The organism is Actinoplanes sp. TBRC 11911, assembly GCF_012933445.1.
GTDB lineage: Bacteria > Actinomycetota > Actinomycetes > Mycobacteriales > Micromonosporaceae > Actinoplanes.
The window spans coordinates 1-113,771 of the sequence record NZ_JABBNC010000020.1; the positions used below are offsets into that span (position 1 = coordinate 1).

111 protein-coding genes (1 of these 111 running past the window's edge) are annotated in these 113,771 nt (G+C 69.5%); 40 read left to right on the top strand and 71 right to left on the bottom strand.

Translation table 11 applies throughout. The features are described 5' to 3' along the window. Positions 1-2,740: 2,740 nt before the first annotated feature. Positions 2,741-3,445 (top strand): hypothetical protein, encoded by a 705-nt coding sequence (locus tag HH310_RS24850; protein ID WP_248294393.1) that lies wholly within the window; start codon positions 2,741-2,743, stop codon positions 3,443-3,445. A gap of 515 nt (positions 3,446-3,960) precedes the next feature. Here the strand turns inward: HH310_RS24850 and HH310_RS24855 are convergent. Both HH310_RS24855 and HH310_RS24860 read right to left on the bottom strand, forming a co-directional pair. Next, entirely contained in the window at positions 3,961-4,923 is a 963-nt protein-coding gene (locus HH310_RS24855; RefSeq protein ID WP_248294387.1) for a D-alanine--D-alanine ligase, read from the bottom strand. Positions 4,924-4,931: 8 nt separating this feature from the next. Beyond that, positions 4,932-6,239, bottom strand: a complete 1,308-nt coding sequence (locus tag HH310_RS24860; protein WP_169178055.1) for a PLP-dependent aminotransferase family protein — start codon at positions 6,237-6,239, stop codon at positions 4,932-4,934. A gap of 187 nt (positions 6,240-6,426) precedes the next feature. Between HH310_RS24860 and HH310_RS24865 the strand changes: the two genes are divergently transcribed. Further along, entirely contained in the window at positions 6,427-7,098 is a 672-nt protein-coding gene (locus tag HH310_RS24865) for a GNAT family N-acetyltransferase (RefSeq protein WP_169178056.1), read from the top strand. A gap of 8 nt (positions 7,099-7,106) precedes the next feature. Here the strand turns inward: HH310_RS24865 and HH310_RS24870 are convergent, their stop codons facing one another. The 8 genes from HH310_RS24870 to HH310_RS24905 form a co-directional block, all read right to left on the bottom strand. Beyond that, positions 7,107-8,252 carry an N-acetylmuramoyl-L-alanine amidase gene (locus HH310_RS24870; protein WP_169178057.1) on the bottom strand — a complete coding sequence of 382 codons (1,146 nt, stop codon included), beginning with the start codon at positions 8,250-8,252 and terminating at the stop codon, positions 7,107-7,109. A gap of 134 nt (positions 8,253-8,386) precedes the next feature. After that, positions 8,387-8,716 (bottom strand): thioredoxin, encoded by a 330-nt coding sequence (trxA, locus tag HH310_RS24875; protein ID WP_169178058.1) that lies wholly within the window; start codon positions 8,714-8,716, stop codon positions 8,387-8,389. Positions 8,717-8,740: 24 nt separating this feature from the next. Beyond that, positions 8,741-9,700, bottom strand: coding sequence for a thioredoxin-disulfide reductase (gene trxB, locus HH310_RS24880; RefSeq protein ID WP_169178059.1), 960 nt, complete (start codon positions 9,698-9,700; stop codon positions 8,741-8,743). Between the two features lie 135 nt (positions 9,701-9,835). Beyond that, positions 9,836-10,666: a hypothetical protein gene (locus HH310_RS24885; protein WP_169178060.1), complete on the bottom strand. Its 831-nt coding sequence runs from the start codon at positions 10,664-10,666 to the stop codon at positions 9,836-9,838. After that, positions 10,663-11,328 (bottom strand): RNA polymerase sigma factor SigM, encoded by a 666-nt coding sequence (sigM, locus tag HH310_RS24890; protein WP_169178061.1) that lies wholly within the window; start codon positions 11,326-11,328, stop codon positions 10,663-10,665. The genes HH310_RS24885 and sigM overlap by 4 nt, the downstream gene beginning before the upstream one ends. Positions 11,329-11,349: 21 nt before the next feature. After that, positions 11,350-12,891 (bottom strand): protein kinase family protein, encoded by a 1,542-nt coding sequence (locus HH310_RS24895; protein WP_169178062.1) that lies wholly within the window; start codon positions 12,889-12,891, stop codon positions 11,350-11,352. A 237-nt stretch (positions 12,892-13,128) separates the two neighbouring features. After that, positions 13,129-14,895 carry a murein biosynthesis integral membrane protein MurJ gene (gene murJ / locus HH310_RS24900; protein ID WP_169178063.1) on the bottom strand — a complete coding sequence of 589 codons (1,767 nt, stop codon included), beginning with the start codon at positions 14,893-14,895 and terminating at the stop codon, positions 13,129-13,131. Between the two features lie 48 nt (positions 14,896-14,943). Further along, positions 14,944-15,876, bottom strand: coding sequence for a hypothetical protein (locus tag HH310_RS24905; RefSeq protein ID WP_169178064.1), 933 nt, complete (start codon positions 15,874-15,876; stop codon positions 14,944-14,946). Positions 15,877-15,879: 3 nt separating this feature from the next. Here HH310_RS24905 and HH310_RS24910 point away from each other — a divergent pair, with 3 nt between their 5' ends. From HH310_RS24910 to HH310_RS24930, 5 genes are read left to right on the top strand one after another with little or no spacing between them, the layout of a single operon-like run. After that, a complete protein-coding gene (locus HH310_RS24910) occupies positions 15,880-17,310 on the top strand; it encodes a CCA tRNA nucleotidyltransferase (protein ID WP_169178065.1) in 1,431 nt (476 codons plus the stop codon). Then, complete coding sequence (locus tag HH310_RS24915; RefSeq protein WP_312034299.1) at positions 17,310-18,011, top strand: (2Fe-2S)-binding protein; 702 nt, start codon at positions 17,310-17,312, stop codon at positions 18,009-18,011. Before HH310_RS24910 ends, HH310_RS24915 begins: the two co-directional genes overlap by 1 nt. Positions 18,012-18,044: 33 nt before the next feature. Continuing rightward, the gene (locus HH310_RS24920; RefSeq protein ID WP_169178067.1) at positions 18,045-18,500 is read left to right on the top strand and encodes a methylated-DNA--[protein]-cysteine S-methyltransferase; all 456 of its coding nucleotides are present in this window, start codon (positions 18,045-18,047) and stop codon (positions 18,498-18,500) included. 32 nt (positions 18,501-18,532) lie between these two features. Beyond that, complete coding sequence (locus HH310_RS24925; RefSeq protein ID WP_169178068.1) at positions 18,533-18,736, top strand: hypothetical protein; 204 nt, start codon at positions 18,533-18,535, stop codon at positions 18,734-18,736. Beyond that, on the top strand, positions 18,733-19,113 hold the full coding sequence (locus HH310_RS24930; protein ID WP_169178069.1) for a hypothetical protein: 381 nt from the start codon (positions 18,733-18,735) through the stop codon (positions 19,111-19,113). The genes HH310_RS24925 and HH310_RS24930 overlap by 4 nt, the downstream gene beginning before the upstream one ends. 53 nt (positions 19,114-19,166) lie before the next feature. On the opposite strand, the gene HH310_RS24935 is transcribed toward HH310_RS24930, so the two are convergent. Next, positions 19,167-20,246 (bottom strand): inositol-3-phosphate synthase, encoded by a 1,080-nt coding sequence (locus HH310_RS24935; protein WP_169178070.1) that lies wholly within the window; start codon positions 20,244-20,246, stop codon positions 19,167-19,169. A gap of 20 nt (positions 20,247-20,266) precedes the next feature. Next, positions 20,267-20,899 carry a PadR family transcriptional regulator gene (locus HH310_RS24940; RefSeq protein WP_169178071.1) on the bottom strand — a complete coding sequence of 211 codons (633 nt, stop codon included), beginning with the start codon at positions 20,897-20,899 and terminating at the stop codon, positions 20,267-20,269. A gap of 160 nt (positions 20,900-21,059) precedes the next feature. Here HH310_RS24940 and HH310_RS24945 point away from each other — a divergent pair, with 160 nt between their 5' ends. From HH310_RS24945 to HH310_RS24955, 3 genes are all read left to right on the top strand, one after another. Further along, complete coding sequence (locus HH310_RS24945) at positions 21,060-21,524, top strand: DUF5318 domain-containing protein (RefSeq protein ID WP_169178072.1); 465 nt, start codon at positions 21,060-21,062, stop codon at positions 21,522-21,524. 430 nt (positions 21,525-21,954) lie between these two features. Next, positions 21,955-24,438, top strand: a complete 2,484-nt coding sequence (locus HH310_RS24950; RefSeq protein ID WP_312034300.1) for a transglycosylase domain-containing protein — start codon at positions 21,955-21,957, stop codon at positions 24,436-24,438. A gap of 110 nt (positions 24,439-24,548) precedes the next feature. Then, positions 24,549-26,069 (top strand): glycosyltransferase family 87 protein, encoded by a 1,521-nt coding sequence (locus HH310_RS24955; protein ID WP_169178074.1) that lies wholly within the window; start codon positions 24,549-24,551, stop codon positions 26,067-26,069. Between the two features lie 138 nt (positions 26,070-26,207). Here HH310_RS24955 and HH310_RS24960 read toward each other — a convergent pair whose 3' ends face one another. Then, on the bottom strand, positions 26,208-28,505 hold the full coding sequence (locus tag HH310_RS24960; protein ID WP_248294388.1) for a hypothetical protein: 2,298 nt from the start codon (positions 28,503-28,505) through the stop codon (positions 26,208-26,210). Between the two features lie 22 nt (positions 28,506-28,527). Next, positions 28,528-29,304, bottom strand: a complete 777-nt coding sequence (locus HH310_RS24965; protein ID WP_169178075.1) for a deoxyribonuclease IV — start codon at positions 29,302-29,304, stop codon at positions 28,528-28,530. Positions 29,305-29,416: 112 nt separating this feature from the next. Here HH310_RS24965 and HH310_RS24970 point away from each other — a divergent pair, with 112 nt between their 5' ends. The 5 genes from HH310_RS24970 to rplI all read left to right on the top strand — a co-directional run bounded on the left by HH310_RS24970 (position 29,417) and on the right by rplI (position 32,300). Continuing rightward, the gene (locus HH310_RS24970; RefSeq protein ID WP_169178076.1) at positions 29,417-30,355 is read left to right on the top strand and encodes a hypothetical protein; all 939 of its coding nucleotides are present in this window, start codon (positions 29,417-29,419) and stop codon (positions 30,353-30,355) included. A gap of 281 nt (positions 30,356-30,636) precedes the next feature. After that, positions 30,637-30,927, top strand: a complete 291-nt coding sequence (gene rpsF, locus HH310_RS24975; protein ID WP_014448192.1) for a 30S ribosomal protein S6 — start codon at positions 30,637-30,639, stop codon at positions 30,925-30,927. Between the two features lie 67 nt (positions 30,928-30,994). Then, complete coding sequence (locus HH310_RS24980) at positions 30,995-31,555, top strand: single-stranded DNA-binding protein (RefSeq protein ID WP_169178077.1); 561 nt, start codon at positions 30,995-30,997, stop codon at positions 31,553-31,555. Between the two features lie 38 nt (positions 31,556-31,593). Then, positions 31,594-31,833: a 30S ribosomal protein S18 gene (gene rpsR, locus HH310_RS24985; RefSeq protein ID WP_007073789.1), complete on the top strand. Its 240-nt coding sequence runs from the start codon at positions 31,594-31,596 to the stop codon at positions 31,831-31,833. Between the two features lie 17 nt (positions 31,834-31,850). Continuing rightward, a complete protein-coding gene (gene rplI / locus HH310_RS24990; RefSeq protein WP_169178181.1) occupies positions 31,851-32,300 on the top strand; it encodes a 50S ribosomal protein L9 in 450 nt (149 codons plus the stop codon). Between the two features lie 64 nt (positions 32,301-32,364). Here the strand turns inward: rplI and HH310_RS24995 are convergent, their stop codons facing one another. Next, positions 32,365-36,069, bottom strand: a complete 3,705-nt coding sequence (locus tag HH310_RS24995) for a hypothetical protein (RefSeq protein ID WP_169178078.1) — start codon at positions 36,067-36,069, stop codon at positions 32,365-32,367. 645 nt (positions 36,070-36,714) lie between these two features. Here HH310_RS24995 and dnaB point away from each other — a divergent pair. Further along, positions 36,715-38,001 carry a replicative DNA helicase gene (dnaB, locus tag HH310_RS25000; protein ID WP_312034310.1) on the top strand — a complete coding sequence of 429 codons (1,287 nt, stop codon included), beginning with the start codon at positions 36,715-36,717 and terminating at the stop codon, positions 37,999-38,001. Here dnaB and HH310_RS25005 read toward each other — a convergent pair. The 4 genes from HH310_RS25005 to HH310_RS25020 are packed head-to-tail and all read right to left on the bottom strand — an operon-like array spanning position 37,998 to position 42,958. Beyond that, on the bottom strand, positions 37,998-38,333 hold the full coding sequence (locus HH310_RS25005; protein WP_169178080.1) for a hypothetical protein: 336 nt from the start codon (positions 38,331-38,333) through the stop codon (positions 37,998-38,000). The genes dnaB and HH310_RS25005 overlap by 4 nt on opposite strands. Next, a complete protein-coding gene (locus tag HH310_RS25010) occupies positions 38,330-42,214 on the bottom strand; it encodes a toxin glutamine deamidase domain-containing protein (protein ID WP_169178081.1) in 3,885 nt (1,294 codons plus the stop codon). Before HH310_RS25010 ends, HH310_RS25005 begins: the two co-directional genes overlap by 4 nt. After that, complete coding sequence (locus HH310_RS25015) at positions 42,211-42,537, bottom strand: hypothetical protein (protein WP_169178082.1); 327 nt, start codon at positions 42,535-42,537, stop codon at positions 42,211-42,213. Before HH310_RS25015 ends, HH310_RS25010 begins: the two co-directional genes overlap by 4 nt. Further along, on the bottom strand, positions 42,530-42,958 hold the full coding sequence (locus HH310_RS25020) for a YbaB/EbfC family nucleoid-associated protein (RefSeq protein ID WP_169178083.1): 429 nt from the start codon (positions 42,956-42,958) through the stop codon (positions 42,530-42,532). Before HH310_RS25020 ends, HH310_RS25015 begins: the two co-directional genes overlap by 8 nt. 73 nt (positions 42,959-43,031) lie before the next feature. Between HH310_RS25020 and HH310_RS25025 the strand changes: the two genes are divergently transcribed. Continuing rightward, entirely contained in the window at positions 43,032-44,216 is a 1,185-nt protein-coding gene (locus HH310_RS25025) for an SUKH-3 domain-containing protein (protein ID WP_169178084.1), read from the top strand. A 228-nt stretch (positions 44,217-44,444) separates the two neighbouring features. On the opposite strand, the gene HH310_RS25030 is transcribed toward HH310_RS25025, so the two are convergent. The 3 genes from HH310_RS25030 to HH310_RS25040 are packed head-to-tail and all read right to left on the bottom strand — an operon-like array spanning position 44,445 to position 48,626. Further along, positions 44,445-44,825, bottom strand: a complete 381-nt coding sequence (locus HH310_RS25030; protein ID WP_396027540.1) for a zf-TFIIB domain-containing protein — start codon at positions 44,823-44,825, stop codon at positions 44,445-44,447. A 1-nt stretch (position 44,826) separates the two neighbouring features. After that, entirely contained in the window at positions 44,827-46,104 is a 1,278-nt protein-coding gene (locus HH310_RS25035; protein WP_169178085.1) for a glycosyltransferase 87 family protein, read from the bottom strand. Continuing rightward, positions 46,101-48,626 (bottom strand): bifunctional diguanylate cyclase/phosphodiesterase, encoded by a 2,526-nt coding sequence (locus tag HH310_RS25040; RefSeq protein ID WP_248294389.1) that lies wholly within the window; start codon positions 48,624-48,626, stop codon positions 46,101-46,103. Before HH310_RS25040 ends, HH310_RS25035 begins: the two co-directional genes overlap by 4 nt. A gap of 530 nt (positions 48,627-49,156) precedes the next feature. Here HH310_RS25040 and moaC point away from each other — a divergent pair. The 4 genes from moaC to HH310_RS25060 are packed head-to-tail and all read left to right on the top strand — an operon-like array spanning position 49,157 to position 51,803. Then, the gene (gene moaC, locus HH310_RS25045; RefSeq protein ID WP_169178087.1) at positions 49,157-49,648 is read left to right on the top strand and encodes a cyclic pyranopterin monophosphate synthase MoaC; all 492 of its coding nucleotides are present in this window, start codon (positions 49,157-49,159) and stop codon (positions 49,646-49,648) included. A 14-nt stretch (positions 49,649-49,662) separates the two neighbouring features. Beyond that, entirely contained in the window at positions 49,663-50,157 is a 495-nt protein-coding gene (locus HH310_RS25050; protein WP_169178183.1) for a molybdenum cofactor biosynthesis protein B, read from the top strand. A gap of 9 nt (positions 50,158-50,166) precedes the next feature. After that, positions 50,167-51,381: a molybdopterin molybdotransferase MoeA gene (locus tag HH310_RS25055; RefSeq protein WP_169178088.1), complete on the top strand. Its 1,215-nt coding sequence runs from the start codon at positions 50,167-50,169 to the stop codon at positions 51,379-51,381. Next, the gene (locus tag HH310_RS25060; RefSeq protein ID WP_169178089.1) at positions 51,378-51,803 is read left to right on the top strand and encodes a molybdenum cofactor biosynthesis protein MoaE; all 426 of its coding nucleotides are present in this window, start codon (positions 51,378-51,380) and stop codon (positions 51,801-51,803) included. Before HH310_RS25055 ends, HH310_RS25060 begins: the two co-directional genes overlap by 4 nt. Here HH310_RS25060 and HH310_RS25065 read toward each other — a convergent pair. From HH310_RS25065 to HH310_RS25075, 3 genes are all read right to left on the bottom strand, one after another. Then, positions 51,790-52,284, bottom strand: coding sequence for a DoxX family membrane protein (locus HH310_RS25065; protein WP_169178090.1), 495 nt, complete (start codon positions 52,282-52,284; stop codon positions 51,790-51,792). The genes HH310_RS25060 and HH310_RS25065 overlap by 14 nt on opposite strands. 28 nt (positions 52,285-52,312) lie before the next feature. Next, a complete protein-coding gene (locus HH310_RS25070) occupies positions 52,313-53,518 on the bottom strand; it encodes an ATP-binding protein (RefSeq protein ID WP_169178091.1) in 1,206 nt (401 codons plus the stop codon). Positions 53,519-53,614: 96 nt separating this feature from the next. After that, positions 53,615-54,214 (bottom strand): hypothetical protein, encoded by a 600-nt coding sequence (locus HH310_RS25075; protein WP_169178092.1) that lies wholly within the window; start codon positions 54,212-54,214, stop codon positions 53,615-53,617. A 134-nt stretch (positions 54,215-54,348) separates the two neighbouring features. Between HH310_RS25075 and HH310_RS25080 the strand changes: the two genes are divergently transcribed. Then, positions 54,349-55,026, top strand: coding sequence for an A24 family peptidase (locus tag HH310_RS25080; protein WP_312034301.1), 678 nt, complete (start codon positions 54,349-54,351; stop codon positions 55,024-55,026). On the opposite strand, the gene HH310_RS25085 is transcribed toward HH310_RS25080, so the two are convergent. The 5 genes from HH310_RS25085 to HH310_RS25105 form a co-directional block, all read right to left on the bottom strand. Then, positions 55,013-58,162, bottom strand: coding sequence for a UvrD-helicase domain-containing protein (locus HH310_RS25085; protein ID WP_169178093.1), 3,150 nt, complete (start codon positions 58,160-58,162; stop codon positions 55,013-55,015). The two genes, HH310_RS25080 and HH310_RS25085, sit on opposite strands and share 14 nt — an antisense overlap. A 79-nt stretch (positions 58,163-58,241) precedes the next feature. Continuing rightward, positions 58,242-59,447: a metallophosphoesterase gene (locus tag HH310_RS25090; protein WP_169178094.1), complete on the bottom strand. Its 1,206-nt coding sequence runs from the start codon at positions 59,445-59,447 to the stop codon at positions 58,242-58,244. Positions 59,448-59,609: 162 nt separating this feature from the next. Continuing rightward, complete coding sequence (locus tag HH310_RS25095) at positions 59,610-59,852, bottom strand: MoaD/ThiS family protein (RefSeq protein ID WP_169178095.1); 243 nt, start codon at positions 59,850-59,852, stop codon at positions 59,610-59,612. Between the two features lie 4 nt (positions 59,853-59,856). Next, the gene (gene moaA / locus HH310_RS25100) at positions 59,857-60,876 is read right to left on the bottom strand and encodes a GTP 3',8-cyclase MoaA (protein ID WP_169178096.1); all 1,020 of its coding nucleotides are present in this window, start codon (positions 60,874-60,876) and stop codon (positions 59,857-59,859) included. A 77-nt stretch (positions 60,877-60,953) separates the two neighbouring features. Continuing rightward, positions 60,954-61,841: a fructosamine kinase family protein gene (locus HH310_RS25105; RefSeq protein WP_169178097.1), complete on the bottom strand. Its 888-nt coding sequence runs from the start codon at positions 61,839-61,841 to the stop codon at positions 60,954-60,956. 56 nt (positions 61,842-61,897) lie between these two features. Here HH310_RS25105 and HH310_RS25110 point away from each other — a divergent pair, with 56 nt between their 5' ends. Together HH310_RS25110 and HH310_RS25115 are read left to right on the top strand one after the other, a co-directional pair. Then, positions 61,898-62,401, top strand: a complete 504-nt coding sequence (locus tag HH310_RS25110) for a GNAT family N-acetyltransferase (RefSeq protein ID WP_169178098.1) — start codon at positions 61,898-61,900, stop codon at positions 62,399-62,401. Between the two features lie 82 nt (positions 62,402-62,483). After that, positions 62,484-63,554 (top strand): DUF4192 domain-containing protein, encoded by a 1,071-nt coding sequence (locus HH310_RS25115; RefSeq protein ID WP_169178099.1) that lies wholly within the window; start codon positions 62,484-62,486, stop codon positions 63,552-63,554. Between the two features lie 50 nt (positions 63,555-63,604). Here HH310_RS25115 and fdhD read toward each other — a convergent pair whose 3' ends face one another. After that, positions 63,605-64,432 carry a formate dehydrogenase accessory sulfurtransferase FdhD gene (fdhD, locus tag HH310_RS25120; RefSeq protein ID WP_169178100.1) on the bottom strand — a complete coding sequence of 276 codons (828 nt, stop codon included), beginning with the start codon at positions 64,430-64,432 and terminating at the stop codon, positions 63,605-63,607. Positions 64,433-64,579: 147 nt separating this feature from the next. On the opposite strand from fdhD, the gene HH310_RS25125 reads away from it, so the two are divergent. The 3 genes from HH310_RS25125 to HH310_RS25135 are packed head-to-tail and all read left to right on the top strand — an operon-like array spanning position 64,580 to position 66,562. Continuing rightward, positions 64,580-65,179: an NTP transferase domain-containing protein gene (locus HH310_RS25125; RefSeq protein ID WP_312034302.1), complete on the top strand. Its 600-nt coding sequence runs from the start codon at positions 64,580-64,582 to the stop codon at positions 65,177-65,179. Then, positions 65,176-65,415: a DUF6457 domain-containing protein gene (locus tag HH310_RS25130; RefSeq protein WP_169178101.1), complete on the top strand. Its 240-nt coding sequence runs from the start codon at positions 65,176-65,178 to the stop codon at positions 65,413-65,415. Before HH310_RS25125 ends, HH310_RS25130 begins: the two co-directional genes overlap by 4 nt. 58 nt (positions 65,416-65,473) lie before the next feature. After that, entirely contained in the window at positions 65,474-66,562 is a 1,089-nt protein-coding gene (locus tag HH310_RS25135; protein ID WP_169178102.1) for a T3SS (YopN, CesT) and YbjN peptide-binding chaperone 1, read from the top strand. On the opposite strand, the gene HH310_RS25140 is transcribed toward HH310_RS25135, so the two are convergent. Both HH310_RS25140 and HH310_RS25145 read right to left on the bottom strand, forming a co-directional pair. After that, positions 66,563-68,269 (bottom strand): beta-propeller domain-containing protein, encoded by a 1,707-nt coding sequence (locus HH310_RS25140; protein ID WP_169178103.1) that lies wholly within the window; start codon positions 68,267-68,269, stop codon positions 66,563-66,565. It lies immediately after the preceding gene. Between the two features lie 41 nt (positions 68,270-68,310). Continuing rightward, positions 68,311-68,766, bottom strand: a complete 456-nt coding sequence (locus tag HH310_RS25145; RefSeq protein WP_169178104.1) for an Lrp/AsnC family transcriptional regulator — start codon at positions 68,764-68,766, stop codon at positions 68,311-68,313. Positions 68,767-68,833: 67 nt separating this feature from the next. Between HH310_RS25145 and ddaH the strand changes: the two genes are divergently transcribed. Together ddaH and HH310_RS25155 are read left to right on the top strand one after the other, a co-directional pair. Beyond that, positions 68,834-69,694 (top strand): dimethylargininase, encoded by an 861-nt coding sequence (gene ddaH, locus HH310_RS25150; RefSeq protein WP_169178105.1) that lies wholly within the window; start codon positions 68,834-68,836, stop codon positions 69,692-69,694. A gap of 28 nt (positions 69,695-69,722) precedes the next feature. Beyond that, complete coding sequence (locus HH310_RS25155; protein ID WP_169178106.1) at positions 69,723-70,295, top strand: bacterial proteasome activator family protein; 573 nt, start codon at positions 69,723-69,725, stop codon at positions 70,293-70,295. On the opposite strand, the gene HH310_RS25160 is transcribed toward HH310_RS25155, so the two are convergent. The 4 genes from HH310_RS25160 to HH310_RS25175 all read right to left on the bottom strand — a co-directional run bounded on the left by HH310_RS25160 (position 70,290) and on the right by HH310_RS25175 (position 74,091). After that, positions 70,290-71,087 carry a Cof-type HAD-IIB family hydrolase gene (locus tag HH310_RS25160; RefSeq protein WP_211192601.1) on the bottom strand — a complete coding sequence of 266 codons (798 nt, stop codon included), beginning with the start codon at positions 71,085-71,087 and terminating at the stop codon, positions 70,290-70,292. The genes HH310_RS25155 and HH310_RS25160 overlap by 6 nt on opposite strands. After that, positions 71,087-71,899 carry a Cof-type HAD-IIB family hydrolase gene (locus HH310_RS25165; protein ID WP_169178108.1) on the bottom strand — a complete coding sequence of 271 codons (813 nt, stop codon included), beginning with the start codon at positions 71,897-71,899 and terminating at the stop codon, positions 71,087-71,089. The genes HH310_RS25160 and HH310_RS25165 overlap by 1 nt, the downstream gene beginning before the upstream one ends. Before the next feature lie 108 nt (positions 71,900-72,007). After that, a complete protein-coding gene (serS, locus tag HH310_RS25170) occupies positions 72,008-73,270 on the bottom strand; it encodes a serine--tRNA ligase (protein WP_169178109.1) in 1,263 nt (420 codons plus the stop codon). Between the two features lie 32 nt (positions 73,271-73,302). Further along, complete coding sequence (locus HH310_RS25175; protein ID WP_169178110.1) at positions 73,303-74,091, bottom strand: hypothetical protein; 789 nt, start codon at positions 74,089-74,091, stop codon at positions 73,303-73,305. A 67-nt stretch (positions 74,092-74,158) separates the two neighbouring features. Here HH310_RS25175 and HH310_RS25180 point away from each other — a divergent pair, with 67 nt between their 5' ends. The 3 genes from HH310_RS25180 (at position 74,159) to HH310_RS25190 (ending at position 75,817) form a co-directional block, all read left to right on the top strand. Next, the gene (locus tag HH310_RS25180; protein WP_169178111.1) at positions 74,159-74,587 is read left to right on the top strand and encodes an OsmC family protein; all 429 of its coding nucleotides are present in this window, start codon (positions 74,159-74,161) and stop codon (positions 74,585-74,587) included. Between the two features lie 69 nt (positions 74,588-74,656). Then, complete coding sequence (locus HH310_RS25185) at positions 74,657-75,019, top strand: metallopeptidase family protein (RefSeq protein WP_211192602.1); 363 nt, start codon at positions 74,657-74,659, stop codon at positions 75,017-75,019. A gap of 63 nt (positions 75,020-75,082) precedes the next feature. Then, positions 75,083-75,817, top strand: a complete 735-nt coding sequence (locus HH310_RS25190; protein ID WP_169178112.1) for an AIM24 family protein — start codon at positions 75,083-75,085, stop codon at positions 75,815-75,817. Here the strand turns inward: HH310_RS25190 and HH310_RS25195 are convergent. The 4 genes from HH310_RS25195 to HH310_RS25210 all read right to left on the bottom strand — a co-directional run bounded on the left by HH310_RS25195 (position 75,814) and on the right by HH310_RS25210 (position 78,163). Then, entirely contained in the window at positions 75,814-76,392 is a 579-nt protein-coding gene (locus HH310_RS25195) for a hypothetical protein (protein WP_169178113.1), read from the bottom strand. The two genes, HH310_RS25190 and HH310_RS25195, sit on opposite strands and share 4 nt — an antisense overlap. A 25-nt stretch (positions 76,393-76,417) precedes the next feature. After that, on the bottom strand, positions 76,418-76,807 hold the full coding sequence (locus HH310_RS25200) for an ACT domain-containing protein (protein ID WP_169178114.1): 390 nt from the start codon (positions 76,805-76,807) through the stop codon (positions 76,418-76,420). 63 nt (positions 76,808-76,870) lie between these two features. Beyond that, entirely contained in the window at positions 76,871-77,332 is a 462-nt protein-coding gene (locus HH310_RS25205; RefSeq protein WP_169178115.1) for a hypothetical protein, read from the bottom strand. Positions 77,333-77,434: 102 nt separating this feature from the next. After that, on the bottom strand, positions 77,435-78,163 hold the full coding sequence (locus HH310_RS25210; protein WP_169178116.1) for a hypothetical protein: 729 nt from the start codon (positions 78,161-78,163) through the stop codon (positions 77,435-77,437). Between the two features lie 285 nt (positions 78,164-78,448). On the opposite strand from HH310_RS25210, the gene HH310_RS25215 reads away from it, so the two are divergent. Then, a complete protein-coding gene (locus HH310_RS25215; RefSeq protein ID WP_169178117.1) occupies positions 78,449-79,648 on the top strand; it encodes an arginine deiminase in 1,200 nt (399 codons plus the stop codon). Here the strand turns inward: HH310_RS25215 and HH310_RS25220 are convergent. From HH310_RS25220 to HH310_RS25255, 8 genes are all read right to left on the bottom strand, one after another. Further along, a complete protein-coding gene (locus tag HH310_RS25220; protein WP_169178118.1) occupies positions 79,645-80,523 on the bottom strand; it encodes a DUF5926 family protein in 879 nt (292 codons plus the stop codon). The genes HH310_RS25215 and HH310_RS25220 overlap by 4 nt on opposite strands. 71 nt (positions 80,524-80,594) lie before the next feature. Beyond that, positions 80,595-81,779: a sensor histidine kinase KdpD gene (locus HH310_RS25225; RefSeq protein WP_169178119.1), complete on the bottom strand. Its 1,185-nt coding sequence runs from the start codon at positions 81,777-81,779 to the stop codon at positions 80,595-80,597. Positions 81,780-81,863: 84 nt separating this feature from the next. After that, positions 81,864-82,655, bottom strand: coding sequence for a glycerophosphodiester phosphodiesterase family protein (locus tag HH310_RS25230; protein ID WP_169178120.1), 792 nt, complete (start codon positions 82,653-82,655; stop codon positions 81,864-81,866). Further along, positions 82,652-82,987, bottom strand: a complete 336-nt coding sequence (locus tag HH310_RS25235; protein WP_169178121.1) for a rhodanese-like domain-containing protein — start codon at positions 82,985-82,987, stop codon at positions 82,652-82,654. The genes HH310_RS25230 and HH310_RS25235 overlap by 4 nt, the downstream gene beginning before the upstream one ends. Positions 82,988-83,007: 20 nt before the next feature. After that, on the bottom strand, positions 83,008-84,171 hold the full coding sequence (locus tag HH310_RS25240; protein ID WP_169178122.1) for an LCP family protein: 1,164 nt from the start codon (positions 84,169-84,171) through the stop codon (positions 83,008-83,010). 116 nt (positions 84,172-84,287) lie between these two features. Further along, positions 84,288-85,961 (bottom strand): cation acetate symporter, encoded by a 1,674-nt coding sequence (locus HH310_RS25245; protein WP_169178123.1) that lies wholly within the window; start codon positions 85,959-85,961, stop codon positions 84,288-84,290. Further along, the gene (locus tag HH310_RS25250; RefSeq protein ID WP_169178124.1) at positions 85,961-86,305 is read right to left on the bottom strand and encodes a DUF485 domain-containing protein; all 345 of its coding nucleotides are present in this window, start codon (positions 86,303-86,305) and stop codon (positions 85,961-85,963) included. Before HH310_RS25250 ends, HH310_RS25245 begins: the two co-directional genes overlap by 1 nt. A 123-nt stretch (positions 86,306-86,428) precedes the next feature. After that, positions 86,429-86,950, bottom strand: coding sequence for a flavin reductase family protein (locus tag HH310_RS25255; RefSeq protein ID WP_169178125.1), 522 nt, complete (start codon positions 86,948-86,950; stop codon positions 86,429-86,431). A gap of 76 nt (positions 86,951-87,026) precedes the next feature. Here HH310_RS25255 and HH310_RS25260 point away from each other — a divergent pair, with 76 nt between their 5' ends. After that, a complete protein-coding gene (locus HH310_RS25260; protein WP_312034303.1) occupies positions 87,027-87,257 on the top strand; it encodes a hypothetical protein in 231 nt (76 codons plus the stop codon). Positions 87,258-87,268: 11 nt separating this feature from the next. Here HH310_RS25260 and HH310_RS25265 read toward each other — a convergent pair whose 3' ends face one another. From HH310_RS25265 to HH310_RS25320, 12 genes are all read right to left on the bottom strand, one after another. After that, a complete protein-coding gene (locus HH310_RS25265; protein WP_312034304.1) occupies positions 87,269-88,873 on the bottom strand; it encodes an ABC transporter permease in 1,605 nt (534 codons plus the stop codon). Continuing rightward, the gene (locus tag HH310_RS25270) at positions 88,870-89,649 is read right to left on the bottom strand and encodes an ABC transporter ATP-binding protein (RefSeq protein ID WP_169178127.1); all 780 of its coding nucleotides are present in this window, start codon (positions 89,647-89,649) and stop codon (positions 88,870-88,872) included. The genes HH310_RS25265 and HH310_RS25270 overlap by 4 nt, the downstream gene beginning before the upstream one ends. Positions 89,650-89,729: 80 nt before the next feature. Beyond that, complete coding sequence (locus HH310_RS25275) at positions 89,730-90,308, bottom strand: hypothetical protein (protein ID WP_312034305.1); 579 nt, start codon at positions 90,306-90,308, stop codon at positions 89,730-89,732. Positions 90,309-90,453: 145 nt separating this feature from the next. After that, positions 90,454-92,076, bottom strand: coding sequence for a cation acetate symporter (locus tag HH310_RS25280; protein WP_169178129.1), 1,623 nt, complete (start codon positions 92,074-92,076; stop codon positions 90,454-90,456). Further along, positions 92,073-92,471: a hypothetical protein gene (locus HH310_RS25285; RefSeq protein ID WP_169178130.1), complete on the bottom strand. Its 399-nt coding sequence runs from the start codon at positions 92,469-92,471 to the stop codon at positions 92,073-92,075. Before HH310_RS25285 ends, HH310_RS25280 begins: the two co-directional genes overlap by 4 nt. A gap of 30 nt (positions 92,472-92,501) precedes the next feature. Continuing rightward, complete coding sequence (locus HH310_RS25290; protein WP_169178131.1) at positions 92,502-94,061, bottom strand: DUF4153 domain-containing protein; 1,560 nt, start codon at positions 94,059-94,061, stop codon at positions 92,502-92,504. A gap of 80 nt (positions 94,062-94,141) precedes the next feature. Beyond that, entirely contained in the window at positions 94,142-95,164 is a 1,023-nt protein-coding gene (locus HH310_RS25295; protein WP_169178132.1) for a HAMP domain-containing sensor histidine kinase, read from the bottom strand. After that, a complete protein-coding gene (locus tag HH310_RS25300) occupies positions 95,161-95,853 on the bottom strand; it encodes a response regulator transcription factor (RefSeq protein WP_169178133.1) in 693 nt (230 codons plus the stop codon). Before HH310_RS25300 ends, HH310_RS25295 begins: the two co-directional genes overlap by 4 nt. A 212-nt stretch (positions 95,854-96,065) precedes the next feature. After that, the gene (locus tag HH310_RS25305) at positions 96,066-96,809 is read right to left on the bottom strand and encodes a LytTR family DNA-binding domain-containing protein (protein ID WP_169178134.1); all 744 of its coding nucleotides are present in this window, start codon (positions 96,807-96,809) and stop codon (positions 96,066-96,068) included. Then, positions 96,806-98,005: a sensor histidine kinase gene (locus HH310_RS25310; protein WP_396027541.1), complete on the bottom strand. Its 1,200-nt coding sequence runs from the start codon at positions 98,003-98,005 to the stop codon at positions 96,806-96,808. The genes HH310_RS25305 and HH310_RS25310 overlap by 4 nt, the downstream gene beginning before the upstream one ends. A 40-nt stretch (positions 98,006-98,045) precedes the next feature. Beyond that, complete coding sequence (locus tag HH310_RS25315; protein ID WP_169178136.1) at positions 98,046-99,635, bottom strand: sugar transferase; 1,590 nt, start codon at positions 99,633-99,635, stop codon at positions 98,046-98,048. A 170-nt stretch (positions 99,636-99,805) separates the two neighbouring features. Continuing rightward, complete coding sequence (locus HH310_RS25320) at positions 99,806-100,666, bottom strand: Fpg/Nei family DNA glycosylase (protein ID WP_169178137.1); 861 nt, start codon at positions 100,664-100,666, stop codon at positions 99,806-99,808. Positions 100,667-100,691: 25 nt separating this feature from the next. Between HH310_RS25320 and HH310_RS25325 the strand changes: the two genes are divergently transcribed. Together HH310_RS25325 and HH310_RS25330 are read left to right on the top strand one after the other, a co-directional pair. Further along, complete coding sequence (locus HH310_RS25325) at positions 100,692-101,882, top strand: glycosyltransferase family 4 protein (RefSeq protein WP_169178138.1); 1,191 nt, start codon at positions 100,692-100,694, stop codon at positions 101,880-101,882. Positions 101,883-101,913: 31 nt separating this feature from the next. Beyond that, positions 101,914-103,437: an arylsulfotransferase family protein gene (locus tag HH310_RS25330; protein ID WP_312034306.1), complete on the top strand. Its 1,524-nt coding sequence runs from the start codon at positions 101,914-101,916 to the stop codon at positions 103,435-103,437. 76 nt (positions 103,438-103,513) lie between these two features. On the opposite strand, the gene HH310_RS25335 is transcribed toward HH310_RS25330, so the two are convergent. The 4 genes from HH310_RS25335 to soxR form a co-directional block, all read right to left on the bottom strand. Next, entirely contained in the window at positions 103,514-104,770 is a 1,257-nt protein-coding gene (locus tag HH310_RS25335) for a hypothetical protein (protein ID WP_169178139.1), read from the bottom strand. Further along, the gene (locus HH310_RS25340) at positions 104,770-105,384 is read right to left on the bottom strand and encodes a DUF4365 domain-containing protein (RefSeq protein WP_169178140.1); all 615 of its coding nucleotides are present in this window, start codon (positions 105,382-105,384) and stop codon (positions 104,770-104,772) included. The genes HH310_RS25335 and HH310_RS25340 overlap by 1 nt, the downstream gene beginning before the upstream one ends. A gap of 136 nt (positions 105,385-105,520) precedes the next feature. Continuing rightward, entirely contained in the window at positions 105,521-105,955 is a 435-nt protein-coding gene (locus tag HH310_RS25345; RefSeq protein WP_169178141.1) for a hypothetical protein, read from the bottom strand. Between the two features lie 61 nt (positions 105,956-106,016). Continuing rightward, positions 106,017-106,460 (bottom strand): redox-sensitive transcriptional activator SoxR, encoded by a 444-nt coding sequence (gene soxR / locus HH310_RS25350; protein ID WP_169178142.1) that lies wholly within the window; start codon positions 106,458-106,460, stop codon positions 106,017-106,019. A gap of 48 nt (positions 106,461-106,508) precedes the next feature. Between soxR and HH310_RS25355 the strand changes: the two genes are divergently transcribed. Next, on the top strand, positions 106,509-107,189 hold the full coding sequence (locus HH310_RS25355; RefSeq protein ID WP_169178143.1) for a transketolase: 681 nt from the start codon (positions 106,509-106,511) through the stop codon (positions 107,187-107,189). Continuing rightward, positions 107,189-108,058, top strand: a complete 870-nt coding sequence (locus HH310_RS25360) for a transketolase family protein (protein WP_169178189.1) — start codon at positions 107,189-107,191, stop codon at positions 108,056-108,058. Before HH310_RS25355 ends, HH310_RS25360 begins: the two co-directional genes overlap by 1 nt. Here HH310_RS25360 and HH310_RS25365 read toward each other — a convergent pair. Continuing rightward, the gene (locus tag HH310_RS25365; protein ID WP_169178144.1) at positions 108,055-108,489 is read right to left on the bottom strand and encodes a hypothetical protein; all 435 of its coding nucleotides are present in this window, start codon (positions 108,487-108,489) and stop codon (positions 108,055-108,057) included. The two genes, HH310_RS25360 and HH310_RS25365, sit on opposite strands and share 4 nt — an antisense overlap. Before the next feature lie 30 nt (positions 108,490-108,519). Beyond that, positions 108,520-109,650, bottom strand: coding sequence for an acetyl-CoA C-acyltransferase (locus HH310_RS25370; protein ID WP_169178145.1), 1,131 nt, complete (start codon positions 109,648-109,650; stop codon positions 108,520-108,522). 35 nt (positions 109,651-109,685) lie between these two features. On the opposite strand from HH310_RS25370, the gene HH310_RS25375 reads away from it, so the two are divergent. Then, the gene (locus tag HH310_RS25375; protein WP_169178146.1) at positions 109,686-110,096 is read left to right on the top strand and encodes a PH domain-containing protein; all 411 of its coding nucleotides are present in this window, start codon (positions 109,686-109,688) and stop codon (positions 110,094-110,096) included. On the opposite strand, the gene HH310_RS25380 is transcribed toward HH310_RS25375, so the two are convergent. Together HH310_RS25380 and HH310_RS25385 are read right to left on the bottom strand one after the other, a co-directional pair. Beyond that, positions 110,093-111,004, bottom strand: coding sequence for a rhomboid family intramembrane serine protease (locus HH310_RS25380; RefSeq protein ID WP_169178147.1), 912 nt, complete (start codon positions 111,002-111,004; stop codon positions 110,093-110,095). The genes HH310_RS25375 and HH310_RS25380 overlap by 4 nt on opposite strands. Positions 111,005-111,019: 15 nt before the next feature. Further along, entirely contained in the window at positions 111,020-111,550 is a 531-nt protein-coding gene (locus tag HH310_RS25385) for a peptidylprolyl isomerase (RefSeq protein WP_169178148.1), read from the bottom strand. A 161-nt stretch (positions 111,551-111,711) separates the two neighbouring features. Between HH310_RS25385 and HH310_RS25390 the strand changes: the two genes are divergently transcribed. Further along, complete coding sequence (locus HH310_RS25390) at positions 111,712-112,302, top strand: hypothetical protein (RefSeq protein ID WP_312034307.1); 591 nt, start codon at positions 111,712-111,714, stop codon at positions 112,300-112,302. Between the two features lie 47 nt (positions 112,303-112,349). Here HH310_RS25390 and eccB read toward each other — a convergent pair whose 3' ends face one another. Then, on the bottom strand, positions 112,350-113,735 hold the full coding sequence (eccB, locus tag HH310_RS25395) for a type VII secretion protein EccB (RefSeq protein WP_169178149.1): 1,386 nt from the start codon (positions 113,733-113,735) through the stop codon (positions 112,350-112,352). A gap of 31 nt (positions 113,736-113,766) precedes the next feature. Continuing rightward, positions 113,767-113,771: the 3' end of a magnesium and cobalt transport protein CorA gene (locus tag HH310_RS25400; protein WP_396027542.1), read on the bottom strand. It continues 1,213 nt past the right edge of the window; only the last 5 of its 1,218 coding nucleotides appear in the window; its start codon lies beyond the right edge, outside the window — the gene reads right to left on this strand; it ends in the stop codon at positions 113,767-113,769.

Consider the following 113,771-nt stretch of genomic DNA (forward strand, 5'->3'; position numbering starts at 1 on the left):
GAGCCGGGAGCCGGGAGCCGGGAGCCGGGAGCCGGGAGCCGGGAGCCGGGAGCCGGGAGTGTGCAGTGTTTCACGTGAAACAAAGGGTTGCTAACGGCCACGTCCGGCGGCAATTGCAGGACGCCGCCCGGTGGCGCCCAAGCGGCCGTCCCCGACGTCTTCTTCACTTCGAACCCAACGACGCCGTGCTCGGTCGAGGCCCGCCGAAAGACTTCTTACGGCGGTCTCTGACCTCAGGCTCTCGCGGCGTCGACGCGACGGTGCTGTTTCGTCCTGAGGGATTGGGCCTCTTGGGAGTGAATCCGCGGCAGCATCGCGGAAGCGTCGATGGGCGCCTGCCTTGAGTGCGACTAGGAACCCCGCGCCATCGCCTCATCCACGGCGACGTGGCCGACCACGGCGGCTCGGGAGTTCTGAAGGCGCGGCGCGACGTTTCGCGTGAAACGATCGCCGTTGGCGCATCGTGCGATTGATTCCACCGAGTACTGGCCGCGCCCGCCACATCCGCCATCGGCCCGCTGAGGGAACGCGAGCGTTGCGTCCCGCGCCATTCGGCGGTTCGGTTCCCTGGAGCTGATGAAGCGCGTCAAAGCGCGAGACGGGTGAGTCTCGGTCCGTGCGACTTTGGATCGCGCCCGTCTACCTTGTAGGTCGAGGCGGGTCGGGTTCGGGCGGGCGTCGAAGGACGAGGCGCTGTTTGCTGCTGCACGTCATCGTCTCCGCCGGCACCGCTCGAAGCGGTTGGTCTGCTTGCTGAGGCGGCGACGATTCGACGACCACCAAAGGATCCGACCGCCTGGTGGGCAGTGGCTACGAGGGCTGTGGAGGTCGAGAGCCAGGCTCCAAGTCGACCAAGAAGAGGCCGCACGTTATCGAGGTGGGCTCTGGGCAACGGTCGCCCGTCCTCGAATCGGCCCAGGCTTCCGTCACCCCGCTCTGTACTGCTCGGACGCGAGGGCGGGCGACCACTCCGCCCGGAAGCCGCTCGTCTCGCGGAACGCCCCTTGCTGCGGTGGCTCGGCCTCGCGATCTGGTCCTCCGCTTGCGCCAGGCAAGGCCGCTGCCTTTGTCCCGCCGGCTGCCTCGGGATCATCCTTGGTTGCCCTTTCCGGCCGTGGGTGTGCTACGTGGCTCAGTTCTCCGACGCCGTCGGTCGCGTCGACGAGTCGGGGCCTTCTCCACGTCGGTCATCCGGAGTTTCTGTCATAGTCCGTTACGCGTCGGGGCCCCACGCGTTCGCCTGCCATCCCAGAGGGCGATGCGGCCCGGGCCGGCCGACAAGGACGTGGCGGTCAGTATCAGCGGTTGCGATCCAACTCCAACGTGCAGACGCATCGGCGCCGTCAATGACGGGACGCCGGCGGAGTCGTTTGGACAACTCGAGCGGGCAAACCCGGATCTCCGTGGGGCGCCTGAGGCGCGGCCCCGAGAGATTGCAAGGCAGGACGATCCCCAAGATGTGCGGGAGAACTGCCCGCCTGCCGCCTCGCTTGTCAGATCCGCGGTGCCCCTCGCGTCTGCCGCGCTTCCGCACCCAGCCGAGCCCGCGCGCCTCTTGCTCGCTTCCGTGAGGCGCGGCCACCGCCGGTGCCGCTCGCCCGCCGCACCTGCCGCGCCTACTCGGCAGTGCCTGCACGGCGGCGTCCGCCCAGCCGAGCGGCGCTTGCCCGGCGGCGTCAGCTCGGCGGGACTTGCCCGGCGATGCTCGCTCCGCGACCGCCTGCCCAGCGACCGCCTGCCCAGCGGCGTTCGCCCAGCGGTGCTCGCTCGGCAGCGTCCGCCGGGCGATGCTCGCTCCGCGACCGCCTGCCCAGCGGTGCTCGCCCAGCGGTGCTCGCCCAGCGGTGCTCGCCCAGCGGTGCTCGCCCAGCGGTGCTCGCCCAGCGGTGCTCGCCCAGCAGCGTCCGCCGGGCGATGCGCGCCCCGCGACCGCCTGCCCAGCGGCGCTTGCCTGGCAGCGTCCGCCCGGCGATGCCCGCCCGGCGATGCCCGCCCGCGCCCGAGTGCACAGCAGCGCCCGGCGACGTCAGGCCAGCGGCGCCCATCCCCGCCGCCGGCCCAAGAGCAACACACCGCGACCGGCCCGACGGCGCTTACGCCGCCGACGGCCTGTCCCGCGCCTGCCATACCCATTCGGTAGCCACCCGACCGCGATGCAGCCCCATCACCCGCGCCTCAATCGACGTATTCGGATATCCACAGGCTTGGGCGCCCCTACCCGATAGCCACGACCCACGACCCGCTCAACCCGTATCGAGGAATTCTCATGAATAGCCCTGGCCGCTGGGCAACTTCGGTCACTGCATGGCCCAGGAAGGGCGTCGGCCGGCCTACAACCAAACCCTGCCCAGAGGCCCAGCGCCATCAGGCCACGCCACTATCCACACCCTGTGCGTAACCGCTGTGTGAAACGGGGCGTGCGCCGTTTCACGTGAAACGGTGCCGATGTTGGGGTGTGTCTCCAGGGTTGTATCCACAGGGGGCACAGGCCTCCGACGTCGTGTTTCACGTGAAACGGGGGAGCCTGTGGATAACTTCTGTGGATAACTTTTGGTGTGCTGAACTGCCCACGGACGGTGACCCGGGTCGGACGATCACGGGCCGTAAAACGGATGAACGATCGGCGCGAAAATGAGTGCGGACAGCACCTCCTGGGCTGGGCTAAGGTCACCCCGTGCCCGAGAACCCCACCCCGCTTCCCGACTTCACACGTTGGCCGTCGTTCCCCTTCGAGGGCGACATGCGGGTCAAGCAGCTGGCCGCTCCCGTCGAGGTTGAGCCGGCCCGCGCCGGCGAGGACGCCACCGACTGTGTCGCATGCAGCACGCCGGACGACGCGTACATCTGGGTGAGCGAACGTTGGCGCGTCCGCGCGATGGACCGTCCCACCGGGCTTCCGATGGTCCTCATCCTGGAGTGTCGATCACACCTCGACCTCGGTGATCTCCCCAACCTCCTGGCCGCCGAGCTCGGCGTGATGACGGTGCGGCTCGAGCGAGCCATTCGATCGCTGGACGGCGTGGCACGCGTACACGTGAATCGCTGGGGAGACGGCTCGGCGCATCTGCACCTGTGGTTTCTCGCCCGGCCGCAGGGCCGGCTTCAGCTGCGGGGCACGTTCCTCACGCTGTGGGACGACATCCTGCCGGTCATTCCCGAGCAGCAGTGGCGCGAAAATCTGGCTCTGGTCGCGGCCTGGCTCGCCGAGTTCGGTGGCAAGGCCATCGCCGAGCCGCCGCACATCGAGTGGGAGTCCCCGTCCACGATCACGTTCGCCTCGGACGGCGAGAATCCCGAAGAGGCCGCCCGCCCTGAGCAGCAGCCGCCCGAAGCACCCCGCCCCGACGCACCCCAGCCCGACCGGCCCCACGACCAGTCGGTGACGATCGCCGGCGAGAGCGGCGCGGCCGACACCCCACACTCCCAGACGGCAACCCACCCCTAAAGCCAAGATCCGGTACGCCCAATGCTCCGCTCCCAAACCCTCCATCCCGTACGCCGAAAGCCCCGCCCCAACCGCACAGGTTGTGTGCCAGCGTGCGGCCAAAGATGACATGGGTTGTGCTGCGCCGAGGGCTCTTCCGCTGAGCCGTCAGTGACTAAGCCGTTGGTTCGCGCACTTGATCTCGTGCGATGACCCGGGCTCGCGTGTCGTGCGAGTGTGGGTGCAGGGCCGCCGCGGGCTTGGCGGGCTTGGCGGGCTTGACGCGGTGAGCGCTACGTCTGACGAGAAAGACCTGTCGGTCCGAAACCGTCCCTCTGATCACGCTCTAAAGGTCATGCGCTCTGTGCAACGCCGACCCCACGGATCTCCGAGCCCGTCACGCGCGCTTGGGGGCCCAGCCCCGGGATCAGCCTCCGCCCACGGGCCGGCGCAGGCCGCCCACCACCCCGCAGGCGGCACCGCCCCCAAACCCACGAGCGCCACCCACCGACTAGATAAAGCCAAAGACACGACCCTCACGGCCGCGCCCGGGACACCGCCCTCTCGACCAGCGTCGCCATGAGGTCGCCCAGATCCATCCCCGCGGCCTGGAGCGCCAACGGCATCAACGACGTCTCCGTCATCCCGGGTGACACGTTGATGCCCAGCACATGCGGCGACCCGTCCTCGCCCACGATCAGATCGACGCGGGAAAGGTCTCGAAGGCCGAGCGCCTTGTGTGTCGCGATGGCCGTTTCCGCGACGCGGGCCGCGACCTTGTCGTCCAGCCGGGCCGGCACGTGCCACGTGGTCAAGCCGGCCGTGTAGCGGGCCGCGTAGTCGTACACCCCGTCGCGCGGGACGATCTCGACCGGTGGCAGTGCCTGCGGGCCGTCGCCCAGGTCGACGATCGAGACGGCCACGTCCATGCCGGGGACGAACTTTTCCACGAGCGCCGTCGAGTCGTACGCGAAGCAGCCGACCATCGCGGCCGGCATGTCGGCCTCCTCGCGGACCACCGCCGCGCCCAGCCCGGAACCGCCCTGCGCCGGCTTCACCATCAGCGGCAGACCCAGCCGGTTCACGATCCGGTCCAGCACCGCCACCGCGCCCAGCTCGGAGAACCGGTCGTGCGGCAGCGCCACCCAATCGGGCGTCGGAATGCCGGCCTCGCGCAGCATCGCCTTCGCCGACGGCTTGTCCCACGCGAGGCGGGAGGCGCGCGCGTCGCAACCCACGTACGGCACGCCGCACAGGTCGAGCACGCCGCGCAGCGAACCGTCCTCACCGGTGGCGCCGTGCAGGGCGAGCACGATCGCGTCCGGCGGATCCTCGGTCAGGGCCGGGAGCAGCGACACGTCGGCGTCGCGCATCTCGGTCTGCAAACCCACCGCGCGGAGCGCGTCCAGCACCCGGCGACCAGACTTCAGCGACACGTCCCTCTCGTAGGACAGACCGCCCGCCAGAACCATCACGCGCACATCGTCACCCGTACCCATGGAAGTGATCATGCCAAGTCGGGACCGGGCACATCGGCGGCGGCCGGGCCACGGCGGTGATGCGGTGTGGTCGCGGAGGCTCCGAAGACCGCACGCATCTCGAGTTCCTGCTCCATCACTCCGGCGAGGCGGCGCACACCCTCGCGGAGGCGTTCCGGAGAGGCGTACGAGAAATTGAGTCTCATGTTGCTCGTGCCGGTGCCGTCGGCGTAGAAACCGGTTCCCGGCACGTACGCCACGCGGGCCGCGATCGCCCGCGGCATCATCGCCTTCGAGTCGAGTCCCTCGGGGATCGTCGCCCAGACAAACAGGCCACCGGTCGGGTTTGTCCACGTTGTACCGACGGGCATCAGATCATCGAGCGCGCTGAGCAACGCGTCCCGGCGTTCGCGGTAGATCTCGCGGTACGACTTGATCTGCTCGCGCCACGGCATCGTCGACAGGTACTGCACGATCGCCCCTTGCGCGAACGCACTGGGACACAACACGTTCGCCTCGGTCATCATCACCAGCTTTTCCCGTACGGCGTGCGGGGCCAGAATCCAGCCGACGCGCAACCCGGGAGCGAACGTCTTCGAGAACGTGCTCACGTAGAACACACCGTCACGGCGCCGAGCCCGAAGCGGCAGCGGCGCGTCACCCTCGAACGACAACATCCCGTACGGGTCGTCCTCCACCACCAGTAAGCCGGCCCGCTCGCAGATGTCGAGGACCTGCTCGCGGCGTTCCTCGGAGAGCGTCACGCCGGCCGGGTTCTGAAACGTCGGGATCGTGTAGAGGAACTTCGCCTTGCGACCCGATCGCTCGGTCGCCCGGATGGCCTCCTCGAGCGCGGCCGGGATCAGCCCGTCGTCGTCCATCGGCACGTGATGGACGTGCGCCTGCGCGGCCTGGAAGACGCCGAGCGCGCCCACGTAGCTCGGGCCCTCGGCGAGCACCACGTCGCCCGGGTCCAGAAACAGCCGGGCCAGCAGGTCGAGTGCCTGCTGGCCGCCGACGGTCACCACCACGTCGTCGGGAGACGCGCCGTGGATGCCGGACAGCGTCATCACCTCGCAGATGCGCTCGCGCAGCTCGATCGTCCCCTGGCCGATTCCGTACTGGAGGCTGGACGCGCCATGCTCGGAGGCGAGCCGGCCGAGCATCTCACCGACCGCGTCGAGCGGCAGGGCCTGGATGTAGGGCGAGCCACCGGCGAGCGACACGACCTCGGGACGACTAGCGACGGAGAAAAGTGCGCGGATCTCGGAGGTGGTCATGCCACGCACCCGCCGCGCGTAACGATCCGTGTAGTCGTCCTGGGTTGTGCCGGTCATGCGGCTGTCTCCTCACCGGGGAAGGGCGTCTCGCGTCCGGAAGCACCGATATTAGTCGGACGTTGCCCGGCGGGTCGCACTGTTAAATTCGACCAGGTCCCGTTCATGGAGTTCACAGCGTAGGATCCGACCGGGGGCGCGGACTAGGCATGTGACATGGCCGTGCTTGAGGAACAGGGGGATTGCAGTGTCGCGACGCCTGGTCAACTTGACCCTGGACACGCTCGAAGACCTCCCCCGGCCGTGCCGGGAGTGTGTGTTCTGGGAGCTTGATCCGGTCTCCGCCGAGCGGGCGTGCGCGTCCGGCGATCCCGGCCTGGAGAAGGAGGCGTGGGTTTCGCAGACCCTGCTCGAGTGGGGTTCCTGCGGCAAACTCGCGTACGTCGACGGCATGCCCGCCGGCTTCGTGATGTATGCGCCGCCCGCCTACGTGCCGCGCTCGATGGCCTTCCCGACCTCGCCGGTCAGCGCCGACGCCGCACTGTTGATGACCGCGCACGTGGTGGCCGCCTTCGCGGGTGGTGGGCTGGGCCGGATGCTGGTCCAGGGCGTCGCCCGTGATCTCACCAAGCGCGGCGTGAAGGCGATCGAGGCGTTCGGCGACGCGAAATTCGGCGAGGCCGACGACGAGCGCCAGCAGAACTCGTGCGTCGCGCCGGTCGACTTCTTCCTGTCGGTGGGCTTCAAGACGGTACGCCCGCACCCGCGCTACCCGAGGCTGCGGCTGGAGCTGCGCACCGCCCTGTCGTGGAAGTCCGACGTCGAGTACGCGTTGGAGAAGCTGCTCGGCTCGATGAGCCCGGAAACCCTGCTTCGCCCCGTACGCCCCGCCACCGCCACCCGTTCGGTGGAGAACTAGCTAGACCCCTACTTGTTGGCCAGCGCCATCCGCAGCTGGCGCACGTCGATCGAGCCGGTGGGCACGTCCGCCTCGACGGGGTAATACATGCGCTGCACCGCGGCCAGGACCGCCTCGACGATCTGCTCGCGGAACAACGGGTTGACCAGACGATCGCGGTCGGTCGGCGACGTCAGGTAACCGAGGTCGACGCGGACGGCCGGCATCCGGGTCAGGCGCAGCAGCTCCCACGTCTTCGCGTGGATGTGACAGTCCCGCAGACCGGTACGCACCACGATCTCGCGCTGCACCAGGTTTGCCAGTCTCTCGCCCACGGTCGAGCTGAGTCCGCTGCCGGTGCCGTAGTGGTACGTCGCCACCCCGTCGGCCATCTCGTTGTCGTGACCGTCCAAATGCAGCGAAATCAGCAGATCAGCACCCAAGCTGTTCGCCAGCGTGGCGCGCGCGGCGCCGCTCAACGGCTCGGCCGGTTTCGGTCCGCGCGTCAGGTGCACCCGCATGCCGGCCGCCGCGAGCCGGCCCTCCAGGCGGGCGGCCACGTCGAACATCAGGTCGGCCTCGGTCCACCGCAGCGGGCCCTCGGGGACCACGACACCGGTATCGTCGCCGCCGCCGTGGCCCGGGTCGATCACGATCGTCTTGCCCACCAGGTTGGTGCCGGCGCGGCGGAACGCCTCGGCCTCACGCAGCCACTGGGGACGACCGCCGACCACCTTGCGGCCGAGCCGGCGCAACGCCTTCATCGTCTGCGGGCCGCACGAACCGTCCGGCGTCAGGCCCACCTCGCGCTGGAACTGGGACACCGCGCGGGCCGTCCGCTGTCCGTAGATCGAATCGGCCCGACCGGCGTCGTAACCCATTTCGAGGAGGCGCTCCTGCAGTGCGCGCACGTCCTCGCCGACCAACGCGTCCGGAATCGAGTGGAACAGCGTGCGTGCGCCGAGCCGCCAGCGCGCCGCGTCCAGCGCGCCCCACGTCTCGTCGCCGACGAGGCCGTCGACGCCGATGCCGCGGCTCTGCTGAAACGCGCGTACGGCTTGATCGGTTTCCTCGTCGAACATGTCGGATGCCGCCTCGAGCAGTTCCAGCCCGACCAGGATCGATCGGATTTCGGCAACGGCCGGGCCGTTGTCTCCACGTCGGATGGAACGCACGCGCGACTCCCTAGAAAGAAGAACGACTTGGTGAGCGTACTCCTGGCATGCCCGGCGATCGGCGGGGCGAACCCTGTGGAAGTACGACGATGCCCCGCCGCCCACCGGGCGTCGGGGCATCGAATACGCGCTGCTTAGATGGCCGACTCGAGGAAACTCTTCAAGGCGCTCTTGGGCTTGGCGCCGATGACCGAGTTGAACGGCTCGCCACCTTTGAAGATCGTCAGCGTCGGCACCGACATGATCTGGTAGGCCCGGGTGGTCTCGGGATTCTCGTCGATGTTGATGGAGACGATCTCGACCTGACCGGCGAGGTCCGGGTCGTTGGCGAGCTCGTTGAGGAGCGGGTCCACCTTTTTGCAAGGTGCGCACCACTCGGCCCAGAAGTCCACCAATACCGGCTTGTCCGACTGCAACACGTCACTGACGAACGATGCGTCGGTGACGGGCTTGCCTGCTCCCACTAGGACCTCCTGGTCTTACGGCTGTTACAGCTCGACGAAAGAAGCGATGAAGCGCTCGGCGTCCAGGGCGGCGGCACATCCCGTACCGGCCGCGGTGATCGCCTGACGGTAGGTGTGGTCGACCAGATCGCCGGCCGCGAAGACACCCACCTGGTTGGTGCGCGTGGTCGGCGCCTCGACCTTCACGTAGCCGTCGTCGTCCAGCTCGACCTGACCCTTGAACAGCTCGCTGCGCGGGTCGTGGCCGATCGCGACGAAGACGCCGGTGACGTCGAGGTGCTTGGTCTCGCCGGTCTGCACGTTCCGCAGCCGCGCACCGTTGACCTTGCCGTCCTCGCCGAGGATCTCCTCGACGACCGAGTTCCACTCGACCTTGATCTTCGGGTTGTTCAGCGCGCGCTGCTGCATGACCTTGCTGGCCCGGAAGGAGTCGCGCCGGTGCACGATCGTCACGGTCTCGGCGAAGCGGGTGAGGAAGGTGGCCTCCTCCATCGCGGAGTCACCGCCGCCGACCACGATGATGTGCTGGTTGCGGAAGAAGAAGCCGTCACAGGTCGCACACGACGAGACGCCGTGACCGAGCAACTCCTGCTCGCCGGGCACGCCCAGCGGCCGCCACGCGGAACCGGTGGCGAGAATCACAGCCCGCGCCCAGTACTCCTTCTCGCCGACCCAGACGGTCTTGAGACCCTCGGTGCCGGCCTCGGTCGGGCGGTCGCCCAGCTCGACCCGCGTGGCGTCGTCGATGATGAACTCGGCGCCGAACTTCTCCGCCTGCGCGCGCATGTTGTCCATCAGATCCGGGCCCATGACGCCGTCCCGGAAGCCCGGGAAGTTTTCCACCTCGGTGGTGGTCATCAGAGCGCCACCAGACTGGGCGCCCTCGATCACAAGCGGGTTGAGGTTTGCCCGGGCCGCGTACAGCGCGGCGGTATACCCGGCCGGTCCCGAACCGACGATGATCAGATTGCGGACCTCGTCCACTGCCGACTCCTGTCATTTCGATTGCCGCGGGCACTGCCCGGCGACACTGCACGCTAGAACGTCATGCTGGCACGCGCCATTCCCGCGCCGGTCGGCGGTGGCCGGCCTCACGGAAGACAACCGTTGAGACGTCAATCAGCGTACCGGCACCTTGCCGAGAGTGGCGGGGCCACTTCCTGGCGTGCCGCACTCCGGACCGCTCGCCCAGGCCCATGCGCCGTTCGCGGCGGTGAACCGGACGATCAGCGCGGGGGATCCGTCGAACTTCGCATAGTCGACCGATTGCACCGAAATCATGCCACCGGCGTTCGCCCGCTGGATGGCGTCGAGGCAGGCCTGCAGACCCTGGCCCGGGTCGAGCCGGCCGAGCGGAACCGATGCTGACGCGCCGGATCGATCCTTCGGTGCGGCGGGTGCGTTCAGATCGGGTGCCGTGAGCGTCTGCGCCGCCGCGCCGCCCAGCGTCGCCTGCGTGTAGTTGGTGCCGGTGGAGAGGATCTGGGGGCTCGCCGCCGACTCCGCGGAGCCGGCCGCGGCGCTGGTCGCCGTGTCCTGCGAGCGGGAGTCGCGGCCGGCGAGGTAATCCACGCCGAACCCGACGAAAGCGACTAAACCGGCAGCCACGGCGATCGGTGCGGCCCAGCGCAGCCGGCGACGGGCGCGCCTGGCCGGTACGCGGGGAGTGGTGTCGCCACCGTCGATCACGGTCATCGCGGGCGGCGGGTTGCGGAACATCGCATCCAGGCTCGCGGCCAGCTCGTCCGGCATCGGCTCCGGCCCGAGGCGGCCCAACTCGGCACTCACCAGGTCGATGCCGCCGGTCAGTGACTCGTACGCCGTACGCCAATCGGGGTCCTCGGCGATGCGGGTGGCCACGGCGGTCTCGTCCGGCGTGCCCGCCAGCGCACCCCCGATGTAGTCGGCCAGCAGGTCGATGTCGACCCCGCCGAACTCGGCCCCGCTCACCCGCGGTCCCTCCGATCCTGTGCTCCCGGCAGCGGTGTGGCCGAAGCCGGTTCCGATGAGACGCTTCCGGGCGCCTCCGGGTTCCCGCCGGGCGGTGGGGACTCACGCAGGTAGCCCAAGGTCAGCGCCATCCGGGCACGACCGCGGGCGCACCGGCTCTTGATCGTGCCCTCGGCGACGCCCAGGATCTCGGCGGCCTCGGCCACCGCGTAGCCCTGCACGTCGACCAGCACGATCGCGGCTCGCTGGTCGGGCGGCAGCTTGGCGAGCGCCTCCCGGACGACCAGGGCGGTGTCATGATCGCTGGCTGGTGCCGCCGGTTCCACGCCCGCCGGCCGGTCGTCGGTGCGGCTGCCGTCCGGGAGCGGCACCGTCGGGTGCGCCTGCCGGCGGCGGATGCGGTCGAGGCAGGCGTTCACCACGATGCGGTGCAGCCAGGTCGTGACGGCCGAGTCGCCCCGGAAGCGCGCCGCGTTGCGATGCGCCGACAGCAGCGCATCCTGTACCGCGTCGGCGGCCTCCTCGCGGTCACCGATCGTCCGCAGCGCCACCGCCCACAGCCGGTCGCGGTGACGCCGGACGAGTTCGGCGAACGCCTCGCGGTCGCCGTCGACGTGGGCACGCAACAGCTCGGCGTCGCTCGGTGCGTCGGCGGACCTCACGCGAGCAATTTAGCGGACCCCTCAGAACCCGGTCAGCTCGATCTTGTTGACGCTCACCTGGTAGCGGTCGCCGTCCTCGGCGCGCGGCAGCTCGGTCAGGAACACGAGCACGTACTGGTACTTCTGGTTCGGGTCGAAGACCGAGAACACCTGACGGGTGCCGTCCGTCTTCTCGGTGTCGCCGTCGCCGAGCTTCTTGTACGTGTCGACGATCTTCTTGTCGCCGCTCGAGTTGTCGCCGTAGTCGGCCGGACCGGTGCGGATGTCCATGGCCACGCCCGGTGAGGACGTCTCCACCGTGATCTCGGCGAGGCGTCGAGGCGTACCCAGGTTGATCAGGACGCCCATGCCCTTCTTCAGATTTCCGAAGTCGGCGGTGTTGAAGCGCTGCGTCTGCCACACCGTGTTCGGGTCGTTGTCGACCGTGTACTTGGCCTGGGCGCTGTCCTGCCGTTCGCCCTTCGGCGGGTCGACCATGCGGACCATCGAGGCGCTGAGCGGGATCGTCTTGGGCTGCGCGACGGGCGTCTCGCTCGGGTCGTCGGTCTTGCCCGTGGTGGCGGTGGTGCCGGCGCCCGCCTGGTTCGTGGCCTTCGGCCCGGGATCGCTCGAACTGGTGATCGCGCGGATGCCGAAGACAAGACCGACGATCGCGATCACGGCGAGCGCCGCGACCCCGACCACGATCTTCGGAGTGCTGCGGGCCGGTTCGGTCGTCGTGTTCTGCGCGAAGCGGAGCGGACCGGCGTCCTCGTAGTCGTCCTCGGCGGCGGCGTCCAGCCGGGCCAGCTCGGCGGCGAGCGCGTCCGCCTCGGGGGCGGCGACCCGCTTGTCGAGCAGGTCCATCGTCAGGTCGTCGAGGTACGCCGGGACGCCGGCGCGGATCTGCCGGGGCGTCGCCGGGTTTCCGCTGCCGTCCCGGTTCGCGTCCGGCAGGGCGGACGCACCGACCTCGGCGTGCGGCCAGTGACCGGTCAGGGAGTAATAGAGAATGGCGCCGACCGCGCGAACGTCGGTCTCATGATCGTCGGCCGAGTCGGCGCGCGCGTCGGCCAGGACCACCCGGCCGTCGTCGGCGATCAGCGTCGTCCCGGGGTGCACGTTGCCGTGCACCATGCCGGTGGCGTGCACCGCGGTCAGCGCGTCGGCCAGCGCGTGGGCGATCGTCGTGGCCCGGGCCGGGTCGAGCGGGCCCTCGTGGGTCACCAGATCGCGCAGCGACTCGCCGTCGACCCACTCGCGCACCACATACGCCCGGGCGCCCTCGTCGATGGCGTCGTAGACGCCGACCAGATTGGGGTGGATCACCCGGCTGGCGTCGACCGCGGCCTGCAGCATCTCGGCGGCGGGGTCGCCACCGGGCCGGCGCAGCACCACCGCGACCGGGCGGCGCAGAATGACGTCGACGCCGCGCCAGACCTGACGGCCCGCGCTGTCGTCGTTGACGTGCTCTTCAAGCTGGTACCGCTCGGCCAGGATCTCACCGACGGTGGGTGCACCGAAGGTCATGACCGGTCCGTCCGCATCGGCCGCGGTCTCGTGGCCTTCGCCGACCTGGGTCACCCGTCCTCCTCGATGCTCCGCCACACGCGTCGTGTGCTGGCGCAACTACTGTTTCTGGACCGTACGACTATGCGCCGGAGCACACGCCGACACCGACCATACCCGCCCGGGGCCAGCCTTCGGGAGGTCGTCCCCCTGGCGCGGCTGGCTGCACATTTCCGCCGATCAGCTGGTGTGTCGTAGGTTACTCGGGCGAATTTCCTGGTCAGATGGGGTGATCGAGATCACCTTGAACGATCATCGCCCGATTTTCCGGCGAACCATCCCGACCACCTGGCTGACCTCCTGGACCCGCAGGGCGAAGGCAGCGCCCAGGTACGCGACGAGAATGATGGCCCCGCCGACGACGAGCTGGACGAACGCCTGACCGCGACCGGACGGCGCGCCGGCGCCCGGCAGCATGTGCACCACCACAAGGCCGAGCACGGCTGCGATGGCGGCGGCGATCAGGACCCGCGCCAGAGCTCCGGCGACCGAGCCGAGGTTGAGCCGGCCGATCCGGCGACGCAGCACCGCCAGCGAGATCGCCGCGGACACCACGTACGAGATCGCGTTGCCGGCCGTCATGCCCGCCGCCGAGAGCGACTTGCTCAGCACCGCGGCGAGGACCACGTACGCGCCGATCCGGACCGCCACCACGGGCAGATTGATCAGCGCGGCGGTCTTGTTGCCCTGCAGAGAATAAAAGGCGTACGTGCAGAGGTATTGAATCGACAGCGGCATGACCGCGAACGCCGCGACCACCAGCACCGTGCCGGTGTCGAGGGCGGCCTGGTTGGTGAACGCGCCACCCTGGAAGAGCATCACCGAGAGGGGTGCGCCGAGCACGCCGTAGACGACCGCGATCGGCGCGAGCGCCGCCGCCACCAGCTTGATCCCTCGGGTGAGGTCGGCACTCACCTCGGAGAAGCGGCCCTCGGAGGCCGCCGCGCTCATCTTCGGCAGCAGCGCGGTCATCACCGAGACGCCGATGATGCCGTGCGCCATCATCGTCAGAAGGAAGACGTTGTTGAAGGCCAGCACGCTGGCGCTGTCCTTGCCCGCCACCCCGTTCAGGATGCGGACCACCGCGAAGATCGCGATCTGGTTGGCGGTGACGTAACAGAGCATCCACCCGGCCAGCCGCCCGATCTCGCCCATGCCCAGCGATCGCGGTGCCCAGCGGAACTTCCAGGTGAAGCCGACCTTGCGCAGCGCGGGCAGCAGGCCGAGCGCCTGAGCCACCATGCCGAGCAGCGTGCCGCCGCCGATCAGCAGGATCCGGCCCGGCGTCATGTCCTCCGGCTGCAGGCCCTTCGTGGTGCCGAAGACGCCGATGAAGATGCCGCAGGACGCGATCACCACGATGTTGTTCAGGATCGGCGCCCACATCGGCGCGGCGAAGTGACCCCGGACGTTCAGGACCGCGCCGATCAGCCCGGACAGACCGGTGAAGAAGATGATCGGCAGGATCAGGTACGCGAAGTGGGTGACCAGGCTGCGATAGGCGCCGTCGGTGTCGCTGCTCGACTGGATCGCGGTGATCGCCGGCGCCAGCAGCACCACCAGAACCGTCGCGACGCCGAGCGAGACGATCGCGAAGCTGAGCAGCCGACGGGTGAATTCGAGGCCGCCGTCCGGATCGGCCTTGCGCCGCCGCACCAGCAGCGGGATCAGCACGCTGGACAGGATGCCGCCGAGCAGCAGCTCGTAGATCTGGCTGGGCAGGAAATACGCACTGGTGTACGCGTCGCCGATGCCCGCGCCCAGCGTCATGCCGATCAAGGCGTTCCGCACGAAGCCGATCAGCCGGCTGACGATGCTGCCCAGCGCCATGATCGCGCTGTTGGCCGTGGCGCTGCGGCCCTCACCGGCCGAGACCGGCTCCGGTGGTAAGGCCTGATCGCCTCCCGGCCCGCTCTGCGGCAGCGGCGAGTCCACCGAGATCAGCGTGACGCCGTCCTGCCGGATGGGGAATTCACCATCCGGGGTCGCATGCGCACTGCGATACAGGCCGCCACTCACCGATTACTCCCGAGCTGTCCGAACACGGAATCACCATAAAGGGGTAGGTCACAGGTGGCGGCGCAGGAGGGTGCCAGGTTCGGCGCCGGCCAGGGTTTCGACCATCCAGCATGCCTCGGCGGGCACAAGCGGCTCACTCAAGGCATCCAGCACCGTGGGATGATCGCAGCCGGCCTCGGTTAGCGCACCCAGCAGGGCGGGAATGGGCCGAAGGTCACCCGTGTCGAGGATGTGCCGGGCCAGCGGTCGCGTCCGGGCGTACCACGATTGGCTCGGCATGCGCTCCAGGAGCGCGGTGCACCGGCGTACGAGATCGGCCAGCAACTCACGCGGGAAGCGTGACCCACCTCGGACCTCGAGAAACGTTCGCGCCGGGCGGGTCAGCTCCGCGATGGCGGCCTCGTCGAGCACCTGCGGTGACGTGGCCGGAGGCGCCGGCCACCAGTCGGCGCTCGCGAAGAGCGGAAGCGGAGCCTGCTCCGGACCGGTCGGCGCGGGCGGCTCGACGACGCGGCGCAGCGATCGGTACGCCGCCTCACGCATCGCCAGCACCGCGGGCTCGTCGTCGTCCGGGGTGGCCGGCGCGAACGGACCGAGCAACGCCACCACCAGGCCGGGATGCGGCAGCATCGGATCGTCGAGGGCGATCACCCGGGCGAACAGATCGAGCTCCCACCAGCGCAACGCGGCCGGAAACGGCCCGCCGGGCGGTGCCGACGCCAGCGGGATCGGCGCGCTCGACGCGGGACCGCGCAGGCCCAGCGTGCGCTCGCCACTTGCCGGATCGACATCGAGCAGCAGGGCGTAGCCGCCGAGAACGGGGAAGGTCGCGCGCGGCTCACCCGCGTCGGGGTCGGTGATCGCGCCGGCGCCCGTCCAGAACTCAGGGTCCTCGCTCAGGCGGCGTAGCGCCTCGGAAACGGGCACCGCCCCATCCTGCCCGCTGAACTCGGCGATCGCCACGCCGGTTAGGCTGGTCATCCCATGTCTGTGTTGAATGCCGCTCAGCAGAAAGCGGTCGCCGAACTGCTTCGTGTGTCCCCCGTCGCGGACGAGCTGGGGCGCCGGTTCGGCGTCGCCGGCCATGAGTTGCACCTGGTGGGCGGCTCGGTGCGGGACGCCTTGCTCGGTCGGCTCGGCGACGATCTCGACTTTTGCACGGACGCGCGGCCGGAGCAGACGCTCGCGGTGGTGTCGGGCTGGGCGGACGCGATCTGGGAGACCGGGCGCGAGTTCGGGACGATCGGGATCCAGAAAAACGGTCTGCGGATCGAGATCACGACATTCCGGGCGGAAGCGTACGACGGGGTGACCCGGAATCCGACCGTCTCCTATGGAAAGACGCTGCTCGAGGATCTCTCGCGGCGCGATTTCACGATCAACGCGATGGCCGTGTCGGTGCCCGGTCACGTCTTCACGGACCCGTTCGGCGGGCTTCAAGATCTTTCAGACCAATTGATCCGTACGCCTGCGGCACCGTCGTTGTCGTTCGGCGATGATCCACTTCGGATGTTGCGAGCCGCCCGATTTGCCGCGAAATTGCAGTTTAAAGTGGACGAATCGGTTGTTTCCGCCATGCGGGATATGGCCACTGATCTGGGCCGGATCACCGCGGAACGGATCCGGGACGAATTCACCAAGCTGCTGTCCGCCGTCGATCCGGTGACCGGGCTGCGATTGCTGGTCGACACCAGCTTGGCCGATCAGTTCATTCCCGAAATTTCCGGACTTAAGCTTGAGATCGACGAGCACGCGCAGCACAAGGACGTCTACGAGCACACGCTGATCGTCGTGCAGAACGCGATCCGGCTCGAGGGCGACTCCGGCCCCGACTTCGTGCTGCGGATGTCCGCGCTCATGCACGACGTCGGCAAGCCGGCCACGAAGGCGGTCGGTCGCGACGGCCGGGTCAGCTTCCACCACCACGAGGTCGTCGGCGCGCGGCTCACCAAGCAGCGCATGAAGGCGATGAAGTACCCCAAGGACGTCACCGCCGAGGTGGTCGAGCTGGTCGCTCTCCACCTGCGCTTTTACGGGTACGGGCGGGGCGAGTGGACGGATTCGGCGGTGCGGCGCTACGTCACCGACGCCGGGCCGCTGCTGCTGCGCCTGCACAAGCTCACCCGCTCCGACGTGACGACCCGCAACAAGCGCAAGGCCGCCCAGCTCGCCGCCGACTACGACGCGCTCGAGGACCGGATCGACCGGATCGCCGCCGAGGAGGATCTGGCACGGGTCCGGCCCGACCTGGACGGCAACGCGATCATGGAGCTGCTGGGCGTGGCGCCCGGACCGGTTGTCGGTGAGGCTTGGCGTTATCTGAAGGAGCTGCGGCTCGACCGGGGGCCGCTGAACCGCGACGAGGCCGAGGCCGAGCTCTTCAAATGGGCTCGGGACAACGGTCATTTGAGCTAGTGGACGGCCGCTTCGGGCCCTATTTCTCATGGGAGCCCTATGATGGCGACCCGGCGTGGCGGCCGCTGGCGGAACTGCTCGACGCGGAGGTCGCCGCCTCGCGGGTGGAGCTGGCGCGTCGCCGGCTGTCGGAGTTGAGCCGTTCCCAGGTGGGGTCGCGTGTCGCCGCGTCGATAACCTTCCTCGGTATCGCGTCGCGGCTGGTGTCGCCGATGCTCGGCGGCGCGGTCGTCGACGGCGTCATGCCGCTGCCGGACATTTCGCTTATGTGGTGGCGGCCGGTCGAGGGCGGGCCGTTGCCGATCGCGTGCCGCGACCTGGCGCGGGGTGCCGGGGTCGCGGCGATGACCGAGCTGGTCGAGCCGTTCCTTACGGTGTTCCGGCAGCGGTTCGGGCTATCCGACCATGTGCTCTGGGGCAACGTCGCCTCCGCGCTGGGCGGTGCCAACGGCATGATCGCCGACGCCGCGCCCTCGCTGGCGGCTCGCAGCGCCGGGATCGTCGAGGAAGCGCTTGCCGTGCCGCCGCTGCTCGGGATGGCCACGCTGGTGCGACCGTCGCCGGCCCGGGAGCGGTGGTTTTTGGTGCGCCGGAATTGCTGCCTGTACTACCGGATCCCGGGTGGCGGCATGTGCGGGGACTGCGTGCTGACGCCGGAGGACGTACGGCTGCGGCAGTGGCAGTCGGTTCTCGCCCGCTGAAAAGTTGTCGTACCCCCGGGGCAGAATCGAGGCATGTTCGTCATCGACTCGCCGATCGGTCCGCTGGGTGTCGTCGTCGAGGAAGACACGGTGGTCGGGGTGCGGTTCGCCGCCCGGCCCGGCCCGTCCGCCCGCCACCCCGCGGCGGTGCAGCTCGAGGCCTATTTCGCCGGCGAGCTGACCGACTTCACGGTGCCGTTCGAGCTGCGTGGGGGCTCCGAGTTCGAGCGGGCGGTCTGGGGCGAGATCGCCAAAATCCCGTATGGCGAAATGGTTACGTACGGCGCTATCGCCACCACGCTGGGCGACCCGGGGGCGGCGCGGGCGGTCGGCATGGCCTGCAACCACAACCCGGTCCCGGTGATCGTGCCGTGCCACCGGGTGGTCGGCGCGAACGGCAAGATGGTCGGCTTCGGCGGCGGCATCGACCGCAAACGCCGCCTCCTGGAGCTCGAAGCCAAGATTGCCTTCGCACGCGCCTGGGGTTGACTAGCGCCTATAGCTGCTAGGAGACTTGCGCTATGACAACGCAAGGGGTGCAACCGACGATGGACGAGCTTCAGGCCCGTGCCATCGCCCGGCTGCAATATGCACTCAGCTGCTCGTACGAAAGAGCCGCATCGATCATTACGAGGGATCTGGATCGGTGGAAGGAGATAGCCGAGTTCGTCCGCCGTGACCAGGAGGAGAACGCCGACTTCTATCGGGAACTCGGCGATCGATGACCTACCGGGTCGATGCCGAGGACCTCCTTCTGGTCCTCGGCGAATGCACCAGCGCACGCACCAAGGTGCAGGACGTCAGCATCCTCTACTCGGCGACCGCTCGACCCGAATCCATCGTTCTCGACCAGCGAACTTTTGTGACCGTGCCGGAGCGGGCGGCGGCGCTTCTCGACGCGATCATTCGCTGGGAGCCGTTGGACATGTGGAACGCCAGTCTCGGTTGGCGGGCTGCCGGACTCATCGCACAGCGCAGCGGGGGCACTCTGAAGATTTCCGCCCTCGAGCAGATGATTCTCACCAGCGACATCCTCGACCGCCGGGTGAGCGGCGTTCCGGAGATCGCCAAGCGGCTGGCGCCGTTCCTTCGTATGGAATGAGTTGACGAAAGGCCGGGCCCACACAGCGGCCCGGCCTTTCGTTTATTGCGCGGTCAGCGCTCGACGTCGCCGCGGATGAAGGCCTCGACGGCCTCCTTCGCGTCGTGGTCGTTGTACTGGACCGGCGGGGACTTCATGAAGTAGGACGACGCGGAGAGGATCGGGCCGCCGATGCCGCGGTCCTTGGCGATCTTCGCGGCGCGGACCGCGTCGATGATGACGCCGGCCGAGTTCGGGGAGTCCCAGACCTCGAGCTTGAGCTCGGCGTTCAGCGGGGTGTCGCCGAACGAGCGGCCCTCGAGCCGGATGTACGCCCACTTGCGGTCGTCGAGCCACGGCACGTGGTCCGACGGGCCGATGTGCACGTCCGACTTGATCATCTCGTGCGGGATCTGGCTGGTCACCGACTGGGTCTTCGAGATCTTCTTGGAGACCAGGCGGTTGCGCTCCAGCATGTTCATGAAGTCCATGTTGCCGCCGAAGTTGAGCTGGTAAGTACGCAGCAGCTCGACTCCGCGGTCCTCGAACAGCTTCGCCAGCGCGCGGTGCACGATCGTGGCACCGACCTGGCTCTTGATGTCGTCACCGATGATCGGCAGGCCGGCGTCGGTGAACTTCTGAGCCCACTCCGGGGTCGACGCGATGAAGACCGGCAGCGCGTTCACGAAGGCGCAGCCCGCGTCGATCGCGGCCTGGGCGTAGAACTTGTCGGCCTCCTCGGAGCCCACCGGGAGGTACGAGACGACCACGTCGACCTGCGCGTCGCGCAGCGCCTGGGCCACGTCGACCGGCTCGGCGGTCGACTCCTCGATGATCTCGCGGTAATACGTGCCCAGACCGTCGAAGGTCGGTCCACGCTGGACGGTGACGTCGGTCGGCGGCACGTCGGTCAGCTTGATCGTGTTGTTCTCGCTGGCCACGATCGCCTCGGCCAGGTCCATGCCAACCTTCTTGGCGTCCACATCGAACGCCGCGACAAACTTCACGTCCGAAACGTGGTAGTCGCCGAAGGTCACGTGCATGAGACCCGGGACGCGGTCGTTGGGGTCGGCGTTCTTGTAATACTCCACGCCCTGCACGAGGGACGAGGCGCAGTTACCCACACCGACGATGGCGACGCGGACGGAGCCCATCGCGTTTGCCTCCTTGTTCATCACGGCCGGTCCATATGCGGACGCGGGGGTTCGGGGGGTGCGTCCCCGGCCGGGTCGGCGGGGAGATGAAGCTCCCCGCTCGGTCCCGCCGGGGTTCGGCCGGAGCGCTCATTCGTGATGAGCTCCTCCAGCCAGCGGACCTCGCGCTCGGCGGCCTCCAGGCCGTGGCGCTGAAGTTCCTGGGTGTACGCGTCGAGGCGTCCGGTGGCGCGCGACAGAACCTCGCGCAGGCCTTCACGGCGTTCCTCGACGCGGCGGCGGCGGCCCTCCAGGATCCGGAGACGGGTCGCGCGGTCGGTCCGGGAGAAGAACGCGAAATGCACGCCGAAACCGGCATCGTCGTACGTTTCCGGGCCGGCCTGGGCCAGAAGATCGGCGAACCGTTCCTTGCCCTCCGCCGTGATCTTGTAGACAACCCGCCCCCGCTTGCTGGTCATCGGGGGGATCATCGCTGCATCCGCGCTGGACTCGGTGATCCAGCCGGCGTGGTGCAAACGCTTGAGCGTCGGGTACAGAGTGCCGTAGCTGATCGCCGCGCGGATCGTGCCGAGCTTGGTGGCGAGTTCCTTACGGAGCTCGTAGCCGTGCATCGGGGCTTCCTGAAGGAGGCCGAGAATCGCCAACTCCAGCACCGGCCACCTCCCTGGTTCATGTCTCGATGTATCGGCCCGATACATCGCAACGGTAGTTCCGGTTGCAAAAGCATGCAAGGTCTTCATGGCTACGCATTGAGCGCGCCACGCTGTGTGATGGCTGTCGCTCCTTCTTGAATCACCGCGTACTCTCTTCGCCATGCGCACGCAGCGGCAGATCGTCGACTACTCGCTACAGAAGCGAGCAGTGCTGCGTGACCTGCACAGTGGTCGCATCGGGACCCTTGAGGTCTGTGATGCCTCGCCATACCTGAAGAACGCTGCTCGTTTCCACGGCGAGCCGACCGACGAGCGTTGTCCGGTCTGCCGCAAGGAAAATCTGACGCTTGTGCATTACATCTACGGCGATGAACTTAAGCAGTCCGCCGGGCAAGCCCGTAAGCTTGCCGAGCTCCCGATCCTGGCGATGACGCTGCGTGAGTTCCAGGTCTTCGTCGTGGAGGTGTGCCGCTCCTGCGCGTGGAATCACCTGATCCAGCAGTACGTGCTCGGTCGGGACGCGCTCACCGTTGACGACGTTGATCGGGACGAGGCTGTCGCGGCTTCGTCCGCCGCGGGCCGCCACCGCGATTCCGGGTCACCGCATCGGCAGGAGGGCCGCTGAGAGATGTGGCTCGTTCTCGCTACCTTTGGCACGACCTTGACCGACTCGCGCATCCAGCGACGCAATCGGTCAGCTATGACAACCGACAGGGCGGCTGCCGGTACGCAGCCCAAATCGTCCGCTCGTGGCGTCGTCGGCGAGACCTCCCCCAGGGCTCTCGCTGTACGTGCCCGCGCGACCGAGGTGTGACCGCATGAACCCGTACGGCGAACCGCAGTCCTCGCGTGCCCGGGCACGAGTGCCCGGGTCCGGTGGCGCGCCTGACGACGGTCGATATTCGGCCTCCGCGCGCCCCCCAGATCCGAATAGACGCGCGGCCGGTGGCCGTGCGTCAGTCGGTGGTGCGTCCGGGTCGGTTTCGCCCGGCCGCGCCTCGGTTGGCGGCGCCTCCGGCAGCGCGTCGGTGGGCGGTGCGTCCGGCAGCGCGTCCGTGGGTAGCGCGCGCCCGGGTGGCCGCGCCACGGTGGGCAGCGCGTCGGTGGGCAGCGCCGCCGTGGGCTCGGCGACCCCGGGACGCGCGGGTGTGGCCCGTGCCGCCGTGCGGCCGGGCGGTGCCGGCGGTCCAGGGGCCGACACGCCGGGCCGCGGCCGCTCCGGTCGCGGCAAGGACAAGTCGAAGGCGGCCAAGCGCCGCCGCCGCACGAACATCCTGACCGCCGCCGCCGCCGTGCTGGTCATCCTGCTCGGTGCCGGTGTGGTCGGCGGCACGTACTTCTTCGACGACGTCGAGCTGCCGTCGCCGAAGACCGAGGACCAGTCGAATGTCATCTTGGATGCCAAGGGCACGACGCTGGCCAAGCTGGGCGACCAGAACCGCACGGTGGTCCCCGAGCAGAAGATCAATAAGGTCGTCGAGCACGCGGTCGCCGCGGCCGAGGACAAGAACTTCTACACGCACAACGGTATCGACATGAAGGGCATCGTCCGCGCCGCGTGGAACAACTTCAGCGGTGGTACCACTCAGGGTGCGTCGACGATCACGCAGCAGTACGCACGGCACGTGGCCGACCTGAAGGCCATCAGCATCAACCGCAAGCTGCGCGAGGCGGTGGTCGCCCGCAAGCTCGAGTCCAAGTACGACAAAGACCAGATCATGGGCATGTACTTGAACTACGTCGACCTGGGCGAAGGCAGGTACGGCATCGAGGCCGCGGCTCAGGGCTACTTCGGCAAGTCGGTGATGACCCCGGCCAACGACCCGAAGGCGGTCACCCCGTACGAGGCCGCGGTGCTGGCTTCGATCATCAAGCAGCCCTACCCGAACTCGGCACACAAGGGCTACGACCCGAACTACAACCTCACCGATGCCAAGGGCCGGTGGGAGTACACGATGAAGAACATGCTTGAGATGGGCTGGATCACTCAAGCGCAGTTCGACCAGCGGAAGTACCCCACCAATATCCGCAAGCCGAGCACGGCGTCCAAGAACAACGCGCTGAACAAGCCGGAAGGCATGATCATCCGGCATGTCAAGGCCGAGCTCGCCCAGATGGGTATCAGCCAGGAGCAGTTCGACAAGGGTGGTCTGACGATCACCACGACGATCAACCCGGCGGTGCAGAAGGCGGCTGAGGAGGCGGGTTCCCGGCTGAGCAAGGAATCCCCGATGCACAAGACGCCCAAGACGTACCAGGCGGCGGTGATCGGCATCGACCCCAATACCGGCGCTGTGCTGGGCTACTACGGCGGCGACAACCCGAACGGGACGGACTACGCCGGCGGTCTGTCCGGTGACGGCACACAGATCATCGGTGGCCAGTCGCCCGGCTCGACGTTCAAGATCTACACGCTGGCCGCGGGTCTGAAAGAGGACATCTCGTTCGATACGAGATGGGACGGCACGCAGCTCCGGACCAACGGCACCAAGATCAGTAACGCGGGCGCCGAGGACAACGCGACCTGTACCACCGGTGGCGGCATCAAGAACTGCCTGTTGGAGACCGCGACCATCAAGTCGTACAACTTCGCGTTCTACGACATCGCTCGCGCGATCGGACGCGAGAAGGTCATCGAGGCAGCCCGGGCCGCCGGCGTGAAGCACCTCTACACCGACGACAACAAGCTGGTCGACCTGACCAAGACGGACAAGAGCACCTGGCTGAAGGGAGGCTACTTCGACAACGAGGTCGCCTTCGGCCAATACCGTCTCGTTCCGTTGGAGCACGCGGAGGGCGTCGCCACGATCGTGAACGGCGGTGTGCACCATGCCGCGCACTTCGTTAAAACGGTGAAGCAGGTCGACGCCGACACCGGCGCGACCAAGATCCTCAACAGCCAGAAGACGACAGGTAACCGGGTCTTCGACGCCAACCAGATGTCCGATCTTCAAGGCGTGATGCAGAAGATCGTCGACGTGGACGGCCGTAGCCTCAAGGGCGGTCGGGAGTCGGTCGGCAAGACGGGCACCTGGGAGTTCAAGGAAGGCAGCGGTGACTGCTGGTTCGTGGGTGGCATCCCGCAGCTCGCGGCCACGGTCTGGGTCGGCGCCGCCGGCAACAAGGTGGAGCTGAAAGATCCGGAGACCGGCAAGGACATGTTCGGGGCCAACGTGCCGGGGAAGATCTGGAAAAAGTTCCTCGACGACTCCGCCGCCGCGATGGACCTCGACAAGAAGGACTTCCCGCCGCGGGTTCGCACCGGCGACCCGGACAGCAAGTACGCCAACGGACAGGCCCCACCCCCGCCGCCGGTTCAGCAGCCGCAGTGTGTGCTCGGCTTCGTCGGCAACTGTGACGACAAGGGCGGCAACAACGGCGGTGGAAACAACGGTGGCAACAACAACGGCGGCGGGAACAACAACGGCGGGGGGATCTTCCCCGGCCTCCCCGGCAACAACGGGGGAGGTAACGGTGGCGGCCCCAACCAGCAACAAGGGGTCACACCCGATCAAGACGACGGAGCGGACGGCAATTAGCCGCCTGATCTGATCTCGGCCGGCGTGCATCCGATCAGGGTGCACGCCGGCTTTTGCTTAGCGGTAGGCGATGACCGAGTGGAAGACCGGAGTACGGCATGATGCCTGACATGAGCGAGCAGCCGTCCCCGTCCCCGGACACCGACCGCCGCGACGAGCCGCCCGCGAAGGCGACCTCGGACGGTTTTGTGCGGGGCCTGTCCGAGGCGATCGGTGGACCACTCGGCTCACACGCGGTCCGGCCGGATGCCCGGCGCGGGCGCTTCTGGAGCGCGGCCCGGATCATCCTGGCGCTGACGTGTCTCACGCTCGCGCTGTCCTGGGTGCAGAAGTCGCCCTGCCAGGACGGCAACTGGCAGAACGACGTCCAGTACACGCGCTTCTGCTACACCGACGTGCTCGCTCTCTACTACGCCGAGGGGCTCAACGAGGGCAAGGTGCCGTATCGGGACCAGGCGGTCGAATATCCGGTGGTCACCGGGTATTTCATGGGCGCGCTCGGACTTCCGATTCACGCGTACGGCGAGAAGCACCCCGACATCAATCAGGGCACCTGGTTCTACGACGCGAACGCGCTCGTGCTCTCGGCGCTGGCCATCGCGACCGCTGCGATCATCCTGGCGCTGCGCCGTCGGCGACCCTGGGATGCGGCGATCTTCGCGCTGTCCCCGATCCTGTTCATCTCGGCCACCGTGAACTGGGATTTCCTGGCCATCGGGCTGGCCGCGATCGGGCTCTACCTGTGGTCGAAGAACAAGGCCGTGTGGGCCGGCGTCTTCCTCGGGCTGGGCGCCGCGGCGAAACTGTGGCCGCTGTTCATCCTGGGCCCGCTGCTGATCTTGGCGATGCGCTCGGGCACGGTGAAGAGATGGATCTGGGCGTTCGCCGGAGCGGCGGTCGCCTGGGCCGCTGTCAACTTCCCGGTGTGGCAGCTCTATCACGACAGCTGGCTCAAGTTCTTCCAGCTCAACTCCGAGCGGCCGATCGACTGGGGCACGTTCTGGTATGTCGGGCGTTACCTGGACGGGAAGTGGAACAGCGGCGGGCCGGGCGACGAGGGCCCGTTCCAGTGGCTGAGCAACCACGTTCCCACCCTCAATTGGCTCACGTACGGGCTTTTCGGGCTGGCCTGCGTCGCCATCGCGCTGCTGGCACTGCTCGCCCCGCGCCGCCCCCGGTTGTCGCAGCTCGCGTTCCTGGTGGTCGCGGCGTTCCTGTTGACGAGCAAGGTCTGGTCCCAGCAGTACGTGCTCTGGCTGCTCCCGTTGATCGTGCTCGCCCGGCCCCGCTGGGGAGCGATCGTCGCGTGGACGGTTGCCGAGATCGGATACTTCACCGCGTTCTACGCCGAGCTGATGGGCGCGGGCGGCAAACAGGTCATCCCGGAGGGGACGTTCGTGCTGGCCGCGACGCTGCGGCTGGTGACCGTGGCGGTGCTGTGCGGCCTGGTGATCCGCGAGATCGTGCGGCCGGAACTGGACGTGGTGCGCCAGACCTACCGCGACCATGATCCGGACGGCGGGCCGCTGAACAGGCCGGATGTCGCGTGGGTGGCGTCGTTGCGCAGCAGGTTCGGCGTGCGGAGCCCGGCTCCGGAGCCACCGTCCCCGGCCGAACCGATCAAGGTCTGAAGCGAAACGCGGTCAGCGTGAGGGCGGCAGCTCCGCCCGGCGGCCGGGTGAGGGCCTGACGGTGCTGCTGGCCGGTCCTGTCAAAGCACGGAACCTGGTGGTGCGGTTGGGGGTGGCCAGCCCGTACGGGAGGAAATGTCAGTTCAGCCGGAAGATGACCGCGTCGTCCAAGTCCTCGCGGGTGATGTTGAGGCCGTCGACCGGGAGATCGCCGGCGCGTTCCCACGGTGTGCCGGCGACGTCGGAGCGCAGCAGGAGGACCGTGGTGATGCGCTGGGAACGCAGGTAGTCGATGCTGGCGGCGTCGGGGAAGTTGGCGACGTTGCGGCGTAGCTCGGCCTGGCGGGCGGAGGCGAATCCGCCGGCGCCGTTGGCCATCGGCTGGAAGCGGGTCGTCGACCAGAGCATGGTTGTCTGGTCGGTGAGGTCGGCGGTGGGCAGGACCAGCATCGGGCCGCTCACGGTGCGCATCGTCTTGGGCTGAGCGGGGACGACCGGGTGCGCCGTCGTGTTCCAGCCCTCGACCAGCACGAGCATCAGCGGAACCAAGGTGGCCAGGCGCAGCCACGGGCCGGGCCAGGGCGGGATCCGTTGTTCGGACCAGTGTTCGACGCGGCGGACGAACTCGGTGACCGCGCCGGCGGCGAGTATCGCCAGGAGAATCGTCGTCCACAGCATCAGGCGGCCTGGAATGCGCAGGCCGAGTGAGGCGGGCAAGTGGCCGAAGAGCGGCAGGTAAGTCCAGCGGCCGTCGAAGAATGTGGTGCCTAGCGTCAGGATGATCGTGCCGGCCAGGGCGATCAGCAGGAGAAGGCGCTGACGCAGGGTCCAGATCGAGAACGCCAGGCCGGCCAGCGCGAGTGCATAAAGGACGAATCCCGGAAGCAGGCTCATTTCGGCCGGCCAGTTCAGTGATGATCGCGGGACCTCGTGCGGTGCGCCCCAGATGCGCGACTCGGCGGGGCCGATCAGCAGGCTGCGCAGCGGCGGCGAGAAGAAGTTGATCTCGGCCGTGCCGTCGCTGCCGTCGTGGACCTTGAAGTACGGCAGGGCGATCAGCGCGGACACGCCGGCCAGGATGACAACGCCGAGCCCGTCGGTGACCAGCAGTCGCCAGCCGAGCACCGGGCGTTTTGCGGGGCGGCGCCACCAGCGGAGCGGCACCGTGATCAGCGCGATCACCAGGATCAGGCCGAGGACATAGAGGAACGGCACGCCGAGCGAGAAACCGAGGCTGACCTGCCACGCGGCGACCACCCAGCCGGCCGCGGCCCAGCCGATGCTGCGGCGGTCGGAGCGCAGGCCGCGTCGTAGCGACCAGCCGTGGCCGCGGGCTAGCATCGCGAGGGCGAGCGGGATGCCGCCGGCCGAGACGATGTCGAGGTGGCCTTCCTGGGCGAGGCGCCAGGGTGCGTAGGTGATCGCGGCGGCGGCGACCGCGGCCCCGGTGCGGCCGGCGCCGAGCTGGCGGACCAGGGCGTACCCGCCGAGGGCGAGCAGCGCGTGGGCCAGCACGAAGATGATGTTGTAGCGCAGGGTGGCGGCCAGCGGGCCCTCGCCGAGCATGCCGGCCGGGGCGTACCCGAGCAGGCTGTCGCCGAACGCGAAGCTGTTCGGTTCCGGGAAGAAGGCGTTGGACTGCCACAGCTTCACCGGGTCGGTGATCAGGATGTGCCCGCCCCAGGCGATCTGCCAGGCCTGCCGCGACGGATCCCAGATGTCCTGCGGCAGCGTGTGCAGCGGATATCGCAACGCCGGCCAGGTCAGGGCGACGGCGAGGAGCAGGCTCGCGTAGGTGGCCAGCGCGTACTCATGGATCAGCGACCGGCCCAAGGTGCGGGTGGCGCGGCGGAGACGGCCCGGTGGGCGATCGGCCGTGGTGGCGAATCTGGTCCACGGGTCTTCGGGGGCGCCTGGTGGGCGTTCGGACGGGAGGGGTTCGGCGCGTTTCGCGGGTGGGATCGTCGGTTGTGGAGGATCGGCGGGTGCGGGTGCGGGTGCGGGTGCGGGTGCGGGTGCGGCTGCGGCTGCGGCTGCGGCTGCGGGTGCGGCTGCCGGTGCCGGTGCGGGCGGCGCGGTGTCGGGATCGGCCAGCGCGACGGCTGCTTTGGGGGATTTGTCCGAGGTGGCGGCCGTTGCGGAATGGGCTGCCGGTCTCCGGCGGCGGCGGAACATGCCGCGGCGGTGGGGCGTCGAATGCGCTGCCTCGTCCAGCTTGGTGGGCTGTGTAGCCGGTGCGGAAGGCTGGGTTGCGGATGTCGCGCCCGGCTGCTGCGCCGATGCCTCGGCGGGCTCTCCCGGCTGGGCGGGGGACTTCGGATCCTCCACAGACGAGCTTGGCGCCTCCGTGTGGATCGTGGCGGGCACCGCCGGCCGCAGGCCCTCGCCAGGCTGCGAGCCCGGCGGAGCGGACGGCTTCGGCTGCTCCGTGGTCATGACCCTCCCCAGTGCCGGCGCGTCAGCGCCCCGCCCGCTCCTTCAAAAGAGCGATGTCGGCGGTCTGTCCCTCGACGCCGCCCGGCGTCTCCACGACGGCCGGCGCTCCGGCGGCCCGGATCGCGGCCACCACCAACTCGGGGTCGATCTTGCCATTGCCGAGGTTGTCGTGTCGGTCTTGGCCCGAATCAAAGCCGCCCTTGGAGTCGTTGGCGTGGATCAGGTCGATGCGGCCGGTGATCGATTTCACGCGGTCGACGACGCCGGTGAGATCCTCGCCGCCGGCGAAGGCGTGGCAGGTGTCCAGGCAGAACCCAGCGCCGAACGACCCCACCGCCTCCCACAGGCGGGCCAGGTCGTCGAAGCGGCGGGCGCACGCGTTGTCGCCGCCGGCGGTGTTTTCGATCAACACCGGCAGCGGGAGCCCGCCGTCTTTCTCGGCATATTCGAAGGCTTTGCGCCAATTGTCGAAACCGACCGCGAGATCGGTGTCCTTGCCGACGTGGCCGCCGTGCACGATCAGGCCCTTCGCGCCCAGCTCGGCGGCGGCGCGGGCGTGTGCCATCAGCAGCTTGCGGCTGGGGATGCGGATGCGGTTGTTGGGCGAGGCGACATTAACGATGTATGGCGCGTGGATGTAGATGTCCACCTCGGACTCGCGCAGGGTCGCCGCGTCCTCGCGAGGTTTGGGCGTTTTGTAGCCCTGCGGGTCGGTCAGGAAGAACTGCACGGCGTCGGCTCCGCGGGCGGCCGCGGCCTCCAGCGGGTCGACGGGATCGACATGGGCTCCGATGCGCATGGGATGAGACTACGACGCGGGTACGACGGTTTTCCCGGCCGCGTCACCAGCCTCCGGCAGGGCTCGTTAGCTGCATAGATCACAACTGACGGCGCGAGCTGGGAGATAGTGCATGTCGCGGCAGTTCCGATACCGGATGACGGCTCTCGCCCTGGGCGGACTGATCTTCGGCATGCCGATGCTCGCGGCCGGGACGGCCAGTGCCGATCCGGTTCACGAGAACGGACAGCTGGTGATCTTCGACGGTGGCAGCATGCTGGACCTGTCCTGCGAGTCGCAGCCGAACGTCGAGTCGCTGACGGTGCCCGCGGAGAGCACGGTCATGGTGGTCAACAACACCGGGTACAGCGCGGATCTGCGGCTCGGCGGCGACACGAAGGGCACGCTCGCCGACCACGGGGCGACCGAGGTGGTCTTCCGGCGGGGCACCACCGCAGTCGTCATGGAGCCGAACTGCCCGTTCCCCGACGATGCGACTCCGCTGCTGGTCACGGCTGCCGCGTCGCCGGCCGCGACGATGCCGGACCCGACTCCGGCGCCGTCCGACGATCGTCCGGCGGTGGACACCGCGACGGAGACGAGTGCGCCGGCCGCGTCTGTCATGTCCGGTTCCGGGTCGACGGCGCAGCGCCCGTCCCGGCTGCAGCAGGCGCGTCCGCAGCAGCCGGATGCGTTGCGCGCCGCCGTCAACGCGATGCCGCCGGGTGGCGCGGCGCCACGGTCCAAGACAAAAGACAAGGTCAAGCCCGTTTCCCGTACGCCTGAAGGCCGTGCACACGCGTTCACCGGCATGCCACCTGGAGACGCGAAGACCGTGGTCACCGGCGTACCGCAAATGGATCTGGCGCCGATGATCGAGGAGCGTGAGGCGGTGGCACCGGCGCAACCCGGGATCGCCGCTGCGGAGCCGGTGGCGGCCATGGAGCCGATCTCGCACGGCGGGCCGACCGGGCTGCTGGGGGTGATCGCCGCGGTGTGCGTGCTGGGTGTCGGCGCAGCGGCAATTCGGGCAATCGTGTCGCAACGTGCGAATCGGTCAAAAGTGGCGTAGTCTTCACTCACAAGCTCCGCGGGGCGGCCGCGTCCAACCTCATCGGTGTGGTCGTTCCTCCCCAGGTCCCACCCAGCGAAAGCGGATCGGACGCCCCGCGGCTCCAGCAGGCAGGACCCCGTCATCCGGCGGGGTCCTTGGTTTTGGTACGGCGTCCCCGCCTGGGTATGCTGGCTCGGTTCATAGCGCCGTTATGGGTCATCGGCCCGCGCTGTGATCGACACAAGACCTCCTGCCACGGAAAGACCGTGGCCGCATAGCCCACAGGAGGTGAGAAAGTCTTGCGTCATTACGAACTCATGGTGATCCTCGACCCTTCACTCGAGGAGCGCACCGTGGCCCCGTCGCTCGATCAGTACCTGAATGTCATCCGGACCGCCGGTGGCTCGGTGGAGAAGCTCGACGTCTGGGGCCGTCGCCGGCTCAGCTTCGAGATCAACAAGAAGGCCGAGGGCATCTACGCCGTCGTCGACCTTCAGGCGACCCCGGAGGCCGTCGCTGAGCTGGACCGTCAGCTGCGGCTCAACGAGTCGATCCTCCGCACCAAGGTCATTCGGCCCGAGACCCGCTGACCGCTCGTTTTTTGTCAGGGGGTACTGAGAACCTCCTACGAACGAGAACAGCGGCGAGGAGTAGATCATGGCAGGAGAAACCACCATCACGGTCGTCGGTAACCTCACCGACGACCCCGAGCTGCGCTTCACCCCGTCGGGTGCGGCGGTTGCCAAATTCCGTATCGCGTCCACGCCGCGGACTCTGGACCGGCAGTCGGGCGAGTGGAAAGACGGCGAGCCACTCTTCCTCGCGTGCAACATCTGGCGTGACGCCGCCGAGCACGTCGCCGAGTCGCTGCAGCGTGGCGCTCGGGTGATCGTGCAGGGCCGGCTTCGCCAGCGGTCTTACGAGACCCGCGAGGGCGAGAAGCGCACCGTCTACGAGCTCGAGGTCGACGAGATCGGCCCGTCGCTGCGGTACGCCACGGCGAAGGTGCAGCGGGTGAGTCGCTCCGGCGGCGGCGGAGGCGGCGGTTTCGGTGCCTCCGGCGGTGGTGGTGGCAACCGGCAGCCCAGCGGTGGCGGCGGAGGTAACAACAACTTCGACGACCCGTGGGCGACGGCTGCTCCGGCTTCCGGTGCCCGCTCCGGCGGTTCCGGCGGCGGCGCCAGCAGCTCCTCGTTCGACGACGAGCCTCCCTTCTAAGCCCGAGCAGGGCTCCCGTGACATCAGGAGTAAGAGCAATGGCAAAGGCTGCGGCACTGCGCAAGCCGAAGAAGAAGGTGAACCCGCTCGACAAGGACGGGATCACCTACATCGACTACAAGGACACCGCCCTGCTGCGGAAGTTCATCTCCGACCGGGGCAAGATCCGTGCCCGCCGGGTCACCGGGGTGACCTCGCAGCAGCAGCGGCAGATCGCTCGTGCGGTCAAGAACGCCCGTGAGATGGCGCTCCTGCCGTACACGGCGACGGCGCGCTGAGGAGGATCGGCATGAGCATGAAGATCATCCTCACCCAGGAGGTGTCGGGTCTCGGCACCCCCGGCGACATCGTCGAGGTCAAGAACGGCTACGGCCGTAACTACCTGCTGCCGCAGGGTTTCGCGATCCAGTGGAACAAGGGCGCCGAGAAGCAGGTCGCGGTCATCAAGCGGGCCCGTGAGGCGCGCGAGATCCGTGACCTGGGCCAGGCCAACGAGGTCAAGGCCCAGCTCGCCGGCCTGAAGGTGACGCTGAGCGCGCGCTCCGGCAACGGTGGCCGTCTGTTCGGCTCGATCACGCCGGCCGAGATCGTGGACGCGGTCAAGGCCGCCGGCGGTCCGTCGCTGGACCGTCGTCGTCTCGAACTGCCGGGGCACATCAAGACCACCGGGGCGTACAACGTCCAGGTCAAGCTGCACCCCGAGGTGACCGCGACGTTCCCGGTGAACGTGGTGGCCGCTAAGTAGTTCGTCTTTTCGACGCGAACGGCGCGTCGGGCCTCGTGCCCGGCGCGCCGTTTTGTCTCACCCGCTAGCTCAGGCTGTTGCCGGTGATCGCGGAGAACAGCACCGTGGCCAGGCCGCCACCCACCACCGCGGCGGCGAGACCCACGCTGATCGCCTTCCACGAGTCGCTAACGCGGCGGATGCCGACCGCGATCAGGATGCTGAGCACCAGCGAGACGCCGAACTGCGGGGCGGCCTTGCCCAGGGTGGAGGTTGCTTGCGACTGCGAGCCCGTCACCAGCATGTACGCGAGGAACAGGACGACCGGGACGCCGTACCAGATGACCGTGTATCCGACTGCCGCTAGTAGACCGCCGGATTCAGGTTCACCCTCCTCGTCGTCCGGATCGAGCAGATTGCTCCTCCGGCTCATGGGGAAGCCGCCCGACATCGCGCGGCGCTCGTAGGAGCCGGAGAGCCCCTGGTAACCGTTGCTGGTCCGCGGCGGGCGGGCCTGGGCCTCGCGCTGCTCCCGCGGGACCGGGGAGTTCAGCGAGGTGCCGGTGGTGGATAAATTCCTCGGGGCCGCGGCTGAGCCGCTCGACCGAAAGGGCACGTAGTCCGAGGTGCCGTAGCGCCGGGATTCACCGTCGGCGAGGTTACTTCGGTCGGCGAGATCTCGTCGCCAGTCGTCCTCCTGGCCGGCGTCCCCGTAGCCGCGGGAGTCATCCTCGCGTTGCCAAGCCGGCTTTTGCTGCCAGCCGTTGGGGTCGGCGTTCCAGGGTTCGGTGGCGGCCGGGTCGGCGGCGGGCGGCGGTCCCGGGTCCAATTGGGCGCGCCAGTCGCCGGCGCGGCCGTTCTGGCGGCCCAGGTCGTTGTCCCAGCCGCCCCGGGTGGTGTCGTCGCCGCGGCGGCCGATGCCGGGGCGGTCGTCGCGTGACCAGGACGGAGTGTCGCCGCCCGGTGACCGGGAGGGCGGTTCGCTGCCTGATGACCAGGACGGCTGTTCGCCGCTTGACGACCAGGACGGCTGTTCGCCGCCGGACGACCAGGAGGGCGGTTGGCCGGCGCCGGTGGGCGGGCCTTGGCGGCGGGCCCGTCGGTCGTCGGTGGGCTCGGGGTCGCGGCGCCAGCTGTCGGTGGTGGGTGCGCGGCCGCCTGGTAGGTCATCGTTGTCGGTGGCGCGGCGGCGGCCGCCGGCGCGGTACGGGTCGTCCGAGCCGTACGGGGTCGCGCGTGCGCCGTTGGTGCCGGTGCCGGGGATGCCGCTGCGTGGGGCGGCGGTGCCGTAGCCGGGGGCGCTGCGGGGCGCGACCGAACCGTATCCGCCGCCGTAGGGGGTGGCGCTGCGCGGAGCCGTGGCCCCGCCTCCGTACGTGGTGTCGCCGCGGGATGGGTCTGGCTCGCGTCCGTAGGGCTGCGCGGAGCCGGGTTCGCCGCGGTAGGGCAGGGCGGAGCTGGGTTCGTTTCCGAAGGACCGGGCGGAACTTGGCTCGCGTCCGTAAGGCTGGGCGGAGCCGGGTCCGCTTCCGTAAGGCTGGGCCGAGCCCGGGTCGCCCGCACCCCCGTACGGCAGGGCGCTGCGCTGGGCCGGGCCCGGTTCGCCGCGGTACGGCAGGGCGCTGCGCTGAGCCGGGCCGGGTTCGCCGCGGTAGGGCAAGGCGCTGCGTGGTGCGGGACCGGGCGAGTCGGCGCCACGCGGTGTTTCGGCGTACGGCGCGCGTCCGCGGCTCTCCGGCAGGGCGCCGCGTCCATCGTCGTACGGGTTGACGCCGTTGCGTCGGCCACCGTCCGGTGGGGCGCTGCGGGGTGCTTGCGGGGGCTGCTCGCCGTAGGAGCCGCCGCGTCGGCCGCCGTCGGCGATCGCGCTGGTGGGAGCCGTGCCGAACCCGCTGTCGTACGGATTGCCGCGGTTGCTTCGATCGGGCATGGCGCTGCGCAGGGCCGGGCCGGGCGCGTCCGAATACGGGGCGCCGCGTCGGCCGTCCGGGATTCCGCCGCCCGTGTCGTAGGGGTTGCCGCCGCCGTTGTACGGCGCGTCGGCGGGCATGGCGCTGCGTGGCGCCGGCGCTTCGTAGTCGGGGGTCGCGCTGCGCGGGGCGCTCGGCAGGGCCCGCCGCGGCGTTGCCGGTGAGCCGCCGTACGGCATGGCGCTCGCCGGTGCGCTCCCGAAGGCCGCGCCGCCGCGCGTGCCGGCCGGGGCGCTGGACGGTGCCGCGGGCAGTTCAAGCCGTCCCTTGGACGGTTCGGCCATGGCCTCGCGGCGGGCCGCCTCGGCGCGCCACGCCAGGACACGGGGGTCGTCGTCGGAGCGGCTCCACTGGCCGGTGTCCGGGTCGCGCATCCAGTTGCTGGTGTCCGGCTCGGCCGCCCAGGAACCGGTGTGCTCGCGCCAGTCGTCCTGCACCTGGTTGTAGCGGGCGCGGCCCTTCGGCGGGCCCGGGTTCTCGGGGGCGGGGGCAGCGGGCGACTGCTGGGCGAACGCGCGGCGGTCGGTGGGCTCCGGCTGGGCGAATGCCCGGCGGTCGGTCGGCTCCTGCTCCGCCTCGGCTCGTCGCCGGCCACCGCGCTGCGGCATCGGCGCTGCGACCTCGGGGGCCGGAGTTTCCTCGGCGTAGCGGCCACGTCGGCCGGCCGGGTAGGCCGTCTGTGCGGCGCCCTGCATCTCATCGGCTCGACGGGGGCGCGGGGTCTCGGCGTACGGGGCCTGGGGTGGATCCTCACGCCGTCGACGGCGACCGGGCTCGGTGGGTTCCTCGTACGGTGCGGCGGGCAGGGCACGGCGGCCGATCGGCTCGGCCGGTGCGCTGACCGGATCGGCCGAATAGCGTCCGCCGCCCCAGGACGGGGCCTCGGCGGCCGGCTCCGGATAGAGCGAGATGTTGCCGGTGTCGGTGTAGCCCGCCCAGTCGGCGGCGTCCGAGCGTCCACTCCATCCCGTACCGCCGGCCGGGTTTTCCGGGGCCCGGCGGCGTCCGATGCGGGGTGAGCTGTCGCCCGGGTCCATCTCCGCGCCGCGACGCCAGGCCGCGCGATCGTCCTCGCGCACCAGATGGCGGGCGTCCTCGGGGCGTGGCGTCTGCCAGCTCGGCGTCTCGGTGGACTCGTCACGGCCCCAGCCGCGGTTCGTGGCGGGAGTGTCGTTCCAGGTCGCGGTGCCTTCGATGGCGTTGCTGCGCCAGCTGGGCGTGGTGCTGGAGGTGGGCTCGACGAGCTGCTGCCAGGAGGACGAGCTTTCGATCGGCGGACGCGGCGCGGGCTGCTGCCAGGACGCCGGTTCCTGCGTCTGCCAGGGCTGCGACTCCTGGGCGGACCAGGTGGGTGTCTCCTGCGACGATTGCCACGAATCGGCACGCCACGGCTCGCTCGACGTGTCGGTGAACTGCTGCCACGCCGGGCGGGAGTCCGCGGCGGGTTGGTTTGCCGACTCGGTCGGTGTCCACGGCGTACTGGAAATGGCTGGTTGTGACATCGGGGTCTCGGCCGCCGGAGGGTAGGAACGGTTTCCGCTGTTCTGCCACGCCTCCGTGGTGGAGCGCCAGCCGTGTGAACCGGTCGTGGAACGCCACTCGGTGGTCTGTTTCCAGCGTGCGCCGCCAGTAGCCCGCCACTCGGCGGTCTCGGTGCGCCAGCCCACGCCGTCCGAAGGGTAGGTCGGACGGCCGGTCGTGGCCGGGGTGTCGGACCAGCGACTCGCCGGCTCGACCGCCTGGTCCTGCGGGGACTCGGCCTGCGTCGCCCACGCGTCGGCCCGTTGCTGCCACGCGAGCGCCTCGTCGCTCGGTTGCAAACTCCCCGTATCGGTCAGACTCGACCACTTGGGATCGGGATCCGCGAAATCAGGAGACTCTGGACCCCGGGAAGCACGCGGCTCCGCAGCACGCCGCTCGCGCGGCATGCGGGCGCCGTAGTCCCACTCCCGTTGGTCCACCCAGAAAGGGTGACGTGCAAGCGTCGGAACCGCAACGCCTCGGGGCGACGGCTTGCTTACGCCGCGCGTCTTTTTCTTCCCCACAAGCTGTTGACGACGTATTACCTGCTCGACAAGGCAGTGAAGAAATCATCCCCAGAAGTTATGCACAGGCTGTGCACAGGGCTGCCCACAGGCCCAGGTGAGATGTCCACAGGTTGTCCCAAGACTCGTCCACCGGGGCAGTTGGGCAGGTGGACCCGGGGTTCGTAGAGTGGTGCCGCCGCACGCGCGATCTTGATCAGGAAAAAGCTTCTGATCATGGTGGGGAAGTCAGCCGAAAGTGTCATACCCGGGCTGTTAGATCGCATTTGCAAGGCCACGGCGAGCGGAGGGGGGTCCCGGGTGTCGATCACCGACGACACGCGACCGGAGGCACGGCCGCCCGCGCAGCCGCCGTCCGGAAACCAGTTCGGCGCGCAGCTCGACAAGGCGCCCCCGCAGGACGTCGCGGCCGAGCAGGGCGTGCTCGGCGGCATGCTGCTGTCCAAGGACGCCATCGCCGACGTCGTCGAGATCCTCAAAACCCCGGATTTCTATCGGCCGGTGCACGCCACGATCTTCGACGTCATTCTCGACCTGTACGGGCGGGGTGAACCGGCCGACGCGTTGACGGTCGCGGCCGCGCTCGCCGACTCGGGCGACCTGCAGCGCATCGGCGGTGTGCCCTATCTGCACACTCTGATCGAGAGCGTGCCGACGGCGGCCAACGCCTCTTACTACGCGCGCATCGTCTCCGAGCGGGCGATCCTGCGGCGCCTGGTCGAGGCCGGCACCAAGATCGTGCAGCTGGGCTACGGCACCGGCGGCAACGGCGGCCGCGACGTCGACGACATCGTCGACCTGGCGCAGCAGGCCATCTACGACGTCACCGAGAAGCGGGTGAGCGAAGACTTCGCGGCCCTCGGTGACATGCTGCAGCCGACGCTCGACGAGATCGAGGCGGTCGGTGCCCAGGGCGGCGTCATGACCGGCGTGCCGACCGGCTTCTCCGACCTGGACCGCCTGCTCAACGGCCTGCATCCCGGCCAGCTCATCATCGTGGCCGGCCGCCCCGGTCTCGGTAAGTCGACGGTCAGCATGGACTTCGCCCGCAACGCCGCGATCCGCAGCAACTGCGCCAGCGCCATCTTCTCCCTCGAAATGAGCAAGATCGAGATGGTCATGCGGTTGCTGTCCGCCGAGGCCCGCGTGCCGCTGCACGTGCTCCGATCCGGCCAGCTCACCGACGACGACTGGTCCAAGCTGGCCCGCCGGATGGGTGAGATCAGCGAGGCACCCATCTTCGTCGACGACACGCCGAGCATGAACCTCATGGAGATCCGAGCGAAGGCGCGTCGCCTCAAGCAGCGCCACGACCTGAAACTCCTGGTCGTCGACTATCTCCAGCTGATGACGTCACCGAAACGCACCGAAAGCCGCCAGCAGGAGGTCGCCGACCTGTCCCGTGGCCTCAAGCTCTTGGCGAAGGAGATCGAGTGCCCGGTCATCGCGGTCTCGCAGCTGAACCGTGGCCCCGAGCAGCGCACCGACAAGCGCCCCCAGCTGTCCGACCTGCGCGAGTCCGGCTCCATCGAGCAGGACGCCGACGTGGTGATCCTGCTCCACCGTGACGACTACTACGACAAGGAGTCACCGAGGGCGGGCGAGGCCGACTTCATCGTGGCCAAGCACCGAAACGGCCCCACCGACACGGTGACGGTGGCGGCGCAGTTGCACTTGTCCCGCTTCGTCGACATGGCCGTGGTCTAGCCCACTGGCGGGCCATACGTCATGCCCGAGCGCTCGCCATCCTCAATGATCTGGACGAGGACGTCCTCTGCGGGCAGGTCCGTATGTAGGTCGTCACGGGCTACCCGCTCGGCGGTTTGACGATCAATGTCGCGAAGCCGATCGAACTGCTCGTCGTTGTAAAGGATCCGCGCGGCCACGCTCGGTGCATAGATCCACGCATCGTGGCGCACGCTCCAGAGCACCGCCTGCAACGGTCGGTCGACAGCCTCGATGGAGGCGATCACGTTGCCCGCATGATCATCTTCTGCCGATCGCAGCACCTGGGTGTAGTCGAAGTGTTCTCGCGTCATGTCTCTTGCCCCTCAGATGGTCCGAAGACATCGTCACGGGTCAGACCGTGTCTGGCCAGCACGTCGTCCAGGGAAATGCCATCTGCCGCCAGCGCCGCCTCGTACCGCGTCCACACACGACGTTTCTTCTCAGTCCAGCGCGAGAATGTCGTGTCTGCCGTGTCGATTCTGGCATTCATCTCGAGAAGCACCTGAAGATCCGAAGGCTGATGTTCGGAAAGATGCCGTTCCTTGTTCAACGCGAAGATCTTCAAGAGAGCGTCAATGCGCTCCTTGGAGCTGAAGCGGCCGGTTCGAACGCGTTTGTACAGCGCGTGGGTATCCGCACCGATGCTGCTGGTCAGAGGCGTTGGAAACTGCAGCTCGAAGACCTTTCCCTCAGCGTCGGTCATCGTGACGTTCAAACCGTTGTGTCGACCTCGGGGGGCCCAGAAGCTGAGGAGCCGATGAACCTTATAGCCGCTCGCGGTCAACGTCTTGAGAATCTGAACCACTGAACGGCCGTATCCGACCTCGGACACCTCGATCGAGAATCGGACCAGGTCTTTCGCATCGGCGAGGAACTTGCCGAGCCCCGCTTGCCTGGCGGCGACGTCATCCAGGAAGGCTCGCGCGATGGAGTCAGGCTCCTTTGTGCGGTGGTTCTCGCCAGTCACCTTGGGCTGCGTCCCGTCCGGTGCGGGTGCCGCTGTCGCCGCGATCCGTTGCAGGTCAGGGAGGATGCGATTGGCGATTTTCGTCGAGCGTCGCTGCACGTCTTCAATCACGTCACGCTCGTCCGAAGACAGCGATTCGAGCGCCTGCCGTTCGACGACCGACTCAAGGTCCAATCCATCGGACGGTGAGGTCGGCGGCCTATTTTCGTCGGCGGCGCCGGTGGGGGCTGCGGAGCGCTGGCCTGGGCCGTGGTGTGGGAGGGGGGCCGGGGTGCCATTGGCGTCCACCACCAAGGCGTCCAAAGACGTGATGTTTGTGTTTGCACGGGTGCCCCGGTGGGCGTACGGCGAGGTGTTCTCGGCGATTCTGCCTATCTGCGGGTCCAGGAACAGGATGGTCCCGTGGTGGTTGGTGGCTGCCCAGGCGTGGCTGCCGCCGGCTTCGATGTCGGTGACTATGAAGGCGTAGGCGCCGTGGCCGGTGTTCAGCAGGTGGTTTCGCAAGTTGCGCAGCGCCAGGTCGATGGCGGGTTTTGCCGCTGCGGGGCTGGCACTTCCCATGTACGGGCAAAGGTTTTGGAAAGTGGTTCCGGTGGCGTCCTGGATTCGGCGGATGCCGTTTGTTTCGCCGCCTAAGGGGCGGTCGGGGTTGCCGTGGGCGTACGTGTCGAATGTGCGTGGGGCGGAAACGCGTGGGCGGCCGTGAATGTAAGTGTCGAAAAGGGCCAGTACGCCGTCGACGCAATTCAGGCCGCGGGTGGGGTCGAGTTCGGGGCCGCCGTCGTTGGCCAGGCGGAACCAGCGGCCCGTACGCGGATCGGGCAGTCGCTGAGGGCGGCCGTCGCCGGCTCGCGGGACGGCGTTCTCCAGGTCCGTTTGATGTACGGCCAAGGGGGCGCGCAAACCGCCGACGACGTTGTAGCGGCGGGTGCTGTCGATCGGGGGGCGGCCGAAACTGCCGGTCACCGCGGAGAGGTCGTCGGTGTGGACGCCGCCGGGGGCCAGGTTGCCCACGTCGGTGTTGATTCGTGCCCAGTCCCGCGGGCCTACCTCCACCTTGGCGGGGGCCAGGCGGCCGGTGCGTACATGGTCGATCTGGGTTTCGATCTCGTCGACGATCGCGCTGAACTCGGTGGCGCGGCGTCGGTGGTCCGCGCCGCGGAGGGTGAGGCCGGCTCGGAAAGCCAGGTCGGCGTCGTGGCCCAGGCCGAGGATCTTGGCGCGGCCCTGCTCGGCGATGCTGGTCAGGTAGTTGATGTACTCGTCGCGGCGGTTGAGTTCGTGGGTGCGGCGGACGTGCTGGGCATAGCCGAAATATCCGGCATCGTTGCGGATCGGGTCGGCGTAGGGGTTGGTGGGGACGCGGGACGACGGCTGACGAGGGATCGTCCTGCTACTGGCGGTTCTAGTTTCTGTGGGGCCCAAAGCGGCGGCGATGCGGTCCAGGTCGGACAACGGGCGGCGGACGGTCGAAGCGCCCGGCGTGACGACGGCCGGTGTCGGATTCGCGAAGAACTGGGCGGTCGGATCCGTTGACAGCGAAGGCGGGCCGGCCAAGGCCGTATTCAGAGGAGCGGTCGAGGTCGCGGGCGATGAAAGCGAAATGTCGGAAAGGCGTGGACTGGAGTCAGGTGAAGAGACATCGGCCGGTCCGGTGACCGAAACCGTGGCGGAAGTCCCGGCCGAGGTTGACGACCCGAGGCCCAACGACGCGTCGGTGGAATGCCCCGCCAAAGCCGATGGCCCGTCGGTCGATGACAAACCAGCAGGAGACGGCGTCGTAGCTGACCCGTCGGCTGATGCCGCAATCGCAGGAGCGCCGCTCGACGCCCCGCCGTTCGAGTCCGCGCCGTTCAAATGAGAGTCGCCGGAGGTCGTTCCGTTCAATCCAGCGTCGCCGGACGTCGTTCCGTTCAATCCAGCGTCGCCGGACGTCGTTCCGTTCAATCCAGCGTCGCCGGACGTCGCGCCGTTCAGCCCAGCGTCGCCGGAGGCCGCACCGTTCAACCCAGCGTCCCCCGACGTCGCACCGTTCAACCCAGCGTCCCCCGACGTCGCACCGTTCAAGCGGGCATCCCCCGAGGCCGCACCGTGCGAACCATTGCCCGATGCCGACCCATTCGCCCCCACACCATCCGTCGAATCAGCAGCAAACGACGATTCGGTAGAGGACGTCCCGGCAAACCCATCCGCAGACGACCCGATATCCCCAAAACTCGGCGAAGACCCCTCAAGATCCAGCTTCCCCAACGACGAAGCAGACGCGTCGACAGTGGACGCCACCCCGTGAATCGCGGACCCACTGGCCCCGGAAGCACCCGCTTTCGCCGCATTCTCCAGACCCGGCAAATCACCAAAAGCGGCCGCCGCCCCGAACTCCGCGAAGACCTCCCCGCCGGCCCCCCGCACCACCCCGCCGTGATGCCCGTGCGCCCCCACCTCGGACCCGACCGCAGCCGCCCCACCGGCAAACCCGCCGACCGCCGACAGCCCGAGATCGGTAAAGCTCAAGCCGTGCGACCGCCCGGTCGACTCCTGATAAAGCTGGATCCCCCCGTTGGTCGCGAACTCCTCGCGCGCCTCCTCCAGCCCCTCGTGCAGGGCTTTCCTGCCGATCTTGGTGAGCCCTTGCTTGGTGGTGAGCTCCTTGATCGCGTGCTGCGCCGTCGCCTTCAGCGCCTTCTTGCCGAGCTGCTCCACCAGCCGCTTGAAGATCTGCTGAATCGCCATCCGGGTCGTCATGATCAAGCCGCCGGCCGCGGGGGACGCCGCACCGAACGTCAGCGCGACCGTGATCGCCATCCCGATCAACTCGGTCAGGAAGATGCCGATCTCGATCCAGGCCTCGAGCTTCGCCCCCTCGAGATCACGTCCGCAGCCTTCGACGAGTTGGCCGAGCCCGTCCGCGATGTGCAACAACCCGTTCAGCGGGGCATCGTCGTCGCCGGCGAGCTGCTGAAAGGCGTTCCGGAAGCCGTCCGCCGTGATCCCCGCGCCGCCGTAACCGTCGAGCACGCGCGCGGCCGCGTCGAACGTCGCCTCCCGCGGCGAGGCCAGATCCGTCGCCAGCACGTACCAGCGGTCGGCGACATCCCAGGTCGAGACCTCGTTCCCGGCGGGCCAATCAAACCCGACGACCCATTCCAGCGCCTCGTACGCCCACCCGGGCACATCGAACGGCGAGAACTCCAGCGGGTGCGGGATCGGGCTGGGTAGAAGGCTCATATCCGGCTCCGGCGGAAGCGATGCCCGGCGTCGATGTCGGCGCCCACGTTGTCACGAACGGACAGTTCCGCCGCCTCGCCCAGCCCCGCCACATACTCCGCGAGCTGCGTCCAGGCCTCGAGAACCTGCTGTTCAACGGGCCGATACTGACGCTCGAACGACCTCCCGTAGTCGTCGGCCCCCCATGGCTGCGCCGTCGACGCCGAAGCCAGTTCGGCGCCGGGCCCCCGCCGCAGCGCACCGAGTTCCTCGCCGGCCTCGTGCAGTGCACGAGAGCCCGCGGTCGCCCGGTCGGCGTCGAGAAAGAGCCATTGGTTACTCATCGCCCATGAGGGAATCACGCTCCGTCAAGTTGGCGTCGGGCCGGCGCATCGCAGCCCCGAATGCGTTGTCGCGTAACGCGCGTAACGCGGACGATTCGGGCGGGAGATACTCGGCCATCAACTCTTCGACCTGATCGACGCTGCGCCGGGCGGCCTCCTGGACGGTCGCGAGGATCGCCCGGGCCAGTCGATCACTGTCCATCGTGGGCGCCCGGCGCCGATCAAGCTGAAGATCGACAAGTTGGCCCCGGGGTCCGACCGTGGCTCGTACCAGGCCGTTTGTCGATTCGACGGTCACCCGCAGCGAGGCCAGCCGCCGCTGCAACTCGTCCATGTCGGACCGCAGCCGGCCGTAGCGCCCGTAGACCTCCGCCAGCCGGTCCCGCAGATGCCGGTTCGCGTCCCGATCGGACTCCGCCATGGCGTCACCGTATCGAGTGACCTCGACTTTGCGTAGTCCGCTAACTTCATGGAGTACACGGAAAGGATTTATCGTGATCACTCGAGCGGTCGCCGAGGAAATCGCCGCACGATGGGCGCGCAGCGAGTCCGAGCAGCGTGGGTACGGGTGCGAGCCCGTCCTCGCCGAGTTCGAGCTCGGCTACGTGTTCTGGACGCGCGTGCGCACGGAGCCCGGTGACGGTGCCCGTACGGTCATCGATCGGGAGACGGGTGCGGTCTCCACCTGGCCGGCGCTGCCGCCCGAGGACATCGCCGCGCTCTACCGGGATCGCCGGCCGCGTCCGCCGGGCACGGTGGATCCGTCGGTCGCGCTGGTGCGGTTGACGCGCCGGCGGCCGAGCCCGACGACGGTGGCGCATCTGAGCGTGGGCGCGCGGACATTCCGGGCGCAGGGCGCCAAGGGCGATCAGGAGATCAACCACCATCCGCTGGTGGCGGCCTATCTGGCGACGGTCCCGCCGGACGCGCGGGTCCGCGGTGTCGAGCGGCACGCCGAGCTGATCGCGCTCTCCGACGCGCTGCACGAGGCGGGCCGGCGGATCACTGTGGACGACGCACGGTCCCTGCTGATCGAGGCCGATTTTCAGGCTTTCCTCGTACGCGAAAGCGGCGATCCGGTCGGCGGCCAGCAGGTTCGTCCGTGTGAGACGTGCATCGGCGCGCTCGTCGACTTCGCGCTGCTCCCCTGGTCCGACCTGGCCTACACGACGGAGTGGCGGCACGGCTCGGACCGCATCCCCGAGCCGGGCCGGTTCCCGCACGAGGTGGCCCGCACACTGGCCGGCGGCGGCTGGATGGACGTGGGTCCGTACGACGTCCTCGGCGCGGCGGCGATCGACGGGGCGGTCACGGCGAGCGGCAACCGGCTGACGCCGTTCCCCGCGGCACGCCGGGCGGTGGCCGACTTCCCGGGCGTACGCTGCGGGCGCCGCGGCCCAGGCGCACGCCGGGCGATCCGCCTGCTCACGTTGGACCCGGTCCCGGGGGCGTACCAGGCGGCGGTGCTGAACGAGTTCGCCGAGGTGATCGGCGAGCGCGTCTTCCCGATCGGCATCGAAGGCACCGACGCGCTCGTGGTCATCGACGAGCGCGAGCGCGTGTTCGTGCTCGACCAGGCGGGCGAGTGGTACGTGGGCCCGACGCTCGACGAGGCGCTCGTGGGCCTGCTCACCGGCGACGGCCCGGCCCACCGCCTGCACGATGACGGCACGTGGTGAGCGACCGCCAAACGGCATCGCGCGTGGTGCAAGCGTTGAAACAGCGACCCGCGTGGTGAGCGAGGCACTGCGAACGAGGGCGGCGCTTGGTGAGGGCACCGCAAACGACGACGGCGCCTGGTGAGGGCACCGCGGACGACGACGGCGCCTGGTGAGGGCACCGCGGACGACGACGGCGCCTGGTGAAAGCGCCCGGCGAACCGCCGGGCGCTTTCCGGTCGGGACCGGTCAGTCGAACAGGTCGTGCAGGAAGCCCTTGCGCTTCCGGTAGTGGCCGTGGTGGCCGCCCCGGTAGTGGCCGTGGTAGCCGCCGTGCGCGGCCGGCGGATAGCCGTGCGGAACGGGCTGGCCGTAACCGGGGGCCGGAGCCGCGTAACCACCGCCGTGCGGCGGGGGAGGCGGCGGAGCGTACCCACCGGGGGCCGGCGGAGCCTGGGCAGGACGGGGCGGGGCCTGGCGAGTGTTCCAGTTCGACTCGGCGTCGAAGAGCTTCTCGAGCTCGCCGCGGTCCAGGAAGATCCCGCGGCACTCGGTGCACTGATCGATCGTGACGCCGCTGCGCTCGTACACTCGCATCTCGCCGTGACACTTCGGACAGGTCATCTGCATCTCACTGACGGTACAAGGCCCTGTCATCTCCGGGGGCATTTGAAACTGTGTGGTTGCTGTGTAGCGGCTTTGCGGCCGGGGCCAGTGCGGCGGCCCAGACCAGGAACGCGATCGGGTACAGCAGGTAGCCGAACCGGGTGGTGGGCAGCAGCAGGATCGCGGCGAGCAGACCCAGGCCGGAGACCACGGCGGCCGCGGCGGCTGTTCTCGGGGGGCGGCGAATGATGCGTACGGCGATGAGGACCGCGACCGCAACCAGGAGGCCGAGCGCGATGATCCGGCCGCCCGGCAGATTCTGGGCGATCAGGTAACCCGGGAACGGCGACTCGGCCGGGCTCTTGACCAGGCCGTGGCCGGTCGGGAAGCGGACCACGTTCTCGGTGAAGGCGCCGGCGGCGACCAGGAACGGCGGGATCAGCACCACGATCGGCAGCCCGATCGCGAACGGCAGCAACGACCGACCGCGGCGAACCGCGAGCGCCAGCACCACCAGGACCGCGACCACCGGGAACGCGAACGGCTTGCACGCCGCGGCGGCACCCACCGCGACCCCCGCCCAGCCGTAGCGACCGGTCGCCACCAGCGCGAACGCGAGCAGGCACAGGGCGAGCACCGGGATGTCGTCGCCGCCGGTGGCCAGGGTGAGCGCACAGATCGGCAGCACGGTTGCCGCCTGGATTGCCCGGATCGTCCCAGGCTGCGTCGGGCCCAGCAATCGGACCGCCAAGGCCAGCGCGGCCACGGTGACCACGGCGAACCACACCCGCGCGTCGGTCCACCAGAAATCCCCGAAGACCGCTCGCGGCAGCCCGAAGACCGCCATGCCCGGCTGGTACGGGCTGTACGCCATCAGCCGCTCGTCCGCCGGAAGCGCGGCGATCGCGTCGCGGCCCAGGTAGGGCGTGCCGTGATGCAGGAGGCGCTCGCCCATCCGCTCGACGACCAGGACCTCCTCCTGCGCGCGGTCGGTGCGTCCGGCGGCGCGCTGCACCGCCTCGACGATCAGCGGAACGATCGCGGCGCCGGCCCAGACGAACCAGGCCAGGGCGGCACGCGCCGGGTTGCGGCGGTAGACGAAAAACTGGATCAAGGCCACGACAAAGCCGACGAGGTACGCCCAGACGGCGATCCAACCCCAGGCCCGGTGCGGTAACAGTGTCGACGTCAGCGCCGTTACCAGCGCGAACGCGGCCGAAACCGCGTACAGGGAAAGATCGACGACGAAGCCGCCGCCGGCCCGGTCGATGCGCGTCAGCAGTCGGCCGGTCCGGGTGGTCACGCAGGCAAGTGTGGCAGAGAGGACTTGCCGGAGCCGGACGACCTGCGACGCGGCATCCGCACCACGGCCCCGGCGTCGTGCAGCGCGGCGGCCAGCACGCCCGGCCGGCCACCGAAACCGCGCTGCAGCGTGCCCAGCAGCCGCGTCGACGGCATCGCCCGCGCGAAGAGGTGACCTTGACCGGCCACGCAGCCCATCTCGAACAGGGCGTGCCGCTGCGGTTCACTCTCCACGCCCTCGGCGATCACCGTGAGGTGCAGGCTGCGCGCGAGATCGACGGTGGACCGGATCACCGCCGCGGCCTCGGAGGACGTCTCCATCGAGCCGACGAACTCGCGGTCGATCTTGAGTTCGTGCACCGGGATGTGCGAGAGGACCGACAGCGGCGAGACGCCGGTGCCGAAGTCGTCCAGCGCCAGCCGGATGCCCGCCTCGCTCAGCTCGTTCAGCGCCCGGCCCACCACGTCGAGCTGGCTGATCGTGAGCGTCTCGGCCAGCTCAAGCACGACCTTCTCCGGCGGCACCCGGTGGTGACCGATGCGGGCCAGCACCATCTCCGGGAACCGTGGATCGAGCAGGCTGCGCGGCGACACGTTCACCGCGATCGGCAGATCGAAGCCGGCCTCGCGCCACCCGTCGGCGGCGGCCAGCGCCTGGTCGAGCACCGCGTCGGCGAACGCGGGCAGCTGTCCGGACCGCTCCACCGTCTCCAGGAACTGCATCGGCGTGAGGTAGCCGTGCTCGGGGTGGTGCCAGCGGGCCAGCGCCTCCACCGAGATCACCTCGCCGGTGCCCAGGTCGACGATCGGCTGGAAGTCGACCACGAACTCGTGCTCGGTCACCGCGCGCTGCAGTTCGCCGCCGAGGACGAGACGCTCGACGTCGGCCGTGTCCTGCGCGTGGGCGTACGAGGCGGTCTGCTGTCCGGCGCGCTTGGCCTGGTACATCGCGATGTCGGCGCGTCGCATCAGCTCGTTGATGCCGCCGGTGCCGGCCGCCAGGGCGATGCCGCCGGCCGCCTCGACGGTGATCTGCATGCCCTCGACCTCGAGGCTGCCCTCCAGCGCGCCCAGCATCTGCTCGGCCCGGTGCGTGGCCAGGGCCGGGGTGCGCAGATTAACTAGCAGGACGGCGAACTCGTCGCCGCCGAGCCGGGCCACCAGATCGCCGGGAGCCGCCGCCGCGCCGAGCCGCCGGGCCACCGCGCGCAGCACCTCGTCGCCGGCCGCGTGGCCGAGAGTGTCGTTGACCTCCTTGAAGTGGTTGAGGTCGATCAGCAGCAACGCGACCAGGCCGTCCCGGCTGCCGCCCTGGAAGTAGACCTCGGCGCGTTCGTACAGTTCGCGGCGGTTGGCCAGGCCGGTCAGCGGGTCATGGGCGGCGTCGAACGCGTTCTGCTCGTTCAGCCGCTGCAGTTCCGCGTACGCCGACGCGTTGCGGATCGCCGTGCACAGCGCGGACGCGTACGTCTTGAGCTTGTACTGGTCGAATTCGCTGAGCCGGGTCTTGCCGCGCAGGGTCAGCACCAGGACACCCGCGCGGTAGCTGCGGTCGCGGGTCTCCAACTCGGCCGTGATCGTGCCGGCAAACCTTCGAGGGCCGGGCCCGTCATAACTCACACCACGAGCACCCGCGCGCACGACGCGATCGAAACCGTCCGCGCTGAGATCGATCTCCACCTCGTCGGCGGAGAAGATCTGGGCCGCCTGCACCGCGGCCACGTGCAGCACCTGTTCCAGGTCGACCGAGCTCAGCTCGTCGGTCGTGTCGGCGAGCTGCCGCCAGGAGTTGCGTTCCTCGCGGGTGCGCAGCCGGCGCGAGTGCCACAGGTGAAGGCAGGTGACCACCAGCGGGACGAAGGCGAGAAGCGCGAGGTCGCCACCGTGGACCAGCACCTCGACCACGTAGATCACGGTGATCAGCCGGGCCGCGCTGGTGACGAGGCGCCCGCTCAGGTCATGCCGGACGAGCCGGAAGATGTTCGATCCGGAGGCGAGGGCGATCACCGGATAGAAGACGAGGTAGTCGCCGAACCAGAAGGCGACGAAAGCGAGCACCACCGCGAGCATGCTGACCTGCGGGTCGACCAGGCTCGGCTGGCTTCCCGCGAGGCTGAGGACGGCGCCGGCGGCGCTGACGATCAGTACTTCCTTGGCGACCGAGAACATCGCCTTCTGCAGCGTCGTGGTCTTGCGCCCCATGACCTTCACGGTGGCGACGGCACCCGCGACACAAAGGACAACCCACGGCGTGGGCAGCAACACCAAGCCGACCAAGCTGGGGATTTCGCCCCAGGTCTCACCGGTTTCGCCAGATCGCATCCGGACGTAGATCCGGAACCTATAGGCGATGACCGTGACTATGTAGAGCAGCGCGAGGGCCAGCGGATGCGGCGCCGGCAGGTGCGCGGCCGACCACGCGCTCAGGATCGCCGAGGTCAACGCCAGAACGACGACGAGACCGATGAGCAGCCCTAGCCGCCGATCGGTCGCGTCGTCGTTGGAGCGTTGAAATAGTCGCAACGGAGTCATCCTGTCACTGAGCGCAACGGAAGGCTACCCGGGCTCAAGCGTAAGTAAAGAACGTGACTCCGCGCACCGGGTCGTCAGTGCCAGTCGAGCGAGCGCATCTTTCTTCTCCTCACCCCATGAGAAGCCGATTCAAGATCGGTTCCTCTGTTTTGCACTCTCGTTGTCGCGACGGGGAGAACCTTATGCGAACAACAATATCGTTGGGGCTGGTTTGTGTCGGTATGCGCAGAACGCGATAATAGCTCGGCTCGCGATTACAATGCGTCCGGGAATAGAAACACTGAGCTACTTGAATAGTCGTTATGGCCGCACTGTCCACATAGCAGAGAGTGGTGTTCGGCTAACGCTCCGGATAGTTAATCTCGACGACCCGTTCCACGCGCTGTCGCGGGACCGGCCAGGGTCGTTGAGCAGGACATAGATCGCCACTTTTATATCCGAACAAGTCGCAGACGAATTGTGGCCCTAGTTGCGCCGTAAAGCGAACTGAAACCTCGCCGAACGTTCTATAAACTCCCGGTATGCCCGAGGAATCCCTGCTTTCTCACGTCGACGAGTCGGGCGCTGCCCGCATGGTTGACGTTTCGGCCAAGCCGGTCAACCCGCGCCTAGCGGTCGCTTCCGGGCGCGTGATCACGACTCCCGAAGTGATTGGTCTTCTCCGAGGCGAGGGTGTGCCCAAGGGCGACGCGCTGGCGGTCGCGCGCCTCGCCGGGATCATGGGGGCCAAGCGCACCCCCGACCTGATACCGCTTTGTCATCCGATCGGCCTCCATGGCGTGATCGTCGATCTGGATGTGACCGACACCACCATCGAGATCACCGCCACCACGAAGACGGCCGACCGCACCGGCGTCGAGATGGAGGCGTTGACCGCCGTCGCCACCGCCGGCCTCGCCATGATCGATATGATCAAGGCGGTGGATCCGGCCGCGAGCATCGAGGCGGTCCGGGTCCTGCGCAAGGAGGGCGGCAAGACCGGCTTGTGGGTCCGCCCCGAGGACCGGCCGTGACCAAGCATGCCGACATCATCACGGCCCGGGTGATCGTCGCCAGCAATCGCGCTGCCGCCGGTGTCTACGCCGACACCAGCGGCCCCCGCCTGGTCGCCGGCCTGCGCGAACTCGGCTGCGCGGTGGAGGAGACCCCGGTCGTCGTCCCGGACGGCGACCCGGTCGCCGAGGCCCTGCGACGCGCCGTCGCCGACCGCATCGACGTCGTCCTGACCAGCGGCGGCACCGGAGTCACCCCGACCGACCGCACCCCCGAGGCCACCCGTGGCCTGCTCGACTTCGAGATCCCGGGCATCGCCGAGGCGATCCGTGCGCACAGCCGGGACCGGGTGCCCGCCGCGGCTCTGTCGCGGGGGCTGGCCGGTGTCGCCGGTCACACCCTGATTGTCAATCTGCCCGGCTCGACCGGTGGCGCCAAGGACGGGCTGGCCGTGCTGGGCCCGCTGCTGCGGCACACCATCGACCAGATTCGTGGCGGCGATCATGGCAGCAACCATCCGGCTGGCTAGTCTCTAGTGGTGAGCGCTGTTATCTGGGCGGAGGCCCGCGACCTCGCCTACGCGGCGGGGCTGGCCGCTCCGGCCCCGGCCGAGCTGGTCGGGCTGCCGGACGCCGACGGCCGCACCCTGGCCGAGCCGCTGCGCGCGCTCACCGACCTGCCCGCCTTCCCCACCTCGAGCATCGACGGCTGGGCGGTGCGCGGTCCCGGCCCGTGGCGCCCGGTCGGCCGGGTGCTGGCCGGCGGCGTGTCCGCCCCGCTCGACGAGGACGGCACCTGCGTCGAGATCGCCACCGGCGCCATGGTCCCGTCCGGCGCCGACGCTGTCGTCCGCATCGAGGACTCAACCCGCGACGCGGCCGGCCTGGTTCTCGGCAAACCTCGCAACGGCGACGTGCCGGACATGCGCCGGCCCGGCGAGGAGGCGCACAAGGACGAGGAGCTGCTGCCGGCCGGCACGGCGATCGACCCGGCGGTCATCGGCGTCGCCGCCACCTGCGGATACGAGGCGCTGACCGTACGCCGTACACCGCGGGCCGGCCTGCTGGTCTTCGGCGACGAGCTCCTCACCTCGGGCACCCCCGGCGACGGCCGCGTCCGTGACTCGCTGGGCCCGCAGGTGCCGGGCTGGCTGCGGCGCTACGGCGCGGCGACCGGGCCGGTGGTCGGCCCGGTGCGGGACACGCTCGACGCCCATCTGGCCGCCCTGCGCGGTGCGCTGGCCGGCAACGACCTGGTCTGCACGACCGGCGGCACGATGCACGGCCCGGTGGATCATCTGCACCCGGCGCTGACCGAGCTCGGCGCCGAATACATCGTCAACACCGTCGCGGTGCGTCCCGGCTTCCCGATGCTGCTGGCCCGCGTGCCCGGCCCGGACGGCCGCCCTCGTTTCCTCGCCGGCCTGCCCGGCAACCCGCAGTCCGCCGTGATCGCGCTCATCACGCTGGTCGCTCCGCTGCTGGCCGGACTCCAGGGCCGGCCCGCGCCGACGCTGAGCACGGTGCGCGCGGCCGCCCCGGTGCGCGGCCGCGGTAACGACACGCACCTCGCGCTCGCCCGGCTCGGCCACGATGGACGGTCGGCCACGCTGGTCGGTCACGTCGGGTCGGCGATGCTGCGCGGCCTCTCCAACGCGCACGGCTTTGTCGTGGTTCGTCCCGGTCAGCAGGTCGCGGCCGGCGACGACGTCGAGTTTCTGTCCCTACCGCTCGTTCCAGGGGAGCGTCCATGAACGGAGTCGTCACCGTCGCCGAGGTGCAGGACACCCCGCTCGACCTGGCCGCGCACGAGAAGTCGGTGAACGACGTCCGGGCCGGTGCGGTGGTCAGCTTCCAAGGCGTGGTCCGCGATCACGACGGCGGCCGCGGCGTGACGCTGCTCGAGTACGAGGGCCACCCGACCGCCGCGAAGATCCTGCGCGAGGTCGCCGAGGAGATCGCTAACGACCCGGACATCTATGCCGTCGCCGTCTCGCATCGCATCGGCACCCTGGAGATCGGCGACGTCGCGCTGGTCGCGTCGGTCAGCTCGGCACACCGGGCGGCGGCGTTCGCGGCGTGCGCACGCCTGGTCGACGAGGTCAAGGCCCGGCTGCCGATCTGGAAGCGCCAGGTCTTCAGCGACGGCACCGACGAGTGGGTCAACCTGCCTTAGGGAGCCGGCGAGAAGCCTCGCGCTTGGCGGTCCGCACGGCCCGCTTGACCGTACGCTGCGAGCGATCCACCGCGTGGCTGGTGCGGTACCCCACGCCCGGGCGTCCCTCGGTGTCCACGGCCGCGAGCAGCAGCCCACCCAGCAGGCCCACGTTTTTCAGGTAGTCGCCGCCGTCGTTCTTCGGGTTCCGGACCAGCGTCGACGGCACCAGACCCGCCGCCAGCACGGCCGCGGCCGGACGGGTGACCCGGCCGGTGGCGAGCGCTGCACCGGCCAGCACGTCGGCGGCCGCCTTGATCCGCACCAGCGTCTTCGGGTCGGTCGGGATGCGCGGGTCGAGCCGCTCCAGCAGTGGAGTCAGCCGGTCGGTCACCGGACGCGCGGTCTCGACCTTGGCATCCGGGCGGATCAAGTCGCGGACCCCGTTGACCACGAAAATCGAGGCGAGCATGGCGCGGGCGGCGGAGCGTACGGGTTTCATGAAATTTGTTATACCCGCAGTACGGGCTTCATACCGGCTGGGTACGCAGGTAGCGGCCGAAATGCGGCACGGTGAACGCGACGGTGCCGCGTTCCCCCGAGTAGATCAGACCCTTTTTGATCAGCGCGTCGCGCGCCGGGGACAGGCTGGCCGGCTTGCGGCCCAGGGCGGTGGCGATCTCCGCGGTCGGCACCGCGGCGTCCATGTCGTTGTCCGGTTCGCCGGAGAGCGTGGCCATGGCCCGCATGTACTCCCGCTCGGCCGGAGTGGCCCGCTCGAACCGTGAGCCGAAGAAGCCCACCGCGAGCTCGGCCTCCGCCTCCGGCGCGGCCACCCGCACGTCCGCGTCGGTCACCGGCGACTGCGGCGCGTGATCCCAGGTCGCCTTCCCGTACGCCTGCACGAAGTACGGATACCCACCGGACTTCTCGTACAGCAGGTCGAGCGCCTTGGCCTCGTACTCCACGTCCTCGCGATCCGCCGGAGCGCACAGCGCGAGGTCGGCCGCCACCCGGTCGAGACGATCGATGCGCTGGTATCGGAAGAGCCGTTCCGAGTAGGACTTCGCCGCGGACAGCACGGCCGGCAGATGCGGCAGCCCGGCCCCGACCACGATCAGCGGCGCGCCCAGCTGGGACAGCTCGTGGCAGGCCGCGCACAGGGCCGACACGTCGTCCGGCCCGAGGTCCTGCATCTCGTCGATGAACAGGGCGATCCCGGTGCCGACGTCGGTGGCGAGTGAGGCCGCGTCGGTGAACAGCTCGACCAGATCGATCTCGATGTCGCCGGAGTCGGCACGGCCGCGCGCCGCCGGCACGTCGATCCCGGGCGCCCACTGATCGCGCAGCTTGGCATTACTGTCGTTGGCCCGCAACGCGAACGCCTTGAGCACGGCCAGCACCTCGTCGACCCGGTCCGGGTTGCGGTGGTGCGGCGCCAGCTCGCGGATCGCCATGTGCAGGGCCGCCGACACCGGGCGCCGCAGCGATTGGTCAGGCCGCGCCTCGATCTTGCCGGTGCCCCAGAGCCGGCCGATCGCCGCGGACCGCAGCGTATTGAGCAGGACGGTCTTGCCGACCCCGCGGAGTCCGGTCAGGACCAGGCTGCGCTCGGGTCGGCCACGCGCGACCCGTTCCAGCACGACGTCGAAGGCGTCCAGCTCGCGGCCGCGCCCGGCCAGCTCGGGTGGGCGCTGACCGGCGCCGGGAGCGTAGGGATTCCGGACCGGGTCCACGGCTTGCACAGTATCGGGCCGTCTAGCGAAAAGGCTAGAGTCTTGAGTCGACCTCACTCTACCGGTGTCTAGCTCTGATCCTAGAAAGCGCTAGAGCTACTTATGCTCCTGCAGGCACAGCACGAAGTCGAGGTCGTCCAGCGAGCTGTCGTAGAAGTACCACTTCGTGTAGCCCGGGACCTTGGCGCACTTGCCCTCCGCGTCCTTCTCCCCGGTGGTCTTGCCCTCGATGCGTTTGAGCACCTCGTACGTCCCCGACGTGCAGACCGTCTTACGCATCTCCGGGTCATCGTCGCTGCCCTCGTTGACCACACAGTCGCCCTGCTTGGCGCTGAACCGCGCGTCCTCGCTGCCCACCGGCGCGGCACCCGGCCCGGCGGTGGCCGAGTTCGTCGGCGCGGCGACCGCGGACGGCTGATCCCGCCGATCGTTCAGCAGCCATAACGCGGCGCCCAGCCCGGCCACCGCCAGCACGCTCAACGTGACGACCAGCGCCACCATCGGAGTGTTCCGCCGGGGCGTCTCGGGCGGCGGCGTCGCCCACGTCTGGTGGTACGGCAGCGGTTGCTGCGGGATCGGAGCCCACGGCTCCGGCGCGGCGTCGCCCCACGGGTCGGAGGGCTCCGAATAGTCCTCCTGCCCGCCGGACGACCAGGGTGGGCCGGGCGGGCCGGAAAATGGGCCGTTATGCGGCATCGGGACCCTCCGGAAGCGGATGTTCGCTGCCTGCCACCGTAGCGTGCGAGGACGACCGCACCATGCACGGAATCGCCGCAGGTGTCGGCAATGCGACGCGGAAAGCGACTTTGTGACCACTACGTTGCACGACCGTGTCACTACTTCTCGTGATCTTCGCGGCGCTGTACGGCGGCGCCACCGCCGCGTTCCTGCCCACCGTCGCGCATCGGCTCTCCGTCCGATTCGGAGAGCCGGCGCGATCTTCCTGCGCCGGCTGCGGCGACATCTATCCAGCTTGGGTACGCGTCGGCGCCGCATGCCGGTGCCACCCCGGCTCGCTGATGATCGTCCCGGTCGGCGCCGTCACCGCCGCGGTGCTGGCCGTCGCGATCGGACCGTCCGCGCTACTGCCGGTCTACCTGGTCGCCACCGTCCCGGCATTGCTCCTCGGGGTGATCGACCTGCGCTGCCGGCGACTGCCCGACCGTCTCGTCGGCACGCTCGCGGTTCTCGCCGCGGTGCCGTCCGCGATCCTTCGGCCGTCGATGATCGGCCCAGCGATCGCGGCCGGCGGGGTAGTCCTCACGGCGTACGCAATGATCGCCGTCTTGATGCCCGGCGGCCTCGGCCTGGGCGACGTGAAGCTCGCCGGTGTCCTGGCCCTGATCGTGGGTTTCGCCGGTTGGCCGGCGGTGATCGTCGGCGTGATCGCGCCCCACCTGATCAACGGCCCGATCGCGATCATCCAGTTGGGGCGCGGCCGACGGACACCGCTCGCGTTCGGACCGGCGCTGCTGGCCGGCGCGCTGATCGCGATTACAACAGCCTGAGCTGGCGATCCTTGGGACGGGACGGAACCGTGTCGCCGAGCCGCTCGAACAATCCGGAGTCGATCGCGTCCAGGAACGGCGTCGGCGACTGCTCCCGCTCGCTGCCGTGCCGGAACCGTCGCGCCGCGTGGCTCACGAAGAGACGGTCCTGCGCGCGGGTCAGGCCCACGAAGAACAGCCGGCGTTCCTCGGCGGTCTCCTCGTCGGTCGGTGCCCCGCCGGGCCAGCGCAGCGGCAGCAGGCCGTCCTCGCAACCGACCAGGAAGACGACCGGGAACTCCAGGCCCTTCGCGGCGTGCAGGGTGAGCAGGTTGACCGCCTCGGCGCGCCGGTCCAGCGCGTCCACCTCGGCGCCGGTCGCGATCTCCTGCAGGAACTGCGGCAGATCGTCACCGATCTTGTGAGCCAGCGGCATGAGCAGGTCGGCCGCGGTCCAGATGTCGTCGGGGGCAAGGTGCTCCGCGTCCAGCGTCGGGGCGGCGTACCGCTGGGCCAGCACCTGCGCCGTCGTCTTGACGCGTGCCGAGAGGGGATCGCGCCCGTTCGCGTGCCGCAGCTCGCGGGCGATTACCTGCACGCCGGCCCGATCGCGGAGCCGGTTGTGCGACCGCTTCTGCACCGGCACGCCGGCCCGGGACAGTGCCTCGAGGATCGGCCCGGACTGCGCGTCGGTGCGGTAGAGAACGGCGATGTCCGAGAACGACAAATTGCCCATCGCGGCCGTCCGGGAGTCGACGCGGCCCGAGTCGAGCGACCGGTGCGACAGACCGCCGACCAGCTCGTCGATGGTGCGGACCACGAAGTCGGCCTCGTCCGCGACGCTCGCCGCCCGGTAACGGCCGACCAGCGACGCCTCCGGATCCAGCCGCGCCGGGTCCAGCCGACGGCCGTTGACCAGCGTGGACGGGGCGATGGCCTGCACCGCGGCGGCGAGGATCGGCGCCGACGAGCGATAGTTGCGGGTCAGCCGCACCAGCCGCGCGTCCACGAAGTCCTCGTTGAAGCGCAGGAAGTATTTGACGTCGGCGCCGCGGAACGAATAGATCGCCTGGTCCGGGTCGCCGATCGCGCACAGGTTGCCGTCCGCGGGACTCAGCAGCCGCAGCAGCTCGTACTGGACCTCGTCGACGTCCTGGTACTCGTCCACGAAGATCCATTGCCAGCGGCGCCGGTACTTCTCGACCAGCGCCGGCTCGTCGCGCAGCAGTGCCACCGGCAACGTGATCAACTCGTCCAGGTCGACCAGGTCCTGCTGGCGCAGCAATTTCGCGTACGCCAGATCGTCGTCCCCGGCCTGCTCCCGCAGCTCGGTCCGTTCGTTCTCGTCGGCGATCCGCCATTTGGCGCCGAGCCCGGCGGCCTTCGCGTTCTCCTTCAGGATGGTCAGGCCGACCGAGTGGAACGTGCCGACCGTGATGTCGTCGGCGTCGGCCCCGAGCAGGGCGTCGAGACGTTCGCGCAGCTCGGCCGCGGCCCGCCGGGTGAAGGTGATCGCCAGGCAGCGTTCCGGGACGACGCCGAGCTCGGCGCAGAGGTAGGCGATCCGATGCGTGAGCGTGCGCGTCTTGCCGGTGCCCGGGCCCGCCACGATCAGGAGCGGGCCGCCCGGGGCCGAGGCCGCGACCCGCTGCATCGCGTCGAGCCGGTCGAGAAGGCCGGTGCCGACCTCTTCCATGCCGGCCAGCATCGGCTCGAACGGCTCGTGCGGGCTGGGCGGCGGAGTGAGCGGCGGCGGGCTGGCCACCGCCGGTTTTTTCGGCTCTTTGGCGGCTTTAGCGGGCTTTACTCGGGGCGCCGGCGGTTCCGGCTTGCGCTGCTGCGGAACGTCGAACAGGGTTTCCACCTGCGGCGCGCTCGCGCGATTACGCAGCTCACCCGGCTCGAAGAGGGTGATCACGCCGTACTCGCCGTCGTAGCCCGCGACCCGCCGGACCGCCCCGCGACGCAACCGCTCGATCGCCTCGCGCAGGTTGTCCCCACCGGCCTGCCCGATCGCGTCGACCGGAATCTTGCGCAGAATGTCCAATTCGGACCCGAGCGTCGCGACCAGGTGATTCAGCGTGGCCTCGACGGTCTTCGACTTCGGTCCCACGCCGTTGATCTCGCCGAGGATCTCGTGCAGCTGGATCAGGTGCTCGACGTGGATGTCTTTCTGATAGCCGTCCGGGCGATCGGCCAGATCCTCGACCCGGCTCAGCACGCCCACGGTCAGCGGCTTGCCGCACTCCGGGCAGCGGCCGCCGTTCTCCCTGGTGCGGGCCGGTTCCCAGGCGATGCCGCAGGCCCGGTGCCCGTCCGCGTGGTACTTGCCCTCCTCGGGGAAGAACTCCAGCGTGCCGGCGAGCCCCTTCCCGTCGCGTACGGCGAAATAGTCGGGTTCGCCGGTGAACAGCGTCGCCTCGCGGGCCAGCGCGGCCGGCGAATGCGCGTCCGAGTTCGAGACCAGCCGGTATCGGTCCAGGCTGGAGACTCGCCAGTTCATCTCCGGGTCGGAGGAGAGGCCGGTCTCCACGGCGGTCACGTGATCGGCGAGATCCGCGTAGCAGTCGGCGATCGCGTCGAAGCCGGACTTCGAACCCAGCGCCGAGAACCACGGCGTCCAGATGTGCGCGGGCACCAGGTAACCGCCGGACTCGAGCGCGATCTCCAGCAGGTCGCGCGAGTCCAGCCCGAGGATCGGCCGGCCGTCCGCGGTCAGGTTGCCGATGCGGCCCAGGGCCGTGTTGAACTTGGCCGCCGACGCGAAGTCGGGCATGTAGATCAGGTGGTGCACCTTGCGAGTGCGGTCGTCCCGCTTGTAGATCGTGGAGATCTCGACGCTGAGCATGAAACGCGCGCTCGGGCTTTTTTGGAGCGAGCCGGGCAGCCGCCTGGTCACATCGGACTCGTCGGCCAGCCGGTACAAACCGGGCCCGGCGTCGACCAGATTCTCCTTGAGATGGTCGAACCACGCGGGGTGGGTGAAGTCGCCGGTCCCCAGCAGCGCGATTCCCTTACGCCGCGCCCACCAGGCCAGATTCGGCAGTGTCAGATCACGGCTGCACGCGCGCGAATACTTCGAGTGGATGTGGAGGTCCGCGACGTATGTGTCCGCGGTGACCGAGGACCCTGCGTTATCCGAGGGCACGCGCTGCATCCTGTCACGCCCTCCGGTGCTCTCACGAATCGCCACGCTCTAGCAAACTCACCGATCTTGATCTTTAGTCCTTGATCTCTCAGCTCGTCCGTAACTCGATGACGGTGACCTGCGGGGGCGCACCCACCCGGACCGGCGGGCCCCAGAAGCCGGCGCCATTGGTCACGTACACCGGCATGCCATCGACGGTGCCGAGGCCGGACACAATGGGTTGTTGCAGCTTGACCAGCAGGTTGAAGGGTGCCATCTGGCCACCGTGCGTGTGCCCGGAAACCTGGAGATCGACCCCGAAGGGGGCCGCCTGCTCGGCCGCCGCCGGTTGATGCGCCATCAGCACGACCGGCCGGGTGCGATCTCGGTCACCCAGCGCCTTGGCGAAGTCCGGCGGATCGCCCACATCGGCCCCGCCCAGATCGTTCACCCCGGCGAGGTCCAGGCCGGCGATCTCGAGGCGCTCGTTCCGCAACGGCCGTACGCCGAGACGGGCCACCTCGTCGACCCACTCCCGGTAGCCCGAGTAGTACTCATGATTCCCGGTCACGAAATACGCCCCATGCCGCGACTCGATGTCGGCCAGCGGTGCCGCGAACCGCCCCAGTTCCGCCACGCTGCCGTCCACCAGATCACCGACGACGCACACGATGTCCGCCTGCACCGAATTGATCAGCGAGACGATGCGCCCCACGTGATGGCTGCCGGTGAGCGGTCCGAGATGGATGTCCGAGACGACGGCGAGCCGAGTGCCGTCCATGGCGCGCGGCAGCTTGGCCAGGGGCAGTTGAACGCGGTCGAGCTGCGGGGCTCCGAGTGCGGTCTTGACGCCGTAGCCGGTCACGCCCGCCGCGGTGAGTCCGGCGAAGATGGCCGCCCCGCGCGCGAGCAGGAGGCGCCGGTCAATCCCCTCGGCAGCCGCGCCCGGATCGGTCTGGTCGGTCGCCGGTGCCGCGCCAACTGACAGGTTTGCCGAGACCTTTTCCCCCGTACGCCTGGATGCCCGAACCCACGTCAGCCTCAGCACCAGGCGTGGGATCTCGAGCACGAGCAGCACCACGAGCAGGTAGAACATGACGGCCAGCCACAGATATCCGGGCCAGGCCAGCCAGGAAAGGTAACCGGCCCGGACCCCGATGAGGGTCACCGGCACGAGCAGGCCGAGAACCACCGCGACGACGTTCCCGATGCGTCGCGCGCGGCCCTTGGGCAACGGGTCCCGGACGAGCCGCTTCCATAAATAGGCGTGTATCAGGACGACAAGGAGCAAGGCCACCCCGACGAACCCCAGCAAGTCCACTCCTCATCGCGCCGCCCGAAGCGGTTCTCGGCCACGGGAATCCCGCACCCTAACCCGGCCACCCTGTCAACGTCCTGAGTGGCCCGGCCGATGCTCAACGACCGAGAGCCCACTCGCGCGGGAGGTTCGGGCGAGCGGGGCTTGGACCGCGGTGGGTCAGCCGCCGGCGAACGGGGGGAGCACGTCGACCGTCGCGTTCGCCGGGAGCGGAGCCTGGGGGTCGTGGCAGCTCACGCCGTCGACCAGGAAGCTGGCCGCCTTCAGTACCACGCCCAGGCGCTCGCCGTGGCGGCTCGTCAGCATCTGCTGCAGCTCGCTCAGCGACGCGGCCTCGGCCGGCTCGCTCGACTTTCCGCCGGCCGCGGCGCGGGCGCCGGCGAAGAAACGGACGGTCAGCACCGCGTCAGCCTCCGATCGCCGACATCGGGCGCGCCGGCTGCAAGAACGTGGGGTCGTCGATGTCGTGCCCGGCGCGCTTGCCGAGCGTGGCCGCCTGCCAGGCCATCGCGATCTCCCGATCGTCGGCGCCGCCGCGGAGCAGCTTGCGCAAATCGCTCTCCTCGGTTGCGAACAGGCAGTTGCGGACCTGGCCGTCGGCGGTCAGCCTGGTGCGGTCGCAATCGCCGCAGAACGGCCTGGTCACGCTGCCGATGACGCCGACCCGGGCGGGCTCGCCGGCCGCGTCGACGTAACCGGGGACGAGCCAGGTCTCGGCCGGCGCCGTTCCACGTGAAACCGAATCGGGCTGGAGCGAGAAGGGCGCGAGGCCGGCCAGGATCTCTTGCGCGGTCACCATCTCGTGACGATCCCACTGATGCTGGGCGTCCAGCGGCATCTGCTCGATGAAGCGCAGTTGATACCCATACTCCAAAGCGAACCGCAAGAGCGCGGGCGCCTCGTCCTCGTTGACCCCGCGCATCAGCACGGTGTTGATTTTGACCGGTGTCAGCCCGGCCTTGGCGGCGGCGCGCAGGCCGCGCAGAACGTCGGCGTGCCGGTCGCGACGGGTCAGTGCCAGGAAGCGGGCCGGGTCGAGCGTGTCGAGCGAGACGTTGATCCGGTCGAGGCCGGCGTCGCGCAACGAGCCGGCGAGGCGTTCGAGCCCGATCCCGTTCGTGGTCAGCATGATCTGCGGCCGCGGCGACAACCGGGCGACCGCCGCGATCATGCCGACGAGTCCGCGCCTGATCAGCGGCTCGCCCCCGGTGAAACGCACGTCTTTGATGCCCAGCAGCTCGACACCGATCCGGACGAGCCGGACCACCTCGTCGTCGGTGAGCTGCTCGTCACGCGGCATCCAGGCGAGACCCTCGGCCGGCATGCAATACGTGCAGCGGAGGTTGCAACGATCGGTCAGCGACACGCGCAGATCGGTCGCGACCCGGCCGAAACGGTCGGTGAGCGCGAGTCGCTGGTCTCTCATGAATCGAATCTAGCCGCTCCCGCCGCGAACTGCTGTGATCGATTTCGCCCCTGTGGATAACCGTTCTACCTGTGGTTTTACCGAATTGTCCGGCTCGCCGAACCCGCCGCCGCTCGAACCGCCTCCCGGTACGCGCCGCCGAACGCCGCGGTGTGCACGAGCAGCAGATGCAGCTGATGCAGCGCCACCCGGTCGCGCCAGCCGGACGCCAGCGGATACACCTCGTCGTACGCGTCGAGGACCCGATCCAGGTACGGCAGGCCGCCGAAAAGCCCCATTTCCGCCAGATCCGTCTCGCGGTGACCGCCCTGCGCCGCCGGATCGATCAGCCAGGCCCGGCCGTCGAGAGCCCAGTGCACGTTTCCGGGCCAGAGATCCCCGTGGGTGCGGCTGGGTGGCTCGCTCGACGCGTACGACGCAAGCCCGGAGATGACCCGGTCGACCAGCGTGACGTCGGCCGCCGAGAGTGCGCCGCGATCGGCCGAGATCTTGAGATAGGGCAGCAGCCGGCGCTCACCGAACCAGGCACCCCACGGAATGGCCGTCGGCGTGTTGTCCAGCGGCAGCGGACCTATATATCCGGGCCACGGCGCACCGAACGCCTCGGCGCCCGAACGATGCAGCGCCGCGAGGTCCCGCCCCAGCCGCTCGGCCGCCGCCGGGGTCGGATCACCGGGTTCGACCCATTCCATCGCGAGCAAATTCGGAAGATCGGCAATTACTTCCGGTACGGGTACCGCGCCGGCCGACCGCAACCAGGCGAGCCCGGCCGCCTCCGCTGCGAAAAAGCCCCGTGGCGGATCACCCGACGGCCACGTTTTCGTGAATATCGAGGTGCCGTCGTCCAAGGTCAGGCGGCTTGCGCTGGCCACACTGCCGCCGCCCACCGGTGTTTCGCGGATGCGCTGGTGGGTGAGAAATGTCGGGAGATGCTCGGGATGCGCGCGTAAATACGCCTGGTCCACGCGCTTATCTTGCACTTCGCCTTACGCGTGCCCGAAATCGGAGCCAAAATGCTGGCATGAGCCCTGTCACAGTGCGTTCGTACCGTCCGAGCGACCACGCCGCGAGCCGCCGCCTGTGGTCCGAGCTGACGAACGAGCACAACCAGATGTACGGCGAGCCGGTGGACGAGGGCGGTGAGGGCTTCGAGGAATACCTCACCCGCCTGGACCTGGGCGGCCTCTGGGTGGCCGAGCACGCCGATGACGGGGTGATCGGGCTGGTCGGGCTCGTGCTCAAGGGGCGGGCCGGCGAGGTGGAGCCGATCGTCGTCACCGTCACGCACCGGCACAAGGGGGTCGGCCGCAAGCTGCTGCGCCACGTGGCGAACGAGGCTCGCAAACGCAGCATGAACGCGCTGACCATCTCCCCGGACTCGCGGAACGTGGACGCGATCCGCAGCCTGCACGCCGCCGGGTACGACGTGGTGTCGTCGATCGAGCTGACTCTGGATCTTGAGCGCAACCCGCACGGCTGGCAGGAGGAGGGTTTGGAGCTCCACGAGCTGCCGTTCCGCTCCTGACCCTGTGGATGACTTGGCGTGTCGTCCACAGGCTGGATGATCGGCACGCCCCGCATGCCCTCGCCGGTCCACTCTCTCCGGCATGACCCCCGACTGCACGATCATCGTCCGTTCCCCCGCCGAGCTGCTCGCCGTCACCCCCTACCTGCTGGGCTTCCACCCCTCGGACAGCCTGGTGGTGGTCGGTTTGAGCCCCGGTCATCAGGTGGTCTTCTGCGGCCGTTTCGACCTAGACCCGCCGGTTTCTCCGGCCGATGCGGCGGACATGGCGGCGGTCGTCGGCCGGCAGCCGGCCGACGCCCTCGCGGTGGTCGGCTACGGCCCCGCCGGCCGGGTCACGCCCGCGGTTCTGCAGCTCACCAACGCTCTTCAGACCTTGGGCGTACGCCTCAACGACGCCATCCGGGTCACCGAGGGGCGCTGGTGGTCCTATCTGTGTGAGGGTGCGCAGTGCTGCCCGCCGGACGGCACGCCGTGTCCGCCGCCGGGTAACGCCGTCGCCACGCAGGCGATCTTCCAGGGCCAGGTCGCCCTGCCCGACCGCAAGGCGCTGGTGGCGCAGGTGGCCGCGGTGACCGGGACGGCACGCGAGCGCATGGCCGCCGCCACCGAGCAGGCCAAACAGAGACTGACCGACCTGTACGGCGAGGACGTGCGCGCCGAAGCGGCCGGCCGATCGATCCGGAAGGCCGGGCGCCAGGCGATCCGCGAGGCCGAACGACGACACCAGGCCGACCGCTCGCTCACCGACGGCGAGGTGGCATGGCTCGGGGCGCTGCTGGTCGACGCCGCGGTGTTCGACCATGCCATGGACCGCTCGACCGGCGACGAGTGGCGCATCCGGCTCTGGACCGACGTCCTGCGACGGGTCGACGCCCGGCATGTGCCGGCGCCCGGGTGCCTGCTCGCGCACGCCGCCTGGTGTGCCGGCCGCGGCCCGCTGGCCCGCGTGGCGCTGGACCGGACGCTGCAGGAGGCCCCGGGTCATCGGGTGGCCGGCACGCTCGACCGCGTGCTCAGTTCCGGGCTCGGGCCGCACGCGGTCGTCGCGTTCACGCCGCCCGACCAGCGGGCCACGCGCACCGGGCTGGGTGCGCTGCTGAGCCGGGGCGCTCCGAGCGCCCGGCGCGTCGCCCGGCGCAGGTCGCGGTGAGCGCGGTGCGGGTCGCTACGAGTGCGGCGCGGCGCGAGTTGACCGCTCGATCAGACGGTGACGCGCTCCGGCGAGGTGTAGACGTTCATGCTCGGGCCGCGCAGGAAGCCGATCAGCGTCATGCCGGCCTCGTCGGCCAGCTCGGCGGCGAGCGTGCTCGGGGCGGAGACGGCGGCGAGCACCGGGATGCCCGCCATCCACGCCTTCTGGGTGAGCTCGAAGCTGGCCCGGCCCGAGACGAGCAGCACGTGCCCGGTCAGCGGCAGCCGGCCCTCGCGCAGCGCCCACCCGATCACCTTGTCCACCGCGTTGTGCCGGCCCACGTCCTCGCGCAGCACGAGCAGCTCGCCCGCCGCGGTGAACAGGCCGGCGGCGTGCAGGCCGCCGGTGCGCTCGAAGGTGCGCTGGGCGGTGCGCAGCCGGTCCGGCAGCTCCGCGAGGGTGCGCGCCGCGACGGTCATCGGGTCGTCCCCGACGCGGTAGCGCGACCTGGTCCGCACCGCGTCGATGCTGGCCTTCCCGCAGACGCCGCACGAGCTGGTGGTGTAGAAGTTGCGGGTCGGGTCGGTCGCCGGCGGGGGCACGTCCGGGCCGAGCACCACGTCCACCACGTTGTAGGTGTTCGGGGTGTCGGTTCCGGCGCAGAGCTGCGCGGTCACCACGTCGTCGGCGGCGCTGATCACGCCCTCGGTGAGCAGGAAGCCCATCGCCAGATCGATGTCCTGGCCGGGGGTGCGCATCGTGACGGCGAGCGGCTCCTTACGGACGCGGATCTCCAGCGGCTCCTCGGCCGCCAGATCGTCGGGCCGCGGCCGAGGCTCGCTCGTCGCGTCGATATTGATCTTCACGACCGCTCGCCGGGTCATTGTCCGCGCCATCCCCCGAGCGTAGGCCCCATGAGCCGAGGTGGCGCGCCGGCAAAGCGCACGGGCCCGGAACGTGACGTATCGACGAAGAAGAGCGATCAGCCACAGCTGAGTGAGCGCCCGGTCACGCTGGACACGCGCTCGGGATACGGTACGTACGTGGGAGGGTTTGCGGCGGTGGTGCTGGCCGGTGGCGCGGCTCGGCGGATGGGTGGTGCGGACAAGCCGACCCTGACGGTGGCCGGCCAGCCCATGCTGTCCCGGGTGCTGGCCGCGGTGCACGACGCCGATCCCCGGATCGTCGTCGGCCGGGTGCCGCCCGACCTGCCCGTTCCCGTTCACTCCACGCGGGAGGATCCGCCCGGCGGGGGCCCGGTCGCCGCGGCCGCGGCCGGTCTGGCACTGGTTCCGGACGACGTCACGTTCACCGCTCTGCTCGCCGCCGACCTGCCGTTGCTGACCGGCGAGGCGATCGACGTGCTGCGGCTGACCGCCGAGTCCGCGCCGATGCAGGGCGCGGTCTACCGCGACGCGGAGGGCCGGCGGCAGATGCTGTGCGGTGTCTGGCGGACGGCGCCGCTGCGCGAGGCGGTCGGCAAACTAGCCGCGGATCGCGGCAGTCTGCACGGCGCCTCGGTCCGCGAGCTGATGGAGTATTTGCGGGTCGCCGAGGTCTCCTGGCGCCGGCCGGGGCCGCCGCCCTGGTTCGACTGCGACACCGACGACGACCTGCGGACTGCTGAGGAGTGGGCCAGTTGAGCGACCTCCAGGAATGGATCGCCGCCGCCGGTGCCGAGCTCGGGCTCGATCCTGCCGAGATCCCGGTCGGTGCGGTGCTGGACATGGCACGCGACGTCGCACACCAGGTGGTGCGTCCGGGTGCGCCGGTCACGGCGTACCTGATGGGCCTCGCCGTGGGTCGTGGCGCGGATCCGTCCGAGGTCGCGGCGCGGGTGAAAGCGCTGGCCGAGCGGTGGCCCGCGCCCAGCACCTGAGAGGGCGGCGAGCCGGCTCGCGCGTGTCGATAGGGTGACGGGAACGGAGGTGACGATCATGACGTCTGCGAGCCCCGGGGACGAAAATCCGTCCGAGGGTGTGCTGCTCGACGAGCCGACCACGGCCGATCTGCGAGCAAAGGTGACGGAGGCCTGGCGGGACTTCGCCGGCGCGCTGGCCGGAGTGCTGCACTCACTCAGTCCGGGTGGACACATCGACCTGACGCTCGACCCGACCGCGTCGGGCACCGGCATGGCGGTCTACTCCGTGAGCATCCGGGTGCGTGACGGCGGCGTCGTGGAGGCGCTCGCGGTCGGCAACGCCGGACTGCCCGAGGGTTATCGGATGGACCGCGCCTCGGTCGCCGATCTGGTGGCGCTCGGCTGGTCGCCGCCCGGCGTGCTGCCGGGTTCCGGTGACTCGTTCGGGCTGAGCTCCTCGCTGGAGCGCTCCACCCAGCTGGCGACCATCGTGTCCCGCACGTTGCGCGATGTGTACGGTGCGCCGCACCCCGCGTTCCTGGTCTACCTGGTGCACGACGACGAGGACCAGCCGATCGACGCGGGGCCGCTGGGCACCGCGCGGCACGAGCCGAGCCTCGACGAGCTCGCCAGCATCGACGACCTGGACGAGGACGGCACGCTCTCGGCCGCGCTCGCCGACGCCGCCGACGACGTGGTGCCGTTGGAGGAACGCGTACGCACGGTGGTCGCGACCATGTCGAAGACCACTGTCGACCAGCTCCAGGTGGACACCGACGGTGACATCGGCATCCGGGCCGGGTCGGCGATGGTCTTCGTCCGGGTGCGCGACAATCCGCCCCTGGTCGACGTCTTCTCGCCGATCCTCACCGAGGTCGAGCCGACCGAGCAGCTCTACGTGAAGCTGTCCGAGCTGACCAACCGGATGCCGATCGGCCGTCTGTACTGCGCGCAGGACACGGTGTGGGCGTCCATCCCGGTGTTCGGGCGCAACTTCCAGGCCACCCACCTCATGCTCGCGGTGCAGGTGATGACGGGTCTGGCCGACGAGCTCGACGACCGGCTGCACGGCGAGTTCGGCGGGAAGCGGTTCTTCGGCGAGGGCGACAAGCCGGTCCCGCCCAAGGAGGACAACGGCGACCACCGCCCGGGGATGTATCTGTAGTCAGACGGGGAGCCAGGCGAGCCGGTCCAAGGTGGACAGGCGGGACGCCAGCAACCCGGTGTCGGTGACCGTCCACAAGACATCGCCGACGACGAGCGTGCGGCGCGGCACGGCGTGCGCGGGCGGGACGAGTTGTCCCGCCTCGCGCAGGCCGTCCGCCGTGACGTGCAGGGCGAGTGCGCCGCCCACGAGCGGGACGACGAGCAGGTTCGTGGCCGGCCACCACAGCAGGGCGCGCGGGTCGTACTCGGCCTCCGACGACGCGCCGGCCACGAAATGTTGCGCCAGGCGCGCCGGGGCGGCCGGGTCGGTCACGTCGAACAGGGACACCTGCATGCCGGTCGCTCGGCCCTGCGTCGTCGCCTCCTGACCGATGCCGACCAGGCGGTTCTCGCCGACCGGCTGGAGATGCGCCGAGAAGCCGGTGATCTTCAGCTCGCCGGTCACGCGCGGACGGGACGGGTCGCTCAGGTCGAGGCTGTAGAGCGGGTCGGTCTGGCGGAAGGTCACCACGTACGCCCGTGGGCCGATGAAGCGTACGGAGTAGATCCTTTCGTTCTCGCCGAGACCGCCGACCTCGCCCACCTCGGTCAGCTTCGTGTCCTGTTGACGCAGCACGCGCACGGCCGAGCTCTGCTTCACCGAGTCGGTCGTCGCCACCCGCAGGTGACCGTCCCACTCGGACAACGCGTACTGGTTGAGCAGCGTGCCCGGGACCTTGCCGGACGCGGCCAGCACCGGTTTGCCGGCCGGGGGCAGGTCGAACTTGAAGATCTCGGCGTCCATCGGCTGCCGCGCGACACCCGCCGCGTTGAGCATCGTGTTGAGCCGCCAGCCCGGGTTGTTCGCCACGTACAGGCTGTTCGCCGTGCCGTACACGACATCGCCGTCGGCCAGCACGCCGACCGGGGCGCCGTCGTCGAGCCGCGGTGCCCTCAGATCGAACGTCAGCACCCGCATCAGCTGCGTCCCGGAGTACGGGGAACCGGTGGGCCGGCTCACCTGCTCGCAGCCGAGCCGGCCGTCGGTACGCGACGTGCCGGTGGTGACGTCCCAGGTCGGCAGCAGCGAGTCGATCTGCGGCGTGCTGCTCAGCACGACCCGGGCGACGTCGGCGTTCTGGCGTGCGTCGACCAGCCGGCCGTCGCCGCGATACCGGCTGATCAGGCGGGGTGCGCCGGTCAGGTCGACCAGCAGGATCTCGGTGCCGACACCGACCGGGCCGCCGATCCGCTCGTCCATGGCCAGCGAGACGGACGGCGACATCAGCACCAGCGCGCGGTCCCCGGCCAGCAACAACGTGCCCGGACCGCCGAGCTCCGGGCGCAGGGCGAGCGATCCGGTCTCGGTCCGCGACGCCGCGTCCACCACGCGCAGCACCCCGCCGGACACGGTCACGATGCGGCGGCCGTCCGTCTTCACCATGTCCGGTTCGTCCACGCCTTGCTCATGCACATTCGTTCCCGAGTACGCCTCGACGGAGGCCTGAGCGGGCGCGGCCTCCGCGGCAAGTGGCGCACGGGCCGTGTCCGGCAGCGGGCGCTTCTGATTGTCCTGGGCGGCCTTGCGCAGCTCCTTCTCGAGCTGGGCGCAGGAGTCGAACGCGACGAGGCTCATGACGGCGCGCTTGGGTGGCGGTGGCGACGTGGTGGTGCAGGCCGCCAACGGCAGTACGGCGAGGAGGGCGACGATCCCGGAACGGCGCATGTCGGCTTGGACGGGCCGGCGCGCGAATGCGTTCCGCGTCTCTACATGCTTGGCACCGGCGTGGGCGACTCGACCAGCCGGGACAGCACGATCATGCTGCGCGTCGAGGTCACGAACGGCTCCGCCCGCAGCCGCTCCAACGCCTGCTCCAGGTGCCCGATGTCGGCCGCCCGCAGGTGCACCAGGGCGTCCGCCTCACCGGACACGGTGTAGGCGCCGACCACCTCGGGATGCCGCCGGGTGGCCACGGTGATCTGCGCCGGGGTGGTGCGGCCGGTGCAGAAGAGCTCGACGAATGCCTCGGTGGTCCAGCCGACCGCGGCCGGGTCGATGACCGCGGTGAATCCCTTGATCACCCCGGCTGATCGAAGCCGATCGACGCGTCGTTTCACCGCCGGCGCGGACAGCGAGACCTTCGCCCCGATGTCGGCGTACGACGCGCGAGCATCCGCCACCAGCAGCGCAACGATTCGCTGGTCAACGGCGTCCATCTGCAACGATTCGCCTCCAACACACAAGAAAAGTCGCTGTTTCGTGCAATGAAGCCTACCTACGCTCTACCTCATGAACCACAGCGACCGCTTGCCGCGAAATAGGACATATCTCATGTGTTCGCCGGACCATTTCACGGTCGAGTACGCGATCAACCCCTGGATGGACACGACCGCGCCGGTCGACGCCACGCTGGCCTTCCGGCAGTGGGAGATGCTGCGCACCACGCTCGCCGATCTCGGCCACACGGTGCACGTCCTGAACGGGGTGCCCGGCCTGCCCGACATGGTGTACGCGGCCAACGGCGCGTTCTCGGTCGACGGCAAGGTCTACGGGGCACGGTTCAAGTTTCCGCAGCGCGCCGCCGAGGCCGACGCCCACCAGCTGTTCTACGCGAGCGGGGAGTGGAGTTTCGCCAGCCCAGGGCACGTCAACGAGGGGGAGGGCGACTTCGCTTACCTGCCGGAGGCGTACGGGGGAATGGTGTTGGCGGGTTATGGCTTCCGGACCGACCCGGCGGCGCACGCCGAGGCGCAGGAGGTGCTGGGCCGGCCGGTCATCTCGCTCAAACTGGTCGACCCGGCCTTCTACCACCTGGACACGGCGCTCGCGGCGCTCGACGACCGGCACATCGCCTACTACCCGGACGCCTTCTCGCCGGCCTCGCAGCGGGTGCTCGCCCAGCTCTTCCCGGACGCGGTGATCGCCGACCGGCACGACGCCGAGGCCTTCGGGCTCAACCTGGTCAGTGATGGTCGTCACGTCGTCCTCAACACCGAGGCGGTGGCGATGGGTGACAAGGTGCGCGCGGCCGGCTACCTGCCCGTGCACGTCGAGCTCACCGAGCTCAAACGCGGCGGCGGCAGCGTGAAGTGCGCGGTGGCCGAGTTGCGTCCGGGCGTATTGAAGGCTGGAGAGGCCCTTGGCGCTTGAGGTGCGTTCGTGCGGGAAGATGGTTCGCATGACCGACGACAAGCAGCCGCAGCCGGAAAACCAGGAAGACGGATCCGTCATCGTGGTCGGACCCGACGGGCGTCCGATGGGCACGGTCGAGGCGGACGGCTCGCTCACGCCCGAGGAACCGGGCAACCTGATCGAGCAGCCGGCCAAGGTCATGCGCATCGGCAGCATGATCAAGCAGCTGCTCGAAGAGGTGCGCGCGGCACCGCTCGACGAGGCCAGCCGCGGCCGCTTGCGCGAGATCCACCAGCGCTCGATCACCGAGCTCGAGGACGGCCTGGCCCCCGAGCTGCGCGAGGAACTGGAACGCTTGTCGTTGCCGTTCGAGGGCGAGTCACCGCCCAGCGAGTCCGAGCTGCGGATCGCGCAGGCCCAGCTGGTCGGCTGGCTGGAGGGCCTGTTCCACGGCATCCAGGCGGCGCTGGTGGCGCAGCAGATGGCCGCCCGCCTCCAGCTCGAGCAGATGCGTGGCGGCCGCCCGGCGTTGCCGATGAACCCGAACGGGATGATCCCGGGCATGCCCAGCCAGCCGGGCGGTGAGGTCCGCGAGGGCCGCACCGGGCAATACCTATAGGTCGAAGAGTTCGCGCAGGTAACGCGCCACCCCGTCCTCGTCGTTGGTCCTGGTGACCTCGTCGGCGACCGCCTTGACGGCGGGGTGCGCGTTGCCCATCGCCACCGACCGGCCCGCCCAGGTCAGCATCGGGATGTCGTTCGGCATGTCGCCGAAGGCGATCACCTCGGCCGCCTCGATGCCCTCGTGCTCACACAGCCACGCCAGCCCGGCCGCCTTGGTCACGCCGGACGCGGAGATCTCGACAAGCGCGCTGGACGACGAGCGGGTCGGCTCCGCGGCATCCCCGAGTGTGCCGCTGACCAGCTCGAAGAACTCGTCGGGAGCGTGGCTCGCCGAGCGGGCGAGCAGCTTCACGGCCGGTGCCGAGAGCAGCTCCTCCGGGCTGGTCAGCACCCGGGCCAGGTCGTGCTCGGGCTCCCAGCGCACCGGCCAGGCCGCCTCGTAGCGGAACGCGCGGCCGTCCTCGACCTCCACCGCCAGGCTGATGTCCGGCACCGCGTCGCGCAGCCGCTTGACCACGTCGCTGAGCAGGTCGACGTCGAGCGGGGCGGCGCGCAGGATCTCGTCGGTGTCCGGGTCGTAGACCACCGCACCGTTCGCGCAGACGGCCGGCACCGGCTCCGCCATCTGGTCGTAGAGCTGCGTCAGCCAGCGGACCGGGCGGCCGGTGACCACGACGAGCGGCACCGGGAGTTCGGCGATGACGTCGAGGGTGCGTTTGCTGAGCGTTCCGTCTTCGCGGATCAGCGTGCCGTCGATGTCGGTGGCGACCAGGCGGTAGGAGTCCATCAATTCGAGAGTAGCCGGTCCAGGTAGACGGCCACGCCGTCCTCGTCGTTGGACAAGGTGAGCTCGTCGGCCGCGTCGCGTAGCGCCGGGTGGGCGTTCGCGACCGCGACCCGCCCCCAGCCGGCCCAGGCGAACATCGGCAGGTCGTTCGGCATGTCGCCGAAGACCAGCACGTCGGCCGGGTCGACCCCGATCGACTGCGCCACGACCGCGAGGCCGGTGCCCTTGTCCACGTGCGGCGGGCAGATCTCCAGGTAGTTCAGCCCGGCCTGGGTCACCGTGGCGACCTCGGGCGGCACGACCCGGCGGGCCACCGCGAGCAGCTCGTCCACGTCGTGCGTGAAGGACCGCGCGAACCCCTTGATCACGTCACCGGTGAGGCAGGCGTTGCGGGTCCGGGTCTCGAAGGCGACCGGGTACCGCCAGGTCGGGTCGTAGTCGCCCCAGAGCGGGGCGTCGTCATGCTCCAGCGCCTCGACCATCACCGAAAGCGGACCGACCTCGGCCTCCAGATCGGCCAGCACGCGGGCCAGGGCCGGCCCGGACAACCGGGACCGCAGAATGTATTCCGACTCGGCCTGGTCGAGCACCCAGCCGCCCTGGGCCATCACCAGGTAGTCGGCGGCGCGGATGTCGCCGCGGGTGAGCGAGGCGAGCCGCGGGCCACGCCCGGTGGCACCGACCACCCGGATACCGGCGGCCCGGACGCGATCGAGGACCTCATGGGTGTACGCGGACACGGTGTCGTCGCTGCGCACGAGGGTGCCGTCGAGATCGGTAGCGATCAGCTTGGGGAGTCCAGGCCGTGCCATTGATACCTCCGAGGGTGGGGCAACCCCCGCGGAGGGCGGAAGGAAAACGGTACACCCACGCAACTACCAGCGGCTATGACTTTTGGTAGCCGGTGGGTGTATTAAGCGTTAGCGACGGGGTTCAAGTACGTCACGGCCGCCAAGGTACGGCTGAAGGGCCTTCGGCACCCGCACCGAACCGTCCGGCTGCTGGTGGTTCTCCAGGATCGGAATCAGCCAGCGGGTGGTGGCGAGCGTGCCGTTCAGCGTGGCCGCGGTCTGCGTCTTGCCGTCCTCGTCGCGGTACCGGATGTTCAGCCGCCGCGCCTGGAACGTGGTGCAGTTCGACGTCGAGGTCACCTCGCGGTACCGCCCCTGCGACGGCACCCAGGCCTCGCAGTCGAACTTGCGGGCCGCGCTCGAGCCCAGGTCACCGCCGGCCACGTCGATCACCCGGTACGGGATTTCGACCTTGGCCAGCATCTCCTCCTCCATCGCGAGGAGCCGCTGGTGCTCGTCGGTCGCCTCCTCGGGCCGCACGAAGGAGAACATCTCGACCTTGTCGAACTGGTGCACGCGCAGGATGCCGCGCACGTCCTTGCCGTACGACCCGGCCTCCCGGCGGTAACACGTCGACCAGCCGGCGAAGCGCTCCGATCCGCCCTCGAGGTTCAAGATCTCGTTCGAGTGGTACGCCGCGAGCGCCACCTCCGACGTGCCCACCAGGTAGAGGTCGTCGGCCTCCAGGCGGTAGACCTCGCTGGCGTGCGCGCCGAGGAAGCCGGTGCCCTCCATCGACTCGGGCTTGACCAGGGTCGGCGTGATCGACGGGGTGAACCCGTGCTCGACGGCCTGGGCGATCGCCATCTGCAACAGGCCGAGCTGCAGCAGCGCGCCCACCCCGGTCAGGAAGTAGAACCGCGAGCCGGACACCTTCGCCCCACGCTCGGTGTCGATGGCGCCGAGCGCCTCGCCGAGCTCCAGGTGGTCCTTCGGGTTCTCGATGCGCGGGATGTCGCCGACCTCGCGCAGCACCACGAAGTCGTCCTCGCCGCCCGGCGGGACGCCGTCCTGCACCACATTGGGCACCGCGAGGTGGGCCGCGCGCAGCGTCTCGTCGGCCTGCGTGCTCGCCGCCTCGGCCGCCTTGACCTCGCCGGCCAGCTCCTTCGTGCGGGCCAGCAGGGCGGTGCGCTCGTCGCCGGACGCCTTCGGCACCTGCTTGCTCAGCGAGCGTTGCTCGGCCCGCAGGGACTCGAACCGCTGGGTGGCGGCTCGGCGCTCCTCGTCGGCGCGCAGCAGCGCGTCCACCACGTCGGTGGACTCGCCGCGCAGTCGCTGGCTGGCGCGGATCCGTTCGGGGTCGTCGCGAAGCAGACGCAGGTCAATCACGCGCCGAGCCTACCGGCGAGCCGCCCGGATCATCATCCGGATATGCCGTGCGAGCCGTTGGGGTGATCGCGGTCGCCCGGCGCCGGGGTGAACGGCTGTGCCGGCATCACGGTCAGGCCGAGCGGCTCGTCCGGGCGCTGGTCCCCGTTCGGGGCCGGCGGCCGCCGCCACGACCACACGGCGGCGGGCTCGTCGACGTGCTCGACGGTGTCGCCCGCGGCGCCCGTCTCGCCGGCGGCCGGGGACACGTGCCGGCCCGCCAGATACAGCGCGATCAGGGCGAGGATGGCGCCGGCGACCGCACACCACACCCCCCGGCCGTACGCGATCTGGACGTCATTGCGGTCGACCTCGATGAAGGTGCGAGGGACCGTCCGGCTGTCGCTGCCCAGCACGAAGGTGATCGCGAACAGCAGGCCGAGCAGCGTGCCGCCCGCGCTCAGGCCCATCAGCCGCGCGTAGTGCCGGCCGGCCGGCGGCCCGAACATCGTGAGCACGATGGTCACCGCCAGCAGGAACACGCCGATCATGAAGCCGGTGCCGAGCGCACCCAGGTCGGCCACCCCGGTGGGCAGCGCGACGCGTCCCACCCCGGACAGCGAGAACTGCTGGTCGACGGTGGTGATCTGCCACTCCGAGATGATCGCCGCGAAGAAGGCCGCCGCGGCCAGCACCGCGGTCAGCGGAACGGCCCGCCGGTCGGCCGCGAGGCTGCGCAGCGTCGTGCTGTTCCACCTGGCGCGCGACGGCGGCGCGGGGCCGAACTCGACGACCTCCTCGGGCCCGGTGATGTCGATCGGCTGCTGCTGCGGGGAGGCCATGAGACCCATGATGTCCTCCTGCCCGGTCGAGCGGCCACCGGCGATCGGATGGACTAGCGTTTCCGCTATGCCTATTCGCACTGCTTCGGCTCAATGGCAGGGGAACCTCACCGAGGGTTCCGGCACTATGAAGACCGGTAAGGGTGGTATTCAGGGGAACTACTCCTTCAAGTCCCGTTTCGAAGAGGGTGAGGGAACTAACCCGGAGGAGCTGATCGGCGCCGCGCACGCCGGCTGCTTCTCGATGGCCCTATCGGCCGAGCTCGCCAACGCGGGCTTCACCGGCACATCCGTCCAGACCACCGCCAAGGTGCACCTCGACAAGGGCGACGCCGGATTCGGCGTCACCCGCATCGACCTCGAGACCGAGGGCACCGTCCCGGGCGCCGACGAGGCGACCTTCGTGAAGCTGGCTGAGCAGGCGAAGGCGAACTGCCCGATCTCGCGCCTGCTCTCCCCGGGCGCCCAGATCTCGCTCAGCGCCAAGCTCGCCTGACCTGACGACCACTCCCAGAGGCCGATGCGGCCGGCTCGACCGCATCGGCCTTCAGCTTTTCAGCGCACAATGAACGCCGTGCCGGTCGACATGAGTCGTGAACGCTTCGAGGAACTGGTCGGCGAGGCCCTCGACGAGGTGCCCCAAGAGCTGATGTCGGTGATGAACAACGTGGTGTTCATGGTCGAGGACTCGCCGCCGGGCGGCGGTGACGGTCTCCTCGGCCTGTACGAGGGCACGGCGCTCACCGACCGCGGCTGGAACTACGCCGGTGTGCTGCCCGACCGCATCACCATCTACCGGCTGCCCACGTTGCAGATCTGCGACACCGAGGACGACGTCATCGACGAGGTCGCGATCACCGTGGTGCACGAGATCGCCCACCATTTCGGCATCGACGAACACCGCCTGCACGAGTTGGGATGGGGCTGAACCGGCCTCTCGCCTCGACGCCGCCTCCTACCCTGACGGAGACATCCAACAGGAGGGACGTTCATGCGTAGCGAGCTTTTCTCGGCGGACAACCTCGAGAAGGAGTCGGCCCAGCCCGGCCTCCGGCTGCAGAACTCGAAGCTGCTCAAGGCCGAGCTGAACGGTGAGTTCATGGCTCGCGTCGGCTCGATGGTGGCGTACCAGGGTGAGGTGCGCTTCGAGGCGCTCGGCTCGGGCGGCATCGGCAAGTTCCTCAAGCAGAAGCTCACCGGCGAGGGCGTGCCGCTGATGCGGGTGCGCGGCCGGGGTGACGTCTTCCTCGCCGAGAACGCGTCCGACGTCCACCTCATCGACCTGGACGGTGGCGACGCGCTCTCCATCAACGGCGCGAATGTGCTCGCCTTCGACTCGACCCTGAAGTACGACATCAAGATGGTCGGCGGCGCCGGCATGATGTCCAACTCCGGCCTGTTCAACTGCGTGTTCAGCGGCCAGGGCCGGATCGCGGTGACGACCAAGGGCACCCCGGTGGTGCTGACCGTCGACCAGCCGACCTACGTCGACCCGCAGGCCGCGATCTGCTGGTCGGCGGGCCTGCAGACCGGTTACCACCGGGCCGATCAGATGGGTTTGGGTACGCTGCTGGGCCGCACCACGGGCGAGCGTTTCACGATGAGCTTCGCGGGTCAGGGCTTCGTCGTCGTCCAGCCTTCGGAGGAGCCCCCGGGCGGCCTCGCCGGGGCCGCGGGCGGCCAGCAGCAGAGCAGCGGCGGCATCCTCGGCGGCATCTTCGATTAGAAGCCGCAGGCCAGGACCCGGATGCCGGGTGGGGCCTCGGTCTGGACGCGGTCGATGCAGACGTCCGAGCCGGCCGTGACGAGCGTGAGAGCGCTGCCGCTGCCGGTGCTGATCACCAGCAGCGGGTCGGTCTCGTCCGCGTTCTCGCCGGTGACCTCGACCCTCGTGAACGACCAGGTGCCCGAGCAGAACGGGCCGTCGAACACCCGTAACGGCTCGGTCGGGATGCCCGGCTTGCCCTTGATCAACGTCAGGATCTGGGCTCCGGTGGGCGCGGTGGCGCACTTGGCCGCGTGCGAGGGCGTCGGCGTGGGTGACTTCGTCGTCGGCGGCGTCGTGGGCGCGACCGTGGTGGTCGGGTAGGCGTACGGGGGAATGGTCGTGGGGAAGCCGGTGAAGGTCGGCACCGCGGTCGGCAGGGTGGCCGCGGGGTAGGCCGGTCCGGACGCGACGGGCGCGGTGCTCGGCGCGGTGAACGCCGGCGACGTCGGTAGCGGCTGCGGCGGCACACCGCAGGCCGCGAGCAGGCCGATCACGGCGCCGGCCAAGGGGATCACGCGTGTGCGGGGGAACACGCCGACATGGTAGGCCGGTGCGCGGTCACGACGAGATGCGATGACCGGCCTTCGTGAGCGTGTCCACCGCTTCGGTCAGGCGCACGGTCGGCACCAGCAGATAATCCGTCGTATATGTGGAAAAGGTCACGATGTTCACGCGGGCGTCGGCGAGCGGGCCGATCAGCGACGCCAGCACCCCGGTGAGCGCGAGATCGAACGGACCCACCACGCGCAGGCAACGCCACGCGGTGTCGGCGATCGCGTCCGGCGGCACCCGGTCCGCCGGGCAGATGATGGAGAGCTCCTCCGACGTCCAGCTCAGCGAGATGACGGTCTTGTCGTCCGGACCGTTGCCCAGCGAGGCAGGCATCGGCGAACCGGCCGGCAGCCGGCACACCGCGTACTCCTCCGGTAACAGGTCTAGATCGAGCATGAACGCAGACTACGTTCAGCCGATCAACCTTGCCCAGTGCGGCGATCGCCACACCCCGGCGATCTAGTAACGCACCGCCGAGAAGAACGTCAATGAACCGGCCACCCGCTCGCCCTCCAGCAGCGGCGTGGCGATCGCGTCGACGGTCAACGGGGTCTCGCCGGGACCCGGCACCACCCGCAGCAACCCGCGCGCGAGACGCTCGCTGCGGATCGCCAGCAGGGGCGGGATCTTCTCGGCGTCCGACTCCTCGAGCGCGCCCGCGCCCGCGGTGAAGTCCAGCAGGCGCAGCACCGCACCCAGCGGCTGGCCGATGGCCTCCGGCGGTTTGCCCAGGCCGAGCAGCTCGCCGGCCGAAACCGACACGGCCAGGATCGCGGTGGAAGTGTCGATGATCATGCACGGTTCGGTGGCCGCTGCCACCGTGGCCGTCCATCGCTCGACACCCGGGACGAACTCGGCCTCGGCCGGCGTGCGCGCCTGTGGCACGAACGCTCCCGAGAGTGAGAGCTCGACGTGGGCCACCCGGTCCTCCTCGCTCCTCCGCTTCGATGGGGGAGCCGTGGCCGCGACCGTTTCCGATCGCTCGCCACGGCGCCTATCCCGTCGACGACACTGGGAGGAACGTTACCGGCGTACTGGTCGCTTGTCAGCGGCCGTTTGTCCGTCGCGGTACCAGCGATAGTCGCCGGCCGGACGGTAGGGCGCGTTTGCCCAGGTGGCGGGGTGCTCCGCGACGGCTGAGAGCTTGCTCGCGGTGGCCGGCGAGATCCGGGCGCCGCCGGCGATGAGCAGCCGGTCGAGCTCCTTGTCGGTCGCGACCAGGACCTCCTTGGGCAGGCCGTGCACGCTGATCACGCCGGAACCGACAAAAGTGAGCACCGGGGTGACCGGGACACTCAGGCCGACGGCGGCGGACAGGGCCTTGCTGGCGCGGCGGGCCTCACGACGGGCCTCGGCCACGTACTGCGGGCGCTTCCCGTTGATCTGCACCACGTCACCGGCGATCAGGACGCGGGCGCGGCCGTGGTCGGCCACCGTGACGGCGTACACGCCGCCGGGGCCGATGGCCAGGAAGCCGGCGCGGTCGTCGGCCAGGTCGGGCTCGTAATAGCCCTGCGCGTCGGTGCGCGGCCAGTCGACGATGTGCCAGTTCGGTCCGAGGCGGTCGAGACGGGTGAGCGCCCGGGCGCCCGCGGCTTCGAGACGGCGAGCTTCCTTCTCGGCACGACGGCGACGGGCCCACTCGACAGGTGACTGACGCGGCGGCGCATCCAGGGCGGTGGACGGCTGGGCCAGCGGGTTGAGAGTCTTGGGCGATACGGGCAGAGCAGGGCGGGCTGGGAAGACAGTCACTGCGACCTCCGGCAAAAGGTCCTTCGGGCTCTCTTTCACATCACCGTACGTGCTTGGCCCCCTACGGAGGCAAGACGGTGAAGAGGAAAGAAAGGGGAGTGAGTGGGGATGAATGCCGCATTCATGCACCAGAACTTCTTGCGGATAGTGCATCTCACGGTCTGTTCTCCCGTTCGGCCAGTTCGAGAACCAAGTTAGCCTCACCTTCGCATTCGCGCACCGATGTCCCATGATCTAGTACGGAACGTGGTCGGACGAACGCACTGAGTACCGGAGGATCCCCAGGTGGTGCACTACGTTGACAGTGAAGTCGCCCCGCTCCGCACGGTCCTGCTGCACCGGCCGGGCGCCGAGCTCGCGCGGTTGACCCCCAGAAATAACGATTCGCTCCTTTTCGACGGAATTCCCTGGGTGACGCGCGCCCAGGAGGAGCACGACGCGTTCGCCGAGGCCCTGCGCTCGCGCGGCGTCGAGGTCCTGCACCTCGGCACCCTGCTCGCCGAGACGCTGGCCGTCCCGCAGGCCCGCGCGGAATTGTCCGAGAGCGTCCTGGCCGACCAGCGGCTGGGTGACGCCCTGCGGGAGCGGATCCGGCAGTACCTGGACGACCAGGACGCCCAGCGCCTTGCCGACGTTCTCATGGCCGGTCTCGCCCATGAAGAGCTGAAGCCCGGCCCCGGCGGTCTGGTCTACGAGATGATGGACCGCCTCGACTTCGTCATCGACCCGCTGCCGAACCTGTTGTTCACGCGGGACTCTTCGCTGTGGGTGCACGATCGGGCGGCGGTCACCAGCCTGGCCATGCCGGCCCGCGGCCGCGAGACGACGCTGACCCGGGCCATCTACCGGTACCACCCGCGCTTCGCGGGCACCGACCTGCTGTACGACCCGAGCCTGGAGAACCTCGAGGGCGGCGACGTGCTGCTGCTGGCCCCGCGGGTGGTGGCGATCGGGGTCGGCGAGCGCACCACGCCGGCCGGTGCCGAGCGGCTCGCCCGCCGGGTGTTCGCCGCCGGGCTGGCCGACACGATCCTGGCGGTGCCGATCGCCCAGGAGCGGGCCACGATGCACCTGGACACGGTCTGCACGATGGTCGACGTGGACGCGGTGGTGATGTATCCGAACATCGCCGACACGCTGCAGGCGTTCACCGTGACGGCCGGGCCGGACGGGGAGCCGCGGGCGCGGGGGCCGCGCCCGTTCCTGCAGGCCGCCGCCGAGGCGATGGGCATCGAGCGGTTGCGCACCATCGACACCGGCCTGGACCCCGTCACCGCCGAGCGCGAGCAATGGGACGACGGCAACAACACGCTGGCCATCGCCCCGCGCGTCTGCGTCGCCTACGAGCGAAACGTCGAGACCAACGCGCAGTTGGAGCGCGCCGGCATCGAGGTGGTCCGCATCCGCGGCTCGGAACTGGGCAGCGGCCGGGGCGGCCCCCGCTGCATGAGCTGCCCAGTTCAGCGCGAGGCTCTCCAGGCCTAGCGCAGCGTCAGCTGCCGGCCGATCAGGCCCTGTTTAGCTCGGCGGGCGTCGGCCTCCAGGGCGCCCGTCTCGCCGAGCGTGTCCGCGTACCGCTTGGCGAAGTCGGCCAGCGGGGCCTCCCAGTCGATCGCCTCCGGCTCGCCCGGCAGGTCCCAGACCGGGACCAGCAGGCCGTGCGCCCGGAACATGCCGGCGAACTTCGTGTTCTCGCCGAGCAGCAGGTCGTTGCTCGCGGAGAGCCGGGCCAGCGCGTCCAGCGCCTGATCCTCCGGCTCGGGGAGCACCCAGCGCACGTGCCCCTTCTCGGGCGCGACGCGGCACCAGTACGCGGCGTGCGCCGCGCTCATCCGCACGGTCGGGTAGATCGAGGCGTTCGCCCGTTCGAGGGACGCCTTCACGTTCGGGTCCTCGGCCTGGCTGGCGTCGAGCCAGTACTCGAAGCTGTCGTGCATGGTGATCTCGAGCGGGCCGTCGACCAGCACGTCCTGCAGGCGCAGGCCCTCGCCGGGCAGCGCCGGGACGGACACCGTGGCGCCCGGCTCGGTGCGCAGCGCGCTGAGGATCGCCACCGCCAGGTCGCGGGACACGTCACCGGACTGCACATGCCGCTGCAGACCGATGAACACCCGGCCGTCCGTACGCGTCATCGCCGGCCACGCCATCGGCAGCACCGTGGAGAGCACCACGGGCCGGTCCCCGTACTCCTCGATGATCTCCGGCTTGAGGGTGAGCGGCGCGGACGCGGCCGGCACCAGCTCGCGCAGGGCGATCCACTCCGGCTCGTCCGTCAGGCCCTCGAAGGGACGGGCGACGAAGATGTCCCGCACCTTCTCGCGCTTGGGTGCGTTCTGGCGTTGGTTCCGGCGCTTGCTCACGGCGTCAGAGCCTAAGCGGTGAATGCCGGAAAAGGACACTCGGTTAGTCCGTGTCCCCCCGGAAAAGCCCCTTACGCGCGCGGAAGCCGGACTTCCGCGGTCGTCCCGCCGCCCTCGCGGGGCCGCAACGAGACCCAGCCCTGCTGTCGCTCGACCAACCGGCGTACGAGATAAAGCCCCAGCCCGGCACCCGGATGATGCCGATCGCCGGAGTCGCCCTGCCAATATCGCTCGAACGCCCGCTCGACGTGCTCCGGGCGGATGCCCACCCCCCGGTCGGAGACGCGGAACCGCAGCGTCTCCTCGTCCACGCCGGCACAGAGCTCGACCATCGTGTCCGGCGCCGAATACTTCTCCGCGTTCGTGGCCAGCTCGGTCAGGATCGTGGCGATGGTGTCCCGCTCGCCGTACGCCTTGGGCAGGTCGTCCGGCAGATTGTTGAGGATCATCCGGTTGCGCAGGTCGGCGGGGAGTTCCCCGACCGCGTGCCGGAGCGCCTCGGACAGGTCGAACGGGCCGGCCGGCGCCGCACCGATCTCGCCGTCCTCGCTGGTCGCGGACAGTAACCGGTCGACCAGGCGGGCCAGCTCGCCGGCCCGGGTCCCGATGATCCGCACGGCCTCCTGCCGGCCGGTCTCGCCGAGCGAGTCCCAGTGGTTGGTCAGCGTGTCCGCGTACCCCTTGATCACGGTGACCGGTGTGCGCAGCTCGTGGCTGGTCACGGCCACCCAGAGATCGCGGTTGTCCGGCCGCCGCGCGTCGCCGTGCACCGGCAGGCCCGGCTGCCTCTCGTAGAGCCGGCCGATCCAGCTCGCCAGCAGCTCCAGGACCGCGTGGTCCTCGTGGCCGGGGTCGCCCTGGTCGTCGCCGAAGTAGACGTGCAGCGAGCCGACCGTCTGCTCGCCGGTCTCGCAGCGGGCGCCGAGCATGCGGTGCACGTCGCCGCCCTCGATCTGCTTGGCGAACTCGTCGTTCACCGAGTCGAGCGGGATCAGCAGGCTGCGCCCGCCGCTGAGCCGGGCGTCGTCACGGCTCACCTTGCGGCCGAGCGCGGGCGCACACGCGCCGGTGGCGGCGACGATCCGGCCGTGGCCGGTCGCGTATTCGGCATACCCGGCGCCGCGGCCGCCGAGCACCTCCTGCGCGAGGCAGACGATCTGCTGGAGCACGGGCAGGCCGGCCTCGCCCGCATTGATCCGGTCGAGGACCGCGATCTGACCACGAATCAGGGCGGGGTAGTCGGGACGCTCCGGCATGACTGCGAGTTTGCCTCGCTTCCCGGGTTTTCGGCAGAGGCCGTCCCGAGGATCGGGGCCCTATTCACCAGACAGTGTCGGACGTCACATATGACTCAGATGATCGAGGACGAAACGGGGGCGGTCGGTGATCACGCCATCGACCTGATACCCCAGAAGAAGCTTCAGGTCCGCCTCGTCGTTCACGGTCCACACGTACGCCCGATGCCCCGCCGCCTTGATCGCCGGAAGCAGCCCGGGCCGCGACCGCACGAGGCTGATGCCCGGCCCGGCGATCCGCGCGCCGAACGGCAGCCGCCCCCGACCGGCCCCGGGCGGCAGGATCTCCAGCAGGTAGACCGTCGGGATCGCGGGAGCCAAGGCGCGGATCCGGCGCAGCGCCAGCGCGGCGAACGACATCACCGTGACATGCACCGGATCGTCCGGTTTCGGGTCGGCGAGACAGTGCCGGTGCAGCGTCTCGACCAGCTTGCGCTCGACCTCCGCGCCGTAGCGTGACGGGTGTTTGGTCTCGATGAGTAATCGCACGTCCCGCCCGTGACCACGGACGGTCTCCAGCAGCCGATCCAGCGTGAGCAGCCGGGTCAGGTCCGGCAGCGGCTCCTCGTCGGCCGGGTAGCCGGGATGCCAGGAGCCGAAGTCCAGAGTGTCGAGCTCCGCCAGGGTCTTCGTACTGACCCGGCCACGGCCGTTGCTGGTGCGGTCCAGCTTGCTGTCGTGCACGCACACCAGGTGGCCGTCGCGGGTCAGCCGCACATCGCACTCGAGGCCGTCCGCGCCCTCGTCGAGCGCGCGGAGGTAGGCCCCGAGCGTGTGCTCCGGCAGGGCGTCGCCCCCGCCGCGGTGGGCGAAGACCAATGGGCGGTAGTCGCTCACAACACCTGGGCCGGTCGACCGTTCTCGCTGACCATCTCGCGGCCGGCGGCATTCCAGGACCGCATGCCGCCGTCCAGGTTGCGTACGTTGTCGTAGCCGTTGCCGAGCAGGTAACCCACGACCTGGCTGGAGCGGCCGCCGGAACGACAGACCACCACCACCTCGGTATCGGTGGGCACCTCGCTCACGCGGGCGGGAATCTCCATCATGGGCACGTGGTGCGCGCCGGGGGCGTGCCCCGCCTCCCACTCGTCGGGCTCGCGCACGTCGAGCAGGTAGACGTCGGGCTTGACCTGGTCAGCGGAAACGCTGGGAACTTGTGGTCCGAACACGTCACCAAGCGTACGGCGTCTCAGTTGGATCCGGCCTTGGGCTTCACGTTCGCCGCCATCCAGGCGCTCATCTTGTCGTCGCGTGCCGCGTTGAACAGCGCCAGCGCCTTCTCCCGGTCGGACACCACCACGGACTGGCCGTTGATGGTCTCGCTGCCCTTGTTGGGCGTGGTGATGAAGGTGAGGTCGTTGCCCCGGATGCTCTTGAGGTCGAGCGCGGTGTCGGTCAGCGAGAACTTCTCGTCGACCGTGACGGCGGCCGTGGTCGCCTTGAGGAAGGCGTTGAGCTTGCCCGGGTTGGTGATGGTGCCGCTGCTCGCCGCCTTGTCCATCAGCGCCTTCAGGAACTCCTGCTGGTGCTTGATGCGGTCGAAGTCGCCGCGCGGGAACTGATAGCGCTGCCGCACGTAGTCCAGGGCCTGGTCACCGTTCATGTGCATGGTGCCCTTGGTGAACGTCCGGTACGGCTTGTGGATCGACTTGATGGTCTTCTCCACGTACAGGTCGACGCCGCCGAGCGCGTCGGTGACCTCCTTGAAGCCGCCGAAGTCGATGGCCACCACGTGGTCGATGTGCACGTCGGTGAGGCACTCGACGGTGTGCACCGCGCGCGGCAGCCCACCGAACGCGAAGGACGCGTTGATCTTGGCGCGGCTCCCGTCTGAGCAGGCCGCGCTGTTGCTCTTCGGGATGGTGACCCAGAAGTCGCGGGGGATCGAGATGAGCTGCGCGCTCTTGTGGTCCTTCGGGACGTGCATCAGCATCAGCGTGTCCGCCCGCCAGGCGTTGGCCTTGCCGTCGTTGGTGTCCGGGTCGCGCGAGTCGCTGCCGACCAGCAGGATGTTCATCGCGCCCTCGACGGCGGTCTGCGGCCGGTCACCGGTCAGCGTGGAGAACGCGTCGGTCCGCTTCAGGTTCTTGTCCAGGCCGTTCGCGTAGCCGTACAGCGAGATGCCGGCGATCACCGCGATGATCAGGACGGCCAGGCCGGCGAGGAGCGCGATGCGGCCCCAGCGGGGCTTGCGGCGTCCCTTGTACGGCCGTCCGCCCGGCCCCGGAGGCGGGACCTGAGGGGGGAGTCCGCCCCTGCCCGGTCCGGGCGCGTACTCGTCGCGGCGGACCGAGGCCCGGCCGCCGGCCGGCGGAACGGAGGCTCGTCCGGACCCAGAGGTGGTAGCTGACATGGTGACCAGGTTACGGACCGGATGCACGTACGCCCTGGTATCGACGCCGGGTCGGCACGAATGTGGGAGATGGGCCGGTGGCGTTCACCACCGGCCCCACCCGTGTTGACTGTCGGTCAGTGCGCGCCGTATCCGGTGAGCGACCGGACTTCGAGCTCCGCGTACTTCGCGGTGTCGTCTTCCTTCGAGAGGACCGTGCCTAGCCAGCCGAAGAAGAAGCCGGCCGGGATCGAGATGATGCCCGGGTTCGACAGCGGGAACCAATGCCAGTCGTGACCTGGGAACATGGCCGTCGCCGAACCGGACACCACCGGCGAGAAGAAGACCAGCAGTACCGCGACGGACAAACCGCCATAGATGGACCACAGCGCGCCGGAGGTGTTGAACCGCTTCCAGAAGAGGCTGTAGAGCACCGTGGGCAGGTTCGCCGAGGCGGCCACCGCGAACGCGAGCGCCACCAGGAACGCCACGTTGAGACTCTGCGCGAAAATTGACAGAGTGATCGCGATCGCACCGATGACGAAGGCGGCGACCCGGGCGACCCCGACCTCCTGGCGTTCGGAGGCCTGACCGCGGCGCATCACGTTGGCGTAGAAGTCGTGCGCCACGCTCGACGACGACGCCAGGGTAAGACCCGCGACCACCGCGAGGATCGTGGCGAAAGCGACCGCCGCGATCACCGCCAGCAGGATCGATCCGCCGGTATCCCCGCCGAGATAGTCGATGCCGAGCCGCTGGGCGAGCTGCGGTGCCGCGGTGTTGCCGGCCTTGTCCTGCGCGGTGATCGCCTTCCCGCCCACCAGGGCCGCCGCGCCGAAGCCGAGGGCCAGGGTGAACAGGTAGAAGACGCCGATGATGCCGATTGCCCAGAGCACGCTCTTACGGGCGATCCGGGCCGTCGGCACCGTGTAGAACCGGGTCAGGATGTGCGGCAGGCCGGCCGTGCCGAGCACCAGCGCGATACCCAGCGAGATCAGGTCCATCTTGCTGTAGAAGGTGGTGGAGGCGCTGGCGCTCTCCACCCCGTACCGCAAGCCGGGTTCCAGGAAGGCGTCGCCCTTGCCGGACTGCGCCGCGGCATCGCCGAGCAGCGACGACAGGTTGAACTTGTAGTGCACCAGCACCAAGATCGTCATCACCAGGGCGCCGGTCATCAGCATGAAGGCCTTGACGATCTGGACGTAGGTGGTGCCCTTCATGCCACCGACCGTCACGTAGATGATCATCAGCGCGCCCACCAGGATGATCGTGGCCACCTTGGCGGTGTCCGCGTCCATGCCCAGGAACGTCGCGCCCGGCTTGATGCCCAGCAGCAGCGACACGAGTGCGCCCGCGCCGACCATCTGGGCGATCAGGTAGAAGATCGACACGACGACGGTGGAGACGCTCGCCGCGGTCCGCACCGGGCGCTGCCGCATCCGGAACGCCAGCACGTCGGCCATCGTGTACCGGCCCGAGTTCCGCAGATACTCGGCGACCAGCAACAGCGCGACCAGCCACGCGACCAGGAAGCCGATCGAGTAGAGGAAGCCGTCGTAGCCGAACAGGGCGATCAGGCCGGCGATGCCCAGGAACGATGCGGCGGACATGTAGTCGCCGCCGATCGCCATGCCGTTCTGGAAGCCGGAGAACTGGCGGCCACCGGCGTAGAAGTCGGTGGCCGTCTTGGTCTGCCGGCTGGCCCAGATCGTGATGGCGAGGGTGATCGCCACGAAGATCAGGAACAGCGTGATGGTGAGGCCACGCGAGCCGGAGGCGTCGGCCTCCGCGGCGAACAGATGCGGTTCCATCAGGCCTCGCCTCCGCCGTCGCGGGTCAGGTCACTCTTGATCTTGTCGGCCTGCGGGTCGATCTTCTGGGCCGCGTAGCGCGAGTAGTACCAGGCGATCAGGAACGTCGAGACGAACTGCAACAGGCCGAATACGAGGGCCACGTTGATGTTGCCGACGATCTTGGTGCTCATGAAACCGCGGGCATATGCGGAGAGGATGACGTAGAGCACGTACCAGAGGAAGAACGCGACCGTCATCGGGAAGACGAAGCTACGGATCGTATGACGGAGCCGGCCGAATTCCTCGGATTGCTGAACCTCGAGATATTTCTCGGTCGAGGACGAGGGAACTTCGGTAGTCACCAGGTTTCACCACCTTCGGCGGGGCGGGGCGGACTTTCCGGCAACGTACGAAGTCCGGCGGCACCCGGGATGGACCCGGTCAACCGCTGCGCCGAGTGGTGGTCTGACTGCGCCGAGTGGATCCTAGAGCTCGTTGTATCGACCGCGATAGTGGATGAGCGGGGCCGGCGACGCACCGGTGTGGACGGTCTCGATGACGGCCTCGACCAGCAGTGCCCAGCCGTACGGGCGGTTCGCGTCCAGCCGGCAGCCGGCCCAGGTGTCGGCCCCGGCGGGGATCGGGCCCCACTCGGTATCGGTCCACTCGCTCGCGGCGAACAAACCGCCCGGAGCGGGCATCAGTCCGGCGAACCGGTCGGCCAGCTGACGGTCGGCCGGGGTCAGCGGGATCACCGCGAATCGGCCCGCCGTCTCGGCCGCGTCCCAGAAGTCGCTCTCCTCGTCGATCAGGCCCAGCACCCGGCCCGGATCGCCGTCGGCGACCAGCATCGAGGAGACGGTAAGGCCGGAGGGGCCGGGCGTGGTCCACAGCGTAACCGGCGCGGCGAGCCGCCCGCGCAGGCGCCGGACCGCCGATTTGTCCTGATCCGGGATGGCGAAGGGATCTGTCGAATGAATCCGCCCGCCGGGCGCGTCAGGTGTCACCACGACATTCTGTCGCTGCTCACGAATCGTGCACGACCCTATCCAGTGGCATTGATCAAGAATTATGTTCGGCGTGGTGACGGAGGCGCTGATTCCGCAACCCGGCGACGTGGTGCACGTCGGCGGGGAGGCCAGCGTGCAGTTCCAAGGCGAACGAGCATTCGTTTTCCGGGTGATCCGCGTCGACGCGCGCAGCACGTACGAGGGCTGGATCTGGCTCGAGGGCTACGTGCTGGGCCCGGCCGGCGCCGCTCTGCAGCGCCGCCGGATCTTCGTGCGCCGCGACGGCTTGGTGCGCCGCGACTGACGTCGCCTCGATCAGCGGCCGCTCACCGCGGCCAGGACCTCCGGCATCCGCCGGTCCAGCAGGTCGCCGGCGATCCCCGAGCCGATCAGGTACGCCGCCGCCCCGTATGCCACCCCGGCGGGCAACCCGATCCACGGCCACACGCCGCCCAGCGTCCAGGCGAGGATCTGCAAGGGCAGCGCCACGATCACCGTGCCGAGCATGACGCCGGCGGTCAGCAGGCCCTTCGCCGCGCCGCCGCCCGACGAGATCGCGAACGGGCTGGTCGAGGCGGGCAGGGCGTAGGCCGCGCGGACCGACAGCGGCAGCACCATGCCGAGCCCGACGCCGTAGGTCGCGACGAGCAGACCGAACCGCGCCGGGATCGACGCCGCGTCGCCGGACACCACGCCGACCACGATGGCGATCACCACCATCACCGGCACCACGAAGATCGCGTGAGCGGTGGCCCGGGAGTGCACCTCGAGCCGGCCGGGCACCCCGGCGATCACATTCGCCGCGTACGCGCTGCCGTCGTACGCGAACTGGTTGGCCAGCGCGACCGCCCCGATCGCCCCGATCAGCAGCACGGTCGGCCCGGCGTTCCCGCCACTCATCGCGAGCGGGATCGGCAGGAACAGCCCCGCCACCGTGAACGTGATCAACGCCGCCCGCCGGCGGGTCTCGCGCGACCAGTACCGCAGCTCCCGGGAGACCAGAGCGCCGAACGCCGTACGCGGGAGCCAGCGCACCAGCAGCAGATCGACGGGAGCACCGGATGCCCCCGCCGCGCGCCCGCCCGCCGCGGCGACCCCGCCGAGCATCGCGTTCTCCACCGTCGCCGCCCACCAGCGCAGCAGCAGGACGATCGTCACCAGCACGATCAGCAGTTTCACCGGCACCGCCCAGGCACGGTCGGCGACCACGTCCAGGCCGAGCGTGAAGGGGGCACCGAGCGGCGTCCAGCCGACCACCCGCGCGACGGTCGCGATCGCGTCCCACTCGGCGCGCTGTGCCGCCGCCACCGCCGCGAGCTGGATCGGCCCGAGCATCGAGGCCAGCACGGCCAGCAGCACCACGGCCAGCTCACGCGACCGGCGCGACCGCAATCCGGTGGCGAACGCGCTGGTCACGGCCCGGCTCAGGGTCACGCAGAGGATCAGGCCGCAGAGGATGCCGGCGAGCTCGGCGACCAGCGCGCCGATCCCGCCCAGCCGGGCCGCCGTGTCGACCATCCCACCGGTGGCCACCAGCGTGGACACCGCGGGCAGCCCGGCCATCGAGGCCACGAACAGTCCGGTGATCAGCGTGCGGCGGGGCAGCGGCAGCAGCGCGAACCGGGCCGGATCCAGCGACTCGTCGACGCCGAAGAACACGATCGGCAGGAACAACCAGCCCAGGACCAGCGCGGCGCCGCCGAGCGGGAGCAGGATGCCGGCCGCCCGCGCGCTGTCCGCGACGCCGGGAACGGCGAAGATCGCGTACCCGCCGATCGCGAGCAGGGCGGCCACCACCACGCCGGTGAGGAACAGGACGATCCGGACCGGACGGCCGCGCAGGTTGTTGCCGATCAGCCGCAGCTTGAGCCGCACGAACGGCCACGGTGACACGGCCGCGACGGCCGGGGTGGCGGTCACAGCCAGGCCAGCTCGGAGCCGGTGGCGACGCGGCCACCGACCACCCGCACGAACACGTCCTCGAGGGAGGATTCGCCGCGCACCTGCTCGAGCGTGCCGGCCATGCGCAGCACGCCGTCCGACATGATCGCGACGTGGTCGCAGAGCCGCTCGACCACCTCCAGCACGTGGCTGGAGAAAACCACCGTCCCGCCGCCGGCCACGTACCGCTGGAGGATGTCGCGGATCAGCGCCGCCGACACCGGGTCGACCGCCTCGAACGGCTCGTCCAGCACGAGCAGCCGGGGCGCGTGCAGCAGCGCGCAGGCCAGGCCGATCTTCTTCTTCATGCCGGCCGAGTAGTCGACCACCAGGGTGCGGTTGCCGCTGCCGAGTTCGAGCACGTCGAGCAGTTCGCGGGCGCGCTGGTCGACGGTCGCCGGGTCCATGCCGCGCAGCAGACCCTGGTATGCCAGCAGTTCCGGACCGGTGAGCCGGTCGAAGAGGCGGGCCCCGTCCGGGAGCACGCCGAGCCGCGCCTTCGCTGCGGCTGGGTCGGCCCAGACCTCGTACCCCAGCAGGAAAGCCTGACCGGCGTCGGGCCGCAACAGACCGACGGCCATGGAGAGGGTGGTGGTCTTGCCGGCGCCGTTGGGGCCGAGGAGGCCGAAGAAGGAGCCGGCCGGCACGTCCAGGCTGACGCCGGAGACCGCCAGCTTGGCGTCGAAGGTCTTCACGAGGCCGCGCAGCGCCATGGCCGGAAATTGATCATGTACGCGTTGTGCCGGCACCGTCATTCCCCGACACTACGGGCGCGCCCCGGCCCGGACCACCCCTGATCATGACGGCGGCCCGGGCCCGATCGGGCGAGTCCCCCTCAGCCCACCCGCTCGATCACGGCGCGTCGGATCAGGAACTTTCCCGGCTCGCGGACCTGTTCAAACGCCGCGTTGTTGAGGAGTACGCAACTTCCGGAGGGGGTGGCCACCCGGACGGTGATGCTCTTGTTGTTGTCCAGGTTTGTCACCTTGAGGCGCGTTCCGATCGGGAATGTGCCGCTGGAGGCGAAGGGTTCGCCGGCTTCACCGGAGAGGGTGACGGTCGAGCCCTTGCAGACAACCTCACCGGCGGGCGTTTTGTCCCCAACCGGAGGCTTTGCGGAGGCGGGAGGCTTCGCGGCCGGCGGTTTGGCCCCCGGCACCCCCGCGGCAACGTCCGCTGTGCATCCGGCCACCTGCCGCCGCTGGTTGATCAGGTCCACCACGTCCTGCCGATTCGCGATCCGCGCATCCGAGAGCGCATCCGGATTGGCCCGCTGCCCCGCGATGAACTCGAGGTTGTTGCGCAACGCCTGATCAAGCCCGCCGCAGTCCTCACGCGGCGCGCCGGCCGCGGTGTTCTCGCCCGCGCTGCTCACCCCGGTGCTGACCGCGAAGGCCCCGCCCACGAGCGCCACCGCCGCCAACCCGATCAGCAGTTTGCGGGTCCGGTTCGGGTTCCGCCGGTATCGCCTCATGTCGCGCCTCCCAAAGTTCGCCATGTGCCACCGGTGACTACGGCCGCCGGCGAGACCCGGGATGAGCGTTGAGGTTTAAAGATCCTTAAATCCGAAGCGATTCCGGCGCGTGCAACCGCAGCATCGTGGCGCCCACATCGGACGGCACCCGACGGCTGGTCAGCAGCGATCCCGTCACCATCACCAGGAACGCGAGCGGGACGGTCCAGGCCGCCGGCTGCTCGATGAACTCGGCGACCCACCCGTGCAACGGCGGCCCCAGCACGGTGATCAGCACGGCCGCCATCGCCGCACCCCCGCCGGCCAGCACCCCGGCGATCGCGCCCAGGTCGGTGAGACGCCGCCACCAGATGCCGAGCACCAGCAACGGGCAGAAACTGGACGCCGCCACCGCGAACGCGAGCCCCACCACCCGCGAGACGTCCATCGTGGAGACATAGAGCGAGAGCGTCACCGGCACGATCGCGGCGAGCAGCGTCGCCACCCGGAAGTCGCGCACCGAGCCGTGCCGCCCGGCCTTGAGCACGTCCGTGAAGACCACCCCGGCAACGCTGGTGAGCAGCCCGGACGAGGTGGACAGGAAGGCGGCCAGCGCACCCGCGGTCACCAGCGCACCGAGCAGCCGGCCCAGCTCGCCGCCGCCGAGCGCCGCCTCGGGCAGCAGCAGTACGACGGCGTCGGTGCGGCCGGTCATCAGCAACTGGGGCGTATAGACGCGGCCCAACACCCCGTACAAGGTGGGCAAAAGATAGAAAAGACCAACCAGAGCGAGGACCACCAGCGTCGTACGCCTCGCCGCCGCCCCATCCGGATTCGTGTAGAAGCGGACCAGCACATGTGGCAGCCCCATGGTGCCCAGAAAGGTCGCCAGGATCAGCGAATACGTCGCGAACAGGCTGCCGTCGCCGCCGGGCAGCAGCCAGTCCGCGCCGAAGTGGGCGTCCACCGTGCTCACCGGCGGCACCGGATCGCCCGCCTGATAGCTCAGCCGCTGACCCGCCTGCACCGGCACCCCGCCGACCAGCGCGTCCTGCTGGATCTCGACGGTGGTGGCGACCCGGAACGTCGCACCGCCCGGCGGGGTGACCTGCGGCCGGCCGTCCGACTGCCACTGCAGGATCAGGAAGATCACCGGAACGGCCAGCGCGGTCAGCTTCAGCCAGTACTGGAAGGCCTGCACGAAGGTGATCGCGCGCATCCCGCCGAGGGCCACGTTCGCGGTCACCACGGCACCGACGAGCAGCGCGCCCCACTCGTACGATCCGCCGGTCACCGTGGTGAAGGTCAGACCCGCGCCCTGCAACTGCGGCACCAGGTAGAGACAGCCGATGAAGACGACGAAGACGCTGGCCAGCCGGCGCAGCCGGAACGAACCCAGCCGCACCTGGCAGAAGTCGGGCAGCGTGAACGCGCCGGAGCGGCGCAACGGTGCCGCCACGAAGAGCAGCAGCGCGAGATAGCCCGCCGCGAAGCCGACCGGGTACCAGAGCACGTCCACGCCGTACCGCAGGATCAGCCCCGCGACGCCCAGGAAGGACGCCGCGGACAGGTATTCACCGCTGATCGCGGCCGCGTTCCAGGACGGGCTCACCGACCGCGACGCCACCAGGAAATCCGAGGTGGTGCGCGCGAACCGCAGGCCGTACGCGCCGATGCCGACCGTCACCAGAACGACCAGGACCAGGCCGGGTACGACGTACGGGTTCACTGCTCGGGCCTGCGGATGACGGCGATGAAGTCCTGCTCGTTGCGTTCGGCCCAGCGCACGTACGCCCACCCGACCCCCACCAGGAACGGGAAGGCCAGCACCCCGAGCAGCATCCACGGCAGGTTGACACCGAGCACCTTGACCTCGCCGACCCGGGGCGCGACCGCGAACAGCAGCGGCAGCGCTCCCAACCCGGTGACCACCACCAGTGCCAGCCGCAGCGCGAGCGCCAGCTGGGCCCGCACCAGTCCCTTGACCAGCGCTTCCCCGACCGAGGTCTGCTCGGCCAGGTCGGCGTGGGCACGGTCGGCCGGCAGCCGCCGCGTCGCCGCCTCACCCAGGACGACGCGGGTGCGTGGCGGGGCCGGGCGGGGCGTCTCGTCGTCGGCGGCCATGCCCGGAGTCTGGCGGCCGGCGACAGGATGTCAAGAGCAACGCCAGGTCGGACCGTCGACGTGTTGCTCGGCGAGCACGCGCCGCGCCCGTTCGCGGCCCAGGTTCCAGCCGCGCCAGCCGTCTTCCTGGCGGCTGCTCAGGTGCATGCTCATCCGGCCCAGCACGCACTCGCGGTCGGCCGGGTTCAGCGCGGTCAACGCGGGTGCCGCGTCCGGCGACAGCCCACCGAGGTAGAGCAGGTCGGCGCTGCGGTTCTGCTGGATGTTGTAGCTGGCGATCATGCCGTCCGGGTTCGCCACCGCCAGGCCGAGCAGCGCGGCCACCCCGGCGGCGATGGCCACCCGGGGCAGCCAGGCCGCCAGGATCCGCAGGCCGGCGACGAGAACCAGCAGCAGCACGAACCCGAACCACAGCTCACACGCGGCGACCAGCAGGCGCAGCCGGGTCAGCCCGTACGTCTGCGCGTAAAGGTTCATCCGCAGCAGCGCCGACGCGACGATCACCAGGGTCAGCCCGGCCAGCGCGCCGAGGATCGCGCGGATCAGCACCCGGTCGATCGGGCTCCGCCGTGGCGCCCACCGAGCGGCACCGGCCAGCACGAACAAGGTCAGCACGGTTACGAAGGAGAGCTGCCAGAACCCGCCGCGGGCGTAGTTCGCGTAGGTGAGCCCGTCGGTGGCCAGCACGTGCCGATCGCCTCCGAAGAGGACGGTGAGCTGCACGATCACGAAACCGGCGAAGAGCACGACCAGCAGGCCGAGGGGAACGGCCCACTCGATGCGGTTGACCTTGCGGCCCTCGGTGCCGTCCAATCCGGACAGATCCGGTGGGTTGGCCCGCAGGAACGCGGCCCCGCCGACGATCATGCAGGTCAGGCCGGCCAGCAGGACCCACCGGAACAGCGTGAGCGCGGAGAAGTTCGGGACGATGGCGGCGAGCACGTCCGCGAACGCCGGGTCGGCGGAGGCGAACAGAGCACCGAAGACGACCAGCAGCAGGGCGGACACGCCGACCGTCCAGACGATCCGGACGTTGCGTCCCGGCCCGTGCCCGATCCGCCGCCCGCCCGCGGCCAGCCAGGGCAGTGCCCGGAACGCCGCGAACACCTGCATCCAGTATCCCGTCGTGATGCTGCGCATCGAGCGTCCGCCGGTGATCGCGAGCGCGCCGGTGAGCGTCGCGGTGAGCAGGCAGAGCACGAAGAGCCAGCCGGCCGAGCGGAACAGGCCGACCGCGATCAGGGCGACCGTCGCCGCGGTCCAGCCGTAGCGTTCCGGCCCCACCCGCGGCGCGTCGCGCACGACCAGCGGCAGCGGGGCGCCCGGCGCCGGCGAGTCCGGGAACAGCCGGGGGATCTTGAGGGCGGTGGCCCCGGCCAGGGCGGTGACGAGCCAGCCCGCACCGGTCCGGTCGAGCGGGACGGCGAGCGCGGCCACCACGCCGGCCGTCAGCACGGCGATGACCGTGGCGGCAACGGGCGGGCGTCCGGTGACCGGCCATCGCCGGCGCCACGGGTCGGTCGCCTGCCAGGGACCGTGCAGCGGTGGTGGCGCGACAACCGGTGTCTGGACAACCGGAACGGTGGACATGGCAGCCTCCGATTTTGAGCAGGGTGAACCGCCCCGATGTCCCGTTCGCCGGGCTTATCGGGTGCGAGATGAATGCGAGTTCAGGCGGTCAGCGGCAAGGTCACGTGGATGTGGCAGCCGCGCAGATCCGCGTCCGGATCGGCCACGGCGATGGTGCCGTTGTGCAGCTGGACCACCCAGTGGGCGATCGCGAGACCGAGCCCGGTCCCGCCGCCCTCCGCGCGCTCGCCGCGGGTGAAGCGTTCGAAGACACGATTGCGCTCGGCCGGCGGAATCCCGGCGCCCTCGTCGGCGACGGCCACCAGCACGTGGTCGTCGTGGCGTTCGGCGCGGACCAGCACGGTTCCGCCGGGCGGGCTGTGCCGGGCCGCGTTGTCCAGCAGGTTGGCGAACACCTGGTGCAGCCGCTCCCGGTCGCCGGGCACCACGACGCTGGGCGTGGACACCTCGAACCGCACCAGACGGCCGGCGCCCGCGGCGTTCACCCGGGCCTCGGCCACCACATCGTCCAGGAAGGCGGGCACGTTGATCGGCGTGCGGGTCATCGGGACCACGCCGGCGTCCAGACGGGACAGGTCGAGCAGCTCGGTGACCAGGCGTCCGAGCCGTTCGGTCTGGGTCAGGGCGGTCTGCATCATCGCCGGTTCGGCCGCGGCCACGCCGTCGACGATGTTCTCCAGCAGACCCTGCAACGCCGTGATCGGCGTCCGCAACTCGTGCGAGACGTTCGCGATCAGCTCGCGCCGCTGCCGGTCGGCGGCCGCCAGGTCGGCGGCCATCTGGTTGAACGCGGCCGCCAGCTCGCCCACCTCGTCCTGCGAGGTGGCCCGGACCCGGCGGGTGTAGTCACCCTGCGCCATCGCCCGGGCCGCGGCGGTCATCTCGCGCAGCGGCGAGGTCATGCCGTGCGCCAGGAACTGCACGATCGTCACCCCGACGATCGCCGAGGTGAACGCCACCCAGAACGGGAACCAGCCCAGCCAGAGCGTGAACCAGGTCATGCCGCCGCCGCCCGCCGCCGCCAGCACCATGATGATCTTCATTTTGATCGAGCGCACCGGATCGAGCGGGCGGGGCAGCCAGGTGACGGCGGGCAGTCTCATCGTTCGACCTCCAGGGCATAACCCACCCCGTGCACCGTACGGATGAGGTCCGGCCCGAGCTTGCGGCGCAGACCTTTGATGTGACTGTCCACGGTGCGCGTCCCGGAGGCGTCGGCCCAGCCCCAGACGTCGGCGAGCAGCCGCTCCCGGGGCAGCACGGTGCGCGGGTGCGCGGCCAGGTGGGTCAGCAGGTCGAACTCGGTCGGCGTCAGGTGCGCCTCGATCCCGGCGCGCAGCACCCGCCGCTCGGCCTGATTGATCTCCAGATCGCCGAACCGCAGCGTGGGCGACGCCTCCGGAGCCGGCGCCGACTTCGCGGCCCGGCGCAGCAGCGCGTGCACGCGGGCGGCCAGCTCGCGCATCGAGAACGGCTTGGACATGTAGTCGTCGGCGCCGACCGCGAGGCCGACCAGCAGGTCGCTCTCGTCGTCGCGGGCGGTGAGCATGAGGACCGGGACCGGGCGCTCGGCCTGGATCCGCCGGCAGACCTCGAGGCCGTCGAAGCCGGGCAGCATCACGTCGAGCACGACCACGTCGGGCTGGTGCCGGCGCGCGGCGGCGACCGCGGCCGGGCCGTCGCCGGCGATCTCCACCGTGAAGCCCTCGGCGCGCAGGCGAGCCGCCACCGACTCCGCGATGGTCCGCTCGTCCTCCACCACGAGAACCCGGCGCTCGAACGTTGTGTCCACGTCTCCACCTCCCGGCCGTCGCGCCCATCAAACACAGGTGCGGCAAGCCCGGCCGATGCCCCCCGTGGCCATCGGCCAGGCTCTGGCGGGGAGCTTATTGATCATCCGTGCAGACGCGGCGCGGGGATTGTGAACAACCTGTGGAGGTCGGGCCGTCTGGCTGTGGATAACCCTGTGGAGAACGGCGTCAGGTTGTGGACAACCGTGTGGATTCAGCGGGTCCAGTCGTGTTTGGCGGCCCGGATCAGCTTGTCCTTGAGCTCGCGCGTGTGCCGCCGGCTGACCGGCAGCTCCACCTCGTCCACCGTCACGACATAGCCCGAGGTGGTCAGCCGCAGCTCCGCGACCAGGCGCAACTGCACCAGGTACGACCGGTGGATACGGACGAACCCGGCCTCCGCCCAGCGCTCGGCGAGCGTCGCCAGCGACACCCGCACCAGGTGCGAGGCGTCGGCGGTGTGCAGCCGGGCGTAGTCGCCCTGCGCCTCCACCCAGCGCACCGAGGAGCGCGGCAGCATCCGGGTCGTGCCGGCCAGCTCCACCGGGATGGCCGGTTCGTCGGCGGGCACCGCCTGCATCGGCACCGTGACCGAGCGCAGCCCGCTGACCCGGCGGATCGACTCGCCCAGCCGCTCGGCCCGCACCGGCTTGCGGACGTAGTCGGTCACGCCCAGGTCGAAGGCGTCCACCGCGCCGTCGTCGTAGGCGGTGACGAAGACGATCGCCGGGGGCCGCGCGAAGCGGCGCAGGATCCGGGCCAGCTCCATGCCGTCCAGGCCGGGCATGCGGATGTCCAGGAAGACCGCGTCGACCTCGGTGTCGCGCAGCACCCGGAGCGCCTCGGTGGCGTCGCCGGCGCGATGCACATGCGCCACCCGCCCGTCCGCGTTCAGCAGATAGGCCAGTTCGTCCAGCGCCGGCGGTTCGTCGTCGACGGCCAACACGACAAGACTCACCGGCGAGCCCGTACGTCCGGGTGGAACTTCGGCACTCGCATGCTCACCTTCGTACCCGCGCCGGGCGCTGTCTCCACCACCAAACCGAAATGATCACCAAAGACCGAGCGCAGGCGCTCGTCCACGTTCGCCAGACCGGTGTGCTGGCCGTCGTCGAGGTCGGCCCGCCCCGGCGCGAAGACCGCCGGATCCATCCCAACCCCGTCGTCCTCGACCGTGATGTGGCATTCGGCACCGGCGTCCCGTGCTTCGATGCTCACCATACCGACGCCCGGTTTGCGGGAAAGCCCGTGCCGCACCGCGTTCTCCACGAGCGGCTGCAGGCAGAGGAACGGAAGCCCGACCGGCAGCACCTCGGGGGCGATCTGGAGGCGTACCTGCAAACGATCGCCGAACCGCGCCCGTTCGATGGTCAGATAGCGGTCGATGGAGCGAAGCTCCTCGGCGAGCGTGGTGAAATCGCCGTGCGCGCGAAACGAGTACCGGGTGAACTCGGCGAACTCCAGGATCAGCTCGCGCGCCCGTTCCTGGTCGGTGCGCACGAACGAGGCGATCGCGGTGAGCGCGTTGTAGATGAAATGCGGGCTGATCTGCGCGCGTAACGCCCGCACCTCGGCCCGGGCGAGCCGTTCCCGGGAGGAGTCCAACTCGGCCAGCGCGAGCTGCTGCCCGGCCCAGCGCGCCGCCTCCTGAGTGGCCTGCACCAGGCCCGGAGCGGGATGCGCGTCCGCGATCGCGACCAGCGCGGCGGCGGCCCGGCCGTCCGGGCCGGCCAGCGGCACCACGACGGCACCGCGCACCACGCAGTCCACCCGGTCGCAGGGCAGATCGCCGGCCGAGAGCACGACCGAGCGGTGCGACTCCAGCGCCTTGCGGGCGGCCGTGGTGAACTGCTCGCTGTGGTGGCCGCCCGGACCGTCGAAGGCCAGGCAGCGCTCGCCGTCCGCGATGGTCACCCCGGCGCCGCCGACCAGCGTGCGCAGATGACGGGCGGCCTTACCGGCGTTGGCCGGGGTGAGCCCGGCCCGCAGCGGCTCGGCGGCGAGCGCGGCCGTGTGCAGCACCTCGTAGGTGGCCCGCTGCATGGCGGTCGCGATGCCCCGGCGAGCGCGCAACCGCACCACGGCGGTCACCGCCCCGGCCAGGCCGGCGAGCACAACGAGGACCGCCAGCGCCGTTCCGACCTGTCCTGCCACACGCGGATATTGACCCATCGCGGGCCCGCGCGTCCAGGATCTAGTACGCGCCCTTGCGCCGCAGGACCACCCAGATGGTGCGCCACAGGATGCTGAGGTCGTACGTCAGCGACCAGTTGTCCACGTAGTAGAGGTCGAGCCGGACCGCCTCGTCCCAGGAGAGATCGGAGCGTCCGGAGACCTGCCACAGGCCGGTGATGCCCGGCCGGACCAGCAGCCGGCGGCGGACGTCGCCCAGGTAGTCGCCGTCGTCGGCGGGCAGCGGGCGCGGCCCGACCAGCGACATCTCGCCCTTCAACACATTGATCAACTGTGGCAGCTCGTCCAGCGAGGTGGCCCGCAGCTTCTGCCCGAATGAGAAGATCCGCGGGTCCTGCTTCATCTTGAACATCATGCCGTCGGACTCGTTGAGCTCCTCCAGCGTGGCCTTGCGCTCTTCCGCGTCCACGTACATGGTGCGGAACTTCCAGACCCGGAAGGTGCGGCCCTCGTGGCCGACGCGCGGCTGGCGGAAGAACACCGGACCGGGATCGGAGAACCGGATGCCGATCGCGATGAGAAGCAGAATGGGGCTGAGGATGAGCAGGCCGATCGCCGCGGCGACCCGGTCGAGCAGGTTTTTGACGAGCCAGCCCGGACCGGAGAGCGTCGGCTCCTCGACGTGCAGCAGCGGCAGGCCCTCGATCGGGCGGATGTGCACCCGGGGGCCGGCGATGTCGGTGAGCTGCGGAGCCACCACCAGGTCGACGCCGGTGCCCTCGAGCGCCCAGGCCAGCCGGCGCAGCTCACCGGGCTCCGCGCTGGCCGAGCCGCAGACCGCGATGGTGTCCGCCCCGACCTCCCGGACCAGGGACAGGACGTCGCGCGCCGCGTACACGGGAACCGGGGTTTCGATGCCGCGCGCCGCCGCGTAACCGTCGGTTATGTGGATGGCGACCGGTATCAGACCGGCGGCCGGGCTGCGGGTGACCGCGGTGTAGACCTCGAGGGCCTCGGGCAGCGTGCCGAACAGGATCATCCGGTGCGCGCCGTGACCGGTGCGCCGCCGCGCGAGATGCAGCACCTGCCGGGCCACCACGCGATCGAGCAGCAGGAAGAGCAGCGCGCTCAGCGAGACGAGCGCGACCGTGCCACGGGACAGACCGGTCTTGGTCGCGAAGGCGAGCAGCGATACGAGGGCCACCACGGTGACCGACGTGCGCACGATCCGTTTGAACTCCTCGCTGCCCAGGCCCAGGTAGCGGCGGTCGTACGTGCCGTTGGCCCAGAGCAGGATCAGCCAGCCGACCGGCAGCACCACGTAGGCGAAGAAGTAGAACAGCTCGGCGTCGTGCAGGAAGCCCCAGCTGCGGCCGATGAAGCCGGACTTCGCTTTCTCCAGCTGGGTCGCGGCCAGGTAGCTCGCGAAGATCGTGGAGATCAGGTCGAGGATGACGAGGATCAGCGTGTACGGCCGGTGCCAGCGCGACAGCCGCTTGTGTTGCCGGTTCCACGCGGATCGGGGAACGCCGTTGCTCGGCGGCGGCTCTTGCTGCCACTCGAAGCTGTCGTACGACACGGGCTTGCTCCGGCTGCTGTCGGTAACCGGGCGATGCAGGCTAGCGGTCACCTCGCCTACGTCCTCCCGCATCCGGAAAAGATTACGCACCGCCACGGGGCCCGGGGTTTTGCGGTTCGCCGTTCCACCCTGAGAGCCACGACGGATACGTGGGACCGGGCCACTATACCGATGGATCGCACGGTTGGGACCGGACGTCGTGTCGCGTTCAGCAGATCTGACGCAGCGTGACTGTAAGGGTGCTAACGGATCAACTTGGACAGGCGTCTGTCGGCGAGGGGCTTACCGCCGGTCTGACAGGTCGGGCAATACTGAAGGCTTTTGTCGGCGAACGACACCTCGCGAACGGTGTCCCCGCAAACCGGGCATGGCAGCCCCGTCCGCCCGTGAACCTGCATGCCGGAGCGCTTCTCGCCCTTGAGCTCGGCCGCTTTCTGACCGACCGAGCGGGCGACCGCGTCGGTCTCGACCTCGCGCATCTTCTCGTACAGCGTGGTGATCTGCTCGTCGGTGAGTTTCCCGGTCAGCGCGAACGGCGACATCTTCGCCACATGCAAGATCTCGTCCGAGTACGCGTTGCCGATGCCGGCGAGCACCTCCTGGTCGGTGAGGACGCCCTTGATCTGGCCGTTGCGCCCGCGGATCCGCTCGGCGAACTCGTCCCGCGAGACGGCCAGTGCGTCCGGCCCGAGCCGCGACACGCCGGGCACCTCGGCCGGATCGCGGACGAGGTACGCCGCCAGCGACTTCTGGGTGCCGGCCTCGGTCAGGTCGAAGCCCTCGCCGTCGTCCAGGCGGACCCGGATCGCGATCGGCCCGCTGCCCGGTTTGAGCGGCGCGGGCGACTTGAACGCGTCGCGGTAGTGCAGCCAGCCGGCGCGCGCGAGATGCACGACCAGGTGCAGGTCGTCACCGATGCCGATGTCGAGGAATTTGCCGTGCCGGCCGGCGTCGGTTATGGGCCGGCCCACCACGGCGGACGGGGGTGGATCGTAGGTTTTCAGAGCGCTGAACGAGGACACCTCGAAGCGCTGAATCTTGTGGCCGACCGCGCGCTCGCGCAGGTAGGCCGCGAGCGCCTCGACCTCAGGGAGTTCGGGCACGCCCTCAACGGTAGCGTTTCTCACCGTGAAGGTCGTCGTTGCGCACAATCGGTATCGGGAAGCAATCCCGTCCGGCGAGAACGTCATCGTGGACACGGAGATCGCCCAGCTCACCGCGGCGGGGGTCGAGGTGGTGCCGTTCCAGCGCAGCTCCGACTCGATCGCCGTGATGCCGGCCGTCGAGAAGGCGCTTCTCCCGCTCTCCCCGATCTATGGCCGGGCCGCCCAGCGCGACCTGTCAAAGTTGCTCGCCGCCGAGCGTCCGGACGTGCTGCACCTGCACAACCCGTACCCGCTGCTGTCGCCCTGGGTGGTCCGGACGGCACATCAGCACGGCGTCCCGGTGATCCAGACCGTGCATAACTACCGGCAGGTGTGCTCGTCCGGGCTCTACTTCCGGGACGGGCACAACTGCCAGGACTGCCGCGGCAAGCTGCTGGGCTGGCCGGCCGTGCAGCATCGCTGCTATCGGGGCTCGGCCGCGCAGAGCGCGCTGATGGCCACCACCCTGGCGGTGCATCGGCCCACCTGGCGTTCGGTCGAGCGGTTCATCGCGCTCACCGACCAGATCGCCGCTCATCTGCGCGACTACGGCATTCCGGACGAGCACCTCGTGGTGAAGCCGAACGGCCTGCCGGACCCCGGCGAGCCGACCCCGATCGGTGAGGGTTTCCTGTACGGCGCGCGGCTCTCCCCGGAAAAGGGCCTCGGCCTGTTGCTCGACGCCTGGCAGCGGCACCCGGACGGCGCGCTGGGCACGCTGCGCATCGCCGGTGACGGTGAGCTCCGCCCGCTGGCCGAGCAGGCCGCCGCCCAGCGCCAGGATGTGCGCTACCTGGGCATCCTCGACCAGGCCGGGATGCGGGCGGCGCGGCACGAGTCGGCCGTGGTGATCGCGCCGCCGACCTGGAACGACGTCCTGCCCACGGTGGTGCTGGAATCGATGGCCGCGGGCCGTCCGGTGCTCGGCACGGCGGTCGGCGGCATCCCGTACATGGTCGGCACCGGCCCCGACGCCGGCGGCTGGCTGGTCGAACCGACCCCGTCGGCGTTGGCCGAGGCATTGCCGATCGCCCGCGACCGGGCGGCCGCGGTGGCCCCGGCGGCCCGTGACCGATACCTCAAGCACTTTCATCCGGACGTCTTGACACCGCGCTTGATCGACATATATGCCGAGGTCAAGCTCACAGCGAACTTTGATCGTCCGGTGAGGTAGATCTTTACTAGATCGGGGCATTGTGGCAGCCGTGAAGGACTCCCCCCGCGTCTCTCGTAGGAATTTGCTCATCGGCGTGGGTAGCGCCGCCGTAACCGGTGTGGCAGGCGGTGGTATCGGCTACGCGATCGCTCACGACGGCTCGGACGGCACGCCCGCGACCCCAGCGGCCGACGCCGGCCCGCCGAAATACCGATCTCGTCCCGATTTGCGAACGCTGCCGGATATCACCATCACGACGCCACCCAACGGAACGTCGGGCGGATACGTCTTCCTGACGCCGGCCTCCGGCGCCGGATTGTGGGGGCCGTTGATCGTGGACGAGACCGGCTCACCGGTCTGGTTCCGCAAGGTGCCTGACCCGGCCACCGTGGCGATCGACTTCAAGGTCCAGCAGTATCAGAACAAACCCGTCCTGACATGGTGGGAAGGCACCATCGGCGGCACCGGCGGGCAGGGCGTCGGACAGGGCGAGTTCGTGCTCTCCGACACGTCGTACCGGGAGATCGCCCGGGTGCGCGCGGCCGGCACCGAGCAGGCCGACCAGCACGACTTCGTGATCACGCCACGGAACACGGCGCTGTTCTGGGTCTACGACCCGATCCCGTACGACCTGAGCCCCGTCGGCGGGCCGAAGAACGGTGTGCTGCACGACGGCGTGATCCAGGAGCTCGACATCGCCACCGGGCGCAAGCTGTTCGAGTGGCGGGCCAGCCAGCACGTCGGGCTCGACGAGTCGTACGCGCCGTTACCGGTCGGCGACTCGGCTCACCTGCCGTACGACTACTTCCACGCGAACTCGATCGGCCTGGCCGCCGACGGCAACATCATCATCTCGTCGCGGCACACCTGGACGACGTTCAAGCTGGACCACACGACCGGCGCCGTGATGTGGCGCCTGGGCGGCAAGAAGAACGACTTCCAGCAGGACGATCGCAGCAAGTTCGCCTGGCAGCACGACTTCCGCCAGCGCCGCGACGGCACCTACAGCGTCTTCGACAACGGCGCCGGCGTGACCAAGGTCCACCCGTACTCGCGCGGCCTGATCATGAAGATGGACGAGGCGGCCCGCCGGGTGACCTTCGTGGCCGAGTTCGTCCACCCCGACAAGATCTCCGCGCCGACGCAGGGTTGCTTCCGCGAGCTGGCCGACGGCGGTTCCTTCATCGGGTGGGGCCAGGACCCGTACTTCACCGAACACAACCCCGACGGCTCCGTACGCTTCGCCGGGCACCTGCCGCTCGACAACCAGTCGTACCGCGCGTACAAGGCCGACTGGACCGGCACGCCGATGGACCAGCCGGCGCTGGGCCTGCACACCGACGGCGGCAACGTCATCGTCAGCGCCTCCTGGAACGGCGCCACCAAAATCGCCAAGTGGCGCGCCCGCTCCGGCGAGCAGCCGGGCGCCTTGTCCGCCGCCCTCGAGGGCACCCGCACCGGCTTCGAGACGACCCTGACCGTCGCGGGCATGCCGGAATACGTGGTGGCCGAGGCCTTGGACGCCTCCGGCAAGCTCCTGGGCGCCTCCTCAGCAATCCCCGTCCGCGTCTGACCGTGATTTGGCGCGAGGAGACGACCCGTGCCTGTTATCGACGCACCCAAGTGCATCGAAACAGGCACGGGTGACGCTATCGATCGAAGTCGGCCGATGAGTCGTCGAACAACTCCAGGCCTTCGACGGGCGCTGGGAGGCCCAGCTGCGCATTGGCCTGCGCAACGGAAGTGGTTTCGAACAGGATCTCTGCGTTGTAGAGCCACGCTTGATTGCCGTCGCGTTCCAGATTCCCGCTGATAGCCAGGATCAAATCTTGATCGAGCGCTCGAGTGGCTCGGTGATACTCCAAAGCGTTCCGAAGCCGGACCTGCACCTTGCGAACCGGGCCTTCGGAGACCTCCAAGCCGAAAACACCGGGGTCACCAGGTCGCTTCTTGCTTGCGACGTGAACGCGTCCGATCACGACCTCATGTGTCGCGGGCGTCGGGTCATCGGCAAGGTAGCGAGCCGCTCTGCCAAGGATGTTGGCGTCCTGACGTGTGAATGCGTAGGTGCTGATGGGCGACGCCAGCTCTGGTGGCTGAAGAAGATCGACGCCCGAATCCCAGACGATGCGGATATCGCTCTCATCTGCTCGGGAGGCGAACTCTTCCAACCAATACGAGAGCTCGTGTGAGATACCATTTTCAATCCCAGCGTCGAACCCGGCGAGCGAATTAGTGCGATGATAGTGATCAATCGCCTCGACCGTCGCCTCGAGAGCACGAGATACAGACTGCGTCACGTCTCGGCCGCGGGCCACCGAATCGCCAGGTGAAATATTACCCATCGAGCGATTGACGGGGATTTCGCTATCGGTCGGGGCGTACGCTGTGACGATGTAACTTCCGACCGCCGTTTGTCCCATATAGATAGTCTCGAGGAAGCGATTCGAGAATTGACCGAGTCGGTTGCTGAATCGTCGCTTCTTCTCGATGTAAGACTTGGCGCCGGCGGCCAAAGTTCCACGAACCGACTTAATCATGTACTCGCCCTGATCCCACGGAATCAATCCAGCCGGGGCTTCGGTCTGCCTCCTGAACTGGAACTGATCGGCGGCCCGAGCGACTATCCGCGGCAGTATCTGGCGATGCCAGACCTCGCCGTCCTCGGTGCCCTGCACTTCGTGGATAGCTGCTCGGATCAGCTCACTGTAGTCAGGTGCCTGTCGGTCCAGGGGAATGAGGATGCTGCTCCGAACGCCGTCCGGTGTGTCGGCAAGCGAGGGTGGCGCTAGGCGGTTATATAGGCCGCGCCGGCCGCCGATGAGGCGCCAGCCCGCTTGCTCCAGCAGCGCGGTGAACCTCATGGGGTCGATCTGATCAATCGGAGGAAGGGTGTCGGGATCCATCAGAGGTCCTCCCCTCGCTCAAGCCTTCCCATTATATCGATCAATGCGTCGGCGTCAAATATATTGGCCGTCGGTATTTTTACCGACGGCTTCTGCACGCCGTCGGTAATGGAATAACCCTCTAGGTTTAGCCAATAACAGCAGTGCGAAATTCGAAGCGCTTCATGCGTTGACTTGGTCCAGCTCCTCTGCTGAGGAGAGGTTACCATGATGAGCGGTATAACCTTGATAATGGAACGGCGAAGTGTAAGCGCCTCAAGAGAGCGTCGCTTCGAAAACTGGTACGAGAAGTATTCCTTCGCCGGATCGGGACGAACTTGCGTCGTACATTTGAGCTGAACGCCAAGCGTGATCTCTTCCTCGGCCCCGATACTCTTGGCCGGGCGGATGATGTGCGCATCGACGCCGTTCACGTCGCCGCCTACCCTCTGTACGAAGCATCCGGCGGTCGCCGCGACGGCCGCGACGTAGCCCTCCTGGAGTTGTTCAAGCATGGCCGTGACCGTCCGGTCGTCCACGGCATCGACGCGCTGACTCGGCACCGAGGCATCGTTCCCGCTCGCGTCGTGGTCACCCGAACGTCGAGGAGATGGGAATGCTTCGGTGCGTCGCAAACCTCTTCACCCTCCGTGAAACGCAGGTAACGCCACCGTCCAGATTAGACGACGCTGTCGAAAGGATTCGCGGAGGGTGTCCGTCTGGCCGACAGGGAGTAGATCTTCGCGGAGTACCCGGGATGGCTGCCGGGGATCAGCGTCGCGGCGCGCGGCGAGTGAGTATTCCGGCCACCACCACGGCTGGGAGGGCGTCGGCCACGGCGACGGCTGCGCCTGCCGTCTGCAGGACCCCGGAGAGGGCTGCGAAGCCGAGGGTCAGGGCCAGCACCGGCAGGGCGATGATGACGCAGGGGAGTCGCAACCAGGCCAGGGCCGACGCCAGCCGCGCCAAGGTGTGGCCGGCGGTGCCGCGGGCGAGGGCCAGCAGGGCCAGCACCAGGATCAGGACGCCCAGCGCGGCCGACGCGCCGACCAGGAGGAACGTCGCGGCCTCCACGGTGGTCAGATGGCCCTGGCGGCGGGCGTTGGCCACCACCAAGCCGATCCCGGCCAGCGCGCCGTCGGTCAACGCCAGGATGCCGGTGAGCAACGCCAAGGGCAGCGGGTCAGGCTGGGGCGGGCTCGGCATTCATCACGACCTTCGCGGCGGCTGTCGAGACTTTCTCAAGCATCGATGTCGCCGCGCAACCTCAGTCGTCCGGTGGGTTGAGGATCATCTGCGGGCCCTGGCCGCGGGCGGCCAGCCGATCCGACGGGTTGATCAGCTGGCAGCGTTGCATCGACAGGCAGCCGCAGCCGATGCAGCCGGCTAACTGGTCGCGCAGGCGTTCCATCAGCGTGATCCGCTCGTCGAGCTTGTGCCGCCAGCGCCCGGACAGGCGCGCCCAGTCCGCCTTGGTCGGGGTGCGGTTCTCCGGAAGCTCGGCCAGCGCCTCGCGTATCTCGTCGAGCGACACACCCACCTGCTGGGCGATCCGGATGAAGGCGACCCGGCGCAGCTCCGATCGACGGTACCGGCGCTGGTTGCCGGACGTGCGCGTGGAGCGGATCAGACCCTCGCGCTCGTAGTACCGCAGCGCCGACGCGGCGACCCCGCTGCGGGCCGCGAAATCACCGATCGCGAGTGTTTCCATCGATCCAACCCTTGAGTTGAAGTGAACTTCAAGTTGCAGCCTATCCCCATGACTGTTGCTTACGCTCACCCGCTGGAACACCTGATCAAGCGATTGACCGGCGACGAGAAACACGCGCCCAGCGCCCACTCGACGCTCGATGTCCTCTGGGTCCTGTACGACAAGATTCTGCGCATCTCGCCCGAGACGGTAGACGCCCCGGACCGCGACCGCTTCCTGTTATCCAAGGGCCACGGGCCCGCCGCGTACTACGCCGTCCTGGCCGCCAAGGGCTTCATCCCGGAGTCCTGGCTCGACGACCTGGGCAGTTGGGACAGTCCGCTCGGCCACCACCCGGACCGGGTGCGCATTCCGGGCGTCGAAATAGGCACCGGTTCGCTCGGGCACGGCCTGGGCATCGGCGTCGGCGTCGCGCTCGGCCTGCGCGCGCAAGGCTTCCCGGACGCGCGCACATTCGTCCTGCTGGGTGACGCTGAACTGGATGAAGGATCAAACCACGAGGCCATCGCGTACGCCTCGGCGATCCGGCTGCCGCTGACCGCCATCGTGATCGACAACCAGTCCGCGACGCACGGGTGGCCGGGCGGGATCGCGGCACGCTTCCCGGGCTGGGCCAGTGCGGTGGTGGACGGCCGGGACCGCGTACGGCTGCAGCAAGCTCTTGACCGTCGGGAAGCGCCCGGCCTGGTCGTGGCGCGCGTCGAGCCGAAGCGGGGTGGAGGGCGATGATGCGGGACACGTTCGTCAAGACGACCACCGAACTGCTCGATGACGATCCGCGTACGGCGTTGGTGCTCGCCGACATCTCGGCCGATGCGTTCGGGCCGGCCATGCGACGGCACCCCGACCGGGTGCTCAACGTGGGCATCCGGGAACAGCTGATGATCGGCGTCGCGGGCGGGCTCGCGCTGACCGGCATGCGGCCGTACGTGCATTCGTACGCCCCGTTCGTGGTGGACCGCGCGTACGAGCAGATCAAGCTGGACCTCGGTCACCAGGACGCGGGGGCGGTGCTGGTGAGCATCGGCGCGTCCTACGACGGGTCGGCCGAGGGGTACACCCATCAGTCGCCGGGTGATGTGGCGCTGCTGGACACATTGGAGTGCTGGACCGTGCACGTTCCCGGGCACCGTGACGAGGTCGGGCCGATGCTGCGCGACGCCGCCCGGCACGACGACCGCGTCTACATTCGACTGACGGTGCAGGAGAACGAGATTCCGCACATCGGGGGACCCACGTTGCAGGTCATCCGGCGCGGTGGGCCGCTCGTGGTGGCGGTGGGGCCGATGCTGGATCCGGTCGTCGAGGCGACGCGCGGCATGGACGTCACCGTGGCGTACACGAACGCGCCCCGGCCGTTGGACGCGGAAGGCCTGCGCCTGCTCGCCGGCGGTGAGGTGGTCATGGTGGAGCCCTACCTCGCCGGGACGTCGGCCCGGCAGGTCAGCGAGGCGCTGTCAGGCGTGCCGCATCGCGCGCTGCACCTGGGCGTCGGCCATCACGAGATCCGCCGGTACGGCAGTTGGCAGGACCACGCGAAGGCGCACGGCCTGGACGCAGCAGGCATAAAAGCAAAAATCCAGAAATTTCTGGATTAGATCGTGGCGGTGCGCGAGCGGAACACCTGCGACAGGAGCTGGTCGAGATGCCCCACGGCCTCCGGCTCGCCCAGTCGCAGGCGGAAGCGCTCGCGCACCCCGTCGACCGCGGTCGCCGCGACCTCCATGGCGGAGCGGCCCAGCTCGGCGTTCCACGTGACGTTGCTCAGATGTCGCAGGTTGGCGTTGAGATGCAGCCGCAACCGATGCAGCACCCGGGTCTCCTGCGTGACCACGAGCCGCCGGTAGGTCAGCACCATCATGAACTCGCCGGACATCGGAGCGTCCGGCCGCAGGCAACGACGGACCAGCACGGTCGTGTCGTCCGGCTCGACGCAGCGGCGGAATATCGGCATGTGCCGGCTCACCGTCGGGATCGCGACCCCGGCCTCGGCGGCGGCGGGAAGGAACGTACGGGAGAACACGTCCATACGGCGTTCAACGGCGAGACGTCCAGGAGGTTACAGGAGCTCGACAATCGTGGCATTGGCCATCCCGCCGCCCTCGCACATGGTCTGCAGGCCATAACGGATGCCGTGCTGTCGCATGTGGTGCAGCATCGTCGTCATGATCCGCGCGCCGGATGCCCCGAGCGGGTGACCCAGCGCGATCGCCCCGCCGCGCGGGTTCAGCCGGTCGGGGTCGGCGCCGGTTTCGGCGAGCCAGGCCAGCGGCACCGGCGCGAACGCCTCGTTCACCTCGTACACCCCGATGTCGTCGAGGGTGAGACCCGACTTGGCCAGCGCCTTCGCGGTGGCCGGCAGCGGCGCGGTCAGCATGATCACCGGGTCGTCGGCCGCGACCACCGCGGTGTGCACCCGGGCCAGCGGACGTAACCCGTGCTCGGCCGCCCACGCCGAGGTGGTCACCGCGAGCGCGGCGGCGCCGTCCGAGATCTGCGACGCCGAGCCGGCCGTGACCACCCCGTCCGCGCGGAACGGCGTCTTCAGACCGCCCAATTTTTCCAACGACGTGTCCCGCCGTACGCCCTCGTCAAGCTTCACGCCGTCCAACGGCTCGATCTCCGCGTCGAACTCGCCGGCGTCCTGAGCCCGGGCCGCGGCCGCGTGGCTGCCCAGTGCGTACTCGTCGAGCCGCGCGCGGGAGAAGCCCCACCGCTCGGCGACCATCTCCGCGCCGACACCCTGGTTGAACCCGTCCACGCCGTACCGCGCACGCACCGCCGGGCCGTACGGGTCGGCGCCCGCCGCGCTCGACCCCATCGGCACCCGGGTCATCGACTCGACCCCACCGGCCACCACGAGATCGGCCTGCCCGGAGATCACCGTCGCCGCCGCGAAATGCAGCGCCTGCTGGCTCGATCCGCACTGGCGGTCCAGCGTCGTGCCGGGCACCGTGTCCGGCCAGCCGGCCGCGAGGACCGCGTTGCGCCCGGCGTTCCACGACTGCTCGGCGACCTGCGAGACGCAGCCCCAGACCACGTCCTCCACGTCGGCCGGATCGAAACCGGTGCGCTCGGCCAGGGCGCGCAGCACGTGCGCGGAGAGATCGACCGGATGCACGCCGGCGAGACCGCCACCGCGACGCCCGACCGGAGTACGAACCGCGCCGACGATCACCGCATCACGCATATGTCGACCGTAACGTGCGCTGCCATAGTGAAGGAATGCAGTGGCGTATCAGACCGGCCCTGCCGGTCGGCAAGCTTGTCGGTGCCGTCGCGGTTCTCGCGCTGGCGGTCGCGTTCGCCGGTGACGACCCGGTCCGCTGGGTGATCGCCGGGGCGGTGGCGGTCGTGCTCGCGATCTGGGCGGCGCGCGACCTGATCGCTCCGGTCCGGCTGGCCGCCGACACCGACGGCGTCACCGTGCTCACCGGCTTCCTGGGCCGGCGCCGGCTGACCTGGTCCGAGATCGAGCGGGTACGCGTCGACCGGCGCTCCCATCGCGGCCTGCGCAGCGAGATATTGGAGCTGGACGCGGGCGAGGCGCTCTATCTGTTCACCGCGAACGATCTGGGCGGCGCGCCCCCGGAGGACGTGGCCGCCACGCTGGCCGACCTGCGGGTCACCCGCTAGGAGAGCAGCTGCTGGGTGCGCACGATTGCGATGATCACGAGCACGACCAGGACGGCGGCGGCCCCACCCCACTGGATCACGTTGCGGTTCTGCCGGGGGGCGTACGCCATCAGGGCCGCGACGATGCCGCCCACCAGGAGCCCGCCGATGTGACCGGGGATCGAGATGCCCCGGACGGTGAACGTGAACAGCAGGTTCACCACGATCAGCGGGATCAGCGTGCTGGTGTCCAGCCGCAGCTTCCGGTTCACCACGAACACCGCGAGGATCAGCCCGAACACCGCTGTCGAGGCGCCGGCCGTCGACTGGTTCTGCGGCGAGAAGACGTACGCCGCGACGTTGCCGCCGAGGCCCGCGAGCAGGTAGATGGCGAGGAACCGCAGCGGGCCCAGCTTGTCCTCGAGGTATCGGCCGAGCTGCCACAGCAAGATCATGTTGAGCAGCAGGTGCAGCGCGCCGTAGTGCAGGAACATGGCGGTGACCAGGCGGTACCACTCGCCGGCCGCGACGCCGTGGGCCGGGCCGCCGGGCACGTACGACGCGTAGCCCAGCACCGAACCCCACTGGGTGAGCGGGGTCGACGAGCCCATCAGGCCGCCGAAGCCGCCGCCGCCCGCGATGGCCCGGCTGCCGCCGGTGATCACCGAGATGACCAGGAACAGCACATTGATCCCGATCAGGGCGCGCGTCGCGTACCCGGCGCGGCCGACTAACGTGCCGCCGAAGGCGGTGCGGGCCTGCCGCACGGTGCGCCGGCCCTCGGAGACGCACTCCGGGCATTGATGGCCGACGGACGCCACGTGCATGCAGTCCGTGCAGATCGGCCGGTCACATCGGGTGCACCGGACGGAGGTCTCCCGCGACGGATGGCGATAGCAGACCGGAGCCGTCGAGGGAGCCTCACTCATACCTAATACGGTACGTCAGTCGTTCACGCGGTCGATTTCCACGCGCTCGATCACGACGTCCTCGCGCGGCCGGTCGCCGGGGCCGGTCGCCGTGTTGGCGATCGAGTCGACAACCTTCGCCGACTCCTCGTCCGCGACCTGACCGAAGATCGTGTGGCGACGGTTCAGGTGCGGGGTCGGGGCGACCGTGATGAAGAACTGCGAGCCGTTCGTGCCCGGCCCGGCGTTCGCCATGGCCAGCAGGTACGGCCGGTCGAACTGCAGCTGCGGGTGGAACTCGTCGGCGAACTGGAAGCCCGGTCCGCCCCGGCCGGTGCCGGTCGGGTCACCCAGCTGAATCATGAAACCGGCGATGACCCGGTGCGAGATCGTGCCGTCGTAGTACGGCCCGCTGCCCTTCTGCCCGGTGCGCGGGTCGGTGTACTCCTTCGTGCCCTCCGCAAGCTCCACGAAGTTGCGCACGGTCGCCGGGGCGTGGTCCGGGAACAGCTGCAGCCGGATCGGGCCGTGGTTGGTGTGCAGGGTGGCGTAAAGCTTCTCGGCCACGGGTACTCCTTCGGTGTCGTGGTCGCCGGCCGGGTACGACTCGGCCGACGATTGGACAGTTCTTTGCAATTCGGATCCTCCCCCATGTGCCAGATCCGGCAGCGCGGGGGTACCAGTTGAGGGCACGATGATGGTGGAGAGACCACAGGAGGTGGGCACTGGTGTTCGCAACGATGCGTCGCAAGAGCCGTAACCGGCGAATGAAGAACGAGTTCGGGCAGAGCATGGACCACTTCAAGCGCGCGGCGTCGCTCGCGGCGCAGGAGACAGGCGCGACAGTCGGGCCCAAGCTGAACGCTGCCAAGGACCGTGTGCAACCGGCCGCGACGGCCGCCAAGGGGGCCGCTTCGAGCGGTTGGGACAGCGCTGTCGCCACACTCACACCGCTGGTCGCCGCGGCCACCGAGCAGGTGAAGCAGACCGGCAGCAAGGTGTCCGGCACGCAGTCGCGCAAGACCACCAAGGAGAACAAGAAGAGCGCCCGCAAGCTGGAAAAACGGGCTAACAAGGCGCTCAACCGCAAGTCGGGCCGCAGCAAATCCAAGCTTTTCGGGTACGCCCTGCTGGGTACCGCGATCGGCGTCGGCGCGGCATATGCGGCGAAGCGCCGTAAGGCCGCTCAATGGGACGAGTACGACCCCGCCGCGCCGATCTCCACGGCACCGGCCGGGGCGGACGACGCCGCCTTCGAGCCGGACGGGACGTCGCCCAACGGCACCACGTCGGACCCGGCCAAGCAGTCCCCCCGATAGCGTTTCCGTGGTCGTACGGGCGGTCCCAGGCGGGCCCGCCCGTACGGCTATTGGGGGTTCGTCTGTCGTGCCCGCGCCGGGTCCAGCGCCGGGCCGAGCGGCAGCAGCGAGATCAGCGGCGCCGGGATCTGCCGGGGCCGCACGTCGCCGTATCCCAGCTTCGTCAGCAAAGCGCGGCTGGCCAGCGGATACTGCAGGCCGGTGTCGGTGACCAGGCTGACCGTCCCGCTCCCGGCCGGGGTGCTCGGTGAGGCGGCCACGACCGCCAGCGCCCCCCGGCCGCGCGCCACGTGCACCTGATCGGCCAGCACCGCCCCGGGCGCCGCGTCCGCCCCGGTCACGCCGACGCCGGCCGGCACGGCCGGGTCGATCCGGATGCCGTCACCGTTCCTCGGGTCCACCGGCAGGGTGAGGCAGGCCCGCACCGGGGTCCGGTCGAGCAGCGGCGGCACCGTGGCGGGCAGCGCGTCCGGCCGGCCCTTGTCGCTGATCACCGTGCGGGATTGCCGCAGCCGCAGGAAGTCCGCGCCGATGTCGAGCGGCCGCGCCGCGCCCGGTACCGCCTGCATCAGCAGCGCCTGCACGTCGGTGAGCGCGGCCGCGCCGTCGGCGAGGATCACCGCGACCTGCCGGCCGTCGGTGACCAGCTGACCGACCTCGAAGTCGCCCAGCGCCGAGCGGCCGCCGCTCGCCGGCAGGTCGGGCGCGGCGAGATCGGGGCCGGGCGGCACCGCGTTGATCCACGCCAGCGACACCGGCCACGGCTGTTGATCGGCCCACCGCAGCACGCGCAGCGTGGCGATCAGGCGGGACCCCGGGATCGCGAAGCGCCGGTTGTCGAAGACGAGATAGACCTGCTGCTCGGGGTCGCGGACCAGGAACCCGCGGCCGGCCCGGGACAGCACCGTGCCGTCGGCGAGGCGGTCACCGACCAGCAGCGTGCTGCGCGGGTTCTCGCCCTGGTTGTCGTTGCAGACCGACCAGCGGTCGACGATCAGCGAGCCGGGCCGGGGCAGCGAGTCGGGCGCGTCCGGGATGCCGACCGGGTCGCCGAGCGGCACCGCCGCCAGCTTCTCCGGCGAGACGCTCTTGAGCTTCGGCGACTGGGCCGCGGCGAGCAGCAGGCCGGATGCGTAGTTCAGCACCGGGTGCAACTTCTGGTCCGAGTCGAGGTAGACGAACCGGGCGCCGGTGCCCTTCTCCTGGAACACCACGTTGGGGTCGCGGGGTTCGACGTTGCCGTTGCCGGTGATCAGCCCGTAGACCGCCGCGGCGCCCACCGCGAGGCTCGCGATCAGCAGGCTGACCAGGGCGGTCATGCCCGCTCGGCGCAGCGGCGAGCGGGCCGGGTCGGGGTCGTGCGTGACCAGCGCGGCCACTACCCGCTGAAGCGAGTACTGGTACGAATGCAGCTGGTCCTGACGCGACGGCATTCCGTCACGATAGGGGCCACTGTCGATGTCGCTAGA

What these genes read in the sequence shown, in the direction of transcription:
- HH310_RS25285 (WP_169178130.1), bottom strand. Translation starts at nt 92,471, where the DNA reads ATGGCCGCCGACGACGAGACGCCCCGCCCGGCCCCGCCACGCACCCGC.
- HH310_RS24935 (WP_169178070.1), bottom strand. Translation starts at nt 20,246, where the DNA reads ATGGGCTCCGTCCGCGTCGCCATCGTCGGTGTGGGTAACTGCGCCTCG.
- HH310_RS25245 (WP_169178123.1), bottom strand. Translation starts at nt 85,961, where the DNA reads ATGGAACCGCATCTGTTCGCCGCGGAGGCCGACGCCTCCGGCTCGCGT.
- HH310_RS25375 (WP_169178146.1), top strand. Translation starts at nt 109,686, where the DNA reads ATGCAGTGGCGTATCAGACCGGCCCTGCCGGTCGGCAAGCTTGTCGGT.
- HH310_RS25335 (WP_169178139.1), bottom strand. Translation starts at nt 104,770, where the DNA reads ATGGATCCCGACACCCTTCCTCCGATTGATCAGATCGACCCCATGAGG.
- HH310_RS24930 (WP_169178069.1), top strand. Translation starts at nt 18,733, where the DNA reads ATGACCTACCGGGTCGATGCCGAGGACCTCCTTCTGGTCCTCGGCGAA.
- HH310_RS25190 (WP_169178112.1), top strand. Translation starts at nt 75,083, where the DNA reads ATGCGTAGCGAGCTTTTCTCGGCGGACAACCTCGAGAAGGAGTCGGCC.
- HH310_RS24910 (WP_169178065.1), top strand. Translation starts at nt 15,880, where the DNA reads ATGTCTGTGTTGAATGCCGCTCAGCAGAAAGCGGTCGCCGAACTGCTT.
- HH310_RS25380 (WP_169178147.1), bottom strand. Translation starts at nt 111,004, where the DNA reads ATGAGTGAGGCTCCCTCGACGGCTCCGGTCTGCTATCGCCATCCGTCG.
- HH310_RS25155 (WP_169178106.1), top strand. Translation starts at nt 69,723, where the DNA reads ATGACCGACGACAAGCAGCCGCAGCCGGAAAACCAGGAAGACGGATCC.
- HH310_RS25160 (WP_211192601.1), bottom strand. Translation starts at nt 71,087, where the DNA reads ATGGACTCCTACCGCCTGGTCGCCACCGACATCGACGGCACGCTGATC.
- rplI (WP_169178181.1), top strand. Translation starts at nt 31,851, where the DNA reads ATGAAGATCATCCTCACCCAGGAGGTGTCGGGTCTCGGCACCCCCGGC.
- HH310_RS25295 (WP_169178132.1), bottom strand. Translation starts at nt 95,164, where the DNA reads ATGAGACTGCCCGCCGTCACCTGGCTGCCCCGCCCGCTCGATCCGGTG.
- HH310_RS25165 (WP_169178108.1), bottom strand. Translation starts at nt 71,899, where the DNA reads ATGGCACGGCCTGGACTCCCCAAGCTGATCGCTACCGATCTCGACGGC.
- HH310_RS25315 (WP_169178136.1), bottom strand. Translation starts at nt 99,635, where the DNA reads ATGCGGGAGGACGTAGGCGAGGTGACCGCTAGCCTGCATCGCCCGGTT.
- HH310_RS25135 (WP_169178102.1), top strand. Translation starts at nt 65,474, where the DNA reads ATGACGTCTGCGAGCCCCGGGGACGAAAATCCGTCCGAGGGTGTGCTG.
- HH310_RS25075 (WP_169178092.1), bottom strand. Translation starts at nt 54,214, where the DNA reads ATGCCGCATAACGGCCCATTTTCCGGCCCGCCCGGCCCACCCTGGTCG.
- HH310_RS24955 (WP_169178074.1), top strand. Translation starts at nt 24,549, where the DNA reads ATGAGCGAGCAGCCGTCCCCGTCCCCGGACACCGACCGCCGCGACGAG.
- HH310_RS25065 (WP_169178090.1), bottom strand. Translation starts at nt 52,284, where the DNA reads ATGAAACCCGTACGCTCCGCCGCCCGCGCCATGCTCGCCTCGATTTTC.
- HH310_RS25060 (WP_169178089.1), top strand. Translation starts at nt 51,378, where the DNA reads ATGAACGGAGTCGTCACCGTCGCCGAGGTGCAGGACACCCCGCTCGAC.
- HH310_RS24980 (WP_169178077.1), top strand. Translation starts at nt 30,995, where the DNA reads ATGGCAGGAGAAACCACCATCACGGTCGTCGGTAACCTCACCGACGAC.
- HH310_RS25370 (WP_169178145.1), bottom strand. Translation starts at nt 109,650, where the DNA reads ATGCGTGATGCGGTGATCGTCGGCGCGGTTCGTACTCCGGTCGGGCGT.
- HH310_RS24850 (WP_248294393.1), top strand. Translation starts at nt 2,741, where the DNA reads ATGCGGGTCAAGCAGCTGGCCGCTCCCGTCGAGGTTGAGCCGGCCCGC.
- ddaH (WP_169178105.1), top strand. Translation starts at nt 68,834, where the DNA reads ATGAACCACAGCGACCGCTTGCCGCGAAATAGGACATATCTCATGTGT.
- HH310_RS25085 (WP_169178093.1), bottom strand. Translation starts at nt 58,162, where the DNA reads ATGCAGCGCGTGCCCTCGGATAACGCAGGGTCCTCGGTCACCGCGGAC.
- HH310_RS25185 (WP_211192602.1), top strand. Translation starts at nt 74,657, where the DNA reads ATGAACGCCGTGCCGGTCGACATGAGTCGTGAACGCTTCGAGGAACTG.
- HH310_RS24970 (WP_169178076.1), top strand. Translation starts at nt 29,417, where the DNA reads ATGTCGCGGCAGTTCCGATACCGGATGACGGCTCTCGCCCTGGGCGGA.
- HH310_RS25140 (WP_169178103.1), bottom strand. Translation starts at nt 68,269, where the DNA reads ATGCGCCGTTCCGGGATCGTCGCCCTCCTCGCCGTACTGCCGTTGGCG.
- HH310_RS25200 (WP_169178114.1), bottom strand. Translation starts at nt 76,807, where the DNA reads ATGCTCGATCTAGACCTGTTACCGGAGGAGTACGCGGTGTGCCGGCTG.
- HH310_RS25010 (WP_169178081.1), bottom strand. Translation starts at nt 42,214, where the DNA reads ATGAGCCTTCTACCCAGCCCGATCCCGCACCCGCTGGAGTTCTCGCCG.
- HH310_RS25290 (WP_169178131.1), bottom strand. Translation starts at nt 94,061, where the DNA reads ATGTCCACCGTTCCGGTTGTCCAGACACCGGTTGTCGCGCCACCACCG.
- HH310_RS24920 (WP_169178067.1), top strand. Translation starts at nt 18,045, where the DNA reads ATGTTCGTCATCGACTCGCCGATCGGTCCGCTGGGTGTCGTCGTCGAG.
- HH310_RS25270 (WP_169178127.1), bottom strand. Translation starts at nt 89,649, where the DNA reads ATGACGGTGCCGGCACAACGCGTACATGATCAATTTCCGGCCATGGCG.
- HH310_RS25360 (WP_169178189.1), top strand. Translation starts at nt 107,189, where the DNA reads ATGCGGGACACGTTCGTCAAGACGACCACCGAACTGCTCGATGACGAT.
- HH310_RS24945 (WP_169178072.1), top strand. Translation starts at nt 21,060, where the DNA reads ATGCGCACGCAGCGGCAGATCGTCGACTACTCGCTACAGAAGCGAGCA.
- fdhD (WP_169178100.1), bottom strand. Translation starts at nt 64,432, where the DNA reads ATGGCGCGGACAATGACCCGGCGAGCGGTCGTGAAGATCAATATCGAC.
- HH310_RS25020 (WP_169178083.1), bottom strand. Translation starts at nt 42,958, where the DNA reads ATGGCGGAGTCCGATCGGGACGCGAACCGGCATCTGCGGGACCGGCTG.
- HH310_RS25005 (WP_169178080.1), bottom strand. Translation starts at nt 38,333, where the DNA reads ATGACGCGAGAACACTTCGACTACACCCAGGTGCTGCGATCGGCAGAA.
- HH310_RS25110 (WP_169178098.1), top strand. Translation starts at nt 61,898, where the DNA reads ATGAGCCCTGTCACAGTGCGTTCGTACCGTCCGAGCGACCACGCCGCG.
- HH310_RS24905 (WP_169178064.1), bottom strand. Translation starts at nt 15,876, where the DNA reads ATGACCAGCCTAACCGGCGTGGCGATCGCCGAGTTCAGCGGGCAGGAT.
- eccB (WP_169178149.1), bottom strand. Translation starts at nt 113,735, where the DNA reads ATGCCGTCGCGTCAGGACCAGCTGCATTCGTACCAGTACTCGCTTCAG.
- HH310_RS25180 (WP_169178111.1), top strand. Translation starts at nt 74,159, where the DNA reads ATGCCTATTCGCACTGCTTCGGCTCAATGGCAGGGGAACCTCACCGAG.
- HH310_RS24860 (WP_169178055.1), bottom strand. Translation starts at nt 6,239, where the DNA reads ATGACCGGCACAACCCAGGACGACTACACGGATCGTTACGCGCGGCGG.
- HH310_RS24925 (WP_169178068.1), top strand. Translation starts at nt 18,533, where the DNA reads ATGACAACGCAAGGGGTGCAACCGACGATGGACGAGCTTCAGGCCCGT.
- soxR (WP_169178142.1), bottom strand. Translation starts at nt 106,460, where the DNA reads ATGGAAACACTCGCGATCGGTGATTTCGCGGCCCGCAGCGGGGTCGCC.
- rpsR (WP_007073789.1), top strand. Translation starts at nt 31,594, where the DNA reads ATGGCAAAGGCTGCGGCACTGCGCAAGCCGAAGAAGAAGGTGAACCCG.
- HH310_RS25015 (WP_169178082.1), bottom strand. Translation starts at nt 42,537, where the DNA reads ATGAGTAACCAATGGCTCTTTCTCGACGCCGACCGGGCGACCGCGGGC.
- HH310_RS25175 (WP_169178110.1), bottom strand. Translation starts at nt 74,091, where the DNA reads ATGGCCTCCCCGCAGCAGCAGCCGATCGACATCACCGGGCCCGAGGAG.
- HH310_RS25345 (WP_169178141.1), bottom strand. Translation starts at nt 105,955, where the DNA reads ATGCCGAGCCCGCCCCAGCCTGACCCGCTGCCCTTGGCGTTGCTCACC.
- HH310_RS24855 (WP_248294387.1), bottom strand. Translation starts at nt 4,923, where the DNA reads ATGGGTACGGGTGACGATGTGCGCGTGATGGTTCTGGCGGGCGGTCTG.
- HH310_RS25115 (WP_169178099.1), top strand. Translation starts at nt 62,484, where the DNA reads ATGACCCCCGACTGCACGATCATCGTCCGTTCCCCCGCCGAGCTGCTC.
- HH310_RS25030 (WP_396027540.1), bottom strand. Translation starts at nt 44,825, where the DNA reads ATGCAGATGACCTGTCCGAAGTGTCACGGCGAGATGCGAGTGTACGAG.
- HH310_RS25225 (WP_169178119.1), bottom strand. Translation starts at nt 81,779, where the DNA reads ATGCCGGAGCGTCCCGACTACCCCGCCCTGATTCGTGGTCAGATCGCG.
- HH310_RS24965 (WP_169178075.1), bottom strand. Translation starts at nt 29,304, where the DNA reads ATGCGCATCGGAGCCCATGTCGATCCCGTCGACCCGCTGGAGGCCGCG.
- HH310_RS25355 (WP_169178143.1), top strand. Translation starts at nt 106,509, where the DNA reads ATGACTGTTGCTTACGCTCACCCGCTGGAACACCTGATCAAGCGATTG.
- HH310_RS24960 (WP_248294388.1), bottom strand. Translation starts at nt 28,505, where the DNA reads ATGACCACGGAGCAGCCGAAGCCGTCCGCTCCGCCGGGCTCGCAGCCT.
- moaC (WP_169178087.1), top strand. Translation starts at nt 49,157, where the DNA reads ATGCCCGAGGAATCCCTGCTTTCTCACGTCGACGAGTCGGGCGCTGCC.
- HH310_RS25240 (WP_169178122.1), bottom strand. Translation starts at nt 84,171, where the DNA reads ATGTCAGCTACCACCTCTGGGTCCGGACGAGCCTCCGTTCCGCCGGCC.
- HH310_RS25365 (WP_169178144.1), bottom strand. Translation starts at nt 108,489, where the DNA reads ATGGACGTGTTCTCCCGTACGTTCCTTCCCGCCGCCGCCGAGGCCGGG.
- moaA (WP_169178096.1), bottom strand. Translation starts at nt 60,876, where the DNA reads ATGAGAGACCAGCGACTCGCGCTCACCGACCGTTTCGGCCGGGTCGCG.